Origin of the sequence: Nocardioides nematodiphilus, from assembly GCF_020216525.1 — a bacterium.
Classification (GTDB): domain Bacteria; phylum Actinomycetota; class Actinomycetes; order Propionibacteriales; family Nocardioidaceae; genus Nocardioides; species Nocardioides nematodiphilus.
Window position 1 is genome coordinate 1 of the sequence record NZ_JAIWOY010000004.1, and the last position, 111,391, is coordinate 111,391.

Sequence of the window (111,391 nt, forward strand, 5' to 3'; positions counted from 1 at the left end):
CCTCCCTGGTGGGTGAAGTCCTAGACAGCTCCACTCCACACCGGGAGGCCTTCACCTATCTACAGGCTTGCCGTACCCGATCGCACAACGTGCCTGGGCATAACACCTAGCCGCGCCGGGGATCCGGCGACGTCCGACAGGGGGCGCTGCGAGCCCGGGCACCAGGTCCGCGACGAGCCCGGCGATGGCACGCCCGAGCGGCGAGTCAGGGGCCTCCTCGGCCAGGGCGCGCCCGGCGACCAGGGCGCGGTCGACGGCTGCGCGGTCCTCGGGCAGGAAGTGCAGCCCGATCGGCCGGACCAGCCCGGCCACCATGCCGGCGACCTCCTGCTCGGTCCAGCCGAGGCTGGGCCGCATCCGGTTCACCACCACCCGTACGGGCACCGCGGGCGCCAGGTCACCCAGCTCGACCAGACCGCGCGCCAGCCGACTGAGGCCCACCGGGTCGGCGGAGCCCACGACCAGCACCTCGTCGGCGGCGTCGATCGCCTCCAGGGTCAGCTGATTGCGACTGCTGCGGGCGCTCGGATCGGCCGGCTCCTCGAGGCTGAAGCCGGTGTCCACGATCACCTCTCCCACCTGCCGGCCCTGATCCGCGAGGTCGGCGAGGACGCCGGGCCGGATCTCGGACCAGCGCTCGGGTCGCGGAAGCCCGGTGAGGAGCGCGAGGTGGGTGCCGAGCAGGCGCGTCGCCGGGCCCAGGCCGCCGCGGGAGGCCGCGAGCAGCCCGGAGACCTCGTCGAGCACGCCGAGCTGCTGCGCGATCGATCCGCCGTACGGGTCGGCGTCGACCAACAGCACCGGTCGCTGCCGCCGGGCGATCTCGGCGGCGACCGCAGCCGCCACCGTGCTGCGCCCCGGTGCTCCGGCCGGGCCCCACACCGCGACCATCCGGCCGGTCACGGTGGGCTGGTCAGCACGAGCGTTGGTGGGCGTAGCGCCTCCGACGCGCGGCGGGCCGGTGACCTCCGGAGCCGTGATCGCGCCGGGCAGCGCCGCCAGGTCGTCCTCGCTCACCACCCGGCCGATGCCGGCACGGCTGGCGGCGCTGCGGGCCGGCTCGTGGGCCGCTCCGAGCGGGAGGACGCCGATCGCGCGCACACCGTGGTGGTGCAGGTGGTCGATCGCACGGGCGTCGAGTCCCGGGGCGTCGAGCGCCACGACCGCGGCCTCGGCCTGCCCGGCACTCGCCGCGGCGACCAGGTCGTCGACGTCGACGCAGCGGCGCAGCACGACCAGGCCGGGTGCGCGGTCGAGCACGCCGAGCGCGGCGGTCTCCCAGTCGGCGCCGGCGGCGAGGATGAGGACCGGGGTCATCGCTCAGCCCGCCGGGCGCAGCACGACGGAGATCGTGGGGTCGGCGAGGCTGCCGAGCAGTCCGAAGAACGCCTGGGCGCGCTTCTCCGGGACGGCCAGCGTGAGCTGGCGCTGGGTCTGACCGCTGCCGAAGGTCTCGTCGACTCCCGGGGCCGCGATCACGGTGACCGCGCTCAGCGCTGGGGTCGCCGGGGTCACCCCGGTGGGGTCGACGGCCGGATCGTCGGGGCCTGCCACCGCGCCGCTGCCGGTGCCGATCACGTAGACGTCGACGACCGAGCCGCTGCGGACCGCGGGCGGGATCTGGGCGGGGTCGACCGGCAGCGGGAGCTGGACGGTGTCGGTCGCCACCTCGGCGGCGACCGCGGCCCGAGGCAGCAGCTCGCCGGCCCCGACGGGCCGGGCGAGCGGCAGGGAGTCCGGAAGCGCCTCATCGGCGCGGAGGTAGCCGTCGAGGTCGCCCGCGGAGGCGAAGTGCACGCGGCGCACCTCGAGGTCGTCTCGGCTCAGGATCGCGCCGGTGCCGGCATCGGCCCGGACCGCCCAGACCCCGACGGTCTCGTCGGCGGAGCCGAGCACGCGGGCGCCGATCGCGACGCAGGCCGCGACGATGGCGACGCCGACCCACAGTCGCGGGTCGCGCCAGCCGGGCCGTCGCGCGCGGACGGCTTGGGGTGGTGCGCCGGCGCCGCCGGCAGTGCCTGCCGGCAGTGTCACCGAGGTGCCCAGGGACGGGCCGAGTGTGCGAGCCACGTCCGGGATCATGACCCGAACCTGGGCTCGTCAAACCAGCCTGCTTGGTTATCCACAGGCAGCCTTGTCCACAGGCGGCGCGCCCCGAGCCGTGCCGGCCGGTAGCAGGTGGGATCATGGCCCCATGCCGGGGACCCCTCGCTTCCTGACCCTTGCCGACGTGGCGGAGACGCTCAACACCTCGTCGGCGCAGGTCTACGCGCTCGTACGCCGCGGCGATCTGCCGGCGATCAAGATCGGCGGGCGGGGTCAGTGGCGCGTCGAGGCGAGTGCGCTCGAGGAGTACATCCAGCGCCTGTACGCGGAGACGAAGACGTTCGTGGCCGAGCACCCGTTCGCCGACGAGGCGATGGAGTGAGCGAGGGACGAGCTCAGGCCGCGGCGGCGAGCAACTGAGCCGACGCGCGCAGCGCGCTCGGGCGCGTGGCTCAGGGCTGCGGACGCAGGGTGATCGCGACCACGGGCGCCGGCACGGCAGAGCCGACTGCGGCCGGGGCCGGGGTCGTCGGAGCCGAGGCGGGTGCCGCGCCGAAGGCGAGCACGCCCATCACCGCAGCGCCGAGCGCGCCGCCGCCGAGGGCGGCCAGGCCGATGGCGCGGCGGTGCGAGGTGCGGTCGTTCGTGACCTCGAGCGGGAACCCGAAGAACACGTCGCCGGGTGCGCCCAGCAGGGTGCCCTTGAGGTCGTCCGGGACGGCACAGGCGGTGGGGTCGTACGTCAGGCCGGCGAGCCGGCGCTTGAGCCAGCCCTCGCGCTCGACCCGGTCACGGCAGACATGACAGGTGTGCACGTGCGCCCAGGCGCGCTCGGTCTCCTCGGCACTGAGCTGGCCGTCGAGGAGTGCGCTCGTGCGATCACCGAGGTGCCCCCCGATGCCGCCGCTCCACCCGCTCAGCGGCGAGATCACGAGGCGCCGCCCCACAGCACCTTGGGGCCGGAGTAGCGCAGCCGGCCCGCACGGGGTGCGCGGTGGGCCAGGGCGTTGCGGAGCATGGCGCGGCCGCGGTGGATCCGGGAGCGGACCGTGCCGAGCTTGGCGCCGAGGATCTCGGCGATCTCCTCGTACGAGAGGCCCTCGACGTCGCACAGCACGACCGCGGCGCGGAAGTCCGGCGGCAGGGTCGCGAGCGCGCGCTCGATGTCGTCGTCGAAACGCTGGTCGGTGAACGCTATGTCGGGGGTCGGAGCAGCGCTGGTGAGCCGCGCGGCGCGCTCGTCGGAGAGGGCGTCGAACCGGATCCGCTGCTTGCGGCGGGCCTGGTCGAGGAAGAGGTTGGTGGTGATCCGGTGCAGCCAGCCCTCGAAGGTGCCGGGTACGTAGCTGTCGAGCGAGCGGAACACCCGGACGAAGACCTCCTGGGTGAGGTCCTCGGCATCGGGGCGGTTGCCGGTCAGCCGGTACGCGAGCCGGTAGACGCGATCGGAGTGCCGCTCGACGATCTCGTCCCACGTCGGAACGCCGGCAGCGGCGCTGTCCGTACTCATCTCGCTCACGCGATCCACGCTAGAGCCTCTCCCTGAAGACTTCATTAATGCATCCAACGAAGATCGGGTGGCCAATGTTCCAGCGCAGCCTTCCCGGTGCGCGGCCCTCGGTGGCGATAGGTTGGTGCGCATGGTCAAGCAGTTCCCCTCGCCCACCGCCGCCACCTGGACGTTCGCGGAGGGATACGTCGCTGAGGACGAGCTCCTCGCCGCTGCCCGTACGCGTGCCGAGGAGGTCGGGGTCTCTCCGATCAGCCCCGGCGCCGGCGCTGCCCTACGGTTCCTCGCCTCGGTCCTGGACGCGCGCGCCGTCGTCGAGATCGGCACCGGTACGGGTGTCTCCGGGCTGTGGCTGCTGCGCGGCATGCGTGCCGACGGCGTGCTGACCACCGTCGACATCGAGACCGAGCACCAGCGTCTGGCCCGACAGACCTTCACCGAGGCCGGCGTGCCGACCCAGCGTGCCCGCACGATCTCGGGCGCCGCGCTCGACGTGCTCCCGCGCCTCACCGACGGCCACTACGACATCGTCTTCTGCGACGGCGACAAGACCGAGTACGCCGCCTACCTCACCGAGGCGCTGCGGCTGCTGCGTCCGGGTGGCGTGGTGGCGTTCGACAACGCGCTGTGGCACGACAAGGTCGCCGACCCTGCCCAGCGTGATCCCGAGACCGTCTCCATCCGCGACCTGGTCAAGACGGTCGCCTCGCACGAGGAGCTCACCCCTCTGTTGCTCCCTGTCGGCGACGGTCTGCTGCTCGCCAAGAAGGAGTGGGTCGCGGAGGTCTAGGCCGAGTCGGCCCTCCCACACCCGCGAGTCGGCCCTCCGGCACCCGCGAGTCGGCCCTCCGGCACCGCGTCAGCAGTGCGCGAGGGCCAAGTCAACGATGCGCGACGGCCGAGTCGGCGATGCGCGAGGGCCGAGTCGGCGATGCGCGAGGGCCGGGTCAGCTGATGCCGGCGAGCGGGTCCTCCTGGCCGAGCCAGGTCAGCAGGAGGCGCGCGCCGAAGCCGGTCGGGCCCTTGGTCCATTCGTACCGCTCCTCGGGGGCGTCACCGACCGAGGCGACGTCGAGGTGCGCCCACGGCAGGCCGCCGGTGAAGGGCTTGAGGAAGAGGGCGGCGGTGATCGCGCCCGGTCCCCCGCCGGCGTTGTCGGCGTCCGCGACGGTCGAGGCGTTCTTCTCCTCGTACGCGGCGAACAGCGGCATCCGCCACATCGGCTCGCCGGAGACGGTGGCGGCCTCCTCGAGGCGGGCGGCGAGGACATCGTCGGTGGCGAAGTAGCCGCCGACGTGCTGGCCCAGCGCGACCTTCATCGCGCCGGTGAGGGTGGCGACGTCGATCAACGCGTCCGGCTTGATCCTGTCGACCGCGTACGCGAGCGCGTCGGCCATCACGAGCCGGCCCTCGGCGTCGGTGTTGGTGACCTCGGTCGTACGGCCACCCTTCTCGCCCGGGTAGTGCCGGATGACGTCCCCGGGACGCAGCGCGTCGCCGGAGATGACGTTCTCAGCCGCGGCGATGAGGCCGATGACGCGGACCGGGCAACCGACCTCGGCGAGCGCCGCCATCGTGGACAGCACCACCGCGCCGCCGGTCATGTCACGCTTCATGGTGGCCATGCCGTCGGCGGTCTTGATCGACAGACCGCCTGAGTCGAACGTGATGCCCTTGCCGACCAGGACCAGCGTGGGCGTCTTCCGGCCTGCCTTCGCGGGCGTGTAGTCGAGCCGGATCAGCCGTGGCGGGGTCGCCGAGGCGCGCCCGACGGCCAGGATGCCGCCGAAGCCCTCGGCGGCGAGCTGCTGCTCGTCCCACACCTGCGCCTTGAGCCCGGCGGCCGAAGCGACCTCGAGGGCCTGCTCGGCCAGCCAGGCGGGGTTCTTGAGATTGGACGGCACCGTCGCCAGGAAGCGGGCGCGCCAGCTCGCGCGCCCGATCGCCTCGGCGCGGGCCACGACGCCGGCGTACGTCTCCTCGGAGAGGTCCGCGAGCATGATCGCGGCCGGCGGGTGCCACTGCGGTCCCGTCGAGCGCCAGGTGAAGTCGAAGGAGCCGAGGATCGCTCCGACCACGAACGGCTCGAGCGCCTCGTCCGGCGCGAGCGCCGGGATGGTGGTGGCCACCGCGGTCGCGTCGCGGGCGGCGCGCGCCAGTGCCGCGCCCGCCCGGCGGAAGTCGTCGCCGCGCTGCGCGCCGACCCCCACCAGGAGGATGCGCTTGAGCCGACCGCCTCCGGTCACGGGGACCGAGACGATCTCACCGGCCTTGCCGGTCGCGCGCTCGCTCTCCAGGAGGGCGAGCAGGTCGTAGCGCTCGTCGAGCGCCACCGCTCCGGGCCCCAGGACCAGGCCCACCTCCGCATCGTCCGACGTGCTCCCGTCGAGCGGGAGCGCGACCGGCAGCGCGACGACCTCGACATCGAGATCCTCGGGACCGCTGGCGGCGAGGAGGAAGCGGGGCGGGACGACCTGGGGTGGGAGCGTCGGTGCGGCCACGATCAGCCGACGACGCCCTGGAGCGCCTCACGGAGTGCGGTGGCCTCGTCGGCGTTGAGCTCAACGACGAGACGACCCCCACCCTCGAGCGGAACGCGCATCACGATGCCGCGCCCCTCCTTGGTGACCTCCATCGGACCGTCGCCCGTCCGTGGCTTCATCGCCGCCATGCGTGGCACTCCTTCATCAAAGTCGAACAGAGCCGGTCTATGGCCCTGTGTCCTTCACCATTATCCCCTATGGGATGTCGCTTGGTCAGCGATGGCCTCCGAAGAGGCGTACGAGAGCACTCGGCGCCTGCCTCGTCATGGTCGCCCGGGAGGGCTCGGTGCCGTACTCGACCGTGACCGCGGAGCCCGGGAGGTGGGCCTGGAACCACTGCGTCATGGTGCCGCCGCAGACACCGCCGCAGCGCACCTTCGAGACCGGAAGGCGCAGCGCCCGCGCGATGCTGCGCGAGAACGCGGGCCGGCGGTCGTTGTAGTCCACGCCGTGGAGGGGCTGGTGGAAGCTGATCATCCGGTCGGGATGGACCGTGAGCAGGAAGCGCATCATCGCGCGGGTCTCCGGCTCGCTGGCGGCTCGCGGGCCCGAGGCGTAGTGACCGGTGGTGTGGACCCACTTGGCCGGGAAGTTGCGGTTCAGGTCGACGCCGTGGGCGTTCTGCCGCGTGTTGTGGGCCAGGCCGTCGGGGTTCATCACCGGGAGCACCCAGATGTCGGCGCCCTTGATCCGGTGACCGTCGCGCAGCGCCTCGGGGATCTGCCGGATCTGGCGCTCGTTGCCGTGCATGGTGCTCACGATCAGCACCGTCGGTCGACCCGGCTTCGGCTGGCCGAGGTGCCAGGCGACGATCGGGCGGTGCTGGACCGACTGGCCGATCACCACCCGGTCGATGACCGCCGGTCGTGTCGCCGCGTGGGCCGGAGCGGACGCGAGGGCGGCGCTCGTGAGGGTCGCGGTGAGGGTGAGGGTGGTGAGGGCTGCGCCGAGTCGCAGGGTCACGTGATCACACTTTCTGCAGGAGGTAGGCCCAGGTGAAGACCAGAGTGATGACGAGCATGCCGCCATGGGCAAGGACCGAGAGTGCGGGACCGCCGGACCACCGATCCTCCCCGCCGGAACCGGCGTGTCGGCCGTGGCTGGGCAGCCAGCGCAGCAGGATGACGATCCCGAAGATCACCACCAGCCACCAGAACCCGAGCCCGATGATGCCCATCCCGGCGCCGCCGAACCAGGAGTCCTCGGAGCCGACGAGGAACGTCGTCCAGGTGATGAAGGCGACGATGCCGCACAGGGTGTGCCACAGCGCCCAGCGGTCGCTGACCGCGGCGTTGCCCGCGACGGCCTCCTGCCGCCAGCGCAGCCGGGTCAGCAGCACGATGAGGCCGGCCAGACCCGTGAAGACGTAGACGAGCGCTGCCATCAGGCAGGGCCCTCCGGGGAGTCCGTACGGTCCTCGGGACGGGCCGGCGCGGCGGCACCGGTCGGCGGTGCCGGCTCGTCGGCGGGCCGGGCGGCCGGGTCGGTGGCGGCAGCGGGCGCGGGAGCGGGCAGGGCCAACGGCACCGGCGCTCCGTTGCTCTCCTCGAGCTGCGTGGCCAGCCGGGAGAGCAGGGCGTCGACCTCGGACATCCGGTAGCCCCGGACGGCGAGCGAGAAGCGCACCGCCTTCAGGTCGCCGGGCCCGATCAGGTCGTCCTCGGCGGGGACGAAGGCATCGGGGCGGTCGTCGTACTCGTCCTGCATCGGCGTGCCGCGACCGGCGGCGATCACCGCGATCGAGCCCATCGCGAGCACGATCAGGATCGCGAATACCCACATCATCCTGCGTCACGCGCCTTCACCATCAGGTCGACGGCCTCGTCGATGTCATCGGTCAGGGTGAGCATGTCGAGGTCGGACTGCGAGATCAGTCCCTCGGCCAACATCCGGGTCTTCATCCAGTCGAGCAGGCCCGACCAGTGCTCGACGCCGATCAGCACGATCGGGAAGCGCGTCACCTTGTCGGTCTGGACGAGCGTCATCGCCTCGAAGAGCTCGTCGAGCGTGCCCAGGCCGCCGGGCAGGACGATGTAGCCCTGGGAGTACTTCACGAACATGGTCTTGCGGACGAAGAAGTAGCGGAACTGGATCTCCAGGTCCACGTACTCGTTGAGGTGCTGCTCCCACGGCAGCTCGATGCCGAGACCGATGCTGGTGCCGCCGGCCTCGCGGGCGCCCTTGTTGGAGGCCTCCATCGCGCCGGGTCCGCCGCCGGTGATCACGGCGAACCCCGCGTCCGCGAGCGCTGAGCCGAGCTTCACACCCAGCTCGTAGACCGGGTCGTCGCGCTTGGTGCGGGCGCTGCCGAAGATGCTGATCGCCGGACCGATCTCGGCGAGGTCCTCGAACGCCTCCACGAACTCGGCCTGGATCTTCATCACCCGCCAGACGTCGGTGTGGGTCCAGCCCTGGGGTCCGCGGCTGTCGAGCAGGCGCTGGTCGCTGGTGCTGCCGTCGGTGTCGATGCCCGGTCGGTAGCCGTTGAACCCGCTGCGCTTGGCGTTCATCCCTGAAGCCAATCACGCAGAGCCTGCTCACAGCGGTAGATACGCGAGATCAAGACCTTCTCGTCCTTCTTGTGGGCGTACGAGGCGTCGCCCGGGCCGTAGTTGACCGCGGGGATGCCGAAGGCGCTGAACCGGGCGACGTCGGTCCAGCCGAACTTCGGACGCACCTCTGCATCGACCGCCTTGACGAACTCCCGAGCCGCAGGCAGATCGAGCCCGGGAAGCGCGCCGGGCGCGGAGTCGGTCACGGTGAGGTCGTAGCCCGGGAAGGTCTGCCGTACGTGCTCCAACGCCTGCTCCTCGGAGAGGTCCGGCGCGAAGCGGTAGTTGACCGTCACGACGCACTCGTCCGGGATGACGTTGCCCGCGACCCCGCCCGAGATCCCGACCGCGTTGAGCCCCTCGTGGTACTCGAGCCCGTCGATCACCGGCCGCCGCGGGACGTAGTTGCGCAGCGTCTCCAGGACCGGTGCGGCGGCATGGATCGCGTTGCTGCCGGTCCAGGCGCGCGCCGAGTGCGCGCGCTCCCCCGTCGTACGGATCTCGACGCGCAGCGTGCCCTGGCACCCTGCCTCGACCTCTGCGCAGGACGACTCCATCAGGATCGCGAAGTCACCCTTGAGCAGATCGCGGTCGGACGCCGCGTCCGATTCCGCGAGCTTGCGCAGGCCGTTGTGGATCGAGGCGATCTCCTCGGCCTCGTAGAGCACGTACGTGACATCGCGGTTGGGCTCCGTCAGCGTCGCCGCGAGCTTGAGGATGACGGCGTCGCCACCCTTCATGTCGGTGGTCCCGAGACCGTGCAGATACTCGCCGTCGTTGCGGCAGGGCAGGTTGTCGTTCAGGGGCACCGTGTCGAGGTGACCGGCCAGGATGATCCGCTCGTCGCGGCCGAGCTCGGTGCGCGCCACGATCGTGTTGCCCCGTCGCACCACCGTGAGGTGCCCGTACGGCGCGAGCGCGGCCTCGACCGCGTCCGCGATCTCCTGCTCGCCGAGACTGACCGAGTCGATGTTCACGAGTGCTTCCGTCAGAGCGACGACGTCACCGGTGATGTCGAGAGGCAGGGCCATGGCCGTCAGTCTGCCAACACGACGGCGATGGTCGCCTTGTCGCCCTCGCCCACCGAGACCTCGGAGACGTCCCCGGCGCTCTCGACCGCGTCGACCACGGCGTACGAGGTGGCCAGCGTCTCCTGGGCGATCAGGTGCTCGTGCGTACGAGCGGCCTGCTGCACCGTCGGCGTGCCGGCGATCGTCAGCGAGATCCGGTCCTCGACCTGGAAGCCGGCGTCCTTGCGGGCCTGCTGGACGGCGCGGACCAGGTCGCGGGCGAGGCCCTCGGCGGCGAGCTCGGGCGTGACGACGGTGTCGAGGACGACGAAGGCGCCGCTGGGCAGCATGCCGACCGCACTGGCGTCGTCAGCAGCACCGGCGACGGTCTCGAGGGTGTACTCCCCCTCCTCCAGCGCCAGTCCACCGGCCGTGACGGCGACCGTGCCATCAGGGGCGACGACGGCGGTCCAGTCTCCGGACTTGGAGCCCTTGATCGCCTGCTGGACGTTCTTGCCCAGGCGGGGACCGGCGGCACGCGCGTTGACGGTGAGCCGCTGCTCCACGCCGTACGACTTCGCCTCGTCGGCCTCGGCGTCGAGCAGACGCACGCCCTTGACGTTGACCTCGTCGCCGATGATCTCCTCGAAGCCGGTGACGTCGGCGCCGACGACGGTGAGACCGGCCAGCGGCAGGCGGTTGCGCAGCTTGCGGGCCTTGCGCAGCGCCGAGGTGGCCGAGCAGACGTCCCGGACGGCGTCCATGCGCGCGACCAGGTCGTCGTCGGCCGGCAGGTCGTCGACGGACGGCCAGTCGGCGAGGTGCACCGAGCGACCGCCGGTCAGGCCACGCCAGACCTCCTCGGTGGTCAGGGGCAGCAGCGGACCGGTGACCCGGCAGACCGTCTCCAGCACGGTGTAGAGCGTGTTGAAGGCGTCCTGCTCCTCGTTCCAGAAGCGCTCGCGGCTGCGGCGGATGTACCAGTTGGTGAGGACGTCGAGGAACCGCTGGGTCGCCTCGCACGCGTCGGCCACGTAGTAGAGGTCCATCGCCTCGGTCATCTCCGCGACGTACGCGCGCAGCTTGGCCAGGATGTAAAGGTCCAGCGGGTCGCGCGAAGCGGTCGAGGCCTCGGCCTCGAGCTGGGCCGCGTTGGCGTAGAGCTGGAAGAAGTACCAGCTGTTCCACAGCGGGATCATCACCTGACGGACCGAGTCGCGGATGCCCTGCTCGGTGACGACGAGGTTGCCGCCGCGCAGGATCGGGCTCGACATCAGGAACCAGCGCATCGCGTCGGCGCCGTCACGGTCGAAGACCTCCGAGACGTCCGGGTAGTTGCGCAGCGACTTCGACATCTTGTTGCCGTCGGAGCCGAGGACGATGCCGTGGCTGACGCAGCTGGAGAAGGCGGGCTTGTCGAAGAGCGCGGTGGCCAGGATGTGCAGCGTGTAGAACCAGCCGCGGGTCTGGCCGATGTACTCGACGATGAAGTCCCCCGGGAAGTGGTGCTCGAACCACTCGTTGTGCTCGAACGGCACGTGGTTCTGCGCGAACGACATCGAGCCGGAGTCGAACCACACGTCGAGGACGTCCTCGACGCGGCGCATCGTGGACTGCCCGGTCGGGTCGTCGGGGTTGGGACGGGTGAGGTTGTCGACCCAGGGGCGGTGCAGGTCCTTCTCGCCGTCCTTGTTGAGCGGCAGGGTGCCGAAGTCGCGCTCGATCTCCTCGAAGGATCCGTAGACGTCGATCCGCGGGTACTCCGGGTTGTCGGACTTCCACACCGGCACCGGGGAGCCCCAGAAGCGGTTGCGGGTGATCGACCAGTCACGGGCGTTGTCGATCCACTTGCCGAACTGGCCGTCCTTGATGTGCTCGGGCACCCAGCGGATCTGCTGGTTGAGCTCGGCCATCCGCGCCTTGAACGCGGTCACCTCGACGAACCAGGACGAGACGCCCTTGTAGATCAGGGGCTGGCGGCAGCGCCAGCAGTGCGGGTACGAGTGCTCGTACGACTCCTGGCGCAGCAGGACGGTGCCGGGCGTCACCGGGCCGGACACGTTCTTCAGGTCCTGGATGATCGGCTTGTTGGCGTCGAAGACCTGCAGGCCGACGTACGCCTCGACCGGATGGGTGAACTTGCCGTCCTTGCCGACCGGCATGACCGGCTCGATGCCCTCGCGGTCGGTCACCTCCTTGTCGACCTCACCGAACGCGCCGGCGGTGTGGACCAGGCCGACACCGGAGTCGGTCGTGACCGCGTCGTCGGCCGCGACGACGCGGAAGGCGTTCTCGTGGCCGCGGTAGTACGTGAACGGCGGGTCGTACGTCAGGCCGAGCAGGTCGGCGCCCTTGCCGCGCCACGTGACGGTCGGCTCGTCGGCCTCGGGGAACAGCTCCTTCTTGTACGCCGAGACGCGCGCCTCGGCCAGGACGTAGTCGTTGCCGTCCGGCGCGGTGACGGACACGTAGTCGATCTCGGTGCCGACCATGACCGCGAGGTTGGACGGCAGCGTCCAGGGGGTCGTGGTCCAGATGAGGAGCTTCTTGCCGGTGAAGTCGACGCCGTCGATCGTCCCCGCCGACGTGACGTCGTAGCCGACGGTGACCGCCGGGTCCTGGCGCGGCTTGTAGACGTCGTCGTCCATCCGCAGCTCGTGGTTGGACAGCGGGGTCTCGTCGTTCCAGCAGTACGGCAGGACACGGAAGCCCTCGTAGATGAGCCCCTTGTCGAACATCGTCTTGAACGCCCAGATGACCGACTCCATGTAGTCGGGGTTGAGCGTCTTGTAGTCGTGCTCGAAGTCGACCCAACGGGCCTGGCGGGTGACGTAGTCCTGCCAGACGTCGGCGTACTTCATCACCGAGGTGCGGCAGGCGTCGTTGAAGACGTCGATGCCCATCTCGTGGATCTCGTCGGTGGTCTTGATGTCGAGCTGGCGCATCGCCTCGAGTTCGGCCGGCAGGCCGTGGGTGTCCCAGCCGAAGCGGCGCTCGACGCGCTTGCCGCGCATCGTCTGGTAGCGCGGGACGATGTCCTTGACGTACCCGGTGAGCAGGTGGCCGTAGTGCGGCAGGCCGTTGGCGAACGGCGGGCCGTCGTAGAAGACGAACTCGTTGCTGCCGTTCTCGCCGGGGTCGCGCTGGTCGATGCTGGCTTGGAAGGTGCCGTCCTCGGCCCAGTACGCCAGGACGCGCTGCTCCAGCTCGGGGAAGCGGGGGCTGGCCGGGACGCCCCTCTGGTCGGGCGCGGTGGAGGGGTCGGTGGTGACCTTCGGGTAGCGGCCTTCGGCCATCGTTGCGCTCCTGGATCGGGTTGGTTCCTGATCCAGGGACGCCAGCTGATGTGCTCAGTTGTCGCGGTACCACCCCGGTTGCACCCGGAGGTGCCACTCGTTGACTGCTGTGACGGGCTTACCCGTGGGGTTCTAGTGGGAGACGCGGACGGGTCCGCAGCCTCTTTTCTTCCCCAAGCTCACCGCTGATGACGGCTCAGACGCCTGTGGTCCCAGGATAACCGGGTGGACGCCGTGACCGCGACTCGGTTGCATGGCTCCATGCAGACCGGCGAGCTGGCGAACTACCGCGACTACCTCAACCACTTCCGCACCACCCTGGAGCGCCAGTGCTCCGGGCTCTCCCCCGCGCAGCTGGCGAGCCGTAGCGTGGCGCCCAGCACGCTGAGCCTGCTCGGCCTCGTGCGCCACTTGGCGTACGTCGAGCAGACCTGGTTCCGCCGGGCGCTGCAGGGCCTGACAGACGAGCCGCGCCTGTTCACCGATCCCTCCGATCCGGACTTCGAGTTCAACGCGATCACGGGGACGCAGGAGGAGGTGGACGAGGCGCTCGCCGCCTGGCGCGACCAGATCGAGCTGGCCGACGCCTGGCTGGAGACGCAGAGCGACGAGACCATGGGCATGGAGCTGGCGACCAACCGTGATGGCCGCACGGGCACCCGGCGCGAGGTCCTGGTGCATCTCATCGAGGAGTACGCCCGCCATGCCGGTCACGCGGACCTCCTGCGCGAGCAGATCGACGGGACCACGGGGCTGTGACGATCACCGGGAGGTTCGAGCCGGCACCCGAACGCGGCGAGCTGGCGACGTACCGCTTCTACCTCGACGGCCATCGCCGCGTCCTCCAGGCGAAGTGCGCGGGGCTCTCCCCCGAGCAGCTCGCCACGACGGCGCTCGCTCCGAGCGAGCTGAGCCTGCTGGGCCTGGTGCGGCACATGGGCCGGGTGGAGCATGTCTGGTTCCGGATGGTGATCGACGGGCACGTCGACGAGCCGATGCTGGACGCCGACGACCCGACCGGAGGCTTCCGCTCGATCGCACCGACGGCCGAGTCGGTCGACGAGGCCTTCGCCCGCTGGCGCGCGCAGATCGCGTACGCCGAGCGGTGCCTTGACGCGCTGGGCGAGGAGGAGATGGGCGCCACGCGGCGTACGCGCCACGGCGAGGAGACGACCGTCCGCGACGTCCTGGTGCACATGGTCGAGGAGTACGCCCGGCACGCCGGCCACGCCGATCTGCTGCGCGAGCAGATCGACGGGACCACGGGGCGGTGAGGATCAGCCGCTGAACGCGCCCGCGTCGTCGAGCAGCCCGTCGAGGGCGGTCGAGACGTGGAGGCTCCAGGTCCTGCTCACGTGGGACTCGTCGGAGTAGGTGCCGATGCCGTCCGCGACGCCGGGGCAGAACGGCCCCGCGCAGATCAGCGGCACGGTGTCGACGGTCCCGATGCCGGCCGACGTCGCGGCGTCACGCACCCAGTCGGCACTGCGGATGAAGGCACCCGGGAGGCTGTACTCGCAATCCGCCAGCGCGAATCCGGGCGTGCCGAGGCAGCCGGGATCCGACGGCACGGACATCGTCTCGCGCAGCGGGTTGTCCGAGAGCAGCATGACCTTGGGTGCCAGCCGCGCCAGCTCCGGCATCGCCGACGAGATGGCCTTGCGCCAGCTCAGCGCGTTACCGGACCCGCCGTCCCCGACGCCCACATCGGTGATGCTCGCGACCAGCAGGACGTCCGGGTGGAGGTCGATGATCGCCTGGCGGCTCTGCGTGCGGTACGCGGCACACGCCGGCGACGATCCGTCGACGCCCCCGGCCTCGGTGGGCAGGTCCCACACGGGGCAGCCGACCCGCACGAAGGGGACCAGGTTCTCGCCGCGCGCCCGCGCGATCCGCTGGAGCGCGGGCAGCCACTGTCCCAGGTGTGAGTCACCGAGCACGGCGATCGTCGGGCGCGTGCGGTCGACCGCGTCGGGGCACGCCTCGATCTCGAGGTCGGGCTCGGCCCAGCAGTACGTGCCGGTCTTGAATCCGTCCGCCGCGATCGCGGCCGGCGAGGTCCCCGGCGGGATGGGTGCGCCGATGCCGGCGAACTGATGACTGCAGCTCAGCTCGCGGCCGATGCCGGCGAGGGTGGGCGTGGCGCTGGGGGCGGTGGGGCTCAGCGGGCACAGACCGGCGTGCTGCTCGTACCAGCCGGCCGCATTGGCCTGCGCCTGGTCCTGGCGATGGGTGGCATACGCGCTGGAGGCGAAGGCGACCGCGAACACCGTGCCCGCGGCAACCGGCCACCAGACCAGCGGTCGCAGGCCGCGGAAGGACGAGAACTGGCGCCGCAGGAGCGGGCGCTCGACCAGCCGGTAGGTGAGGTCGGCGGCGGCCAGGGAGATGAGGCCCAGCAGCAGGTTGCCCTGCCAGGCCGACCAGCCCGAGGGCAGCAGCGGGCGACCCAGCACGATCACCGGGAAGTGCCACAGGTACAGGCTGTAGGAGATGTCGCCGAGCCAGCGCAACGGCGCCAGTCCGAGCAGCCAGTTGACGCCGACCTGCCTGCGGGTGCCTGCCGCGATGAGCAGCACGGTGGCCACCGTCGGGATCAGGGCGTGCCAGCCCGGGAAGCCGCGCTCGCTCATGGTGAGCCCGGCCCAGACGATCACCGCCGAGCCGACGGCCCCACCGGTCCACGCGAACCACGGGGAGACCCGCATCCCGATCAGGACGGCGATCGCCAGGATGGCGCCGAGACCGAGCTCGAAGGCCCGCGTGTATGTGGAGAAGTACGCCTGCTGCGGGTGCGAGTGGGTCAGCGAGATCGAGGCGCCCAGCGAGAGCACCACGACGGCCGAGACCACCGCCAGCACCGCCTCGCGGCTCAACGCGCGCAGCAGCAGGATGAGCAGCAGCGGCCAGACGACGTAGAACTGCTCCTCGACCGAGAGCGACCAGAAGTGCTGGAACGGCGACATCGCGGTGTCGGCGAAGTAGTCGGTCGCCTGCCGGATCAGGTGCAGGTTCTCCAGGAAGCCCGCCGACCACAGCGCGTCCTCGCGGTACTGCATCACCCGGAGCGAGGCCTGGGTGAAGCCGGTGGCGATCAGGACCGCGGCGGTGACCAGGATGGCCGCCGGCAGGATCCGCTGGGCGCGTCGGGCGTAGAAGGCGCGCAGGCTGATCCGCCGCTCATGGGCGAAGTCGCGCAGCATCAGGCCGGTGATGAGGAAGCCGGAGATGACGAAGAAGACGTCGACCCCGATGAAGCCGCCGGCCAGCCGCACGATGCCGAGGTGGGCCAGGACGACGAGCCCGACGGCGAGGGCGCGCAGGCCCTGGATGTCGTTGCGCCGGGTGCTGCGATGCGGCGGCTCGGGAGGCGCGCCCACCGAGTCACCCATGACCGCGGCCGCGGGCAGGCCGGGCGGGATGTCGTGCCCGGGGTCGGACGGGGTGAGGAAGATCCAGCTCGCCAGGACCCGGATCGCCTCGAAGTTGGCCGGGCCGGCGTCGTAGGTGCCGATCCCGTCCTGGGTGCGCACCGCGCGCATCCGTACGGACGGGCTGCCCGGGAGACTGACCTCGACCTCGCCGCCGGGAGCCTCACCGTCGAAGGCGACCGCGAGGCCGGTGGTCGACACGTTGCGCAGCCGCCCCGGGACACCGTCGACGTGGACCGTGGCCGGCACGTTGAACCGGTGCGCCACGCGCCGGGTGGTGCGGAACTCGGGGTCGCGGATGCGGGCGATGCCCATCAGGAGCAGGACCAGGCCCCACGTGAGCCAGACCGTGCCGATGATCGTCGCGGACGCGGAGGTCCGCCACGGCATGTCGACGAAGAGGCTGGTGGCGCCGTACGCGAGGACCGCACCGGCCACGACGGCCAGCCACCACAGAACCGGGGGTACCCGGCCGAAGAGGCGCTCGTCGGTGGCGTCCTTCGGGGTGACCTGGAAGTCGAGCTGACGCCGGGTCAGGAGCCACCACAGGGACTCGAGTCCGATCGGGATCCGCAGGACGCGCAGCTCGAGCGCGTGCCGCCATCGGGTGTAGCCGCGGTAGAGCCGGCTGGCGCCCACCATCCGCAGGAGGATCTGGGCGGAGACCAGCGCGCCATAGAGCCACGGGTCGGCGCGGACGGGCTGCACGCCGCTGATCAGGACGATCGCGGGCACGATCATGGAGCCGGCGGTGACGGCGCCCTCGAACCACCAGAAGGCGGCCAGGAGGTACTCCATCTGGTTGCGCCGGGTCAGCCACCGCTTGGGCCGCAGGAGCTTCTCGGTGACCACGACCTGCATCGCACCCAGCGCCCAGCGGCGGCGCTGGATGAGGTACTGCTCGGGGGTGTCGGGAGCGAGCCCGACGGCGAGGACCTGGTGGTGGTAGACCGTTCGCCAGCCCAGCCGCAGCAGCTTGAGCGTGGTGTGCAGGTCCTCGGTGATGGTCTCGGTGGCGATGCCGCCGACCTGGTCGATGGCGGTGCGCCGTACGACCGACGTCGAGCCGCACCACGGCGGGTCCGCCTTCGCGCGTGACCTGGAGATCATCAGTGCGTGGAAGAAGATGCCCTGCTCGCCGGCGAAGCCGTCGCTGTCGAAGGCAGCCTCGTTGAAGTACGCCTGGGGCGCCTGGACCAGCGCGATCCGCGGGTCGTCGAACCAGCCGAGCGTCTCGGACAGGAAGCCCTCGAGCGGCACGTGGTCGCAGTCGAGGATCGCGATGAACTCCGCGTCGTGTCCCTCCTCGGTCATCAACGCGAGGGCGTGGTTGATGTTGCCGGCCTTGGCGTGGTCGTGCTCGGCGCGCTGGACGTAGCGGGCACCGTACGTCGCGCACATCTCGCGCACCCACGGCCGGTCGCCGTCGTCGAGCACCCAGGTCTCGTGCGCGGGCTCCAGCTGGCAGGCGGCCGCGACCGTCGGCCCGAGCACGGAGGCCGGCTCGTTGTAGGTCGGCACGAAGATGACCGCGGGCCCGAACTCCTCCTGGGCCCCGGCGCGCGGGGGCGGTGTGGAGTCGAGGCTCCACAGCGTCCAGGTGCGCAGGCACAGCGGGATGATCGGCACCGCCTCGATGGTCACCAGGAGCCAGCCGACGACCCGCGCGGCGCCGTGGTGCGGGATCGTGGAGGTCACTCGCCAGGTGATGTAGGCGAGCAGACCGCAGATGGCGATCAGGCCGCCGAGGCGGGCGCGCCACGCTGCGGAGCGTGCCTCGGCGTGCGGCGGGCTCAAGAGATCGGACCACGCGGCGAACCGCTCGTGCTTCGTCGTGATGACAGACTCCTCCAGTCGTCCAGATCCTACGGACGCGTGGACCCGAGGCCTACTTACCGTCCTAGGACCGGTCCCAAACACCTGCCAAGTAGGCTTCAGCCCCGTGACTAGGACCGCCTGGGCCTTCGGCCTGACGACGTACGCCGCCGACAACTCGACCGTTCTGGACGCGTGGTTCCCGAACCCGGCCCTCGGCGACAAGCCGACCGACGCCACCGAGGCGATCGAGCTGGCCCAGCTCGCCGGCCCCGACGAGGTCCGCCAGGTCGAGCGCGTGGTCGAGCTGGTCGAGATCGACCTCGACCAGGCCCCGCAGACCACCCAGGACGTGTGGCTGCGCCTGCACCTGCTCTCCCACCGCCTCGTGCAGCCGCACGGCGTCAACCTCGACGGCCAGTTCGGCCTGCTCGCCAACGTCGCCTGGACCTCGGCCGGGCCGTGCGCGGTCGAGGGCTTCGAGCTGACCCGTGCCCGCCTGCAGGCCTCCGGCCGGCACGTCAGCGTCTACGGCGTGGACAAGTTCCCCCGGATGGTCGACTACGTCCTGCCCAGCGGCGTGCGCATCGCCGACGCCGACCGTGTCCGCCTCGGCGCGCACCTCGCCCCCGGCACCACCGTCATGCACGAGGGCTTCGTGAACTTCAACGCCGGCACGCTCGGCACCTCGATGGTCGAGGGCCGCATCTCGGCCGGCGTCGTGGTCGGCGACGGCTCCGACATCGGCGGCGGCGCCTCGATCATGGGCACGCTGTCGGGCGGCGGCAAGGAGGTCATCTCGGTCGGCGAGCGCTGCCTGCTCGGCGCCAACTCCGGCATCGGCATCTCGCTCGGCGACGACTGTGTCGTCGAGGCGGGCCTCTACATCACCGCAGGGACCAAGGTCGAGCTCGAGGACGGCAGCCAGAAGAAGGCGGCCGACTTCTCCGGCGCCTCCAACGTGCTCTTCCGCCGCAACAGCATCTCGGGCGCCGTCCAGGCCGTGGCCTGGAAGGGCGAGGGCATCACGCTGAATGCCGCGCTCCACGCCAACTAAGACGCCCCCGGCACGGCGGTTGCGCCGGCTCGTGACCGCCCTCGTGGTGGTCGCGCTCCTCGGCGTGGGCGCTGTCGTCGGCCTGCGGGAGATCACCAGCAGGCTCCACCGGCTGCTCCCCCGGGCCGAGGACTGCACCGCCACGGTCGGCGGTCACGAGGCGACCCTCAACGCGGAGCAGGCCGAGAACGCCGCCCTGATCAGCGCGATCGCGGTCCGTCGCGGGCTGCCCGCCCGAGCGGTGACCATCGCGCTGGCGACGGCGATGCAGGAGTCGAAGCTCTACAACCTCGAGGGCGGCGACCGGGACTCGCTGGGCCTCTTCCAGCAGCGCCCGAGCCAGGGCTGGGGCACCCGCGCGCAGGTGCTCGACCCGGTGCACGCCGCGAACGCGTTCTACGACGCCCTGGTCAAGATCCCCCACTTCGACACCCTCGAGATCACCGACGCCGCCCAGCAGGTGCAGCGATCGGCGTACCCGAGCGCCTACGCCAAGCACGAGCCGGACGCCCGCGCCCTCGCCTCGGCGCTCACCGGCTACTCGCCGCACGCCTTCTCCTGCCGCTTCAACGCCCCGGAGGCCGGCACCGGCCACCCGGCGGCCCTGAGCAAGGAGGTGAGCGGCCTCTTCGGCGCCCTCGCCGGGCAGCCCGTCGTACGCGGCACGTCCGTCACGATCGGCGTCTCCTCGAAGACCACCGGCTGGGCGGTCGCGCACTACGTGGTCGCCGAGGCCCAACGCCTCGGCGTGCGGAAGGTGTCGTACGGCGGGCGGACGTGGTCGACCGGAGACTCCGACGCGTGGAAGCAGGCCGGGCCCGCCCACGGCCCGGTCACCATCACCCTCGCCTGAGCGACCTCGACCTCACGCGAGGACCTGCACCGCCACCACGGCGGCGACCGCGACGGCAGCCGGCACGGCCTGCGCGAGGACCAGCAGGTGCGAGCGCGGTGCGAACGTCCGCGGGCCCCTGCGTACCCGATCGACCAGCCAGCCGCCGACGACCGTGATCGCCAGCACCGCCGACAGGGCGGCGAGAGGCGCGGCGGTCGTCCAGTAGCGGGTGCCTGCCATGTGGACGAACGGCTGCACCAGCAGACCGAGCAGGCCGACCTTCACCAGCACGCTGACGACCTGGAGGCGGCGCGATCGGCGGGTGACGACGAGCAGGCCGGTGGCGGCGAGCCACACCAGGTCCCCCAGGGCCCGGTTGGTCCAGGTGCGGATCCACTCCGCGCCGGGCTGCCCCGGCGGGTGGAGCCGGTAGAGGAAGCCGGACGGGTCGTCGCGGTAGCGGTGCCAGTCGAAGATCACGTCGCGGGCGTAGGAGCGCGCGGTGACGTCCTGGCGGGCGTACGCGGACATCTGGGTCAGCACCCGGACCTCGCTCACCCCGGTGGCGCGCGCCACCTCGCGCGCATAGCGCACCGGGGAGAACCAGATCGTCGACCCGGGGTCGCAGGGGCCGTAGCAGACCACGTCACGGTCGCCGAACGTGTTCGCCATCGCCATCGGGACGGAGGTGGTGGTCAGGACACGGGCGTGGAAGGTCGCCGACGCCGCGATCGACCACGGGGCGAGGAGACCCAGGAAGACCGCCCCCGAGACCAGCAGCGGGACGACCGCGCGCCGCCCGCACCAGCGCACCGCGAACAGCCCGGAGAGGCCGACGCCGAGGACCAGGACGGTCGAGGAGGAGCGCAGGTAGACGGTCGCGATGGCGAGCAGCCCGATCACGACGCCCTCGCGCAGGGTCGGGGGCGTACGCGCGCTCGCGCGGTGCAGGACCGCCGCGACGCGGGCGATCAGCAGGGTGGCGACCAGCCCGGCGAGGAGGTCACCGTAGGCGGTGAAGCCGAAGAGCCGCCACATCGGCACCAGGCCCGGGACCACAGCCAGTCCGAGCGCCCAGGGGCGGCCCAGCTGGCGGCGTACGTCCCAGACGGTGGCGACCAGGACGAGCAGGGTGAGGGCGCCGAGCCAGCCCCTCACGCCCGCGAGCCCCGCGTCGGGCACGAGCAGGTAGAGCGGGGCGAGCAGGAGCGACATGCCAGGCATGAACCAGCCGTTGCCGACGACGTCGCGCTGCAGCTCGGCGGTGTCGGGCTGGTGGAGTCCGGCGAGGTCGCGCAGCAGGTTGGAGAGCGCCTTGCCGCCGTCGATGTAGGCGACCTCGTCCCCCGAGAGGCGTGCACGGGACACCTGATGGAAGAGGACGACCTGGAGGAGGGCGCCGAGGCCGAGAGCGACCACGAGGACGAGGTCCAGCCGGCGCGGAGTGACCTCCTGCGCGAGCCGGCCGGCGAGGGTGGCGCGGCGCTCATGCATAGATGTTCGAGGGGGGCCAGGAGCGCGGGAAGCGCTTCGTGCTGAAGGGGTCGAGGCAGTCGCCGCGCAGCTCGGCCGCACGCTGCCGGTGCGCGACGGGCAGGCGCAGCACGAGCTCGCCGCGGACCAGGGAGTCGGACGGGATCCGGGGATAGGCGGTGACGGTCGCCGCGTCCGGGGAGAGTCCGGCGCGGGCCAGGGCCGCGCTGATGCGCTGGCGGGCGGTGGCGGCGTCGATCTCGTCGTACTGCACGACCAGGCGGCGGTGGCGCGCGGCGCCCCGGCCGACGTCGCCGTCGCTGCGGACCTGGTAGGGGAAGTCGAGGGTGAGGCCCTCCGGCAGCGGGAAGCAGGCGCCCACGATCGCGTCGGTGGGCAGGATCGGCCGGTAGTTCCCGCTCGGCATGGCCCGGCCCACATGGGGGCTGATCAGCAGCGCGGCGAGCACGACGGCGCCCACGAGGGGCGACCATCGCCACCGCCGCTCCCGATCCCCGCGCCCCGACTGCACGCCATCGAGGCTAGCCCCGCGGAGGTGGGCGAAACCTGAACCGCGTCAGGGGCAGGGCGTCTCGCGCCTGGCTACCGCGCTCATGGCCGGCGCCGGAGCCCGTCCCTCCCGCTCTATCGCTCGCCCGCTCGCGCCAAGCGTGCGACGGCTGCGTCGATGCGCTCGTCGGTCGCGGTGATCGCGATCCGGACGTGCTGCTTGCCCGCCGGGCCGTAGAAGTCGCCGGGTGCCGCGAGGATCCCGCGCTCGGCGAGCCAGGCCACGGTCTCCCAGCAGCCCTCTCCCCTGGTCGACCAGAGGTAGAGCGCGGCCTCGGAGTGGTCGACGGTGAAGCCGGCCGCCTCGAGCGCGGCCTTGAGGCGCGTACGGCGACCCGCGTAGCGGGCATACTGCTCCTCGGCGTGCGCGTCGTCGGCGTAGACCGCCGCCATGACCTCCTGGATGGGACCGGGGACGATCAGGCCGAGGTTCTTGCGGACCGCGAGCAGCTCCTTGATCACCGCGGTGTCGCCGGCGACGAAGCCGGCGCGGTAGCCCGCGAGGTTGGAGCGCTTGGACAGCGAGTGGACGACGAGGATGCCGTCGGTGGAGCCGCCGGAGATGGTGGGGTGCAGGACCGAGACGGCCTCGCCCTCCCAGACGCAGTCGAGGTAGCACTCGTCGGAGACGAGCAGGACGCCGCGCTCGCGGCACCAGTCGACGACCTTCTTGAGGTGCTCGGGCGGGAGGATCCGGCCCGTCGGGTTCGACGGGCTGTTGAGCCAGAGGATCTTCGGGGTCCGCGGTCCGAACGCGGTCAGCGAGTCGGCGGCCATCGGGGTGGCGCCGGCCAGGGCCGCGCCGACCTCGTAGGTCGGGTAGGCGGCCTCGGGGTAGCCGATCAGGTCGCCCTCGCCGGCACCGAGGTGCAGCGCGAGCTGGCCGATCAGCTCCTTGGTGCCGATCACCGGCAGGACCTGGTCGAGGCCCAGACCGCTGCCTTGCCCGGTGACTCCATGGACTCTGGCGAACCAGTCGATGATCGCCTGGCGGGTGGACTCCAGCCCGATCGTCACGGGGTAGCCCGGCCAGTTGGCGGCCGCCACGAGCGCGTCGATGGCGACCTGTGGCGTCGGGTCCACCGGCGTGCCGATGGACAGGTCGACGATGCCGTCAGCGTGCGCGCGAGCGGTGGCGGCGTACGAGGTGAGCTTGTCCCACGGGAAGTCGGGCAGCCGGCCCGACACCGGGCCGGCAGCCGACACGGTCAGTGGTCCTGGTTCTGGTTCTGCGGGGGCAGGGCGGCGATGAAGTCGGCGTCCTTGTCGATCTCGCCCATCTTCGCGGCGCCACCCGGGGAGCCCAGGTCGTCGAAGAACTTGACGTTGGCGTCGTAGTAGTCCTTCCACTGCTCCGGGGTGTCGTCCTCGTAGAAGATGGCCTCGACGGGGCAGACCGGCTCGCACGCACCGCAGTCGACGCACTCGTCGGGGTGGATGTAGAGCATGCGCTTGCCCTCGTAGATGCAGTCGACGGGGCACTCGTCGACGCAGGCCCGGTCCTTGACGTCAACACAGGGCTGGGCGATGACGTAGGTCATCCTGGTCCTCCTACGGGAGCTTCGATCTCGGACATGGACAGCCTAGTATCTCGGCGTGCCCGAGCACTTGCTAGGTCCACATGTCGTGGGCCAACGCGTCGTGATCCGTCGTCTCGTACGCGGTGAGACCGGCCCGACGGGAGGTCCCGCGTTCATCGACGCGCTCGGCATCTGCACCGCGTGGGGCGACGGCGCCATGACCCTCGCCCCGGCCGACTCGGCTCCCGTGGAGATCGCGCTGGCCGACATCGTGTCGGGCAAGCCGGTGCCGCCGAAGCCCTCCCACCTGATGCGCGTCTCGGCACGCGAGGCGGAGCTGCGCGGGCTCGCACTCGTACCCGACGTCGAGACCGTCGCATTCGGCGAGTGGGTGCTGCGCTCCTCCCCCGACACCGGCACGCGGCTGCTCAAGCGGGCCAACTCCTGCCTGGCCATGGGTCGACCCGGCACGGACACGATCGATCGAGCGGTCGAACACGTCGTGGGGTTCTACGCCGAGCGGGACCGCGCGCCGATGGCGCAGGTCGAGCGAGGCTCGGAGACCGAGGTGGCGTTCGGGGACGCGGGCTGGGTGCCGCTGGGGCGCGGGGACGCGTCGTTCCAGGCGGCACCGGTGGCGAAGCTGCACCGCCTGCTCAACCAGGTCGTGGGGCCCACGCCGGTGCGGGTGACGGCCTCAGCCTCACGCGTCGTCGCCGACCACGACCACGCGACCGGCTCAGCCGTGCTGGACCGCGACTGGCTGTGCCTGCACGGCCTCGCGGTCGACCCCGACCACCGCCGCCAGGGTCTGGCGACGGCCGTGCTCGGGGAGCTGGTGGAGTGGGGAGCCGAGCGCGGCGCCCGTACGGCCTGGCTGCACGTCGAGACCGACAACGCTCCCGCGCTGGCGCTCTACGAGCGGCTCGGGTTCAGCGAGCACCACGCGGTGCGCTACCTCGTGCCGGCGCCCTGAGGGTCGCGATGCTCATCGCGGCGGCCAGGAGCACGATCGCGAGGATGAGCAGGGCGTAGCCGTACCGGCCGTTCTCGATCGCGTAGTCGCCCTCGCGGCGGCCCTGCCACGCGACGAGGAACGGGATCCACCAGCCGACCGCGTACGGGGGCAGGGTCCACCAGCGCGGCGGAAGCGCCCAGACCACGGCGAGCGAGGCGGCCGCCGACAGCAGCAGCCCCCACCACAGCCCGTGCAACGCCACCGAGGCCAGGCCGACCGCCGCGCCGCCGATCACCAGCCCCAGCGCTATACCCAGGGCGACGCCGCCACCCGTGCTGCGGCGCGCAGGACGGCGACTCACAGCCCCGCGAAGAGATCGTCCTCGAGGCCGTCGGCGTTGAGCGGGCCGAGCGTGCCGGCGGCGAGGCGGTAGAACTCCTGGGAGAGACCGGTGCCGGAGTGGTCGGCGGCCTTGAAGATGCCGTCGTCGGGCTTGATCTGCGTCGGGTAGGCGCGCATCGCGTCCATCTTCTGCTCCGCGAAGGCCGAGCCGTCGACCATCGCGGAGAGGTCGGCGTCGGGGGTGAACCACGGCATCGGGCCCTCGGGGTCCATGCCCCGGAAGGACTCGGTGTCGCCCGCGGCGCGCATCGCCCGCATCGCGGCGCGCATCCGGCTCTCCGACATCGCGCACCAGTAGACCTTGCTGACCTGCCACGCCTCGCCGAGGTCGTGGCGGAAGCTGGGCACCGCGGCCAGCGCGACGGCGTAGTGGGTGACGCGGTGGGCCTGGATGTGGTCGGGGTGGCCGTAACCGCCGAAGTCGTTGTACGTGACGACGACCTGCGGGCGGACCTCGCGGATGATCTCGACCAGGTCGCTGGCGGCCTTGAGCAGGTCGGTGTTCCAGAACGCGTTGTCGTGGGTGGTGTCGGCGGGGATCGCGTAGCCGTCCTCGTGCCACTGCATGCCGGAGTCGCGATAGGTGCCGAAGCCGCCGAGCCAGCGGTGGTCGGTGACGCCGAGGACCTTCATCGCGGCCTCGATCTCGCCCTTGCGGTGCTCGCCGAGGCGGTCCTCACGGTCGGCCGCGAGGTGCTCGAGCTCGGGGACGAGGACCTCGCCCATCTCGCCGGCGGTGCAGGTCACGAGGGTGACGCCGCGGCCCTCCGTGACGTACTTGGCCATCGTGGCGCCGTTGTTGAGCGACTCGTCATCGGGGTGGGCGTGGACGAAGAGGGCGCGCTGGGCAGGCACGTTCGGCTGAGTCACGGCCTCCACCCTACTGAGACGACGAAGGACGCTTGATCCGCTTCGGGGCGTCCGGCAGGGGCGCGGGCGCGATCGAGGCGTCCGGCGCGTCCTCGGGGAAGTCCATCCAGCCGTCGTACTCGTCGGTCATCGCCTCGACCAGCATCGCCGGGGCGTCGGTGACGACGAGCCACGGGTGGTCCTCGTCGTCGTCCTCACCGTGGAAGCGCTCGCGGCTCGCCTCGGCCTCCCAGCCCTCGGCGGTGAGCCGCTCGACGACGGTGGTCGCGTCGTCCTCCTCGTAGAAGAAGGCCCGCTGCACGACCTTGGGGCCGGCCAGGATCTCGAGGAAGGGCCGGTCCGGCTCGAGCCAGTTCAGCGTCTCGAGCTCGTCGGGCAGCAGCCACTGGACGGCGTCGTGCTCCCTGGGCCGGATCTCGCCGGCGGTGACGTGGCACAGCGCGGCGCGCAGCTCGTAGTCATCGTTGATCGGGACCGTGATGTCGAGCCACTCGTCGACCGCGATCAGGCAGCCGAGCTCCTCGCCGATCTCGCGGATCAGCGCCGCCTCCGGCGTCTCGCCGGCCTCGGCCTTGCCGCCGGGCAGCTCCCAGCGCCCGGCCGCCTCCGCAGGAGCCGTACGCCGGCACGCCAGCACCCGCCCGTCGCGCACGATCGCCGCGGCCACCACAGTCTGTCGCATGGGAGTCATTGTGCCGAACAGGTGTGCCGCGCCCGGGGGCGCTCCTCACCCAGCGAACGGATGTTCGGCTCACGGGGAGCAGGCGGCGTCCGCCGAACGATCGTTCGGGTCGTGCCGAGCCGTAGGGTCGGGGCGTGCTGCCGCGACTGATCCCGACGCCGCTCCCGCGCTGGGAGGAGGTCGGAGCACCGGTGTCGGTGGCTGACGTGGTGGCCGGGGCGACCGGGCGGATGCGGCGGGCACTCGCGCCGGGGCTGCGGGTGCGGCGGGCGTTCGCCTGGGAGCACGCCGACCGGCACGACCGGGACTGGTGGCCGCAGGGCATCACGCCGCTCGGGAGGCTGATGCTCGTCTCCTGGTACTCCAAGGCCGGGGCGGGCGTACGGATCTCGTTCGTCGACCTGCGCAGCCGCCGGTACACGCACGTGCCGCTGGCGCTGCCGAACCAGGACGGCACGCTCGGACCCCTCCCGATCCACGCCGGTGGCCTGGCCGCGAGCGGGTCGTGGGTCCACGTCGCGGCGACCGGGCGCGGGATCTACTCGGCGCATCTGGAGGACCTGCGACGGCTTGCGGACGGTGAGCTGATCTGGCCCGTACGACTGCATCTGCAGGCGCCGGCCGGGGACACGTCGCGCTTCCGGTACTCGTTCCTCTCGGTGTCGGAGGGCGGCGAGCTGATCGCCGGGGAGTACGGGCGCGGGGACCAGTCGACCAGGCTCGCGCGCTTCGCGCTGGACGCCGACGGGCTCCCCGTCGAGGCCGTGGCGGTCGACGCCGGGGTGGCGCAGATGCAGGGCGCGATCCTGCGAGGCGGCCGTTATCTGGCGACTGTCTCCCACGGAACACGCGGCTTCGGCGGCCTCGCCTCAGGCCGGCCCGGCGCCCTCGTCGAACGCCGCTGGGCGGCCCCGGCCGGCCCCGAGGACCTCACCTGGTCCGGCGGGCGGCCGTGGACGGTCACCGAGCACCCCGGCAAGCGCTGGATCGTCGCTCTCCGCCCACCCTCCTGACGCCGACTCGGCCGTCCCGCGCCGCCCACTCGGCCGTCCGGCACCACCGACTCGGCCGTCCGGCACGCTCGAGTCGGCCCTCGAGCAGGCGGCCCGTGCGTGAGGGCCAGGTCGACCGTGCGTGACGGCCAGATCGACCGTGCGCGAGGGCCAAGTCAGCCGTGCGCGAGGGCCGAGTCAGCGGTGCGCGGGGGCCGAGTCAGCGCGGGAGGCGGGCGAGCTGGCGGGACTGGGCGACGAGGCGGCCGGTGGAGTCCCAGACCTCGCAGTCCTCCTCGAACATCCCGCCGAGGACGTTGCGGGTCGCGTGCCGTACGCGCAGCCAGCCCGGAGCCGGGACGGCGCGGACGTGGGCGGTGAGCTCGAGCGTCGGCGCCCAGCCCGGGCGACCCAGATCGAAGGTGACCGGCGGCAGCAGATCGACCACCGTGAGCAGCGAGATGGGGTCGGGCTCGCGGCCTTCCTTGAGCCGGAACCATGCGCTGATCACACCCTCGCCCGACGGCTTCCCCACCGCCCAACCGATGTGGTCGGGGTGGAAGAGCATCTCGAAGCGCTCCATCATCGGCACCATGGCGCGCATCTCCTCGGGCGCCATCGTGTTCGGCACGCACTGCTCGAGCGGCGGGAAGTCCGGCACGTCGGAGCTGCGCTCCACCGTGTCGGGCAGCGTGGAGAGATCGCCGTACGTGGCCAGCGCGGTGATCCGGACGTCGTCGCCCTGGCTCAGCTCGGCGGCGACCGTCGCGATCGACCCGCCGTCGCGCTTGACCGTGGTCGTGACGGTCGCGGGGCCGGGCAGCGACGCGCTCAGGTAGTAGGCGCTGATGCTGATCGGGTCGGGCTTGCCGGGCACCGACGCCCGGACGGCGTTGGCGATCGTGGCCAGCAGGTAGCCCCCGTTGATCCCGCCACCGACGATCCAGCCGGCGCTGAGGTCGGCGTCGTAGGTGCCCTCGGCGACGGAGTTCACGGAGATGTCACGGTCGTATTCGGTGGCCACCACCGCAACCTATCCACCGCCCGCGCCATGATGTCGCCATGGCCCCCCATGAGCCGCACCCGCCGCGCAAGCCCTCCTACGTCTACGACGTCGGCGAGGAGCCGGACCCGCGCTTCAGCCTGGCCAACGAGCGCACGTTCCTGTCCTGGGTCCGCACCGCGCTCGCGATGCTGGCGGGCGCGGTGGCGCTGCACTCGCTGCAGCTGCCGCAGACGTCGTGGCTCCGCGGCATCGTGGTCCTCACCCTCCTCGTCGTCGGCGCGCTCTGCACGCTGCTCGCCTTCGTCCGCTGGGCGAAGGTCGAGCGGGCGATGCGGTTGCGTCAGCCGCTGCCGCACTTCTCGCTCGGCTGGCTGCTCACGGCCTCGATCGTGCTGGTCTCGGTCCTGCTGGCGATCACCCTCACCGTCGGCTGACGCGAGTCGGCATCGCGCTGCAACCTCACTGAAACGTCCGTTTCGTACGGTCGGCACATGACCGCAGCGCCGCCTCCGGCACCGGCCGGACTCCTCGAGGCCTTCGACGCGTACGAGACCGCCCTGATGGCCGACGACCTGACCGCGCTGGACCGGCTCTTCGCCCCGGGGCCCGACACCCTGCGCGGCGACGCCCACGGCCTGCTGGTCGGGCACGACCAGATCAGCGCCTTCCGCAGCGGACGCGGCGGAGCCCCGAGGCGCCGGATCGTCGAGACCCACGTCCAGACGATCGACGAGGACCACGCGCTGGTCGTGGCGATCACCGAGCTCGCCACCGGCGGGCGCGGACAGCAGACCCAGCTCTGGGCACGCCTCCCCGGCCCGGACGGCGGCACGGACGGCGGCACTGACGGCGGCACGGGCGAAGGCGGCTGGAAGGTGACCGCGGCCCACGTGGCCGCCCCGGCGCCCGCCCTGGACACCCGGATCTGGCGGGTCGTGGGCGCACCGCTCGTCCCGTCCCCCGCCGCGAGCGGGCCGCTCGCCGGCGAGACGATCGCGGTCAAGGACCTCTACGCCGTCGCCGGGCACCCGATCGGCGCGGGCAACCCGGCGTGGCTCGCGCAGGCCGCGCGCGAGCCGGCGCACGCGTACGCCGTCCAGCGGCTCCTCGAGGCCGGCGCGCAGATCCGCGGCATCGCCCGCACCGACGAGTTCGCCTACAGCCTGGCCGGCACCAACGCCCACTACGGCACCCCGCCCAACCCGCGGGCACCGCACCGCATCTCCGGCGGCTCGACCTCCGGCAGTGCCAGCGCGGTCGCGCTCGGCGACGCGAGCATCGGGCTCGGCACCGACACCGGCGGCTCGATCCGGGTCCCGGCCGCCTACCAGGGGCTCTACGGCATCCGTACGACCCACGGCGCCGTCCCGGCGACCGGTCTGCTGCCGCTCGCGCCCGCGTACGACGCGGTGGGCTGGCTGACCCGCGACGCCGAGAGGCTGCGCGCGGTCGGCGAGGTGCTCCTGCCCGATCAGCCCCGGAGCGACGCCACGCCCCTCGTCGTCGTGCCCGAGCTGATGGAGCTCGCGGACCCCGATGTCGCGGCGGCCATCGCCCGCTGGCGTCGCGACCACGCCCTGGACGTCCGCGAGGAACGCTGGCCGCTGAGCGGGCTCGGCGACTGGCTCACCGCGTTCCAGACCCATCAGGCGTGGCAGGCCTGGCAGCGCCACGGAGACTGGCTCGCCGGGCGGCTCGACACCCTCGGCGACGACGTGCGCGGACGCTTCGAGCGGGCGGCGAGCATCACCGCGGACGAGGCCGACGCGGCCCGTACGACCGCTCAGGCCGCGGGCGCCCGCATCCGCGAGCTCGTCGGCGACCGCGTGCTGATGCTGCCCAGTGCCTCCTCGGTGGCACCCGTCGCCCAAGCGGGCGCGGACGGGCTCCAGCGGGTCCGGGACGCGACGATGCGCCTGACCTGCCTGGCCGGACTCGGGGGCCTGCCGGCGGTGAGCATCCCGCTGGAGACCGAGGATCATCTTCCGGCCGGTGTCTGCCTGCTGGCAGGCCCCGGGCGCGACCGCGATCTGCTCGACCTGGCGGTCGGTCGGCACTTTTAACATCCGGCGAAACAGGTGTCATCCGGCTGAAACATCCGTTTCCTAGCGTCGGGGCATGGACCTCGCGACCTTCAACCGGCTCGACGCCGCGCAGGCGACGGAGCTGCTCGCCCCGTGCGTACGGATCGCGTCGTGGCCCGCCGACATCGTCGCCGCCCGCCCCTATCCGGACACGGCCGCGCTCCTCCAGCGGGCCCGCGACGCGGCGGCCGCCTGGACCGACGCGGAGGTCGAGGCCGCCCTCGCCGACCACCCCCGGATCGGCGAGCGGCCCAGCGGCGACACCGCCTCGGCCGTGATGTCGACCCGCGAGCAGGCCGGCGTCGATCCGGCGGACAGCGAGGTCCAGCAGCGCCTCCGCCACGGCAACGCCCGCTACGAGGCGCGATTCGGCCGGATCTACCTCGTGCGTGCCGCCGGCCGCAGCGCCGATGAGCTGCTCGACCTCCTGGAGGAGCGCCTCGACAACGACCCCGACACCGAGCGTGCGGTGACCAAGCAGCAGCTGGGCGAGATCGCCCTGCTCCGACTCGAAGGACTGATCCCGCGTGCCTAGTCCCAGCACCACCCTCAGCACCCACGTGCTCGACGCCGCCCTCGGGCGCCCGGCAGCGGGTCTCGACCTGACGCTGGCACTCGAGGACGGGAGCACCACGCAGGCCCGTACGGACGACGACGGCCGCGCCTCGCTGGGCGAGGTGCCCGCGGGCGTGCACCGGCTGAGCTTCGCCACCGGGCGGTGGTTCGCCGGCCAGGACCGGGCGACCTTCCACCCCGAGGTCGTCGTCGCGTTCACCGTCACCGCCGGGGAGCACCACCACGTCGCGGTCCTGCTCAGCCCGTTCGCCTACACCACCTACAAGGGGTCCTGATGCCCTACCAGCTCGCCGACCTCCAGCACGGCAAGGCGGAGGTGCGGATCGTCAAGGTCGACCGGGCCGATCCCACCCACGTGCTGCACGACCTCAACGTGACGACCCAGCTGCGCGGCGACTTCGCGTCGGCCTACCTCGAGGGCGACAACAGCCACGTCCACGCCACCGACACCCAGAAGAACACCGTCTACGCCTTCGCCCGCGAGCACGGCGTCGACTCCCCCGAGACCTTCCTGCTGGCGCTGGCCGAGCACTGGGGCCGCCAGCCGTACGTCTCCGGGATCGAGCTCAGCGCGGAGTCGTACGCCTGGGAGCGACTGCCGCAGAACGGGCACTCGTTCGCCCGCTCGGGCCAGGAGACCCGGGTGGCGTACGTCGACGCGGACGGGCCGATCACCACGATCCGCGCCGGCCTGACGGACCTCGTGGTGCTCAAGTCCACCGACAGCGAGTTCCACGGCTTCCCCCGTGACCACTACACGACCCTGCCGGAGACCGACGACCGGATCCTGGCGACCAGCGTCAGCGCGATCTGGACCTATGCCGCCGACGCCGTGGACGTGGACTTCGACGCCTCCTACGCGACCGCCCGTGCGGGCCTGCTCGCCGCCTTCGCCGACACCCACAGCCTCGCGCTGCAGCAGACCATCAACGCGATGGGCGCCGCCGTGCTGGACGCCGTGCCGCACGTCGCGAGCATCCACATCACCTGCCCCAACAAGCACCACTTCCTGGTCGACCTGGCGCCGTTCGGGCTCGACAACCCGGGTGAGGTCTTCTTCGCCGCCGACCGCCCGTACGGGCTGATCAGCGCGACGGTGAGCAGGTGAGCGCGTGAGGATCGACGCGATCAAGGGCCAGCGCGTGCTGGTCGGGGACGACTTCGCGCCCGCCACGCTGGTGCTGCGCCATGGCCGGATCGAGTCGGTGGAGCCGCTCGAGACCGCCGTCGAGGGGCTGGTGCTGCATGCCCCGGAGACCGCGTACGTCCTGCCCGGGGTCGTCGACACCCACGTCCACATCAACGAGCCCGGCCGCACCTCGTGGGAGGGCTTCCTCTCCGCCACCGAGGCCGCCGCGCTCGGCGGCGCCACCACCTTGATCGACATGCCGCTCAACGCGATCCCGCCGACCACCACGGTCGAGCACCTGCGCCTCAAGCAGCGCGCGGCCGCCTCGGAGCTGATGGTCGACGTCGGCTTCTGGGGCGGCGCGATCCCGGGCAACCTCGCCGACCTGGAGCCGCTGTGGGAGGCCGGGGTCTTCGGCTTCAAGTGCTTCCTGTCGCCCTCGGGCGTCGAGGAGTTCCCGCCCCTCGACGCCACCCGGTTCACCGCCGCCCTGCGCGAGGTGGCCCGCTTCGACGGGCTGATGATCGTGCACGCCGAGGACCCGGCCGTCCTCGAGGCCGCGCCGCACGAGGCCAGCCGGGCGTACGCGGACTTCGTCCTCTCCCGACCCCACGAGGCCGAGACCGCCGCGATCCGGCAGGTGCTCGACGGCGCCCGCGAGACCGGCGCGCGGGTGCACATCCTGCACCTGTCGAGCGCCCGGGCCCTCGACCAGATCAAGGCCGCCCGCGACGAGGGGCTGCCGGTCACGGTGGAGACCTGCCCCCACTACCTCGTGTTCGCGGCCGAGACGATCCCCGACGCCGCCGCGCAGTTCAAGTGCTGCCCGCCGATCCGCGACGCGGGCAACCGCGAGGAGCTGTGGGCCGCGCTGCGCGAGGGCCTCATCGACACCATCGTCAGCGACCACTCGCCGGCCACCGAGGCCGAGAAGTCCCAGGGCGACGGCGATCTGCAACAGGCCTGGGGCGGCGTCTCCGGCCTGCAGGTCGGCTTCGGCGCGGTGGCCTTCGAGGCCCGCCGGCGCAACATCCCCCTCGCCACCGTCAGCCGCTGGATGAGCCGCCACACCGCCGACCTGGTCGGCCTCACCCGCAAGGGCCGGCTCGCTGCCGGCGCCGACGCTGACGTCGCGATCTACGACAGCGGCGTCGAGCACCGCGTCGACGTCGGCCGGCTCGCGCATCGCAACGCGATCAGCGCGTACGACGGGCTGCGGCTCGGCGGGCGCGTCACCCACACCGTCGTGCGCGGCAACGCCATCGACGTCGAGCACCCGGACTGGCGCTGGGGCGAGCAGCTGGACAGGAGGACCGCATGACCGGACCGCTCAACCCGCCGCCCCGTCTGCTGATGGGCCCGGGACCGATCACCGTCGACCCGCGCGTGCTGCAGGCGATGAGCGCCCAGCTCGTCGGCCAGTTCGACCCGTGGATGACGGCCACCATGACCGAGGTGATGGATCTCTACCGTCACGTCTTCGCGACCGCCAACGAGCAGACCCTGCTGGTCGACGGGACCTCCCGCGCCGGCATCGAGGCCGCCCTGGTCTCGCTGATCGAGCCGGGCGATCGGGTGCTGGTGCCGGTCTTCGGACGCTTCGGTCACCTCCTCGTGGAGATCGCCGAGCGCTGCGGTGCCGAGGTGCACACCATCGAGGTGCCGTGGGGCGAGGTCTTCGCCCCCGAGGCCGTCGAGGCGGCTCTGGTCGCGGTGCGGCCGCGCATCGTCGCGCTCGTCCAGGGCGACACCTCCACCACCATGTGCCAGCCGCTCGAGGAGATCGGCGCCATCTGCCGCGCCCACGACGCGCTGCTCTACGTCGACGCCACCGCCTCGATCGGCGGCAACCCGCTGCTCACCGACGCCTGGGGGCTCGACGTGGTGACCGCCGGGCTGCAGAAGTGCCTCGGCGGCCCGAGCGGCTCCGCGCCGATCACGATCGGCCCACGCGCCGTCGCGGCGATCGGGGCGCGCAAGCACGTCGAGGCGGGCATCCGCGCCGAGGGCGACCAGGATGCCGGCGTACGGATCGCGTCGAACTACCTCGACCTCGCCCAGATCATGGACTACTGGGGCCCGCGCCGGCTCAACCACCACACCGAGGCGACCTCCATGCTGTACGCGGCGCGCGAGTGCGCCCGGTTGCTGGTCGAGGAGGGCCTGGAGGCCGCCATCGCGCGCCACGAGCTGCATGGCCGCGCGATGCTGCACGGCGTCCAGGGCCTGGGGCTCGAGGTCTTCGGGGACGTCGCCCACAAGATGAGCAACGTCGTCGCGGTCCGGATCCCCGACACGCTCGGCGCCAGCGGCGGAGACGCCGTACGCGAGGCGCTGCTCACCGACTTCGGCATCGAGATCGGCACCTCCTTCGGACCGCTGCACGGCATGGTGTGGCGGATCGGGACGATGGGCTACAACGCCCGGCGCGACGCGGTGATGACGACCCTGGCCGCGCTCGAGCAGGTGCTGCGCGCCGCCGGCGTGCCGGTCAGCGCCGGAGGCGGCGTGGGCGCCGCGACGGAGGTCTACCAGTGACGCCGCCGCGCCACGACGCGCGGAACGGGGCGGCCGAGGTGCTCGCGCGCTGTGCCGAGCTCGACGCCTTCACCGCCGCACCCGACCGCCTGGAGCGGGTCTACCTCACCCCCGAGCACGCCGGCGCCAACCGGGCCACCGCCGCCTGGATGGAGCGCGCCGGCCTGACGACCTGGGTCGACGCGGCCGGCAACCAGTGGGGCCGGCGCGAGGGGTCCACGCCCGACGCCCCCGCGCTGGTGCTCGGCAGCCACCTCGACACGGTGCCCGACGCCGGCTCGTACGACGGCATGCTCGGTGTGCTGATGGCGATCGCTGTCGCGGAGCGGCTGCAGGAGACGCCGCTGCCGTTCGCCCTCGAGGTGGTCGGCTTCAGCGACGAGGAGGGCGCCCGCTTCGGGAAGGCGCTGCTCGGCAGCCAGGCGGTCGCCGGCACCTGGGATCCGGCCTGGTGGGAGCTCCGTGACCAGAGCGGGGTGAGCCTGCGCGAGGCGTTCACCGGCTTCGGGCTGGACCCGGAGCGCGTCGGCGAGGCCGCGCGGCGACCGGAGCAGGTCGTCGCCTACCTCGAGGCCCACATCGAGCAGGGCCCCGAGCTCGAGGCGGCCGACCGCTCGCTCGGCTACGTCACCACCATCGCCGGCGCGCGTCGCTTCCACCTGCGGGTGCTCGGTGAGGCTCGGCACGCCGGCGGCACTCCCTACCCTCGCCGTCGCGACGCGCTGGTCGGGGCCGGCGAGGCGATCGTGGCGATCGAGCGGCTGGCGAGGGCGAGCGACTGCATCGCCACCGTCGGACAGATCGAGGTCCGACCCGGTGCGGTCAACGTGATCGCCGGCCAGGCCGACCTGTCCCTCGACCTGCGCGCGGCGACCGACGACGAGCGCGACGCGATGTGGGACCGGATGCGTGCGGAGATCGAGCGGATCTGTGCCCAGCGCGGGCTCACCGTGGAGGTGAGCGAGCAGCACCGCGCATCGGTGGCCCCCTGTGCGTCCTGGCTCCAGGAGGTGATCCGCACGGCGATCACCACGACCGGCGACAGCGAGCCGATGGCCCTGTGGAGCCGGGCGGGTCACGACGCCATGGCCGTCGCCTCCATCGCCGACATCGGGATGCTCTTCGTGCGATGCCGCGACGGCATCAGCCACCACCCGGCCGAGGAGGTCCGCGAGATCGACGTCGCCCACGGGATCGACGCGCTCGAGCGGGCGGTGCTCGGCGTGGCGGAGGTGTGGCATGCAGATCGCTGAGCGGATCGCGACCCATCGCGCCGAGCTGTCGCCGCAGGAGCGCCGCGCGGCCGACTGCCTGCTCGCCCACCTCGACGACCTCGGGACCTACCGCGCGGGCGAGCTCGCCGATCTCGCCCGCGTCTCGAAGGCGACGATGAGCCGGCTCTTCCGCTCGCTGGGCTACGCCGGCTTCGACGAGGTCCGCGACCAGCTCCGGGCGGTGCGCTTCGCCGGGGAGCCGCGCTCCTCCCGCGACACCGGCCCGGTCGATCTGGTCGGGCACGCGGTCGCCGAGGCCGAGGCGATCCGTGCCGCGCTGGCGCAGCCGCAGCTCGCCGAGGCCGCCTCGGTCATCGCCGCGGGCGGGCGGGTGCTGGTCGTCGGCTGGCGCAACAGCTATCCGGTCGCGCTGCACCTGCGCGAGCAGCTCATCCAGGCGCGGCGCGACGTCACCGTGGCCCCCTCGCCGGGCCAGGTGGTCGGCGAGGAGCTGACCGGGCTCGGCGCCGACGACGTGGTGGTGGCGGTCGGCTTCCGGCGCCGGCCACGCGGGTTCGCCGCGTTCCTCGGCGCGGCCGCCGCGACCGGGGCGCAGGTCGTCCTGATCGCCGACCCCTCGGCCGCGCACTCCCCCGGGGTGATCCGGCTCGAGTGCGGGCTGCCGGGCTCGCTCGCCTTCGACAGCTACGCGCCGGCGATGAGCCTCGCGGCCGCCCTCGCCGACGGGGTCCTCGCGGCCCGCGGCGAGGACGGGCGCGATCGGATCGTCGCGATCACCACCCACTACGACCTGCTCGGCGAGGTGGAGTGATGGACCTGACCACTGTGACCGGCCATCGCCGCGCGACCGGACGTGCCGATCTGGCGCTCACGCCCGGCGAGACGTACCTCGCCGGCGGCACCTGGCTCTTCTCCGAGCCGCAGCCCGGCCTCACCGGCCTCGTCGATCTGGGCTCACTGGGCTGGGCGCCGCTCGAGGAGCTGTCGTCGGGCGGGGTGCGGATCGGCGCCACCTGCACGATCGCGCAGCTCCACGCCTGGCCGTGGCCGAGCGCCGTCGCCGATCTGGTCGGGCAGTGCGCCGACTCGCTGCTGATGTCCTTCAAGGTCCAGCACGCGGCGACCGTCGGCGGCAACGTCTGCCTGGCCCTTCCGGCCGGCGCGATGATCGCGCTGCTCACCGCACTCGACGCGGAGGCCGTGATCTGGACCCCCGACGGCGGCGAGCGCCGGGAGCCGGTCGCCACGCTCGTACGCGACCCCGGCCTCACCTCCCTGACCCGCGGCGAGGTGCTGCGCGCCCTCGAGGTCGCCCCCGCGGCGCTGGCCGCGTCGTACGCCTTCGCCCGGATCGCGCTGACCCCGTACGGACGCACCTCGGCGATGGTGATCGCCCGGCGCGACGCGCGCGGCGCGACGCTCACCATCGCCGGCTCGACGCCACGCCCGCTCGTGCTCGAGGTCGCCTCGGAGGCCGAGGTCGGTGCCGCGATCGACACGATCCACGAGTGGTACGCCGACCCCCACGGCGCGCCTGACTGGCGCGCGGCGATGACCCGCCGCCTCGCCGTCGAGACGGTCTGCCGGGTGCTGTCATGAGGCTCAACGGAGTGCCCGTGGAGGCCTCGCCCGCGCCCGGGCAGTGCCTGCGGACCTGGATCCGCGCCCAGGGCGACACCTCGGTGAAGAAGGGCTGCGATGCCGGCGACTGCGGCGCCTGCACCGTCCTGCTCGACGGCGCGCCCGTGCACTCCTGCATCACGCCCGCACTGCGGGCGACGGGCGCCGAGGTGACCACGGCCGCAGGGCTCGGCACCCCCGAGGAGCTCTCGCCGGTCCAGCGCCGCTTCGTCGAGGCGGCCGGCTTCCAGTGCGGCTTCTGCACCCCGGGCTGGGTGGTGACCGCCAGCGCCCTGGCCGGCCCCGACGGGACCGTCGAGGTCGATGACCCCGAGCGAACCTTCAAGGGCAACCTGTGCCGCTGCACCGGCTACCGCTCGATCCGCGACGCCCTCACCGGCACCTGCAACACGGCGCCCGGGGCCGTGGGCGCAGAGGTCTTCGGCACCTCGCTGCCGGCGCCGGCCGGTCCGCGTGTCGTGTGCGGCGCCGAGCCGTTCACCCTCGACCTGGCCGACACCGACGTCCTGCACATGCGGCTGGTCCGCAGCCCGTACGCGCACGCCCGCATCACCGCAATCGACACCACCGCGGCGGAGGCGGTCGAGGGGGTCGTGCTGGTGCTGACCCCCGACGACGACCCCGGCGTGCTCTTCTCCACCGCCCGGCACCAGAGCCGCGAGGACGACCCGGACGACACCTTGATCCTCGACCGGGTGGTGCGCCACATCGGCCAGCGGGTGGCGGCGGTGGTCGCCGAGTCCGCGGCCGCCGCCGACCGCGCGGCCGCCCTCGTCGCGGTCACCTACGAGGTGCTGCCCTCGGTGCTGCATCCGTACGCGGCCCGGCTCCCCGGCGCCCCGCTGCTGCACGGCGAGAAGCACGACAGCCGGATCGCCGACCCCGGACGCAACGTCGTCGCGCAGAGCCACGGCGAGGTGGGCGACGTGGCACTCGGGCTGCGCACCGCGGCCCACCGCGTCACCGGCACCTGGCAGACGGCCCGGGTCAGCCACGTCGCCCTGGAGACCCACGGCGGGCGGGCCTGGATCGCCGAGGACGGCACCCTCGTCGTGCGCACCAGCACGCAGGTGCCGTTCCTCGTACGTGACGAGCTGGCCCACATCCTCAAGCGCGACCCGGACACCGTGCGCGTCCTGGCCGCCCGCGTCGGCGGCGGGTTCGGCGGCAAGCAGGAGATGCTCGTCGAGGACGTGCTCGCCCTCGCGGCGGTCCGGCTCGAGGCGCACGGCATCCGCCGCCCGGTCCAGCTCGAGCTCAGCCGCGAGGAGGTGCTCGCAACCACTCCGATGCGCCACCCGATGCGGGTCGGCGTCGAGCTCGGCGCCGACGCCGACGGGGTGCTGACGGCGCTGAAGGTCGACGTGCTGAGCGACACGGGCGCGTACGGGAACCACGGCCCCGGCGTGATGTTCCACGGCTGCCACGAGTCGATCGCGATCTATCGCTGCGCCAACAAGCGCCTCGACGCGGAGGCGGTGTACACCAACAACGTCCCCAGCGGTGCGTTCCGCGGCTACGGCCTGGGCCAGGTGATCTTCGCGATCGAGTCCGCGATGGACGAGCTCGCCCGGAAGGTGGGCATCAGCCCGTACGAGATCCGCCGGCGCAACGTGGTCGTGCCGGGCGACGACTTCGTCGTCAACGGACCCGCGGGCGGCGATCTGGTCTTCGGCTCGTACGGACTCGACCAGTGCCTCGACCTGGCCGAGCAGGCGCTCACCTCCGATCCGTCGCCCGACCCCGCTGTGCCGGAGGGCTGGCGGACCGGCGAGGGCATGGCGGTCGCGATGATCGCGACCATCCCTCCGCGCGGCCACTACTCCACCGCACGCGTGACGATGCACCCCGACGGCACCGCGTCGGTCAGCGTCGGGACCGCGGAGTTCGGCAACGGCACCGCGACCGTGCACGTCCAGATCGTCGCCGAGGAGCTCGGGATCTCCCCCGCCGAGGTCCGGCTGGTCGCCTCCGACACCGCCACCTCCGCCTACGACTCCGGAGCCTTCGGGTCGACCGGATCCGTGGTCGCCGGGATGGCGGTGGCCCAGGCGGCGCGCTCGCTGGCGGCTGCGCTCGAGGGACTCGACGGCCCGCCGGCCGAGGACGTCTGGGCGGAGGCCGAGCACACCGGCTCCCCCCGGTCGGTCGCGTTCAACGTCCACGCCGTCCGGGTCGCGGTCGACCCCGGCACCGGCGAGGTCCGGCTGCTGCGCAGCGTCCAGGCCGTCGATGCTGGCCGGGTGATCAACCCCGAGCAGCTGCGCGGGCAGGTCGAGGGTGGCGTCGCCCAGGCGATCGGGACCGCCCTGCAGGAGGAGCTGGTGCTCGCCGACGGCGAAGTGGTGACCCGCGTGCTGCGTCACTACCGGGTGCCGCAGATCGGCGACGTCCCCGTCACGGAGGTCCTCTTTGCCGACACCGTCGACACGCTCGGCCCGCGCGGCGCGAAGTCGATGAGCGAGGCCCCGTACAACCCGGTCGCGCCCGCGATCGCCAACGCCATCCGCGACGCGCTCGGCGTACGACCGCACGAGCTGCCGATGAGCCGCGATCGGATCTGGCGCCTGACCGCGGCCCTCTTCCCCACCACCTCCGAGGAGACCCGATGAGCCCCACGAACGATGTCGAGATCACCGCCCCGATCGACACGGGGAGCAACCTCGAGGACGCGGCCTGGTTGCAGCAGGTCATCGACCTGGCCGTCGCCAACGTCGCCGCGGGCGGCGGCCCTTTCGGCGCCCTGATCGTGCGCGACGGCGAGCTGCTCGCGCCGGGCGTCAACCGGGTCACCCGGGACCTCGACCCGACCTCGCACGCCGAGGTCTGCGCGATCCGCGCCGCCTGCGAGCAGATCGGCGACTTCTCCCTCGACGGCTGCGTCCTCTACACGTCGTGCGAGCCGTGCCCGATGTGTCTCGCGGCCTCGCTGTGGGCGCGCCTGGACCGCGTCGTCTACGCGGCCGACCGCCACGATGCGGCCGACGGCGGCTTCGATGACCGCACCTTCTACGACCTGTTCGGCGGCGAGGCCGGCGGGCACGCGGCCGAGCGTCTCGGCTGGCCGTTGGTCGTGCACGCCGTGCCGCTCGAGACCCGACGCGCTCCGTTCGAGGCCTGGTTGGCGAAGGCGGACCGGACGGACTACTGAGGGCACGGCAACCGCCAGCGCTCGATCGTCACCGCGGCCTGATCGACACCACGCTGACTCGGCCCTCCCGCACCGCTGACCTGGCCCTCCCGCACCGCTGACCTGGCCCTCCCGCACCGCTGACCTGGCCCTCCCGCACCGGTGACTCGGCCCGCGCGCGGGCCGAGTCGGCGATGTCGGAGGGCCGAGTTGGTCGTGCACGAGGGCCGAGTCGGCGGCGTTCGAGGGCCGAGTCGGCGATGTCGGAGGGCCGAGTCAGCGGCGTCCGAGGGCCGAGTCAGCGGTGGGCGCGGTCGTGCAGGTCGCCGAGCCAGGTGGCCAGGGCGATCACCACACCGGCGAGCAGGAGGCCCGCGCCGGTGTGCCACTTCAGCAGTGCCGCACCGGCGACGGCGCCCGCGATGATCGCGAGCACCGCGATCGCGCGGCGGGCCGTACCCCCGCCCTTGCCGCTGCCGAAGTACGAGTCCGCGGCGAGGCCGGTGATGGTGGAGGTGACCACCACCGTGGTCACGTCCTTGACCGCGACCAGGCGAGCAGCGGCCGCCTGGAGTCCCATCGCGAGTGCCGCGATGGTGGTCACGGTGATCTCCTCGGCCCGCGACGGCGTGCGCTCATCGACCAGGAGCAGGCCGAGCCCGAGGGCGAGCATGAGGAAGGCGACGAGCCCGAAGATCGCGGTCGTACGCCCGTGCCAGCTGCGGTCGGCCCGCTTGAGGGTACGGCCGGCGATCGCGGCACCGGTCATGAAGCCGAGCAGCGCGAGGGCGGGGCCGAGCACCGGGAGCCCGGAGCCGCCCACCAGCGCCATGCCGAGGACGACGACGTTGCCGGTCATGTTGCCGGTGAAGACCTTGCCGAGACCGAGGTAGCCGACCGCGTCGTTGACGCCGGTGGTGAAGGTCAGCACCAGCATCAGCCACAGGTGCATCCGCTCGGTCGGGACGGCGACGATCCGCTCGCGCAGCGCCCTCATGCGGCGGCCAGCGCTTCCGCCGCGACCGCGAGGTCGTCGACGCCGCGGAAGAGCTCGTCGGGCTTGTCGGTGGCCAGGTCGAGATGGAAGCCGAAGAGCGAGGAGTCGACCAACGTCACCACGCGGGCGACCCGTGCCTGCTCGGCGCCGCAGCGGACGAGGTAGCGCTCCAGGGCCTCGGACCAGCGCTGGTTGGCCTCCCGGACGACGGAGCGGTACGGCTCCTGGCCGATCAGGCCGCTCGCGGCGGCCTGGACGTAGACGTCGAGACAGCTGTGCAGCGGCTCCTCGAGGAACGCCTGCCACAGCTGGTTGACGCCCGCCCGTACGCCCTCCGCGGCCGGCAGCCGGTCGACGGCCGCCGTCGAGCGGTCCGAGGTGCGCGCGACCACGGCGGCGACGAGCTCGTCGCGGCTACGGAAGTGGTAGAGCAGCATCCGGTCGCTGGTGCCGATGGCAGCGGCGACGGGGCGCAGGGTCAGGCCGATGAGGCCGTGCTGACGGACGTGGTCGGTGACCTGGTCCAGCAGCTCGTCGCGACGAGTCACGGGCGACAGTATGCCAAAGCTCGTAGCGGGTGCTACAGTCGAGGTCACCAATGTAGCGAGCGCTTCATACAAGAAGCAGAGAAAGTGTTGTGAGAATCGTGTTCGTCGCAGTCACGCTACTGATGGCGGCCATCGGCTGTGAGGTCGGCGCGACCGCCGTCCTCCCCCGCACCCAGTCCTTCCACCACGTCGGCTGGTCCGTCGTGGTGGTCGCCGGATACGTCATCGCCACCTGGTTGATGGCGATCGTCGTCAAGACCCTGCCCCTCGGCGTCACGTACGCCACCTGGGCCGGCCTCGGCACCGTCGCGGTGGTCGGGATCAGCTGGCTCTCCGGCGAGGAGCTGTCGCTGGTGAAGGTGCTGGCGGTCGGCGCGATCGTCGGCGGGGTGATCGCGCTCAACGTCGGCAGCACGCACGCCGCCTGAGCCGCGAGCGCCGGACGCCGAGGCGCTGCGCGCCTGGCCCCGTGCTCGCGGCGCCTCAGGCCTCCGGCGACTCGTTCGGGAAGAGGTAGATCTCCCCGTCGCGGACCTCGACCTTGTGCGCCACCGTGTCGACGGTCGCGGGCAGGCCCGAGACCTTGCCGTTCTTCAGGCAGAAGCGCGAGGCGTGCACCGGGCACTCGACGTACCCGTCCTCGACGTAGCCGTCCGAGAGCGAGGCGATCGCGTGGGTGCAGGTGTCGTTGAGCGCGTACACGGTGCCATCGGTGTCGCGCAGCAGCGCGATGTCGTCCTCGGTGCCGGTGACGTCGCTGGAGATCTGCAGGCCCTCCTCGACGGAGAGATCGTCCAGGCTGGCGACGCGGATTCCGGTGCTCATCACATTCCTTCTACGTAGGGCGCTCAGACCGCGGCAGCAGCGGCGCGGCCGGCGGTGCGGCCGCTGAAGAGGCAGCCGCCCAGGAAGGTACCTTCGAGCGCGTTGTAGCCCATCATCCCGCCCCCGCCGAAGCCGTTGACCTCGCCCGCCGCGTAGAGGCCGGGCAGCGGCAGGCCGTCGGAGGTCAGGCAGCGGCCGGAGAGGTCGGTCTCGAGCCCGCCGAGGGTCTTGCGCGACAGGATGTGCAGCTTGACCGCGATCAGCGGACCTCCCTCGCCACTGCCGCCGGCGTCGCCGAGAATCTTGTGCGGCTTGGCGACCCGCGACACCTTGTCGCCGAGGTAGTGCCGCGCCGAGTACATCGCGGTGATCTGGGCGTCCTTGGCGAACGAGTTGTCGATCTGGCTGTCGCGCGCCTCGATCAGCCGGCGCAGCGCGACCTCGTCGATCTGCGGACCCTCGGGCGCGACGCCGGCCAGCCGGTTCATCCCCGCGACCAGCTCCGTCAGGCTCGAGGCGACGACGAAGTCCTCACCGTGCTCCATGAACGCGTGCACCGGGCCGGGGCCCTTGCGGGCGCGGTCGATGACGCCGCGCACCGACTTGCCGGTCATGTCGGGGTTCTGCTCGGAGCCCGACAGCGCGAACTCCTTGTTGATGATCGACTCGGTCAGCACGAACCACGAGTAGTCGTACCCGGTGGTGCGCAGGTGCTTGAGCGTGCCGAGGGTGTCGAAGCCGGGGAAGTTCGGCGCCGGGAGCCGCGCGCCGGTCGCGTCCAGCCACAGCGAGGACGGGCCCGGCAGGATCCGGATGCCGTGGTTCTCCCAGATCGGGTCCCAGTTGCGGATGCCCTCGACGTAGTGCCACATCCGGTCGCGGTTGATCACGCGGGCCCCGGTCGCCTCGGTGATCGCGATCATCCGGCCGTCGACGTGCGCGGGCACGCCGGAGACCATCGACGCCGGCGGCCCACCCAGGCGCGCCGGCCACGACTTGCGTACGAGGTCGTGGTTGCCGCCGATGCCGCCCGAGGTCACGATCGTGGCCTGGGCGCGCAGCTCGAAGTCGCCGACGACCTCGCGCGAGGAGGCGACCCCGCGCTCGACCGCGCTCGGCTCCAGCACCGCACCCCGCACGCCGACGCAGGCGCCGCCCTCGACGATGAGCTCGTCGACGCGGTGACGGAACGCGAACCGGATCCGCCCGGTCGCGACGTGCGCCCGCACGCGCGCCTCGAACGGCGCCACGATGCCCGGGCCGGTCCCCCACGTGATGTGGAAGCGCGGCACGGAGTTGCCATGCCCGTCGGCGCGGCCGTCGCCGCGCTCGGCCCAGCCGACCACCGGGAAGACGCGGTGCCCCATCTCCCGCAGCCAGGATCGCTTCTCCCCGGCCGCGAAGTCGAGGTAGGCCTCGGCCCAGCGACGCGGCCACAGGTCCTCGTCGCGGTCGAACTGCGCCGAGCCCATCCAGTCCTGTGTCGCCAGCTCGATCGAGTCCTTGATGCCCATCCGGCGCTGCTCGGGGCTGTCGACGAAGAAGAGACCGCCCAGGCTCCAGAACGCCTGGCCGCCCAGCGACTGCTCCGGCTCCTGGTCGACCAGCAGCACCGAACGCCCCGCATCGGCGGCCTCGGCGGCGGCGACCAGGCCGGCCAGGCCCGCGCCGACCACGATGATGTCTGTCTGGTGACTCTGAGTGACCTGGGTCATGGCGCCGATCTTGGCACGAGTGGGCCGTCCGTTACCGACGGGTACCCATCGAACTTCGCCGAGAGTTCCGCTCGCGTTGGTGCCACGCGGTCGCCGGAGACGGGAGGTTGCTCCCATGTCCGACTCTTCTCGGGGTTCCGACCTCACCCGCCGCAGTCTCCTGTCCGCGCTCGGCGCCACCGGCGCCGTCGTCGCCACCGGGGGTCTCGCCTCGGCCGCCTCCGCCACGTCCGGCGCCACGTCGACCCCGGCCGGCCGGCCCACCGGCCCCACCGGGCACTCCGTACCGGTCTCCTCGAGCGCCCCTGGCGCCCCCGTCCCGCCCGTCGCCGGCCTCCACGTCGGCTTCGGCGAGGACGCGAGCACCGAGGCCACCGTCACCTGGCACACCATCGCCGACGTGAGGAACCCACGCGTGCTGATCGCACGCGACGGCGCGGCGTTCGAGCGCGCCGTGACGGCCGGCGCCGCGTCCTACACCGACGCCAAGTCCGGCACCGTGGTCACCGCCCTGCACGCCCGGCTGCGCGACCTGAGGCCGGACACGTCGTATGTGTATCTCGCCACCCACGACGGCGCGACGCCGGAGTTCGGCACCTTCCGCACGGCGCCGCGTGGGCGGGCCGCCTTCCGGTTCACCAGCTTCGGGGACCAGGGCACCCCCACCCTGGGGAAGAACAACGGCACCACCTGGGTCAACGACAACCTCGGCTCCCCCGCCGCCGGCGACACCACCATGGGGGTGGAGAGCCTGGAGCCGTTGCTGCACCTCTTCAACGGCGACCTCTGCTACGCCAACCTGTCGCAGGACCGGGTCCGCACCTGGTCGGACTTCTGGACCAACAACAGCCGCTCCGCGCGCCACCGCGCCTGGCAGCCCTCGGCCGGCAACCACGAGAACGAGCTCGGCAACGGCCCGATCGGCTACCGCGCGTACCAGACCTACTTCGACCTGCCGCGCCAGCAGGGCCAGACCGACACCACCGCCGGCCTCTGGTACGCGATCACCGTCGGCGCGGTCCGCTTCGTCTTCCTCAACAACGACGACGTCTGCCTCCAGGACGGCGGCGACCACCGCGTCCTGGGCTACTCCGGCGGAGCACAGAAGGCGTGGCTCGAGGCGACCCTCAAGGCCGCCCGCGCGGACAAGGACATCGACTGGATCGTGGTGTGCATGCACCAGGTCGCGATCTCCAGCGCCAAGGGCTTCAACGGCTCCGACCTGGGCGTCCGCAAGGAGTGGCTGCCGCTCTTCGACGCCTACGGCGTCGACCTGGTCGTCTGCGGCCACGAGCACCACTACGAGCGGTCCAAGGCGATCCGCGGCCAGCAGAAGAACCAGACGCTGACCCCGATCCCCACGGTGGACGCCCTCGACGTCATCGACACCACCCAGGGCACCGTGCACATGGTGATCGGCGGTGGGGGCACCTCGGCGCCGTCCAACCAGCTGCTCTACTCCCCGCCGCAGGGCGACGTCATCGTCGCCGTCGCCGACCGGGTGAACGGCGCCAAGGGCGTGGCGACCAAGGTGACGGAGCCGGCCCCCTGGTTCGGGGCGAGCGATGCCGCCAACGCGTACGGCTTCGCGTCCTTCGACGTCGACCCCGGCCGTCGCGGCGGCCGGACCACGATCACGGTCACCTACTACGAGGTCGCCGGTCCGTATGGCACGCTCAAGCCGTACGAGACCTTCACCCTGACCCGCCCGCGCGGGCACTGACGGACGACCGCGTACCCGTGGTGGTCCGGGCTCGTCGGGGGACGCGGGCTCGGGCCACCAGGAGGACAGCATGAAGCAGGGACGTCGAGCACTGATCAGCAGCGCGATCCTCGCCGCACTGGCGGTCTCCGGCGGCTGCGCCACCAGCGACACCGCGCGCAGCGACGATCCGACCGCGTCGAGCAGCCCCGCGACGCGTGCCCTCGCGACGTCGACCTACACGCGCGCGGAGCTCATGGCCGCACTCCCCCAGACCTCCGCGCAGCTCGCCGGGCACCGGCCCACCGGCCATTGCCCCGGCCAGCCCCACTGCGACGGCGTCGTCAGCGTGGACAGCGGCGTGGACGTCACGACGCCGATGACGTCCATCACCGACGTCTCCGTCTTCCTGCGCTACACGCCGGCGCAGATGCGGAAGCTCACGTCACTGTGCACGCCGATCATCGACAAGAAGGCCAAGGAGTCCGAGTACTCCTCCACGTACGGGGAGAAGGGCACCTGTACGAGCGAGCCCATCACCCTCGACGGGTGGTCGGGCCGGCTCCAGCGCCGCGACACCCGGCTGATCGATCCCGACGGCCCCCGGACCAACGTCTTCCACGCCGCCGACCTGCTCCTCGACAACGGCCACCACCTCCTCGAGGTGATCGCCGGTGACGACGACGAGGCCCGGACACTCGCGCACGAGTACCTCGCGCGGCTCGACGCGAGCCGGTAGCCGCGGTCGCGCGCTAGGTCCCCGGCACCCAGCGCGGGACGCGGCGGACGTAGTCGTCGTACGCCTGCCCGAAGTTGGCGCGCATCGCCGACTCCTCCGCGGGGATCTGGACGCGGTCGATCACCGCGACGAAGCCGGCCACCGGCAGCCAGGTGAGCAGGCCGCCGCGGGCCAACGCGTGCGCGCTCAGCACCCCGGTCAGCCCGACGTACATCGGGTTGCGGGTCAGGCCGAAGACGCCGTCGTCGACCACCGTCGAGGCCTTCTCCGGACGGATCGGGTTGACCGTCGTGTGGTGGTGGCGGAAGGCGAGGTTGGCGAGGGTGAGCAGACCGAGTCCGGTGCCACCGGCCGCGGCGGCCGCCGCCGTGCGAAGCGGGCCGTGGTGGGCGCCCCGAGGCGCGAGCAGATGCTGGGCGAGCAACCCGACGGCGGCGTAGGCCGGCGGTGGGATCTTCGGCATGCCCTCCAGCGTGCCACCGCTCAGCGACGTGCGGAAGAGGCCTCCTCGACCCCGCGCGTCGCCAGCTGGTCGGCCAGCTCGTTGTCGGCGACGCCGGCGTGGCCCTTCACCCAGAACCACTCGACCTGGTGCCGCGCGCAGGCGGCCTCGAGCCGCTGCCACAGATCGGCGTTCTTGACCGGCTGCTTCGCCGAGGTCTTCCAACCGTTCTTCTTCCAGCTCGCCAGCCACGAGGTGATCCCGGAGCGGACGTAGGTGGAGTCGGTGTAGACGTGCACGATGCACGGGCGGTTGAGCGTCTCCAGCGCCTCGCAGGGCGCGGTCAGCTCCATCCGGTTGTTGGTGGTGCTGCTGGGGTCGCTGCCGTACATCTCCTTGACGTGCGCGCCGAAGCGCAGCACCGCACCCCAGCCGCCCGGGCCGGGGTTGGGACGGCAGCCGCCGTCGGTGTGGATCGTGACGACCTCGGCGCTCGGGTCGAGGACGTTCATGCGCTCCAGATCCAGTGGATCAGGCCCTCGAGGGGCTCGGGCAGCGCCTCCATCGCGACGACCTCCGCCATCGCGCCGGCGTAGGTCCGCTTGCGGGCGCCGTTGGCGCTGATGAAGCGCCGCAGCTGCTCCATCGGGTCGTCGCCGCTGTGCGCGTCCTGGTTCTGGAAGGAGCGGAAGCCGCCGAGGTCGTTCCTCTGCTCCAGCAGGGCGGTCACCTCCGTGACCCCCAGAGCGCGGACGAGCTCGTCCTCCAGGTCGCGGCGGCAGGCGAAGAAGCCCTGCCGGGTGAGGTCCTCGCCCTCCTGGCGGTTGAGGGCGCGCGCGAAGAAGCGCTCCTCGGCCTCGTCGTAGAGCCCGCCGACGCGGCGCCCGGCGGCCGCCTTCTCGGCGATGAAGCGGCCCGCGTTGCCGGCCCCGCCCATCGAGACCACCTCGGTGGCGCCGGCGGCGATGGCGTCCTCGTCGGCACTCAGCTCGATGCCGTACCGCACGGCGAGCGCTTCGACGGCCGCCTTGTCGGAGTCGCCCTCGACCAGGATCGTGATCGGTCGCGCCATGCTCAGAAGTCCTCGTCGGGGTTGTCGTCGTCCTTCGCACCCCAGCGCCAGTGCGGCGTCGGGCCCTTCTTGATCGCGAGGAGGATGAAGACCGCCACCACGACGAGCACGTAGAAGAGATAGGCGTACGGGTTCGGGCCGCCCTCGTCCTCGCCCTGCGGCAGGAACGGGATCGGCGCGAGCACCAGCAGGACCAGGATGGCGAGCGCCACCCACCCCTGCCACCTCGCGGGGGTCCAGCCGTAGCCGAAGCGTCGGCGCTTGAACCAGTACGTCACGCGGCGGAGCCTACTTGCCGCACGCGGGTAACGGTCCGCATGGGTGTCATCAGGATCGGCATCTCCGGCTGGACGTACGACGGCTGGCGAGGCGACTTCTATCCACCTGGCCTGCCACGCCGGGCCGAGCTCGCCTACGCCGCCGAGCGGATGGGCAGCGTGGAGATCAACGGCTCGTTCTACTCGCTGCAGCGGCCCTCCTCCTACCGCTCGTGGCGCGAGCAGACGCCCGACGACTTCTGCTTCGCGGTCAAGGGCGGGCGCTACGTCACGCACATGAAGAAGCTGCGCGACGTCGAGGCGCCGCTGGCCAACTTCTTCGCCTCCGGGGTGATCGAGCTCGGGGACAAGCTGGGGCCGGTGCTGTGGCAGATCCCCGCGACCCTCCCCTACGACCGCGAGCTGCTCGCGTCGTTCTTCGCGCTGCTGCCGCGCACCTTCGGGCAGATGGCGGACCTCGCGCGCGGGCACGACGACAAGCTCGCCGACGACCGGGCGGTGACGGTCGTCCCTCAGGAGCTCGCCGACCGCCCGGTGCGGCACGCGCTCGAGTTCCGCCACCCGTCCTTCTGCACCGAGGAGGCGTACGCGCTGCTGCGCGAGCACGACATCGCCTGCGTCGTCTCGGACTCCGCCGGTCGCTGGCCGACGGCCGACGCGGTGACGAGCGACCTGGTCTACGTGCGCCTTCACGGCGACCAGGAGCTCTACACCAGCGGCTACTCGGACGCCGCCCTCGACCGGTGGGCCGGGCGCTGCCTGGCCTGGGCCCAGGAGGCCGACGTCGTCGTCTACTTCGACAACGACGCCAAGGGCTACGCCCCGTGGGATGCGCTGCGGCTCATCGAGCTCACCGGCGCCCGACGACCTCCCCGGTGAGACCGTCGATCAGCTGGGCGCCCTCTTCCGACGAGCGGAGCTCCCGCAGGGCGATGGCGCGCCGGTCGAAGGAGGCGGGCTCGCCGTCCGGGTCGGCGCCGGTGACGATCCAGCGGCGGGTCGGTCGCTCGCCGCGTACCGCCCGCTCCGGCTCGGGCTCGCGCTCGGCGAGTGGGACGTACGGGCCGCGCAGTGCCTCGGCGAGCCGCGCCGCCCGCACCCGGCCGATGCCGGGATGGCCCAGCAGGCCCTCGGGCGCCGCCTCGGCGATGGCCGCGAGGGTGCCGAAGGCCGCGAGCAGGCTCCGCGCCATGGCCGGACTGATGCCCGGGACGATCGAGAGCATCACCTCGGCCTGCGCGGACGGGTGACGCGGAGCCCGGCCGGGCCCCTCGCTGCGAACGGTCGGAGCCGTCCGGCGCGCCCGCTTGGCCAGCCTGATCAGCCAGGCCGCGCTGTCCTCGGCGTCGAGGCTGTGGAGGACGGTGAACCCGTCCTCGACCAGCCGGCACACCGCTCCGCGCCAGGCGTCCTCGGCGAACCCGCGCGGCTCGCCCTCGATCAGGAGCACCGCCTGGGGGAACGCCGACTGCAGCCGGACGGCCTGGTCGAAGATCCGGCCGTCGCGGATCGAGGCGCCGAGGTCGTACGGGCCCTTGCGCTCCACGGCGAGGCCGGGGCCCAGGACGTAGTCACCGACGGGCAGATCGACCAGGCGGACGTCGAGACCGGCGTCGAGCAGCGCGCCGGCGATCCCGCTGCCGCGCTCGCGGTGGTCGACGAGCACCGGGCCCACGGGCAGGTCGCTCGACATGCCATCGGAGTACCCACCGCCGGCCGGCAGGACGCGTGTGCCGCGTGCCACCGGCGTCGCCGCCGCCGGCGTGCGAGCCTGGTGCGGGGGTACCGGCGCGGCACCTGATGGCAAGCACGAGGAGAGCGATGAGCAACGTCCTGATCCTGGGCGGACACGGCAAGGTGGCGCTGCGGCTGGCGCCGTTGCTGGTCGGCCGCGGAGACACCGTCACCAGCGTCGTCCGCAATCCCGACCACGAAGCCGACGTCGCCGCGACCGGGGCGCGGCCTCTGGTCGCCGACATCGAGTCGCTCGGGACCGAGCAGCTGACCGACCTCCTGGAGGGCCACGATGCGGTGGTGTGGTCCGCGGGCGCCGGGGGCGGCGACGCCTCGCGGACGTACGCGGTGGACCGTGACGCGGCGATCCGCAGCATGGATGCCGCAGTCGCCGCAGGCGTGAGGCGCTACGTGATGGTCTCCTACCTGGGAGCGGGCCCGGGCCACGGCGTCCCGCCCGGTGACTCCTTCCACGCCTACGCGGAGGCCAAGGCGGCCGCCGATGAGCACCTGCGTGGCACCTCGCTCGCGTACACGATCCTCGGGCCGGGCCGGCTGACGCTGGACGAGCCCACCGGGCGCATCGAGGTGGTGGGTGGTGACGTGGACGGTGACACCGCGGTCACCCGCGGCGATGTGGCGGCCGCGGTGGCGGCGACGCTGCACGACGACAGCACCGTCGGACGCACCATCGACTTCCGCAACGGTCGCGTGCCGATCGCGGTGGCCATCCGCGCGTCAGGTCAGTAGCCGGGCCTCGACGACCAGCGATCGGGTGTAGTGGAACCGGCCGTCCGCGTGAACGACCCGGTCGGTGCAGCTGACCAGGACGAGGCGGTGGCGGCCGGAGACGTGGCCGCCGATCACGGTGGTCCCGATGACGCCACCTGCCCCTGCCGACCTCGTCAGCCAGCCGACCTCGCCGACGTCTCGGGGCAGCGTCATCGAGCCGGCGGCGATCCCCTCGGGGCGCACCAGGGCGCGCAGGCCGATCGCCGGCATGCTGAGGGCGACCGGCGCCTTGCGGTACGAGGACGAGTCGAGTGTGCCGTCGAGGCGACGACGAGTGCCGCCGCGAGCAGGATCCTGGACCGTCCGAGCACGCCGCCTCCTGAGGAATCGTGGCTGTTCCGGCGCGCGGATCCGAGCACGTGCGGAGGGCGCGTCCTGGCCAGGCCATGGCCCCGATGCGGAGCACCGCCATCACATCTGGGCCGCAGCACGACATGATGGGGCCATGGCAGTCCGTGTCGACCTCAACATCTCGCTCGATGGCTTCGCCTCCACGAGCGACCAGACCCCCGAGAATCCCTTCGGGGAGGACTGGGGCCGGATGACGGCGGCGTACGTCGCCACCCGGACGTTCCAGACCCGCGTGCTCGGCAAGCCGGACAGCGGCACCACGGGCGTCGACGAGCGGTACGCGTCGGAGTACTTCGAGGGCGTCGGCGCAGAGATCATGGGCGCCGGGATGTTCGGCCTCCACGACTTCCCCGACGACGCGCAGTGGCGCGGCTGGTGGGGCGACGAGCCGCCGTTCCACTGTCCCGTGCTCGTGCTGACGCACGCCGAGCGCGCGCCGATCGAGTTCGCGAACGGCACGACGTTCCGCTTCCTCTCGGCCGGTCCGGACGAGGCGCTGGCGCTTGCGGTCGAGGCCGCCGGCGGCGCGGACGTACGGGTGGGCGGCGGTCCGACCGTGGTGCGCGAGTTCCTGCGCGCCGGGCTGGTCGACCGTCTCCACGTCGCGATCGCCCCGATCCTCATCGGCAGCGGCATCCGGCTGTGGGACGACCTGCGTGGCCTGGAAGCGGGCTACGCGGTGACCTCGGAGACCGCCGAGAGCGGCACGATCCACCTGACGTTCAACCGCTGAGCGCCGGCTCCGTCATCGCAGCGACCCCACGCCCGGACCGGGCTCGAGGACGGCCGGCTCGCGACCGACGTGGACCACGACGGTGCCGGCGATGAGGTCGTGCAGGCCGCGCGAGCGCCGCTGGAGGGCGATCGGCGCCAGGCCGAGGAGTCCGAGGGAGGCGGAGAGGGCGAAGGCCACCGACCTCGCCAGCGCCCGGAGCAGCCCGACCGGCCGACCGTCGACGCGACGCACCCGGACGCCGACCAGCCACTTGCCCACCGTGGCGTCCGCGGCGGCGACGCAGAGGGTGGAGTAGGCGGCCGCCCATCCGCCGAGCGCCACGGCCGCGAGCAGGGCGGCACCGCGATGGGTCAGCCAGCTGTCGGAGAAGCCGAGCGCGTCGACGAGGACGCCGAGGACCCAGGCCGCGCCGGCGTACGCCGCCAGCACCACGCCGAGGTCGACCAGCCAGGCGAGGACCCGGCTGATCGCACCCGCGAACGGGACGGTCAGGCCGGTCCCCGCGTCGTACCAGAGCGGCCGGGTCCGCCTGCGCACCAGCAGCCTGTCCACGACGGTCGCGGCCAGTCGGTCGCCGTCAGCGAGCCGCCCGCGGAGGAGGTCGAGCGTGCCGCCGGCGAGGTGGCCGGTCGTCTGCGCGACGATCTGCGGGATGCCGGCACGCTGCACCAGGCGCTCCACGTCGACCCGCGCCATCAGGGCCTCGACGTCGACGCACTCCAGCACGCGGTTGACGTCGATCCGCTCGATCAGCCGGTCGACATCGACCTCGTCGAGGACGGCATTGACGTCGACGTTGTCGAGCACCGCCTCGATCGGGACGATCCCGACCAGGCCGCCGGTGACCGCTCCGGCGACGCGCCCGATCAGACCGTGCTCGTGGCCCTGCTGATGACCGTGCGACGGGCGACCGCCCGGATCGCGCGGCGAGGCCATCGGATCAGGCCCTGCCCTGGGGGTGACGCCTGTTGATGAAGGAGCCGATCACGATGCCGATCACCGTCACCACCGTGAGCGTGAGCCACAACGGCCAGGTCAGGTGGATCCAGAGGAAGCTGATGCGGGTGTCATCGGGGTTCTGTGCGATGAAGACGATCGCGACCACGGCCAGGACGACGGCGAGCCACCGCTCGCGCAGGAATGTGGACATCGGTTCCTCACCTTCGTAGATCTGCGACGGTGCACGCAGCGGGGCGCCGCCCGGATGCGACCGACGCTAGCGCCGTGTCGCCCGATTCGGCGCGAACGGTCCCGGCGTGGTCGGGCCGAGCCGCGAGGGCGCACCGCCGCTCCTCCCCTAAATGAGGGACGCGTCTCCGGACTGGCCGAACCCGGCTGCGCGGCGACTTCACAGTCGTAGACGTTCACCGGCCATGGGGCCGTCAATTCGGAGTGAGCGTGGATCCGCCGGGTGTATTGGTCGCCTAGAGCCCGGCGGGGAGCAGAGGCGAAACCGGCACTCCCTCCAGCCAGACTCTGGAAGGACAGATTCATGAAGATCACCAAGAAGAAGATCGCCGCCGCCGTCGGCGCCGGCGCCGTCGCTGTCGCCGCGGGCGGCGTGGCCTACGCGTACTGGACCACCACCGGATCGGGCACGGGCTCGGCGAGCTCGGCGTCCAGTGCCGGCGCGGCCGTCACGATCACCCAGGATGGCGCCCTCACCGGCTTCACCCTCGGCGACACCAAGACGGTCTCCGTCAAGGCGACCAACGGCGCGAGCTCGAGCCAGAACATCGGCAACATCACCGTCTCCGTCGCCGCGGCCGGTGGGTGCGCTGCGGACAACTGGGCCGTCGTCGACCTCGCGGACAGCGTCGGCACCCTCGCCGGAGGAGCGACCTCGGCCTCGACCGACGTCGCCACGCTGACGCTGAAGGACCTGAGCACCAACCAGGACGCCTGCAAGGGCGTGACCCCGGTCCTCACCTTCACGGCGGCTGCAGGCAGCTGACCCCCCACCCGGCGGCGAGCGGGACCCGCACGCTCCCGCTCGCCCCGGGCGGACGACCCACCGGCGCGCTCGGACGCGCCGACCGACCCACGAACGGACGATCACGATGAATCGGCGGACCACGGCAATCAGGTGGATCGCGGTGTACGCGCTCTTCGCGACCGCGGGCATCGGCCTCGGACGCGAGCTCGCCCTGCGCGCAGACCCGGGCACCGGAGCGATCGTCCTGGCGGCGAGCAACACGACCGCAGGCAACTCCGGCGGCGTCGGCAACGGCCACGCGCCGTTCACGATCGCCAGCACCGCGGTCACCGGCCTCCAGCCCGGCGGAGCCGCCAAGCCGCTCGCGTTGACGTTGACGAACACCGACAACAGCCCCTACCAGGTGCTCACCCTGCAGATCGACGTCAACAACCCCAACGGCTGCGTCGCGGCGAGCAACCTCGTCATCGGCGGCCTCGGCCGCGTCCAGCTCATCGGCTCCGCGAACGCGTACAGCTCCGCGGCGGCCGGCGCCCCGAAGCTCGTGATCCCCAAGAACGGACACCTCGACGTCCCGGGACTCAGCATCCGGATGCTCGACGTGACCACGCGGTCGCAAGACGCCTGCAAGAACCAGCGATTCACCCTCAGCTACTCCGGCACCGCCACCCAGGGGAACTGACATGAGCCGACACGTACGCCGTCGCCGCGTCCCGCAGATCCTCGCCGCCGCTGTCTGCGTCGGCATCGCGATCCTGGCGATGTCCGGCGTCGCCTACGGCTACTGGACCGCCGCCGGTCACGGGACCGGTACGGCGGGCTCCGCCCAGGCCCGGATGAGCCTCGCGAGCAGTGATGTGCCCACCGGCCTCTACCCGGGCGGACCGGCCGCCACCGTCCGCGTCACGCTGACCAACACGGGTGGCGGCGTGATCACGGTGGCCACCATGATCCCGTCGGTGAGCTCGTCGGCGAGCGGCTGCAGCGCACCGGGTGAGCTCAGTCTGACCCGGCTGGACGCCCTGCCGACCGCACTGACCCCGAGCTCGCCGGTCGCCGTGCGCTACTCGGTGGCGATGGCGACCGGGGCCGACCTGGCCTGCATCGGGGTCACCTTCACCCTCACCTTCGACGCGACAGGGACGGTCGGATGAAGCGACGCGCACTCATCGTCGGAGTCGCGGTCACCGCGCTCCTGACCCCGGCCGCCGCCTTCGGCGTCTGGACCGTGACGGTGACGCCCGGGACCACGACCGCCTCGGCCGCCACCCAGGTGCTCAGCCCCACCGCGAAGGCCACCACCCGCTCCTCGACGGCGATCGATGTCACCGCGACCGCTCCGAGCGGGAGCGGCGTCGTCCCCACGTCGTACCGGGTCCAGCGCAACGGCACCACGGTGAGCGGCTGCGACAGTCTCGGCTTCAGCCAGACCTGCTCCGACACCGGCCTGAACCCCGGGACCAGCTACACCTACGCCGTCCTCGGCCGCGTCGGCACCCAGTGGGTCAGCAGCGCGACCACGGTCAGCACCGCCACGACGGCCGCCCCGCAGTGGGTCTCGACCTCGGCGGGCGCGAGCACGATCACCACCGGCCAGAGCGTCGCCTGGACGGTCGTCTTCAGCCAACCGGTGAGCGGCGTCGCCGCGGCCGCGTTCCAGGTCACCGGGACCGGGGGCGCCACCGCCCCGATCGCCTCGGTGAGTCCGAGCGGCTCCGCCCCGGCGACCACCTGGACGGTGACGTCCGGCGCGTCGACCGGCACCGGCTCCCTGCGCCTGGACCTCAAGTCCAAGGCCGGCATCATCGACAGTGGTGGCAGCGGGCTGAGCGACACGTCGTTCCCGATCTCCGGCGGCTCCTCGGCGACGGTGACGGTCAACGCGCCGGCACCCACCAGCGCCGTCGCCGTCACCGGGATCTCGCGCAACGGCAACAGCAGCAACTACACGTTCACGGGGACCTCGAGCGGCGGCGGGACGATCACCGTGACGGTCTCCACCACCGCCAACGCCGGGAACTGCAGCCTCGGCTCGGCGCTGGGCACCCAGCCGACCGCGTCGGGCAGCCCCTGGACATCCGGGACCATCTCGCTGACCGGTGGCAGCATCTACTACGTACGGGCCACGATCACCGGCAACCCGCCGGCGACAAGCCGGATCTACGCGGTGACCGCGCCGACGACGACGAACGGCTCCGCGGCCACCACCCAGGTGTGCTGAGTGGGGTGCGTCAGGCGCTGAGGCGATCCCGCCGCACGACGTAGCGCTCGAAGAGCAGCGTCGCGAGCGGCGGGACGCTGGCGATCAGGCCTACGATCCAGAGCTTGAAGGACCAGCCGAACGTCCGCGCGGCCAGGCTGGTGGAGATCACGTACGCGGTGAAGGCCGCACCGTGGATCGGGCCGAAGACGTGCACGCCGATCGCGTTGTCGCTGATCACGTACTTGAACAGCATCCCGATCAGCAGGCCCACCCAGGTGAGCGCCTCGATCAGCGCGGTCGTGCGGAAGGCCAGTGCGATCCCGCGGTGGGCGCCCGACTGCTCGGCGGAGGCGGAGGCCTCGGAGGTGATGACGTCGTTCGACATAGCGTTGTTGCTCCGATCAGACGTTGAAGCGGAACTCCACGACATCGCCGTCGGCCATCAGGTAGTCCTTGCCCTCCATGCGGGCCTTGCCGGCCTCGCGGGCCTTGGCGACGGAGCCGGCGGCGATGAGGTCGTCGTACGAGACGATCTCGGCCTTGATGAAGCCCCTCTGGAAGTCCGTGTGGATCACGCCGGCGGCCTCGGGGGCCGTCGCGCCCTTGTTGATCGTCCAGGCGCGCACCTCCTTGGGGCCCGCGGTGAGGTACGTCTGCAGGCCGAGGGTGTCGAAGCCGACGCGGGCGAGCTGGTTGAGGCCGGACTCGTCGATGCCGAGGTCGTTGAGCATCTCGAGCGCCTCCTCATCGGTCATGTCGATCAGCTCGGACTCGATCTTGGCGTCGAGGAAGATGGCCTCGGCGGGCGCGACGAGCTCGCGCATCTGCGCCTTGAGGTCCTCGTCGGTCAGCTCGTCGGTGTCGCAGTTGAAGACGTAGATGAACGGCTTGGCGGTCAGCAGGGAGAGCTCGCGCAGCAGCTCGCGATCGATCTTCGTGGAGATGATCGGCGTGCCGCCCTCGAGCGCCTCCTTGGCCTCCTTGGCGGCCTCGAAGTTCGCGACGAGGTCCTTGTTCTTGCGCGACTCCTTGTCGAGGCGCGTGATCGCCTTCTCGACGGTCTCGATGTCGGCCAGGATCAGCTCGGTCTGGATCGTCGAGATGTCCGAGCCCGGGTTGACCTCACCGTCGACATGGGTGACGTCGTCGTCGCGGAAGACACGGGTGACCTGGCAGATCGCGGCCGACTCGCGGATGTGGGCGAGGAACTTGTTGCCCAGGCCCTCGCCCTGCGAGGCGCCTCGGACGATGCCGGCGATGTCGACGAACTCCACGGTCGCGGGCAGGAGGCGCTCCGAGCCGTAGATCTTGGCGAGCTCGGCCAGACGCGCGTCCGGAACGCCGACGACGCCGACGTTCGGCTCGATCGTCGCGAACGGGTAGTTCGCGGCGAGCACGTTGTTCTTGGTCAGCGCGTTGAAGAGCGTCGACTTGCCTGCGTTCGGGAGACCGACGATGCCAATGGTGAGAGCCACGAGGCGTGAGTCTAGGTGTGGGAGGCTCGGGAACGTGACTCAGCGACCCCTCGCCCTGCGGGAGCCGGCCCGCCGTGTCTCCGTGCGCGCGCCTGCGTACTGGCGTGTGCAGGCCGCCGTCGGCGCCGCGGTCGCGTGGGCCCTCGCCGCCGTCGCGGTCGTGGTGGCCGTCGCGGCGACGCACGGCTGGTGGACCCCGCTGCTCTGGATCGCCGCCGCGGTGCTCGTGCTCGCCCCGATCGCGGCCCTGACCGTCGTCCCGGCCATCCGGTTCCGCGTGCACCGCTGGGAGGTCACCGAGATCGCGGTGCACGTGCGGTACGGCTGGATCTCCCGTACGGACGAGATCGTGCCGCTGTCCCGCGTCCAGACCGTCGACTCCACGGTCGGGCCGCTGATGCGCGCCTTCGGGCTGCGCACCGTGACCGTCCAGACCGCCTCGAGCCACGGCACCGTCGCGATCGCCTGCCTCGACGACGCGGTCGCCACCGAGGTCGTCGCGCACCTGGTGGCCGTCACCTCGGCATCGGCCGGGGACGCCACGTGACCTCGCCGTCACCGGCGGCACCGGAGGGCTGGCAGCGCCTCGACCCGCGCACGCTCGGCACCCAGCCGTTCTCGATCGCGGTCCGGGCGGCGATCCCGGCGCTCGCCGGCGTGATCGGCTTCGGCCAGGCGATCGGCTTCGGGTACGCGATCCCGATCATGCTCGTCGGCGTGGTCGTCGCGGGCGCGATCCCGTGGGCGACCACCACCTACCGGGTCACGCCGACCCACCTGGAGATCCGTCGCGGCCTGCTCAACCGCCAGACCGTGACCGCGCGCCTCGACCGGGTGCGCAGCGTCGACCTGGAGGCCGACGTCTTCCACCGTGTCCTCGGGGTCACCAAGGTCTCGGTCGGCACCGGCGTCGACGAGGGCGGGCTGTCCCTCGACTCGCTCGGCGTGCAGGCCGCCGAGCGGCTGCGCGCCGCGCTCCTGCACGGCGAGCACGACGTCTCACCCGCGCCCCAGGGCTCGGCGGGGTACGTGCCCCCTCCCCCGGCACCGCCCGCCATCGTCGGACTCGACTGGTCGTGGGTCCGCTTCGCGCCGCTGAACATCGCCAACCTCGCCGTCGTGCTCGGCGCGATCGGTGCGCTGGCCAGCCAGTTCGACACGCTCTTCGAGGGCGAGCGGATCGAGGCCGCCTGGCACTGGCTGCGCGACACCGACATCCCGCTCGTCCTCGCCCTGGTCGTCGTCGGCGGGCTGGTCCTATGGGTGCCGGTCGCGTGCGTCGGCTATCTGGTGCGCTGGTTCGGGCTGAGCGTGACCCGCGAGCAGGGCAAGGAGGGCCCGACGCTGCGCCGCGTGTACGGCCTGCTCACCCAGCGCGCGACCACCATCGAGGAGGCGAAGATCCGCGGGACGGTCGTACGCCGCCGTGCCCTGGTCGGGCTCGCCGGCGGCGCCGAGCTGTGCGTGCTCACCATCGGCCTCGAGCGCAACGAGACCCATCTGCTGCCGTCGGCACCGCGCGCCGTCGTGGACGCCACCGCCGCCGACGTGCTCGGCGAGGCGGCTGCGGTCACCGCACCGACCGTCCCCCACGGCTGGAACGCCCGCCGCCGCGCCCATCTGCGCAACCTGCGCGCCGTCCTCTACGGGACCACCGGTGCGGCGATCGCGGCCTGGCGCCTCGACGCGGTGACCGGCTGGCTGCCGCTCGGCGTGCTCGTCATCGGGCTGCCGATCGCGTTCGTCCTCGCCGAGCTGCGCTATCACCGCCTCGGCCACGCGCTCACCGAGCGCTACCTCATCAGCGGCACCGGCACCACGACCGCAGCACGCACCGCGCTCGAGCTCGACGGCATCATCGGCTGGCGGATCCACCAGTCGCTCTTCGACCGGCGTCTCGGGCTGGCCCAGCTGACCGCGACCACCGCCGCCGGCTCCGAGCGGGTCGTCGTCCCCGACGTACCGCTCGACGAGGCGATCGCGCTCGTCGGGCGGGCCACCCCGGCGATGGCGGCGGAGTTCCTGCAGTGAGGTCGGGTTAGTCGATCCGGTCCTCGATGACCTCGTGCTCCAGCACGTGGTGACCCTCGGCGCCGTCCTCGACATCGCGGACGACCACCGCGCGGCGGCGTACCCGCGCCCGCGCGATGAAGGCGAGGCCGCCGAGCATCAGGATGAGCCCGAGGACGCGCGTGTTCATCCACGAGCCGTCGGTGCGCAGCGCGAAGGTGAAGATCGCGCCGACGATGATCAGGACGATGCCGGTTCCCATGCCCAGAAGTAGCCGGGACGGCGGCCGCAGAAACGCGACCGCCGCCCGTGGCAGGTGTGAGAAGAGGCTCAGCCGACCTTCTCCGGGTGGTGCACGTCCATCGCACCGATGTACTTCTGCGACTCCTCGAGACCGTCCTCGAGCGGCGTGAGGCCCTGGGTGAAGACCCGGTCCCGCTGCTTGGCGCGGAAGCCGGCATGCGCCTCGGCCGGGGCGTCGAAGCCGAAGTGCGCCTGGGCCTCCCGTACGCCCCAGACCTTGCTGCTCTTCGGCGGGATGCCGAGGATCGCCGGCGCGGCGACCGGGACGGCCTGCGGCGAGAGCCAGGTCATCATCGCGAGGCGGAGCTGCAGGTTGGAGTTGAGCAGCGCGTTGAGCGCCTTCATCGGCGCCACCACCGCGGCGTCGACCGCGGCGCTCTGGCGCAGGCCGGCCAGGTCGCGCATGTACTTCGGGTAGGTGGCGATGACCGCGCGGCGGTAGAGGTCGGTGACCGGCTTGAGCGCCAGACGCTGCCAGGCCGGCATGTCGACGGGCAGGGCGACGTCGACGGGCAGGATGAACCTGATCATGTCCTGCGCGGCCTCGGAGGCGGCCAGCCGCGGGCGCCAGTCCTCGAAGAACCGGTGGACCTGCTCGCGGCTCGTCGGCACCGTGTCCGGGTCGATGGTCTGGAGCTTCGCGATCTCGCGGCACTCCTGCCAGTACCGGTCCTCCTCCTCCGGCGTGAGCCTGCCGGGGCCGAACATCTCGTAGCACTTGATGATCGAGTGCCACGCGGTGACGTGGATCCACAGCTGCGAGGAGGGCATGTTGGCGTCGTACTCGCCGCCGGTGACCGGGTCGTGGCCGATGGCCTTGGAGTGCACCTTCACCAGCACGTCGGCGGCCTTGCAGGTGGCCTCCGCGCCGCCGAAGATCTGCATCCCGAAGTAGCGCAGGGTGCGGCCGTACCGGGTGCTGGGGCGGTACTTCACACCGCCGGACTGCACGACGGCGGCGGCCAGGTTGGGGTCGAAGTGCTCGATCGTCACCGCCCGCACGAAGCCCAGGACGTACGAGGTCGGGTGCGCCCAGACCTTCCACGAGACCGACTTCGGGCCGAGGAACCCGTAATCCGTCTGCGGCTCGTACTCCGCCTGCATGGCCTTCAACGACTTCGTGATGCCGAGCATCGTCACTCCCCTTCGATCTATCGCGGACAAGGTGTCCCGCCTGGCTGAATCTACAGTCGTGTCATATTGTTGTCACGTGGTCGGAGCGAAGAAGTCGCCGAAACGGCGCTACGCGACGCGGATGCCTGTCGCCGCGCGTCGCGAGCAGCTGCTCGACGCCGCACTCGCCGTGCTCGACCGCGACGGCTACCGCGGCCTCACCGTCGAGGCCATCGCGGCCGAGGCGGACGTGACCCGCCCTGTCTTCTACGCCGCGTACGAGAACATCGATGCGCTCCACAACGCGCTCCTCGACCGGACCCGCAACGCCGCGCTCGACCAGGCGATGCACGTCCTCACCGTCAGCGGCGACCCGCGCGACGTGGACGCGTGGATCCTCAACGCCTGCGGCGCCCTCATCGACCAGGTCGTCGAGCACCCGCAGGTGTGGAAGCCGGTCCTCGGCGTCACCCACGACGCGCCGCGGGTGGTGCGCGAGCGGATCGCGGCGACCATCGAGCTGATCCACGGCTACCTCACCACCGGTCTCGCGACCGGGATCGAGCTGCGCGGGGGGCCTGACGTGGACCCGGACGTGCTCGCCCGGCTGACGCTCTCGACGGCCCAGGAGTTCGGCCGGCTGGTGCTCGAGCAGCCGGAGCGCTACCCCAAGGAGCGGCTCATCACGGCGCTGCAGGTCATGCTCGCCTCCGCACTCCCGCATCGGACCGAATAGGCTCCCCGGGTGCGCATCGCCACCTGGAACGTCAACTCCATCCGCACCCGCATCGACCGGGTCCACGCCCTCCTCGACCGGCACGAGATCGACGTGCTCGCGGTCCAGGAGACCAAGGCCAAGGTCGAGCAGATCCCCACGATGGAGCTCGAGCTGCGTGGCTACGAGACGGCCGCAGCCGGCTTCTCGCAGTGGAACGGCGTCGCGATCTTCTCGCGGGTCGGTCTCGAGGACGTCCGGGTCGGCTTCGAGGGCATGCCCGGGTACGGCGACCCGATCGCTGCCGAGGCACGCGCGATCTCCGCCGTCTGCGGCGGCGTGCGGATCGCCTCGCTCTACGTCCCGAACGGGCGCAAGCCCGACGACCCGCACTACGTCTACAAGCTGGACTGGCTGGCGCGGCTGCGCGAGGCGTCGCAGGCGTGGCTCGACGAGCCGACGGCACTCGTGGGCGACTGGAACGTCTGCCCCTACGACGAGGACTGCTTCGACCCGTCGCAGTTCCGCAACTCGACCCACCTGACGCCCGCCGAGCGCGAGGCGTTCTTCGCGATCGAGAAGGACTTCAAGGACGTCGTCCGCCCGTACGCGCCCGGACCGGACGTCTACACGTACTTCGACTACTACCGCCAGCGCTTCGAGCGCAACCGCGGCCTGCGGATCGACTTCGTGCTCGGGTCCCCCTCGTTCGCGGAGCGGGTCACCGGCGCGTTCATCGACCTCGACGAGCGCGACCCCGCCCAGGGCACGGGCGCCCCCTCCGACCACGCCCCGGTCATCGTCGATCTCGCCGACTGATCCGAAACTGTCAGGGGTCGCTGTCATGGTGACCGCATGGAGATCTTCGCGCTCTTCGTCGCTCTGGTGGTCGGGCTCGCGCTCGGTGCCCTGATCGGCGTCTTCTGGATCCGGTCACGGCCGGCGGCGCTCGAGGGCGCGCTGGATCAGGCCGAGGTGATGCAGAGCCTCGACCGGCTCAGCGACCAGATGCATCACCTCGACCGTGAGCGGGCCCAGTGGCAGGGCCGGTTCCACGCTCAGGTCGATCAGCTGCAGAAGGAGACCCGCACGCTGTCGACGGCCCTGCGCCGACCCCAGGTCCGTGGCCGGTGGGGCGAGCTGCATCTGCGCCGGGCCGTCGAGCTGGCCGGCCTGGTCGACCGATGCGACTTCACCGAGCAGGTCCGCATCGAGGACGGCGCGATGCGTCCCGACCTCGTCGTCCACCTCGCCGGCGGGCGCAGGATCGTGGTCGACGCGAAGGTCCCCCTCGACGCGCATCTCGACGCGACCAGCACCGAGGACGAGGCGGAGCGGATCCACCACTTCAACCGCCACGCCCACCAGCTGCGCACCCACATCGACCAGCTCGGCTCCAAGGCCTACTGGCGTTCCCTGCCCGACAGCCCCGAGTTCGTGGTGCTCTTCGTCCCGGCCGAGTCCTTCCTCGCGGCGGCGCTGGAGACGGACGGCGCGCTGATCGAGTACGCCGCGGCCCGGCAGGTCGTCCTCGCCACCCCGACCACCCTGATCGCGCTGCTGCGCACGGTCGCCCACGGCTGGTCGCAGGAGACCCTCGCCGACGAGGCCCGCCAGATCCACCAGCTGGGGCGCGACCTGCACCACCGCCTGGCCACCTTCAGCGGCCACCTCGACGCGGTCGGCCGCTCCCTCAACGCGACCGTCACCCGCTACAACCAGGCGATCGGCTCCCTCGAGGGCCGGGTGATGGTCTCGGCCCGGCGCTTCGGCGAGCTGGGCGTCACCGAGGAGCCGCTGCCGTCACCGCGCCCCGTCGAGCTCCACGCGGTGCGGCGCGCCGCCGCCGACGACGCGGACACCGACCCTAACGTGGCCATGTAGGCGCCGTGAGTGAGGCCGCCGAGCTTGCTCGTGTGGGCCGAGCGAACAAGCCGGGGAGCGAGCGGTAGCAAGGGAGTGAGGCGATGAACCACACGATCTGGGACGAAGGGACGGAGCCCGGCGCACGCGTCGTGGCTCTCGCCGTCGCGCTCGCACTGAGCGTCGCCGTCGTCGAGAGCGGCATCGGCAGCCACCTCGGCCTGCTCTTCGACCTGTGCTTCGTCATGATCTGCACGGGCGTCGCGCTGCTGGTCCACCCGCGCGACTTCTTCGCGGTCGGCGTCCTGCCGCCGCTGCTGATGCTCGGCGTGCTCGTCCTCTTCGCGATCGGCAACCGCGACGGTCTCGGCGGCGAGGCCGGTGACGGGTTCCTGCAGTCGGTCATCTCGGCGCTGGGTCGCCACGCCGTCGCCCTGGGGCTCGGCTACGCGGCCGCGCTGGCCTGCCTGGCGATCCGGCGCAACCGGATCCTCCACACCGAGCAGCTCACCCCAGGAAGCGCGACGCGTCCCCCGCGCCCTCGCGCAACACCTCGGGAGCCGTATCCGACCAGTCGATGACCGTGGTCGGCTCGGCCGGTGTGTCACCGGCCTCCACCACGATGTCGACGACGTGATCGAGCTCCTCCTTGACGTCCCAGCCGCTGGTGCGCGGCTCGGTCTCGCCGGGCAGGATCAGCGTCGAGGTGAGGATCGGCTCGCCGAGCTCCTCCAGGATCGCCTGCACCACCACGTGGTCGGGGATGCGCACGCCGACGGTCTTCTTCTTCGGATGCAGCAGCCGCCGGGGGACCTCCGGGGTCGCCGGCAGGATGAAGGTGAACGGACCGGGTGTCGCCGAGCGGATCGCACGGAAGGCGCTGTTGTCGACGTGCACCATCGTGCCCAGCTGGGAGAAGTCCTTGCACACCAGCGTGAAGTGGTGCCGGTCGTCGAGGTCGCGGATCGTCAGGATCCGCTCCTTGATGTCCTTGCTGCCGATCCGTCCGCCGAGCGCGTAGCCCGAGTCGGTCGGATAGGCGATCAGCTGGTCGTCGCGCAGCGCCTCGACGATCTGCGCGATCAGGCGCGGCTGCGGGTTGTCCGGGTGGACGTCGAGATAGCGGGCCATCAGCGACCGGCCTCCTTCAGGGCCTTGCGCAGCTCCACCGGGAGCGCGAACACGAGGGACTCCTCGGCCGAGGTGACCGTGCGGGCATCGGGGTAGCCGCGCTCGGCGAGCCAGCCGAGGACCGCCTCGACGAGCTCCTCCGGCACGCTCGCGCCGCTCGTGACCGAGACCGTGGCCACGCCCTCCAGCCACGACTCCTCGATCTCCGAGGCATCGTCGACCCGGTACGCGGCACCGGCGCCGGCCTCGAGCGCCACGTCGACCAGGCGCATCGTGTTCGAGGAGTTGCGCGAGCCGACCACGATCACGAGGTCGGACGGCGCCGAGATCTCCTTGATGGCGAGCTGGCGGTTCTGGGTCGCGTAGCAGATGTCGTCGCTCGGCGGGTCGAGCAGCTCGGGGAAGCGCGCCTTGAGCGCGTTGACGGTCTCCATGGTCTCGTCGACCGACAGCGTCGTCTGGGAGAGCCAGACCAGCTTCTTCGGGTCCCGTACGACGACCTTGTCGACGTCGGAGGGATGCTCGACGAGCTGGATGTGCTCGGGGGCCTCGCCCATCGTGCCCTCGACCTCCTCGTGACCGGCGTGGCCGATGAGCAGGATGTCGAAGTCCTGGTCGGCGAAGCGCTTGGCCTCGAGGTGGACCTTGGTGACCAGCGGACAGGTCGCGTCGATCGTCTTGAGGCCACGGACCTGCGCGTCGGCGTGCACCGCGGGCGAGACGCCGTGCGCGGAGAAGATGACGGTCGCGCCGGCGGGGACCTCGTCGAGCTCCTCGACGAAGATCGCGCCGCGCGAGCGCAGGTCGCCCACGACGTGCTTGTTGTGCACGATCTCCTTGCGGACGTAGATCGGGGCGCCGTACAGCTCCAGCGCCTGCTCGACCGTGACGACCGCGCGGTCGACCCCGGCGCAGTAGCCGCGCGGCGAGGCGAGCAGGACCGCCTTCTCCTGATCGGAGATGACGCGCGGGGTGCCGAGGTCGATGCTCATGGCTCCGAGTCTACGGGCGCGCCGCAGTCTGTCGGACCTCGCCAGTAGGGTCACCCGCATGGCCCTGGAGACCTCGCTGGAGTCACCGGCACCGGTGCGGCAGATCGCGAATGCGATCTCCGGCTGGATCGACCGCCTCGGCGCGGTCTGGGTCGAGGGCCAGATCGCCCAGGTCAACCGCCGCCCGGGCATGCAGACCGTCTTCCTCACCCTGCGCGACACGGTCGCCGACATCTCCATCCCGGCGACGTGCAGCCGCACCCTGTTCGACGGCCTCAACCCGCAGCTGGTCGAGGGCGCGAGCGTCGTGGTGCACGGCAAGCCCTCCTACTACGCCAACCGCGGCTCGCTCTCGCTGGCGATCCGCGAGATCCGGATGGTCGGGCTCGGCGAGCTGCTCGCGCGCCTCGAGCGCCGCCGTCAGCTGCTCGCGGCCGAGGGGCTCTTCTCCCCCGACCTGAAGCGCCGCCTCCCGTTCCTGCCCGGCACCGTCGGGCTGGTCACCGCGCCCAACTCCGCTGCCGAGCGCGACGTCCTCGAGAACGCGCGCCGCCGCTGGCCGGCGGTCACCTTCGAGGTCGCGTACGCCGCGATGCAGGGCCCGCGCTCCGCCGAGGAGGTGATCGGCGCCCTCCAGCGGCTCGACCGCAACCCGGAGGTCGACGTCATCGTGATCGCTCGCGGCGGCGGCTCGGTGGAGGACCTGCTCCCCTTCTCCGACGAGGCGCTCATCCGCGCCGTGCACGCCGCCAGCACCCCGGTCGTCTCGGCGATCGGCCACGAGCCCGACTCCCCGCTCCTCGACCTGGTGGCCGACGTACGGGCCTCCACGCCGACCGACGCGGCGAAGATGGTCGTGCCTGACGTGGCCGAGGAGCTGCGCCTGGTCGACACCGCTCGGCAGCGATTGCGGCGCACGCTCGCCGGCTGGATCCAGCGCGAGCAGAACCTGCTCGACTCGCTGCGCTCGCGCCCCGCCCTGGCGGACCCGTCCAGCCTGGTCAGCGGACGCCTCGACGAGGTCGCCCAGCTCCGCGAGCGCGGCCGGCGGAGCCTGGGTCACCGGCTCGACCGCGCCTTCGACGACATCGGCCACCAGCGCGCCCGCGCCCGGGCGCTCAGCCCGCTGGAGACCCTGCGCCGCGGCTACGCCGTGGTCCAGAGCGCGGAGGGGCACGTCCTGACCAGCGTCACCGGCAGCGCCGCCGGCGACAAGCTCAGCATCCGGCTGGCCGACGGCCGCCTGCACGCCACCACCGACGAGATCGAGGAGATGCCAGGCGATGGCAACGAAGAAGACTGACACGCCCGCCGCCGAGCAGCCGGAGCTGTCCTACGAGGCAGCCCGTGAGGAGCTGATCGAGGTGGTCCGCCGCCTCGAGACCGGCGGCACGACGCTCGAGGAGTCGCTGGCGCTGTGGGAGCGCGGCGAGCGGCTGGCGACCATCTGCCAGGAGTGGCTCGAGGGTGCCCGCGCGCGGCTGGCCGCCGCCGTCGATCAGGACTGAGCGAGCTTCTTCGACGTCAGCGACCGCATGAAGGTCGTGAAGTCGGCCTTGTCGGCGGAGCCGTAGACCAGCAGCACGTCATCGCCGACCGTGAGGGCGTAGCCGGTGTCGCCGCCGCGGTCGGTGTAGGTCGCCCACGAGTCCCCGAACTCGGTGTCGACCGTCGTCGCGGCGCCCTTCTCGGCGTCCTTGTCGACGTACGTCGTGATCAGCGAGCTCAACGAGGACGCCTCGAGCCGTAGCCCGACGAAGGTGTCGTGATCGGTGACCACGCCGAGGCCCCAGGCCGGCGAGGTGCCCAGACCGCTCTGCGGCGTGTAGTCGGCGCTGGTCACGGTCCAGCCCGAGGGCACGGCGGTCGGGTAGATGACCGGCAGCGGTGCGCCCGCCTTCTGCAGCTCGGCGACCGTCTTGCGGTAGTCGACGGCGACAGCACCGCCCTCGGGGTGCTTGTGGAAGCCGTTGTTCAGCGCCCAGAACCCGACCACCGCGACGACGAGCACGATCATCGAGGCGATCAGCCCCGCGAAGGTCCGGGGATAGCGACGGGCGCCCTGCTCACTCACGCCGGCCATCGTCTCAGGTGCGCCCAGGCCGCGCCGAAACGGCGGCCTCCGACGGCAGTGCCCTAATCTTGCGCGGTGATCGGGGTCGTCTGTCTGCTGGTGCTGCTGGTGACGGCGCACCGCCATCCGCGGCCCGTGACCGAGGCAGTCGTCGCCGTCGTCGTCGCGGCGACCATGCTCGGCGCCCAGGCGTTCGGGGACGGTGTCCCCCTGCGCGATGCCGCCGATGCGGTCGAGGACCTGCTCCCGGTGGTGGGCTTCCTGGTCGCGATCCTTGTCGTCTCCGAGGTCTGCGCACGCGCCGGGCTCTTCGAGGCCGCCGCCGACCTCGTCCGCGATCACTCCCGGCACGACCCGCACCGGCTCTTCCTCGGCGTCTTCGTCCTGGCCGCCCTGGTCACCACGGTGCTGAGCCTCGACGCGACCGTCGTGCTCCTCACCCCGGTCGTGGTCCGTGCGGCCCAGGGGTTCGGCGCGTCCGGCTCCCCCGGCGCGTACGCCTGTCTTCGGCTGGCGAACTCCGGCTCGCTGCTGCTCCCGGTCGCCAACCTCACCAACCTGCTGGCGATGCCCTACCTGCATCTGACGTTCGGCGGGTTCGCGCTGCGGATGGCGTTGCCGCTGCTCGTCGTGCTGGTGGTCGAGTACGTGGGGCTGCGGATCATCTTCCGCCGCGACCTGGTTCCTGACGTCGGCGCGGCCCCCGTGCCGGCGCACGCCGCGGGACAGGCGCCGCCCCGCGGCGAGTGGCAGGTCCCGGCGGTCGTGGTCCTGGTGATGCTGGTGGCGTTCGGCGTGCTGAGCCCGCTCGGCGTGGAGCCGTGGGTTCCGGCCGCCGGGGCTGCTGTGCTTCTGCTCGTGTGGGCGGCGCCGCGCGGCGTGGTCGGCCCGACCGATGCGCTACGGGCGGCACATCCCTCGTTCGCGCTGTGGGTGCTGGCGCTCGGCGTGACCGTGGCGGGGTTGGCCGACGACTTCCTCGGTGACCTGGTGGCGCGCCTCCTCCCGGGCGGCACCGGCTTCGGGAGTCTCCTGCTCATCGCGGTGATCGCGACCGTGGCGGCCGCGTTGCTGGCCAACCTCTCCGCAACCCTGCTGATCGTCCCCGCGCTGGTGCCGCTGGGTGACACCGCGATCCTCGCCGCGCTGCTCGGTCTGACCATCGGCGCCGGCCTGACCTGGACCGGGAGCCTCGCCAACCTGCTCTGGCGCCGGACGCTCGCGCGGGCCGAGATCGTGCCCCGCAACGGCCGCTTCCACCTCGTGTCCCTCACCCTCACCCCGGCAGCCCTCCTCGCAGCGACCGCCGCGCTCGCTCTGACGAGCTGATCAGGTGACGACCTCGTAAATTGCGCGAAATGTCTCCTCCTCTGGATCGTTCAAGCGGAGAATGACCCCTTCACCTGCGGTTACAGTCGGCCCCATGACCGACTCCCAGCGCCCTGAATCCCTGGATGCCGCGCCGCAGGCTCCGGATCGCAACCTCGCTCTCGAGCTGGTGCGCGTCACCGAGGCAGCCGCGATGGCCGCCGCGCGCTGGGTCGGTCGCGGCGACAAGAACGGCGCCGACGCGGTCGCGGTCAACGCGATGCGGGTGCTCATCTCCACCGTCTCGATGGACGGCACCGTGGTGATCGGCGAGGGCGAGAAGGACAACGCCCCGATGCTCTACAACGGCGAGCGCGTCGGTGACGGCACCGGCCCCGAGGTCGACGTCGCCGTCGATCCGATCGACGGCACCACCCTCACCGCCAAGGGCATGGGCAACGCGGTCTCGGTGATGGCGGTCGCCCCGCGCGGCACCATGTACGACCCGTCGGCCGTCTTCTACATGGAGAAGCTGATCACCGGCCCCGAGGCCGCCGACGTCGTCGATATCCGGCTCCCGGCCGCCGAGAACATCCACCGCGTCGCCAAGACCAAGGGCTCCAAGCCCTCCGACGTGACCGTGATCGTCCTGGACCGCCCCCGCCATGCGTCGCTGGTCGAGGAGATCCGCAAGACCGGTGCCCGGATCAAGTTCATCACCGACGGCGACGTCGCGGGCGCCATCTCGGCGGCTCGCACCCACGACTCGGGCGCCGACCTGCTGCTCGGCATCGGCGGCACCCCGGAGGGCATCGTCGCGGCCTGCGCGATGAAGGCGATGGGCGGCACCATCCAGGGACGGTTGTGGCCCAAGGACGACGACGAGCGCCAGAAGGCCCTCGACGCCGGCCACAACCTCGACCCTGACTTCGTGCTGCACACCAACGACCTGGTGACCGCTGACGACTGCTTCTTCGTCGCCACCGGCATCACCGACGGCGACCTGATGCACGGTGTCCGCTATCTGTCGCGCGGCAGCGTCATCACCGACTCGCTGGTGATGCGCTCACGCTCGGGCACGATCCGCAAGATCACCTCCGAGCACCAGCTCTCCAAGCTGCAGGCCTACTCCGCGATCAACTTCGACGACTGATCCCGTGACCGTCTCCGAGCTGCGGCTCGCCACCCTGCCCAGCGGGATCGAGCTGTGCTACCAGACCTTCGGCGACCCCGCCGACGAGCCGCTGTTGCTCGTCATGGGCCTGAGCTGCTCGATGGTGTGGTGGCACGACGCGCTGTGCGAGGAGTTGGCCGCCGCCGGGTTCCACGTCATCCGCTTCGACAACCGCGACGTCGGTCGCTCCTCGAAGCTGTCCGGCCGCACCACCATCCAGATGATGACCCGCGCCTTCGCGGGCCTGCCGACGCGCGCGGTCTACTGGATCTCCGACATGACCGTCGACGCGGTGGGCCTGCTCGACGTGCTCGGCATCGAGCGCGCGCACGTCTGCGGGGTCTCCATGGGCGGCATGATCGCCCAGACGATGGCCGTCGAGCACCCCACCCGGGTCGCTTCCCTGGTCTCGATCATGTCGACGACCGGCGGGCGGCGCGTCGGCTGGCAGCACCCGGTCGTGCTGCCGATGATGCTGCGTCCTGCGGCCGCCGATCGCGAGGGGTACGTGCAGCGCAGCGTGGCCATGTGGCAGCTGATCGGATCCCCCGGCTACCGCATCCCGGTCGAGGACCTGCGCGCGACCGCCGAGGCGTCCTGGGAGCACGGCGTCTCCGCCGCCGGCGTCGGACGCCAGACCATGGCGGTGCTCACGCAGCCCAACCGCGCCCGCGCGCTCTCCCGGGTCACGGCGCCGACCGCCGTGGTTCACGGCACGGCCGACCGGATGGTGCACGTCTCCGGCGGACGTGCCACCGCCCGCGCGATCCCGGATGCGGAGCTGCGGCTCATCGAGGGCATGGGACACGACCTGCCCCGCGAGCTGTGGCCGACGTACGTCGACGTCATCCGCCAGACGGCCGAGCGCGCCCGTCACTGAGCCCAGGAAATGGCGGAACGGCGCCGACCCACGAGGGGGCGGCGCCGTTCTGCGTCGTGACGAGGTCACTCGGAGAGGGTCACTCCGAGAGGCGCAGGCCGCTCTCGGTGTCGAAGACGTGGATGTCCGACGGGTCAGTGGTGACATAGATGATGTCGCCCTTGCCGACCTTCTCGCTGCGGCCGACGCGAACGATGATCGAGGACGGGGTGCCCTCGACGTCGCAGGAGCCGTAGACGAACGAGTCGGAGCCGAGCTCCTCGACGACCGTGACCTGGACCGGCAGGCCCTCACCGGCGCCGACGAGGCGCCAGGCCTCCGGGCGGACGCCGACGGTGATGTTGCCCTGCATCTTCTTGGACGCGGCCGGGTCGACGGGGACGTTGTACGAGCCGATCTTGGCGGTGCCGTTGTCGGCCTTGGCCTCGATGAGGTTCATCTGCGGGGAGCCGATGAAGCCGGCCACGAAGAGGTTGACCGGGCGGCTGTAGAGGTTCAGCGGGGTGTCGACCTGCTGGAGCTCACCCTTGTTCATGACGGCGACGCGGTCGCCCATGGTCATGGCCTCGACCTGGTCGTGGGTCACGTAGACGGTGGTGACACCGAGGTCGGCCTGGAGCTTGGCGATGTCCGTACGGGTCTGGACACGCATCTTGGCGTCGAGGTTCGACAGCGGCTCGTCCATGCAGAAGACCTGCGGCTGGCGGACGATCGCGCGACCCATGGCGACACGCTGGCGCTGACCACCGGAGAGGGCCTTCGGCTTGCGGTCGAGGTACTCGGTCAGGCCGAGGATGCGGGCAGCCTCGTCGACGCGGCGCTTCTGCTCGGCCTTGTCGACCTTGGCCATCTTGAGCGAGAACGCCATGTTCTCGGCGACCGACATGTGCGGGTAGAGCGCGTAGTTCTGGAAGACCATCGCGATGTCGCGGTCCTTGGGCGGCATGTTGGTGACGTCACGGTCGCCGATCAGGATCTGGCCGTTGGTCACCTCCTCCAGACCCGCGAGCATGCGCAGGGTCGTGGACTTGCCGCAGCCGGACGGGCCGACGAGAACCATGAACTCGCCGTCCTTGATCTCCAGGTCGATACCCGGGACGGCGGGGGTGTCGGTACCGGGGTACCAGCGCTGGGCCTTCTTGAAGGTCACCGAAGCCATGTTGAATCTCTCCTTCACCGGCAGGTACGTGCCGGACGATCCTTAGTGAAGTGCCACCCACTCGGGTGACCGGGGTCACTCTACTTGATCGTTCCAACGCCTGCCCACCCACCTGGCGGATCGCCCTCCACTCGCCAAGATTCGCAATTGGCTCTGGACGGCGGTCCTCACACAGGGCTACACCTGTGTCATAGGTAACATCCTCCGTTCTCGGTAAGGCGGTGCCGGTGAAGCGATCTCGACGAGGGAAAGCGCTCGCCGCCGTCGCGGCCGCGATGCTGGTCTCCACCACGTTGGCAGCCTGCGGCTCCTCGGATGGCCGGGTCCAGCTGACCTGGTACATCAACCCGGACAGCGGCGGCCAGGCGGCGGTCGCCAAGAACTGCAGCACCGACACGTACGACATCTCGACGCAGGTGCTGCCCCAGGACGCCAGCCAGCAGCGCATCCAGCTGGCCAGGCGCCTCGCCGCCCATGACAGCGGCATCGACCTCATGAGCATCGACCCGCCCTACACCGCGGAGTTCGCGAACGCCGGCTTCCTCGCCCCGATCCCCCAGGACCTGCAGGACGCGATCAAGAACGGCGGTGGTCCCACCGACGGTCCGCCGAAGGCGTTCGGCGGCGCGGTCGACGCGGCGACCTGGGACGGCAAGGTCGTGGCCTTCCCCTTCTGGTCGAACACGCAGGTGCTCTGGTACCGCAAGTCCTTCGCCCAGAAGGCCGGCATCGACATGACCAAGCCGGTCACCTGGGACCAGATCATCGACGCGGCCGCGAAGAACGGCGGGCGCATCGGCGTGCAGGCCAACAAGTACGAGGGCTACGTGGTGTGGATCAACGCCCTGATCTCGGGCGCCGGCGGGTCGATCATCCAGGACGCGCAGAAGGGCGTCGACGCGACCATCACGATCGACTCCGACGCGGGCAAGGCGGCTGCGGCGGTCATCAGCAAGCTCGCGCACTCCCCCGCCGCGCCGCCCGACCTCTCGGTGTCGAACGAGGGCACCGCTGGCGCCACCTTCGGCGGGCCCAGCGGCTCGTTCCTCGTCAACTGGACCTACATCTTCCACAACTACGACGCGACCTCGCCGGACGTCGCCAAGGACATCGGCTACACGATGTATCCCCAGACGGTTGCGGGCAAGGACGCGCGTCCGCCGTACGGCGGCATCGGCATCGGCGTCAGCAAGTACTCCGGCCACATCGACGAGGCGATGAAGGCTGCGGCCTGCATTACCAACCCCAAGAACCAGGGCGTCAACGCCGACATGACGGGCAACATGCCCTCCAGCGCGGACGGCTACGCCTACCCGGCACTCGCCAAGAGCTACCCCGCCGACCTGCTCAAGCTCTTCCAGGACAGCGTCGAGGCGGCTGCGCCGCGGTCGGTGACGCCGTACTGGAGCGACATCTCCAGCGCGATCCAGAGCACGTGGCACCCGCCGGCGTCGGTCGGCGAGAGCACACCGAAGAGCTCGGCGTCGTTCATCGACGAGGTCCTGCACGGAAAGAGGCTGCTATGACGACGCTGACGACTCCCGCGGCGTCGAGCGCCGCGAGCAAGCGGTCGCCGGTCAGCGACCGGAGCATCGCCGAGAACCGGCTGGGCCAGCGCCTCATCGCCCCTGCGGTGATCCTCATGCTCATCGTCACGGCGTGGCCCATGGTGCGGGCCCTCTACCTGTCACTGTTCCGCTACCGCCTGACGACGCCGGACGACCGGCAGTTCGTCTGGTTCCGCAACTACCTCACGGTCCTGGGCGACGGCCTGTTCTGGCGGGTCACCCTCAACACCGTGATCATCATGGTCGTGACCGTGGCGGTCGAGCTCGTCGTCGGCTTCGTCTTCGCGATGGTCATGCACCGGATCATCTTCGCGCGCGGCGTGATGCGGACCTCGATCCTCATCCCCTACGGCATCATCACGGTCGTCTCGGCCTTCGCCTGGCAGTTCACCTTCAGCATCAACAACGGCTGGGTCAACAGCTGGTTCGACTGGCTGCCGTGGATCAGCGCGGACACCAACTGGTACGGGGCGCACTGGCCGGCGATGTTCGCGATCATGGTCTCGGAGATCTGGAAGACGACGCCGTTCATGTCGCTGCTGCTGCTGGCCGGCCTGGCCCAGGTCAGCGAGGACATGCTGGAGGCCGCCCAGGTCGACGGGGCCACCTGGTGGCAGCGCCTCTTCAAGGTGATCCTGCCGAACATGCGGGCGGCGATCATGGTGGCGGTGCTGTTCCGCGCGCTCGACGCGTTCCGCATCTTCGACAACATCTACGTGATGACGAAGGGAGCGCAGAACACCGAGTCGTCGTCGTTCCTGACCTATCGCCAGGTCATCGAGCAGTTCCAGCTCGGGATGGGATCGGCTCTCTCGGTGCTGCTGTTCCTCACCGTCCTGCTGCTCGCCTTCCTCATCGTCAGGCTCTTCAGGGTGGATCTGGCCCAGGCGAGGGGGGAGGGCTGATGCGTCAGCGGATGGGTGCTCTGCACTGGACCGGCTTCGCGGTGATCCTGGTCTGGTGTCTGCTGCCGGTCGCGTGGATCGTGTCGCTGTCGTTCAAGTCGCTCAACGAGACGACGGTGGGCAGCCCGCAGTTCCTGCCGAAGGACCCGACGTGGGCCAACTACAAGGTCCTGCTCAACTGGAACGACCCCGCCGGGCACGACTTCATGCGGGCGCTGATCAACTCGTTCGGCATCGCGATCATCGCGACGTTCCTGTCGGTGATCTTCGCGACGCTGGCCGCCTACGCCATCGCCCGTCTGGAGTTCCGCGGCAAGCGGCTGGTGCTCTCGATGGCGCTGGCGATCGCGATGTTCCCGGTGGTCTCGCTGGTCGGCCCGTTGTTCGACATGTGGCGCACGTTCCACCTGTTCAACACCTGGCCCGGTCTGATCATCCCCTACATGACCTTCACGCTGCCGCTCGCGATCTGGACCCTGGCGGCGTTCTTCCGGGAGATCCCCTGGGAGATGGAGCAGGCGGCCCAGGTCGACGGCGCCACCTCCTGGCAGGCCTTCCGCAAGGTGATCGTCCCGCTCGCCGCGCCGGGCGTCTTCACCGCGGCGATCCTCACCTTCTTCTTCGCGTGGAACGAGTTCGTGCTCGCGATCTCGCTGACCTCGACGACCGGGTCGCGCACCGTCCCGGCCCAGATGTCGTTCTTCGTGGGGCCCGATCCGTTCAACCCGCCGTACACCCAGCTCGCCACCGCGTCGGTCATCGTGACCATCCCGGTGATCGTCATCGTCCTGCTGTTCCAGCGCCGCATCGTCGCCGGTCTGACCTCCGGCGCAGTGAAGGGATGAAGCCATGGCCTCCATCACCATGAAGAACATCGTCAAGCAGTACGGCGACGGCTTCCCCGCGGTCAACGACGTCACCATCGACGTCGCCGACGGCGAGTTCATGATCCTCGTCGGCCCGTCGGGGTGTGGGAAGTCGACCCTGCTGCGGATGATCGTCGGCCTGGAGGACATCACCTCCGGCGACATGCTGATCGGCGACAAACGCGTCAACGACCTCGCACCTCGCGACCGGAAGCTGGCGATGGTCTTCCAGAACTACGCCCTATACCCGCACCTGAGCGTCTACGAGAACATCGCGTTCCCGCTGCGCCTGGCGGGCGCCCCCGACAAGGAGGTCGACGAGAAGGTCCGCGCCGCCGCCGAGACGCTCGAGCTCAACGAGCACCTCGAGCGCAAGCCGGCCAACCTGTCGGGCGGCCAGCGCCAGCGCGTCGCGATGGGGCGTGCGATCGTCCGCGACGCGGACGCGTTCCTCTTCGACGAGCCGCTGTCGAACCTGGACGCCAAGCTGCGTGGCCAGATGCGCACCGAGATCTCCCGGCTCCAGAAGCGACTCGGCATCACCACGGTCTACGTCACCCACGACCAGATCGAGGCGATGACGCTGGGTCACCGGGTCGCCGTGCTCAAGCGGGGCATCCTCCAGCAGCTCGCCACGCCGCGCGAGCTCTACGACAACCCGGCCAACCTCTTCGTCGCCGGCTTCATCGGCTCTCCCCCGATGAACTTCATGCCCGCGACCGTCGAGGGCACCACTCTCAAGCTGCCCTTCGGCGAGGTCGAGATCCCTGCGGAGAAGGCGCGCAAGGCAGCCGGGAAGGGCCTGCTGATCGCCGGCGTTCGGCCGGAGAGCTTCGCCGAGGCCGGCGCTGCGAACGCCCGCGACGTCTCCGAGGCGAACACCTTCGAGGCGACCATCGACGTGGTCGAGTGGCTCGGCAACGAGACCTACGCCTACGTCCCCTTCGAGGCGCCGCCGGAGGTGCAGCGCCAGCTCGAGCAGCTGGAGCAGGAGCTCGACGGCGAGACCGTCCGCACCCAGCTGGTCATCACCCTCGACGGCGGCAGCGCGGTCCAGGCCGGCGACCGGATCAAGATCTGGATGGACGCCGCCAAGGTGCACCTCTTCGACCCGGCGACGTCGGAGAACCTCACCGTCGATCTCGAGCAGGCCGGACGCATCCCGGCGCTGCACGACGCCATGCCGGCGGCCGCGGACGGCTGAGCCGCCACCCGACCGCCGGCACCCCGGCTCAGCCGCGGGCGGGCTCGACGTACACGTTCGAGCCGAGCTCGACGAACTCCGCCGACTTCTGCGCCATGCCCGCCTCCGCGCCGAACCGGTCGCGTACGTCCTGGCTGATCCGCATGGAGCAGAACTTCGGGCCGCACATCGAGCAGAAGTGGGCCGTCTTGGCGTTCTCCGCCGGCAGCGTCTCGTCGTGGAAGGCCTCAGCCGTCACCGGGTCGAGCGAGAGCGCGAACTGGTCGCGCCAGCGGAACTCGAAGCGCGCCTTCGACAGCGCGTCGTCCCACTCCCGGGCGTGCGGGTGGCCCTTCGCCACGTCGGCGGCGTGCGCGGAGAGCTTGTAGGTGATGACACCGGTCTTCACGTCGTCGCGGTTCGGCAGGCCGAGGTGCTCCTTCGGCGTGACGTAGCAGAGCATCGCGGTGCCGTGCATCGCGATCGTGGCGGCCCCGATCGCGGAGGTGATGTGGTCGTACCCGGGCGCGATGTCGGTGACGAGCGGGCCGAGCGTGTAGAACGGCGCCCCGTGGCACCAGTCCTGCTGCAGGACGACGTTCTCCTCGACGAGGTTGAGCGGGACGTGGCCCGGCCCCTCGACCATGACCTGGACGTCGTACGTCCAGGCGCGCTCGGTCAGCTCGGCGAGCGTGCGCAGCTCGGAGAGCTGGGCCTCGTCGTTCGCGTCGGCGGTGGCGCCGGGACGCAGCCCGTCGCCGAGGCTGAACGCGACGTCGTACTGCGCGAAGATCTCGCAGAGCTCGTCGAAGTGGGTGTAGAGGAAGTTCTCCTCGTGGTGCGCCAGGCACCAGCCGGCCATGATCGAGCCGCCGCGCGACACGATCCCGGTGACGCGGTCGGCGGTGAGCGGGACGTAGCGCAGCAGCACGCCGGCGTGGATGGTCATGTAGTCCACGCCCTGCTCGGCCTGCTCGATCACGGTGTCGCGGAAGATCTCCCAGGTGAGCTTGTCGGCCTCACCGTCGACCTTCTCCAGGGCCTGGTAGATCGGCACCGTGCCGATCGGGACCGGGCTGTTGCGGATGATCCACTCGCGGGTGGTGTGGATGTCGTCGCCGGTGCTCAGATCCATCACGGTGTCGGCGCCCCACGTGACGGCGTGGGTCAGCTTGTCGACCTCCTCAGCGATGGAGGACGTGACCGCCGAGTTGCCGATGTTGGCGTTGATCTTCACCAGGAACCGCCGCCCGATGATCATCGGCTCGACCTCGGGGTGGTTGACGTTGAGCGGGATGATCGCGCGGCCGGCGGCGAGCTCGCTGCGCACCAGGTCGACGTCGCAACGCTCACGCTCGGCGACGTAGCGCATCTCCGGGGTGATGACGCCGCGACGGGCGTAGTGCATCTGGGTGACGGTGGCGCCGGGCCTCGCCCGGCGGGGCGCGGGGCGCTCGCCCTGCCACTGCTCGCGGTGGACGCCCGTTCGCAGCGCCGCCTTGCCGTTGTCGACGAGCTGAACCGTACGGCCCTCGTACGACTCGGTGTCGGCACGCTCGTCGATCCAGCCGGCGCGCAGCGGCAGCAGGCCGAGCTCGGGCTCCGAGCCGGGACCGGCGGTCGTGTAGCGGTCGAAGGTCTCGCCGTTGGTGAGTGCGACGCGGGTGACCGGGACGCCGAGCTCCCCGGTCAGGACGCGCGTGTGGGCGGGGTGGACCTCGTTGCTGGTGCTGGTCGTCATGGGATCTCCTGTGAGGTGGGGATGGTGTGAGCGATCGGGCCCCGGCCGCGGCCGAGCTCCCAGGGGGCGCTGCAGCGCAGCTGGTGAGCGACGAAGGCGTCGGCGACGGCGGCCGCCTCCTCGATGGGGCGGCCGTGGGCCAGGTGCGCGGCCAGCGCACTGGCGTGGGTGCAGCCGGTCCCGTGGTCGTTGGTGGTCTCGACGCGGTGCGGGGTGGTGGCGCCCCGGGTGAGGACGAGGCCGGGGTGGTCGGGTCGGCCGAGCGCCTCGTACTCGTCGGCGTTGGGCGTGACGACCGTGGCGACCGGGAGGAGGTGGTCGCGGTAGGCGGCGACCACGGCGTCGTCGGCGAAGGCGGCACCGGTGGTGGCGCGCAGCACCGGGTCGACCACGATCGGCAGGTGTGCGCAGCGCCGGGCGACCAGGCGTACGACCTCTGCCGACCCGAGCACGCCGGTCTTGACGACCGCGACCGGCAGGTCGTCGAGCACGGCGTCGAGCTGGGCGGCCACCACGTCGAGCGGGACCGGGTGGATCGCGTGCACGCCGGTGGTGTCCTGCGCGGTGACCGCGGTGACGACGCAGGCGCCGTGCACGCCGAGCGCGGCGAGGGTGGCGAGGTCGGCGGCGAGCCCCGCGCCGCCGCCCGGGTCGGTGGCAGCGATGCTGAGCACCACGGGCGGCGTGCTCATCCGACCGTCTCGAGGAGGTCGCGGACCACGGCCGCCGGATCGGCGGCACGCATGACCGCGCCCATCACCGCGACGCCGTACGCACCGGCGGCGCACGCGGCGGCGGCGTTGTGGGCGTCGATGCCGCCGAGCGCGTAGACCGCGATCAGGTGTCGGGCGTAGTCGTCGTGCGCGAGCGCGGGACCGTAGCCGGGCTTGGAGGCGGTGGCCGCATACGGCCCGAGGGTGGCGTAGTCGAACCCGGCCGCCGCGGCGGCGGTGACCTGGGCGCGGGAGTGGCAGCTGCGACCGGCGAGTCCTGCCGGACGCACCGTCCGCGCTCCCCCGGCCGCCGGCAGGTGCAGCCCCGCGCAGGCCGGCAGCGGGGTGTGGGCCGCGATGACGGTCGCGCCGACGGCCGCCAGCTCGGAGGCCAGCGCCGCGCGGTGCGGGTGCGGCAGGTCGAGCTCGCGCAGGACCACGTGGGTCAGGCCGGCCTCGACGCACTCGGCCACGGTGCGGACCAGGGCGCGGCCGAGCCGGAGCTGCGAGCGGTCGGTGAGCAGGATCAGACGCGGAAGGCTCGCTGCCGGCGGTGCCGGAGGGCCGACTCGACGGTGCGCGAGGGCCGGGTCGGCGGTGCGCGAGGGCCGGGTCACGACGCCTCCGCTCCGATCAGCCCGGCCATCGGGCTCGACGCCCGCGCGATCACGCGCCGCGGGATCCGCCCGGCGCTGCGGGCGAGGGTGCCTGCCTCGACGCCGAGGCGCAGCGCGGCCGCCATCGCGACCGGGTCGTCGGCGCGGGTGATGGCGGTCGCCGCGAGCACCGCGGAGCAGCCGCGCTCCATCGCGAGGACCGCGTCCGACGCGGTGCCGACGCCGGCATCGAGCACGACCGGCACGGAGACCGCCGCCACCACCGCCTCGATCGCGTGGGGGTTGAGCAGGCCGAGGCCCGAGCCGATGGGCGACCCCAGCGGCATCACCGCCGCACAGCCGACGTCCTCGAGACGACGGGCCAGGACCGGGTCGTCGGTGGCGTACGGCAGCACGACGAAGCCGCGGCGCACGAGCTGCTCGGCCGCCTCCAGCAGCTCGATCGCGTCCGGCAGCAGCGACGTCTCGTCGCCGATCACCTCGAGCTTCACCCACTCGGTCTGCAGTGCCTCGCGGGCCAGCTCGGCGGTGAGCACCGCCTCGCGCGCCGACGTGCAGCCCGCGGTGTTGGGCAGGATCGGCACCCCGGCGGCGCTGAGCAGGTCGAGCAGCCCGCCCTCGGCCTGGGAGGAGGTGCGCCGCACCGAGACGGTGACCATCCCGGGCGCGGCGGCCGCGAGCACCTGCGGCAGCAGCGCCAGGGACGGCAGCCCGCCGGTGCCGAGCAGCAGCCGGGACGAGAGCGTGCGCCCGGCGATCACGAGAGCCTCGTCAGCCACCCTGCACCGCCGTCACGACCTCGACCCGCTGGCCGGGGACGAGCGCGTACGAGAGCCAGGATCCGCGCGGGACCACGGCCTCGTCGACGGCGACGGCGACGCCGCGCGGCTCGCCGTACCGCTGGCTGATCAGGTCGGCGAGCATCAGCGCGCCCTCGAGGGGCACCTGCTCGCCGTTGAGAGTGATGGTCATCGGGTTCCTTCCGAGAGATCGGGCACGGGGACGGGGACGGGCAACAGCCGGCGCGGGTCGAGCGTGGGCTCGAGGCGGCCGTGGTCGAGGTGGTCGGCGATCAGCCGGGCGGTGAGCGGCGCGAGCAGCACGCCGTGCCGGAAGTGGCCGGCTGCGAGCACGACCGCGGGATCATGGGTCGGCCCGACGAGCGGCAGGTTGTCGCGGGTGCCCGGGCGGTCTCGGGCGGTGGCCTCGACCAGCTCGGCACGGTCGAGGCCCGGGAGGAGCCGGCGGGCCGCGTCGAGCAGGCGCCAGACGCCCTCGACGCTCGGCACCGGGGCGCCGCCGCGCTCGTCCTGGGTCGCACCGATGACGACCTCGCCGTGGCCCCCCACCGCGGCGCGCGGGACGACGTACACCTGCTCGCCGTGCACCCACGCGCGCAGTGTCCGCTCGGGCAGGTCGCCGGCCGCGACGCGCAGGCGCAGGATCTCGCCGCGCACACCTCGGACGAGTCGGGAGTACGGCGCGGGCAGCGTGGCGCCGGCCGCCACGACGGTGACCGCGGCGGTCTCCCCGCTCGGGGTGGCCAGCACCGGGACGCGCGTCAGCAGGGCTCCCACGACGGCTCGAGGGTCGACGCTGTGGTCCTGCGGCAGCAGCGCACCACCGACGATCCGGCCGAGCCGCGGCTCGTCCGCGAGCAGCTCGCGGCGACCCAGCTCGACGATCCGGTCGCCGGCGGCCCGGATCAGCGCGACCTGCCGGTCGAGGAGCTGCAGGTCACCGTGGTCGGCCGCGGCCAGCAGCGTCCCACCGGTGTGCAGCGGCACGCCGAGCCGGTGGGCATAGGCCGGCCAGAGCGCGGCCGACGCACGGCCGACAGTGTGCACGGCGGCCTCGCCGTGCCACAGCTCGCCAGCCGGCGAGAGCATCCCGGCGGCGGCGTGCGAGGCGCCCGAGCCCGGTGTCGGGTCGACGACCTCGACGCGGCGGCCGCGGCGCAGCAGCTCCTCGGCCACCGCGAGGCCGACGATGCCGGCGCCGAGCACCCGGATGAGGCGCGTCATCAGCCGACCGCCGCGACGAGCTCCTTCGCTGCCTGGACCGGATCCGGATCTCGCCAGATCGCCCCGATGACGGCCACGCCGTGGGCGCCCGCCTCACCTGCTGCCGCGGCGGTGGCGGCGTCGATGCCGCCGATCGCGATCACCGGCAGGCCGGCGTCGGCGACCGCACGGATCGCGCCGGCCCCGAGGGGCTCGGGCAGCCCGGCCTTGGACCCGGTGGCCCGGATCGGGCCGAAGCCCGCGTAGTCCGCGCCCGCTGCCCGAGCCGCCACGATGTCCGTACGAGAGCGGCAGGTCGCCCCGATGACGAGGCCGGGACCGAGTCGGCGGGCCACCTCGATCGGCAGGTCGTCAGCGCCCAGATGGACACCGTCCGCGCCGGCGGCCAGGGCGACGTCGACGCGGTCGTCGACGATCACGCAGGCATCGCCGACGAGCTCCCGGACGTGCCGGGTCAGGTCGATCAGCGCGCGCGTCGCAGCGACCTTGTCGCGGACCTGGAAGCCGGTGATCCCGGCCGCGGCGAGAGCCGGCAGCAGCGTCAGATCGTCGCCGGCCGAGACCAGGCAGAAGACACGTGGCAGCACGTGGGAGGGGAAAACGAGACCCATGGGGCGCTCCTTCGCTTCCTGCGCCGGCATGACCCGGATCAGGTTCGACGGTCGGAGCGGCTCCAGCTCCCTCTCAGCCCGCTGCCGCGGACTCCCGTGGTGGATGCGTCGACGCTAGCAGAGCCCGCACGGCCTTCGCCGCGGCCCTCCCTGCGCGGTTGCCGCCGATGGTGCTGGCCGAGGGGCCGTAGCCGACCAGCTGCACACGTGGGTCGCGCGCGGCCGTGACGGCCGTCTGGACGTCGCTGGTGCCGGGCAGGAGCGCGACACCGCCGAGGCTCGTGCGCAGGCGCAGCGGCGCCAGGTGGTCGATGGCGGGCCGGAATCCGGTGGCCCACAGGATCACGTCGACGGCCTCGAAGGAGCCATCCGCCCAGCGGACGCCGTCCGGCTCGATCCGCTCGAACATCTCCCGGCGCTCGTACGCCCCGAGGCTGGCGGCCAGCTGCTCCTGGGGGCGCAGCGCCAGACCGGTCACGCTGACGACGCTCGCCGGCGGGCGTCCCTCGCGGACCCGGTCCAGGACCTTGCCGATGGCGGCCCGGCCGTCGAACTCCTCGAACCCCTCGCCTCCGATCCAGACCGGCTCGCGGCGGGTGACCCACAGCGTGTCGGTGATCGGCGCGAGCTCGCCGAGGAACTGCACCGCCGAGGCGCCCCCGCCGACGACGAGCACCCGCTTGCCGCGGAAGTGGTCGCGGCCGGGGTAGGAGTGGGTGTGCAGCTGCTCGCCGCGGAAGGTCTCCGCGCCCGGGTAGTACGGGACGAAGGGGCGCGTCCAGGTGCCGGTGGCATTGATCAGGGTGCGGGTGAGCCAGGTCCGCTCGCCCGCGTGCACGGCGAGCAGCCCGCCCTCGTCGGTGACGCGGTCGACCTTCACGGGCCGCTCGACGGGCAGCGCGTGCTCGCGCTCGTAGGCAGCGAACCAGTCGGCGATCACGACGTTCGCGCGCGCGTGCGAGGTGCCGGGCGCAGGCGCGTCGGGCAGGTCGGCGACGCCGTGCACGTCGGCCATGGTGAGCGAGTCCCAGCGGTGCTGCCACGCGCCGCCGGGCCGCTCGTCGCCGTCGAGCACGACGTGGTCGATGCCGAGTCGCTTGAGGTGGAACGACGCGGACAGCCCGCCCTGCCCGGCCCCGATGACGATCGCGTCGTACGTGTGCACGACCGGATCAACACCGGCCCGGCCGTGCTCATGCCCGCTCAGCGCGTGAGCGTCGTCGCGTCGTCGATCCGGCCGAGCTTATGCGGGTTGCGGACCGCGTAGAACCGGCTGATCCGGCCGTCCTCGACATCGATGCTGATCGTCGAGGTGCCCACCGGTGCGGGGCCGTCCATCCGCAGCGCCGGAGCGCCGTTGATCCACACGATCCGCAGCTCGGTGCCGTCGGCGAAGCGCGGGAAGTTCCGCAGGAACGCGACGATCTTCGTGGCGCCCTGGATCGGCACCCGCGCCGCCTGCGCGAACCCGCCGCCGTCGGCGATCAACACCACGTCGGGCGCGAGCACGTCCATCAGGGCCTGCACGTCGCCGCCCTGCATCGCCGCGATCAGCCGCTCCATCACGGCCCGCTGCTCGCTGTGGTCGACGGCCACCCGCGGGCGCCGCGCCGCGACGTGCGAGCGGGCCCGGTGCGCGACCTGGCGCACGGCCGCGGCGGTCTTGTCGACGGCGCCGGCGATCTCCTCGTACGACAGGTCGAAGACCTCCCGCAGCACGAAGACCGCCCGCTCGGTCGGGGTCAGCGTCTCGAGCACGGTCAGCATCGCCAGCGACACGCTCTCGGCCAGCTCCACGTCCTCGGCGACGTCGGGCGCGGTCAGCAGCGGCTCGGGCAGCCACTCCCCGACGTACTCCTCCTTGCGCCGTGCCAGCGTGCGCAACCGGTTCAGCGCCTGCCGGGTGACGGTGCGGACGAGGTAGGCCCGCGGGTCGAGGACCTCGGCGCGAGCCTCGGCACCGAGACCGTCCCACCGCAGCCAGCTCTCCTGGACCACGTCCTCGGCGTCGGCCGCCGAGCCGAGCATCTCGTAGGCGACGGTGAAGAGCAGGCTGCGGTGGGTGACGAACGGATCGTCGAGGCTCATGAGACCGAGCGTACGACCGGGCGCTCCGCCAGCGGCTTGAGCCCGCAGGCCGCGGCGAAGCCCTCCGACTCGATGCCGAGCGCCACGTTGCCGCGGGTGGTCATGTTGGCGAAGCCGATCACGCTGGTCAGCTCGACCAGCGCCGCCGGCCCGAGCTGGGACAGCAGGCTGGCGACCATCTCGTCGGTGACCCCGATCGGCGTGGTGGTCATCGCCTCCGCGTAGGCCAGGACCTCACGCTCCAGGGGCGTGAAGACGTCGGCCTCGCGCCAGCGCGGGATCTCGCGGGCCTTGGTCATGTCGAGGCCCTTGTTGTTCGCCATGAAGTAGTTGAAGTCCAGACACCAGCTGCAGCCGACGTAGGAGGCGACGGCCATGTGGGCGTACGACTTCAGGCTCTCGTCGCAGGCGTCCCACTTCTGCAGCTTCTGCCCGAAGCCCATCGAGGACTTCATCACGGGCACGTTGTGCCACATCACGCCGAGCGACTCCGGCACGGAGCCGAACATCTTGGTCGCGAACGTCTTCACCAGCGCTCCGTAGAGGCCGGTGATCTCCTTGGCGGGGACTCGGGTCGTCATGTCATGTGCTCCTTCGTGAAGGGTGGATGACATCCAGACACCGCCCCGGCCGCGCGTGTGACAGGCCGCCGCGAAAAAGTTCCTCAGGCCGGTACGACCAGCACCGGCGCCGGGGCGATCACCAGCCGCACCCGGCCACCGAGCGTGAGCTGCTGCGCCTCGGCGCTGGCCATCTGCACGAGCAGCTCGGAGCCGCCGAGCTCGCAGTGCACCTGCGTGATCGGTCCGCGGAACGACAGCTGGGTGACCGTCGCCGTGCCCTGCTCGTCGGGCTCGACGGCGATCGCCTCCGGCCGGATCAGGGCCAGGCCGTCCCCGGCGACCGAGCCGGCGAGCGCCGGCACCTCCTGGTCGCCGAGCACGATCGCGCGTCCGTCGCGCGCCTGCGCCGGCACCCGGTTGGTCAGACCGACGAACTCGGCGACGAACTGCGATGCCGGCGAGGAGTAGAGCTCGGCGGGTGCGGCGAGCTGCTCGAGCCGGCCGGCGTTCATCACGCCGACCCGGTCGGAGATCGCGAGCGCCTCCTCCTGGTCATGGGTGACGAAGAGGGTGGTGGTGCCGACCTCGAGCTGCACCCGCCGGATCTCGTCGCGCAGCTGGACGCGCACCTTCGCGTCGAGCGCCGACAGGGGCTCGTCGAGCAGCAGGACCGACGGCTGGAAGGCCAGCGCGCGGGCGAGCGCGACGCGCTGCTGCTGCCCGCCGGAGAGCTGGTGCGGGTAGCGATCGGCGTGCACGCTCAACCCGACGAGCTCGAGCATCTCGTACGCGCGCTTGCGGCGCTCCCTGGCACCGAGACCGCGCAGCTTGAGCCCGAACGCGACGTTGTCGGCCGCACTGAGGTGCGGGAAGAGCGAGTAGGCCTGGAAGACCATCCCCATGTCGCGCTTGTTGGTCGGGACGCCGGTGACGTCCTTGCCGCCGACGAGGACCTCGCCGCTGGTCGGGTGGTCCAGGCCCGCGACGATGCGCAGCGCGGTGGTCTTGCCGCAGCCCGAGGGCCCCAGCAGGCAGACCAGCTCGCCAGGCTCGATGGCGAGCGAGAGCCCGTCGAGGCCGCGGACGGTGCCGAAGTGCCGGTGCAGGTCGACGAACTCGACGCCGACCGGGCCCTTGCCGGAGGTGGACACTCAGACTCCTTTCGGTCCCCGCGAGCGTCGGCCCGCGAAGGAGAGCAGCAACAGCAGCAGGGAGGCGAAGACGATCGTGCCCAGCGAGGCGGCCACCGAGACGTGGCTGTCGCTCTTGCCGAACAGGTCGATCACCACCGGCAGCGTCTGGTAGTTGAGCAGGGAGGCGAAGGTGAACTCGCCCAGCACGAGGGCGACCGAGATGAAGGCCGCCGACAGGATGCCGGCGCCGAGGTTGGGCGCCACCACCCGGACGATCACGGTGAACCAGCCGGCGCCCAGCGAGCGCGCCGCCTCCGCCAGCGTGGTCACGTCGATCGAGGAGAGCGAGGCGTCCAGCGCCCGGTAGGAGTACGGCAGCACCAGCACGACGTAGGCGAACGTGAGCACCAGCGGCGAGTAGCCGAAGAAGTAGTTCACCCAGGCGTACACGCCGTTGATGCCGACCACGATCACCAGCGCCGGGATGGTCAGCGGCAGCAGACACAGGAACTCGATCAGCCGGCGCAGCCGCGGCAGGCGCAGCCGGACCCAGACCATCGTCGGGACGAGCAGCACCAGCATCAGCACGACCGTGGCCACGCACAGCAGCAGCGACTGGACGATCGCGTGCCGGACCTGCTCGTCGGTCACCAGCGCCTTCCACGCCGCCCCCGTACGGCCGCCGCCGTTCTTCTTGGTGCTGAAGTCGAGCATCGACAGCAGGGGCCCGAAGAAGTAGATCGCGAAGAGCGCCAGGATCAGCCAGCGCAGCCAGGCCTTCATCGCATCCACCTGGAGGAGCGGCGCAGGAGCAGCGCGTAGGCGGTCATCACCAGGGCGACCACCACGATCATCTCCAGCGCGATCGCGTAGGCGAGGTGCTGCTGCCCGAGCACGATCTCGCTGGTCAGCGCGGCGCGGATCATCAGCGGCAGGATCGGGCTGCCCTGGCTGACCAGCGCGGCCGCGGTCGCGTACGCCGCGAACGCGTTGGCGAAGAGCAGCAGCAGCGAGCCGAGGAAGGCCGGCAGCAGCAGCGGGCCGGCGACCTGGGTGAGGTACTGCAGGCGGCTCGCGCCGAGGGTCTCAGCGGCCTCGCGCCACTGGGCGCGCAGGCCGTCGACGGCGGGCAGGAAGACGATCACCATCAGCGGGATCTGGAAGTAGCAGTAGACCAGGATCAGCCCGTGCAGGGTGTAGAGCCAGCCGCTGCCGTAGATGTCGACGCTCAGCGCCTTCTGGAGCAGCACGGTCAGCGTCCCCGTCCCCCCGATGGTCGCCATCCAGGCGAAGGCGAGGCTGACGCCGCCGGTCTGCGCGAGCGAGCCGGACAGCGCGAGCACCGCGCGCCGCAGCAGGCTGCGCTCCGGCGCGGAGGCGATCACCGTGGCCAGCAGCGCGCCCAGCACGCCGCCGATCAACGCGGTGCTGCCGGAGAGCACCACGCTGTTGCGCAGTGCGTCCACGGTCGCGCTGTTGCTGAGCGCGCGGATGTTGCCCAGATCGAAGGTGCCGTTCTCCGTGAAGGCCCCGACGATGACGACCACCGTCGGGATCAGCAGGAACACCGCCAGATAGGCGAGGAACGGGAGGACGCCGACCAGCGGCACCAGCGAGCGCGTACGGCGCATCGACGTCCTCCCCTCGATGGTGCTCACTTGATCGCGTTCGCCCAGTTCTTGGCGAGGTAGCCGGCCGCCGTGGTGTTCTGCTCCGGGGTGAGCAGGACGGGCGTGCCGTTCACCGGCGGGAGCTTGCCGAAGGCGGTCTCGTCGAGGGTGCCGTCGGTCTTCATCTGGTCGGCGAGCACCGGACGGGCGCCACCGGCGAGGAAGAGGTTCTGCCCGTCGGCGGAGTAGAGGAACTCCTCCCACAGCCGAGCGGCTGCCGGGTGCGGCGCGTCCTTGCTGATCGCCTGGTAGTAGTAGCCGCCGACGGGCTGGTCGCCCGGGACGACGACCTTCCAGCTCGGGAGCTTCGCCGTCTCAGCGGCGTTGGTGTAGTCCCAGTCGAGCACGACCGGCGTCTGGCCGGCCTCGATCGTGGCCGGGGTCGGGTCGACGGGCAGGAAGTTGCCGGCCTTCTTGAGCTTCGAGAAGAACTCGACGCCGGGCGCGATGTCGTCGGCCGAGCCGCCGTTGTTCACCGAGGCCATCACGACACCGGCGAACGCGGCACCGGCCTGCGTCGGGTCGCCGTTGAGCGCGACCTTGCCCTTGTACGCGGGCTTGAGCAGGTCGGCCAGGCTGGTGACGTCGGGGACCTTCTTCGAGTCGTACCCGATCGACATGTAGCCGCCGTAGTCGTTGACCCACGTGCCGTCGGCGTCCTTGAACGCCGCGGGCACCTTGTCGAAGTCGGCGACCTTGTACGGCGCGTACAGGTCGGTGTTCGCCAGCGCGACGGCCTGGCCGAGGTCGAAGACGTCGGGCGCGGTCGGGCGGCCCTTCTGCTGCTTGGCGGCGTTGATCTCGTCCTGGCTGGCCGCGTCGGGCTGGGCGGAGTTGACCTTGATGCCGTACTTGTCCGAGAAGGCCTTGATGATCGCACCGTAGTTGGCCCAGTCCGGGGGCAGCGCGATGACGTTGAGCGTGCCCTCCTTCTTCGCGGCGGCGATGAGCTTGTCCATGCCGCCGAGATCGGCGGCCGACTTCGCGCCGGCGGCCTCCGAGTCGTTGGCGTTGGACTTGGACGGCGGCGACCCGCAGGCGCTGACGGACGTCAGGGCGAGCAGGGCGATCGCGGTCACGGCAGAGCGACGAGCATTCACGGTTCCTCCTGGGGATGAACGGGCGTGGCGCACGCTAGCGGCGTGTAAAGGCTGTGATCGGTATATCGCATCCCGCCCCGGGAAACAGGGAGGTGAATTCATCACCGCGATCCTCGCCGTTCGGCGCCGGGTCGCCGACAGGTATCCTCGCGCCGTGGCTGACGCAGAGTTCCGGTACTCCGACCTCCTTCCGACGCACGGCTCGAACGGCGCCGACGAGACGCCGTACCGCCTGGTCACCACCGAGGGCGTGAGCACCTTCGAGGTCCCCCAGGAGGACGGCACCAGCCGGACGTTCCTCAAGGTCGAGCCGGAGGCGATCCGTCGCCTGACGTACGAGGCGATCCACGACATCCAGCACTACCTGCGCCCGGGCCATCTCGCCCAGCTGCGCACGATCATCGACGACCCCGAGGCCTCGGGCAACGACCGCTTCGTCGCCCTCGACCTGCTCAAGAACGTCAACATCTCCGCCGGTGGCGTGCTGCCGATGTGCCAGGACACCGGCACCGCGATCGTGATGGGCAAGAAGGCCGAGGGCGTCCTCACCGGCGCCGACGACGCCGAGACGATCTCGCGCGGCGTCTACGACGCCTACACCAAGCTCAACCTGCGCTACTCGCAGCTCGCGCCGATCACCACGTACGAGGAGAAGCCGACCGGCAACAACCTCCCCGCCCAGATCGAGATCTACTCGACGCCCGAGACGTCCGGCAAGCCCGAGTACAAGTTCCTCTTCATGGCCAAGGGCGGCGGCTCGGCCAACAAGTCCTTCCTCTACCAGGAGACGAAGGCGATCCTGAACCCGAAGCGGATCCTGGAGTTCCTCGACGAGAAGCTCAAGAGCCTCGGCACAGCGGCCTGTCCTCCGTACCACCTGGCGATCGTGATCGGCGGCACCAGCGCGGAGTTCGCCCTCAAGACCGCCAAGTACGCCAGCGCGCACTACCTCGACGACCTGCCGACCTCGGGCGACCCGTCGGGCCACGGCTTCCGCGACGTGGAGCTGGAGGGGGAGGTCTTCAAGCTGACCCAGTCCTTCGGCATCGGCGCGCAGTTCGGCGGCAAGTACTTCTGCCACGACGTGCGCGTGGTGCGCCTGCCGCGTCACGGCGCCTCGTGCCCGGTCGCGATCGCGGTCTCCTGCTCCGCGGACCGCCAGGCGCTGGGCAAGATCACGGCCGAGGGTGTCTTCCTGGAGCAGCTCGAGACGGACCCGGCCCACTACATGCCCGACGCCGGCGTGGCCGAGGACATCGAGTCCGGCGAGGTCGTCTCGATCGACCTCAACCAGCCGATGGACTCGATCCTCGCCACCTTGTCCGAGCTGCCGGTGAAGACGCGCCTCTCGCTGACCGGGCCCCTGGTGGTCGCGCGCGACATCGCCCACGCCAAGATCAAGGAGCGCCTCGACGCCGGCGAGGAGATGCCGCAATACCTGAAGGACCACCCGGTCTACTACGCCGGCCCGGCCAAGACGCCGGACGGGATGGCCTCGGGCTCCTTCGGCCCGACCACGGCGGGCCGGATGGACTCCTACGTCGAGCAGTTCCAGGCCGCCGGCGGCTCCAAGGTGATGCTCGCGAAGGGGAATCGGTCGCGCGTCGTGACAGAGGCCTGCCACGCCCACGGCGGCTTCTACCTCGGCTCGATCGGCGGCCCCGCCGCGCGTCTCGCGCAGGACTGCATCAAGTCCGTCGAGGTCATCGAGTACGAGGAGCTCGGCATGGAGGCGGTCTGGAAGATCGAGGTCGAGGACTTCCCCGCGTTCATCGTGGTCGACGACAAGGGCAACGACTTCTTCCAGGACCCGAGCGGCACCGTCACGGTGCCGCTCAACGGGATCCGGGTCCGCTCCCGCGAGCGCTGACCGCGCCCAGGTTCCACCCAGGTAGGTCTCATCCGGCCGGCCGCCCGGCCGATGGTGGGATGTGAGCACTGTCGGCGCGCCCTCAGCGGGTCGTATCGGGCGCACGTACTCGGTCGCGCGCTGGCTCGGCCTGCTGCGCCTCGGCGGCGGGGCGGTGGCCACCTCGATCGGCGTCCTCGGGCTCATCGGATGGTGGGCCGACGTGCCCCTGCTCCGCAGCGGGGTGCCGGGGCATCCGCCGATCCTGCCCAACACGGCGGCCCTCTTCGTCCTCGCGGGCGGCTCGGTGCTGACCGTGCCCTCACGCCGCGCCCGGGCCTTGCCACAGGCGCTGGCCGTGCTGCTGACCGGTCTCGCGACGGTGATCGTGCTCGAGTGGGTGATCGACCGCCCGCTCGGGATCGACCGGCTCCTGCTCCCTGAGCCGGCGGCGAGCTTCCCGGGCGCGCACGTCGGTCGGGTCTCGATCCAGCTCGCGGTCGCCCTGCTGCTCTTCGGGGTGCTGCGGCTGACTACCGGGGTCTCCGGCGCCCGGGCCCGCCGCCTCGGCGACGCCGCCGCGATCGGCTTCGGCGTCATCGTGCTCGCCGTCGTGCTCGGGTACGCGTTCGGCGCCGGCGAGCTGACCCGTGGCCACTCGATGGCGGTCGTGTCCGTGCCGAGCGTGGCGGGACTCCTGGCCCTCGCGGCTCCCGCCGTGACCCTCAAGGCCGATCCCCGCCCGGTCCGGTGGCTGTTCGAGCGGAGCCTCGCCGGCAGCGCGGTGCGCCGGTTGCTGCCCGCCGCGGTCGTCGTGCCACCCGTGCTGGGCGTCCTGCGCCTCTACGGCGAGGAGGCGCAGTGGTACGGGACCCGGCTGGGGCTCGCGCTCTTCACGGGGTCGATGATCACCACGTTCGTGGGGCTCATCACCTACACCGCGGTCGTCATCGCCCGCACCGAGACCGAGACCCGGGCGGCCGCGGACCGGCTCGCCACCTTCCTCGACTCGATCCCCGATGCGACCGTCGTCATCGACGAGCACGGCATCATCCGCTACGCCAACGGCCAGGTCACCACCGTGCTGGGCTACGGGGTCGCCGAGCTCGTGGGACAGCAGGTGGAGGTCCTCGTGCCGGAGTCCGTCAAGCATCGGCACACCGGCCTGCGGGTGGGCTACAACCATCAGCGGCGCCCCATGGGTGGCCTCGACCTGACCGCCCGGCACCGCGAGGGCCACGAGATCCCGGTCGACATCAGCCTCGGCCCGGTGGGCACCGGTCCGGACACCTGGACGCTCGCGTCGGTCCGCGACGTCACCGAGCAGCGGGCGGCGCAGGATCAGCTGCGGGCCGCCGAGGAGCGCTACCGCCAGCTCGCCGAGCACGACCCGCTCACCGGCCTGTGGAACCGGCGGCGCTTCAGCGAGGAGCTGGAGGCGCACCTGGCGCTGTGCCGGCGCGGAGAGGCCTCCGGGGCTCTGCTCTCCCTCGACCTCGACCACTTCAAGACCGTCAACGACACGTACGGCCACCACATCGGTGACCGCCTCCTGACGAGCATCGCCGACGCCATGCGCCGCACGCTGCGGGCGAGCGACGGCGTCGCCCGTCAAGGGGGCGACGAGTTCCTGGTCCTGCTCCGCAGTGGTGACCAGCACGGCGCTGTACGGGCCGCAAACGCGCTCGTCGCGGCCGTGCGAGGCTCGACCGAGCTGCTCGCCGCGCAGGTCGGGCCGCAGGTGGCCGTCGTGACGGCATCGGTCGGCGTCGTCGCCTTCGACGAGCTCGCGGTCACGGAGCTGACCAGCGCAGCGGTGCTCATCCGTGCCGACCACGCGCTCTACGCGGCGAAGGCCTCGGGCCGCGACCGTGCCAGTGTCGCGGTGCCGGCGGGTGTGCCCTCGACCCGGATACTCGACTGATCGACTAGAGGTCCTCGATGCTCTCGCCCAGCCGGTGCCGGCCGGCGGGCTGCATCTCGTTGTCCCGCCGGTTCTCCGGCGGCGCCGCATCCGGCGCGCTGCCGTGGGTGTCCGCGCCCGTCACGGAGTCCTCGGGGCTGATGGGCGCCTCGGCCTGGGCGGGGTCGAGGTTCTGGACCTCGCTCACCTGTCCGCCGGCGTCGTACTCCTCGTCCGGCTCGGGCACCGGACGCTCCTCCTCGCCCGCGTAGTCCGGGTCGTCCGGGAACTCGCCCGGCGGCTCGGGCTCGATCGGGCGGTCGTCCTCGTCGGGGAACGGCTGCTGCTCTTCGCTCATGCGCACCCGGTAGCCCGACACCCGCACGGCCACACCTCGTACAGGCGCGCCGTGGCCTCAGCAGTGGCCGACGTAGAGCCAGTAGGTCTCGGGGCGCCCCTGGAGGTCGACGTCGTAGCTGATCGCCTCGGTGCGGAAGCGGCCGAAGACGGTGCCCATCGTCTCCTCGAGGTCGGTGGCCTCCGCGGCGCTCCACACGACCACCATGCCGCCCGGGCGGGTGGCGCGCCTCGCGTCCTCGAGCGCGGGCGCGCGGTAGAGACCGGCGTTGGCGTCGTGGACCAGGTAGCCGGGGCCGTTGTCGACGTCGAGCAGGATCAGGTCGTACTCCGACCGGGGCGCCTCGCGCAGCGCGACGGCGACATCCTCGACGTGCACCGTGACCCTGCTGTCCGCGAGAAGCGCCGGCCCGTGCTCGATCGTCCCGTCCCTCATCCACCCGACCAGCGCCGGCTCGATCTCCACCACGGCGACGTGCCGTACGCGCTCGTCGGCGAGCGTGGCCTGCAGCGTGAAGCCGAGCCCGAGTCCGCCGATCAGCACCGAGGCCGGGTCGGCGTGGAGGCCGAGCGCGCGGACGGCGAGTGCTACCTCGGTGGAGGTCTCGACGGTGTCCATCACGAAGACGCCGTTGGCGCGCAGCTCGATCGAGCCGTCCTCCCGCCGCCGCAGCACGAGCTGCCCCCGCTCCGACTCACTCGCCGCCACCTGCTCCATGAAGGTCATCCTCCCAGGGAGCGTCACTAGAACCTGTTCTATAGGGTGGCCTGCATGGACGACCTGGTCTTCTTCCGTCGTACGCCCGAGGGCTTCGAGCCGACGCCCATCGCGGCCGGGCTCTGGTCGCCGGACACGATCCACGGCGTCGCCGCCAGCGGACTGCTGGCCAAGGCGATGGAGGAGGAGCTCGGCGATGACGCCCTGATCCCGGCGCGGTACCACGTCGATCTGTTCCGCCCGGCGCGGATGGTGTCGACGCGCGTCCGGGTCACGACCGTACGGAGCGGGTCGCGACTCGCGCTCCTGGACGCCGAGCTCGTCCAGGGCTCACCGGACGGCCAGGAGGTGGTCTGCTCGCGGGCGGCGGCGACCTTCCTGCGTCCGACCGATGCCACGGCCGGCGCGGTGTGGGGCAGTCACGACCGCGGCACTCCCCCGCCGCTGGAGTTCGCGCCCGAGACCGACGAGCCCCACGTGCCGTGGTTCCGCAGCAAGAAGGGCTGGTCGCAGACCTTCAGCGACCACCAGAACGCGGGCCGGCACGCCACCTGGCAGACCGCGCTGCCGACGGTGGCGGGCGAGAGGATGACGCCCTTCCAGGCGGTCGCCTCGATCGCGGACGCGACCAGCATGGTGACCCACTGGGGCGCCGGCGGGATCGAGTACATCAACACCGACATCAGCCTCGCCCTGGCGCGGCTCCCGCAGGGCGTGCAGGTCGGGCTGCGCACACTCGACCACGTCTCCGCCGACGGCGTCGCCGTCGGCACCGCCGAGGTCTTCGACCGGGCCGGCACGATCGGCACCGCCACCGTCACAGCGCTGGCCAACACCCGTCGTACGGTCGATCTCTCGCACGAGGGCGTGGACCCGACCACGCGGGCGTGACCGTCGCCACCCGGTCCGCACGCGGCCCGGACCATGCCTGACGCGGGCATAAGACGGGTACGTTCGACGCTATGGCAGACGTGAGCGAGCAGAGCAGCAAGTTCCGGACCGAGCACGACAGCATGGGGGAGGTCCAGGTGCCCGCCGACGCCCTCTGGGCGGCGCAGACCCAGCGCGCGGTGGAGAACTTCCCGATCTCGGGCACCCCGATCGAGCCGGCGCTGATCCATGCCATCGGGCACGTGAAGGCTGCTGCCGCCGTCGTCAACGGCGAGCTGGGCGTGCTCACCGAGGAGCAGGCCGCCGCCATCGCGGGTGCCGCGTCGCTGGTGGCCGAGGGCCGTCACGACGACGCGTTCCCCATCGACGTCTTCCAGACCGGCTCGGGCACCTCGTCGAACATGAACGCCAACGAGGTGATCGCGAGCCTCGTCGCCCGGGCCGGCGGCACCGTGCACCCCAACGATCACGTCAACGCCTCGCAGTCCTCCAACGACACCTTCCCGACCGCGATCCACGTCGCCGCGTCGCTGGCGGTGACCCAGGAGCTCCTGCCGGCCGTCGACCGGCTGACCAGCGCGTTCGACGCCAAGGCGGTCGAGTTCGCCGGCCTGGTCAAGGCCGGCCGCACGCATCTGATGGACGCCACGCCCGTCACTCTCGGCCAGGAGTTCGGCGGGTACGCGGCCACGCTGGGCTACGCCGCCGAGCGACTCACGTCGGTCCTCCCCCGCGTCCGCGAGCTGCCGCTGGGCGGCACCGCTGTCGGCACCGGGATCAACACCCCGGCCGGCTTCCCGCAGGCGGTCATCGCCGAGCTGTCGCGGCGTACCGGCGAGCCGTTCACCGAGGCCCGCAACCACTTCGAGGCCCAGGGCACCCGCGACTCGCTCGTCGAGCTCTCCGGCGTGCTCAAGACGATCGCCGTCGGGCTGATCAAGATCAACAACGACCTGCGCTGGATGTCCTCGGGCCCGACCGCCGGCCTGGCCGAGATCCACCTGCCCGACCTCCAGCCGGGCTCCTCGATCATGCCCGGCAAGGTGAACCCGGTCCTGCCGGAGGCGACCCTGATGGTGGCCTTCCAGGTGATCGGCAACGACGCCGCCGTGGCGATCGCGGGGGCCTCCGGCTCCTTCGAGCTCAACGTCGCGATGCCCGTGATCGCCCGCAACCTGCTCGAGTCCATCCGGCTGCTGTCCACCTCGATGACCGTGCTCGCCGAGCGCACCGTCGACGGCATCGCCCCCAACGTCGAGCGGATGCGCGCGTACGCGGAGTCGTCACCCTCGATCGTGACGCCGCTGAACAAGTACGTCGGCTACGAGGCCGCCGCCAAGATCGCCAAGCAGGCGCTCGCCGACGGTGCGACGATCCGCGAGACGGTGCTGCGGCTCGGCTACGTCGACCGCGGGGAGCTCACCGTGGAGCAGCTCGACGCAGCGCTCGACGTGGAGTCGATGACCCACCCCTGACGTCGAGAGGTCACTTTCTGCGGGTCGAGAGGTCACATCTCGCGGGTCGAGAGGTCAGTTAGCGCTGGTCGCGGCGGTCACAACGCCGGCGGTGCCGTCGCGCTCGATGCTAGGGGTGGCGCGCGGCTTCCGGGCGACGCTCGCCAGCGCGGTCGTGACCAGCTTCGTCCGCTCTGCGTAGCGCGACAAATGACCTCTGGAGCCACGAGAAGTGACCACTGGAGCCACGAGAAGTGACCCCTCGAGCCACCGGAGGTGACCCCTCGAGCCACGAGAAGTGACCTCTCGACGTGTCGGTCAGTACCAGCCGTTGGACTCGGAGTGACCCCAGGCGCCACAGGGGCTGCCGTAGCGGTCCTGGATGTAGCCCAGGCCCCACTTGATCTGGGTCTCGGCGTCGTCCTGCCAGTTCGGCCCGGCCGAGGACATCTTCGAGCCGGGCAGGGCCTGCGGGATGCCGTACGCGCTCGACGACGGGTTGGCGGCGTGGACGTTCCAGCCGGACTCGCGGTTCCAGAGGTTGACCAGGCAGCCGAACTGGTCGCCGCTCCATCCGAACGAGCCGAGCAGCGCCGAGGCGATCGCCTTCGGGTCGCCGCTGGAGCCGAGATCCTCGGTCTGCACGACCGCACGGGCAGCGGTGCCGGCAGGGAGGCCGAGCGCGGCCTTCTTCGCCGGGTCGACCGCGTCACGGCTCTCCGAGCGTGACACCGTCTCGCCCGCGCGTCGCGCCAGCGCGTCAGCGGTGTCGGCATCGGTCGAGGCGGCCGGGGCAGTCGGCGTGCTGATCGCCGCGACCGGGTTGGTCAGGTCCTCGGCCATCGTCACCGCAGCCGGACCGCCAGTCAGCGCGAGTCCGCCGCCGACGACCACCCCGGTGCCGGTGACGGCGAACGCGGAGAGGACCAGGGTCTTCTTGAGCGCCTTCTTCGGGGCTTCGACGAGGGGCCGCTCGACAACCCCCCGATGCTTCGGGGTGTACGCGGCGTGCTTCGACAAGGTCTCGGTCTCTGGGTCGGGGCCAGGGCTCAGGCGCCGTCTCGGGGGAAGGTACGGCTCGAGCCACCCTGCATGACACCTCGGGAGGATGCAAACCGAACCGCCCGTTTGGGACCCGAAGTCAGGACCCCTGACGCCACTGTGTTCACAGCAGCATCAGGGGTCCCAGGGTCAACAGGGTTGGATCAGAGCACGACGTTCTCCAGCATCTCGGTGACCAGCGCCGCGATCGGCGAGCGCTCCGAGCGGGTCAGAGTGACGTGCGCGAAGAGCGGGTGGCCCTTGAGCTTCTCGACCACCGCGACCACGCCGTCGTGGCGACCGACCCGCAGGTTGTCCCGCTGGGCGATGTCGTGGGTGAGCACGACCTTGGAGTTGGCGCCGATCCGGGACAGCACCGTGAGGAGCACGTTGCGCTCCAGCGACTGGGCCTCGTCGACGATCACGTAGGAGTCGTGCAGGGAGCGGCCACGGATGTGGGTCAGCGGCAGCACCTCGAGCATCCCGCGGTCGAGGATCTCGTCGATGACGTCCTGCGACGTCACCGCGCCGAGCGTGTCGAAGACCGCCTGGCCCCAGGGACCCATCTTCTCCGCCTCGGTGCCGGGCAGGTAGCCGAGCTCCTGGCCGCCGACCGCGAAGAGCGGACGGAAGATGACGACCTTCTTGTGCTGGCCCCGCTCCATCACGGCCTCGAGGCCGGCACACAGCGCGAGCGCCGACTTGCCGGTGCCGGCGCGACCGCCCAGGGAGACGATGCCGACCTCGGGGTCGAGCAGCATCTCGAGGGCGATCCGCTGCTCTGCGGAGCGGCCGTGCAGGCCGAACGCCTCGCGGTCGCCGCGGACCAGGTGGATCTGCTTGTCGGGTCCGACCCGGCCGAGCGCGGTGCCGCGGTCGGAGAGCAGGACGAGGCCGGTGTGGCACGGGAACTCGCGGGCGGCCACGTGGTCGAGCACGCCGTCGTCGTACAGCTCGTCGAGGTCGGCGGCGGTGACGTCGAGCTCGGCCATGCCCGAGTAGCCCGGGTCTGAGTCGGAGATCGCCTCGCCGCGGTACTCCTCCGCGTTGAGACCGACAGCCGAGGCCTTGATCCGCATCGGCAGGTCCTTGGAGACCACCGTGACGTGGAAGCCCTCGGTCGAGAGGTTGTAGGCCACGGCGAGGATGCGGGTGTCGTTGTCGCCCAGCCGGAAGCCGGAGGGCAGCGTCGAGGAGTCGGTGTGGTTGAGCTCCACCCGCAGCGTGCCGCCCACGTCGCCGATGGGGACGGGCTGGTCGAGGTTGCCGTGCGCGACGCGCAGCTCATCGAGCGAGCGCAGGGCCGTCCGGGCGAAGTAGCCCAGCTCCGGGTGATGGCGCTTGGCCTCCAGCTCGGTGATCACGACGACGGGCAGGACCACCTCGTGCTCCGCGAACCGCTTGAGCGCTCCCGGATCCGAGAGCAGCACGCTCGTGTCGAGGACGAACGTCTTGATGGTGGCCTTGGTGGCGGTCTGGTCGGGCACGGCGCTTACCCCTTACAACCCAGACGCGCACTCGTCGTCCCGGTCTACTCGGTGTCGCAGACGGACCGGGTCACCCGAAGACCGGAGTGCCGGCCTCCTCCACCGCGGCACGTCATGTGCCGGGTGATGCAGTCGTGAATGCTCACGAGCGGGCCTCCTGGTGCGACGGGCTTCCCCACCCGTCGTTGATTCGAAGGTACGACCGGTACCCACGCGATCGCGGCAACACGCCGCCGTGGAAATGTGAACAGTCTGCTACGCGGAGTAACAGCAGCCCCAGGAGTGACTCAGCGCCCCATCCGGCGCTCGCGCTGGGAGTACGCGCGCAGCGCACGAAGGAAGTCGACACGGCGGAACTCGGGCCAGTACGCCTCGCAGAAGTAGAACTCCGACTTGGCCGACTGCCACAACAGGAACCCGCCGAGGCGCTGCTCGCCGCTCGTACGGATGACGAGGTCGGGGTCGGGCTGCCCGGCGGTGTAGAGGTGATCGGCGATGTGCTCGACGTCGATGATCTGAGCGAGCTCCTCGAGCGAGGTGCCCTTGACTGCGTGCTCCTGGAGCAGGCTGCGGACGGCGTCGGCGATCTCGCGGCGCCCGCCGTACCCGACGGCGACGTTGACCAGCATCCCCTCGACGTCACGGGTCGCCGCCGCGGCAGCACGCAGGCGTTCGGCCACCGGGGCCGGGAGCAGATCGAGCGCCCCGACCGGATGGATCCGCCAGCGCCGCTGATCGGCGAGCGAGTCGACCGCCTCGGTGATGATCTGGAGCAGCGGCTCGAGCTCGGCCGGGGGCCGGTTGAGGTTGTCGGTCGACAGCAGCCACAGCGTGACCACCTCGACGCCGACCTCCTCGCACCAGGTCAGCAGCGGCTCGATGTTGGCGGCGCCGGCGCGGTGCCCGTGGGCGGTGTCGCGACCGACGGCCTTGGCCCAGCGGCGGTTGCCGTCGAGCATTACGCCGATGTGCTGGGGCAGCTTCTCGTTGGCGAGCTTGCTCTGCAGCCTCGCCTCGTACGCCGGGTAGACGACCCGCCGCACCCCGTCCTTCCAGTCAGCCACCCGTAGAGGCTATCGGTCCGGACCGCTCGGTGGTTGTCTGCGGCTTGCTACGGGCGGGTACCGTCTCCCTATGAACGACACTCCCGACACTGCGCGCGCCGGCCTTGGAAATATCGCCGACTCCCTGTCGGAGTCGATCTCTGAGAAGGTCGCCGAGATCAAGCCGAAGCTGCGGGGCTGGCTCCACCTGGCCACCGCTCCGCTCGTGCTGGCCGCCGGCGTCGTGCTGATCGCGCTCTCGCCCACCGAGCGGGCCGCCATCGGCGCGACCGTCTACACGGCGGCAGCGCTGCTGCTCTTCACCGTCTCGGCGGTCTACCACCGCGGCAACGGCTACTGGTCGCCGCGTACGTACAACCTGCTCAAGCGCTGGGACCACGCCAACATCATGGTGATGATCGCCGGCTCGTACACACCGTTCGCGCTGCTGCTCCTCCACGGCAAGGCCCAGTGGATCCTGCTCTCGGTGGTCTGGACGGGTGCGATCGGTGGCGTGTTCTTCCGGATCTTCTGGACCGATGCGCCGCGCTGGCTCTACGTGCCGCTCTACATCGCGCTCGGCTGGGCGGCGATCTTCTTCATCCCGGGCTTCTTCCACGGCGCTGAGGCGCTGGGCGTCGGCGTCGGCATCGCGATCTTCACGCTGATCTGCGTCGGCGGTGCTCTCTACACCTTCGGTGGGGTCGTCTACGGCTTCAAGCGGCCCAACCCGTGGCCGCAGACCTTCGGCTTCCACGAGGTCTTCCACGCGTTCACGATCCTCGCGTTCGCGGCGCACTACACGGGCGTCTCGCTGGCCACGTACTCCCTGCGCTGAGGCGCGGCGGACGCCGAGGACGCCTCTCGGCGGGTCCGGCGGCCGGGGAGACCCAGCCCGAGCGCGACCCCGGCGGCGACCACGGCGCTCCCCAGCCAGACCAGGGGTCCGGGCATCGCACTGCCGAGCGCCACGCCGATCACCGAGGCCGACACCGGCACGACGCCCGTGAAGAGTCCGGCGACGCCGGCACCGAGTCGGCCGACGGCGGTGTACCACATCAGGAACGCCAGTACCGTGACCACGATCGCCAGGTAGAGAGCGGCGACCAGGTCCTGGGGTCGTAGGTGGAGCGCCGCGGCGGGACCGTCGGAGGCGACCCCGATCACGGCCAGGGCGAGGGTCGCCATCCAGACCGAGTGGAGAGAGACGCCGTACGCCCCGAGGCGACCCAGCACGGGCACGGCGAACAGGGTGAAGCCGGCCTCACAGGCCAGGACCAGGAGTGCCCAGCCGACGCCAGCCGCGTCGGTGCGGCCCGCACCCTCGACGAGCACCGCCCCGATCGTCACCACGGCAGCGCCGACCAGGAGTCCCGGAGCAGGGCGGCTGCGCGTGGCGAGACACGGGACGAGCGCCAGCAGGACAGGGACGGCAGCGACCGCCACCCCGATGACCGCCGGCTCGGCGTGGGCCGAGGCGCGCACCACGCCCACGTTGAACAGCACCAGCCCCGACGCCGCCACCGCCCCGAGCCAGAGCCACTCGGTGCCGCGCGGGCGTGGGATCCGCCGGCCGGAGATGCGGACGACCGCGGCCAGGAGGACGGTCGCGACGGCGTAGCGGAACGCCTGGAGGGTGAACACCGGCGCATCGACGATCGTGCCGGAGACCGCGACGAGACTCCCGACGCAGCACATCCCGGCGGCGGCCAGACCAGCGCCGAGGGCGGTTCCCCGCGGGCCATGCGGGTCGGTGGTGGCGTCGGGGCGGCGGTCGGTGATGGTCATGACGTCGACCCTCCCGCACACTTGGACCAGAGCACAGAGCCAAGATCGCGACAATAGGGAGGTCCAAGTGGCGGGAGCAGACTTCCTGCAGCTCGACGCCTCGAGTGCCCCGGCAGGGGGCCTGGCCACCTGGCTGAGCGCCGCCCTACGCGACGCGATCGCCGACGGGCGGCTCGAGGTCGAGGCTCGGCTGCCCGCGACCCGGGTGCTCGCGGCCCAGCTCGAGGTCTCCCGAGGCGCGGTCGTCGAGGCGTATCAACGACTCACCGATGAGGGGCTGCTCAGCGGGCGGCGCGGGGGTGGCACCGTCGTGCGCGCACGACCCGGTCCCGTTCCCACGCCCGTGCCTGTCGCGGCCAGCAGGCCGGACGCGATCGCGGACCTCTCCCCCGGGGTCCCCGACCTGTCGGCGTTCCCGCGGGCGGCATGGGGCCGGGCGGAGCGCTCGGCGCTGGCGGCCGCGACCTCGGCCGACCTCGGGTACGGCGACCCGCGCGGGGTCCCGGCGCTGCGGACCGCGCTCGCTGCGTGGCTGGCGAGGACCCGTGGCATCCGGGCGGATCCCGACGACATCCTCATCGTCAACGGCGTCGCCCAGGGACTGGTCCTCATCGCCCGCCTGCTGACCGACCGCGGCATCGACACGGTCGGCTTCGAGGACCCCGGATCGGCCGGCGCTCGCGGGCATCTTCAGCGCTGGGGCCTCGACCCCGAGCCGGTGCCCGTCGACGGCGAGGGGCTCGACGTCGACCGGCTGGTCGCGAAAGGCCTCGACGCCGTCGTCCTCACGCCTGCGCATCAGTTCCCCACCGGGGTCGTCCTCAGCGCCGAGCGGCGCCGAGCGCTCGCCGACTGGGCCCATGGCGGCCCCGGGGCGCTCGGGGGCGTGGGCCGGCTGGTGATCGAGGACGACTACGACGCCGAGCACCGCTACGACCGCCCGCCGGTCGCCGCGCTGAAGGCGCTGATGCCCGAACGGGTCATCCACCTCGGCAGCGTGTCGAAGACCCTCGCGCCGGCCATCCGGCTGGGCTGGCTCCTGGCTCCGCGAGCGATCCACGACGAGCTGGTCGACGCTCGCTACTGGCTCGACCTGGCGAGCCCCGCGCTGCCGCAGCTGACCCTGGCCGAGCTGCTGCGGTCGGGCGCGGTGGAGCGGCATCTGCGGCTCGTACGCCACCGCCATCGCCACCGCCGCGACGCACTCGTCGCGGCGTTGGCCCGCCACGTGCCGCAAGGGCGGGTGCACGGGGTCGCCGCCGGCCTCCACCTGCTGGTGACGCTCCCGGGCGAGGTCGACGACATCGCCCTCGCCGAGCGCGCCCGCGAGGCCGGCGTCGTCGTCCACCCGCTCTCACAGCATCGACAGGGCGACGGGCCGCCGGGCCTGGTGATCGGCTACGCCGCGACCCCGCCCGATCGGCTCCGGGATGCCGTCGCCCGGTTGGGACGGGTCATCCACTGAGCCGGGCGGCCGGGCTCACAGCTGCGCCGAGTCGGTGACCGGGCGCTCGCAGACGAAGCCGCGACAGACGTACGCGGCCGGCCGGCCGTCGACCGCCGTGCGGCCGTCGAGGAGCGGGATGCCCTCCACCGGGCCGTCGGCGGCGATAACGATCGCGCCCGGACGCCTGCGGGCGGCTGCCGCAAGAGCGTCGCGGGCGGTGCCGGCGGGCCCGACCACGGCGATCTCCTCGGGCCCGTCCGCCATGGTGGTGGCCGCGGCGAGCGACCAGCCCGCGAAGCGCGGCGCCTGGGCAGCGAGCGGCGCCACGGTGGCGAGGGCCTCCTCGGCGGCCTGCCGGTAGCGGCCCTCGCCGGTGAGCGCGTGCGCGGCGACGAGGGCGTGGATGATCGCGCTGGTGCCGGAGGGCGAGGCGTTGTCGCCAGGGTCGCGCGGGCGTGTCACAAGGGTCTCGGCGTCGGCGGCCGTGTCGAAGAAGCCGCCATCGTCGGCGCGGAAGCGCGTCAGGGCGTCGTCGAGCAGTCCCGTCGCGGAGCGGAGCCAGCGCGGATCCGCGGTCGCCTGCGCGAGGGCGAGGAAGCCGCTCGCGACGCAGCCCAGATCCTCGAGCACGGCGGCGTGGCGCCCGGCGACGCCGTCGCGGCTGACCCGCAGGAGGCGGCCGCGGTCGTCGCGGTGGAGGGTGTCGATCAGCTCACCGACCCTGATCGCGGCCCCGAGGTAGCGCGGCTCGTCGAGGACCAGCGCCGCGTCGACGAGCCCGGTGACGGCCAGGCCGTTCCACGCGGCGACGACCTTGTCGTCGCGGGCGGGGCGCGGGCGCTGCTCGCGTACGTCAAGCAGGCGGGCACGGACCTCGGCGAGGCGGCGCTGCTGGTCGGGGTCCGTCGGCGCGTGGCGCAGCTGCAGGGTGGAGGCGCCGTGCTCGAAGGTGCCGGCCTCGGTGACGCTGAAGGTCTCGGCCGCCCAGGCGCCGCGTTCGACGCCGAGCGCGTCGGTGAGCTGGGCCGGGGTCCAGGCGTAGAAGGCGCCCTCGACGTGCCTGCCGGTCCCGTCGTCGGAGTCGGCGTCCAGGGCGGAGGCGAGCCCGCCCTCGGCGGTGACCAGCTCGCGGAGCATGAAGTCCGCCGTCTCGCGCGCGATCCGCTCGCCCAGCGTCCCGCCGACACGGGCGTAGAGGCCGAGCAGCTGGGCGTTGTCGTAGAGCATCTTCTCGAAGTGCGGCACCACCCAGCCGCGGTCGACGCTGTAACGGGCGAACCCGCCGCCGAGCTGGTCGTACATCCCACCACCGGCCATCGCGGCCAGCGTCCGGTGCAGCATGTGTCGCGCCTTGTCGGAACCCTCCCTCCGGAGGAACTCCAGCACCATCGACGGCGGGAACTTCGGCGCTCCGCCGTACCCGCCGGTCATCGCGTCGAACTCCCCCGCCAGCGTCTCGACCGCCGCTGCGGGGTCGATCTCGCCGCGACCGCCGTCGCGCTCCAGGGCCAGGTGTGCCCGGACGTTCTCCGCGACGCTCGCAATCTCCTCGCGCCGGTCGGTCCACGCCTCGGAGAGGGCCTGGAGGATCTGGGTGAAGGCCGGCTGCCCGTGCCGTGGCTGGTCCGGGAAGTAGGTCCCGGCGAAGAACGGGTTGCCGTCATGGTCGAGCACGCACGTCATCGGCCACCCGCCGTGCCCGGTCATCGCGGTGGTCGCGGCCATGTAGACCGCGTCCACGTCCGGCCGCTCCTCGCGGTCGACCTTGATGTTGACGAACTGCTCGTTCATGTACGCCGCGGTCGACGTGTCCTCGAACGACTCGTGCGCCATCACGTGGCACCAGTGGCAGGCGGCGTATCCGACGGCCAACAAGACCGGCACGTCGCGCCGCTTTGCCTCGTCGAAGGCGGCCGGTTCCCACTCCCACCAATTCACAGGCTGACCTGCATGTTGTTGCAGATACGGGCTCGTCGAGTCGGCCAGTCGGTTGGGCATCGTGGGGCTCCTGATCCGGTGATCCTTGTGCTCGGCGAGGCCGAGTGATACGAATTATTGATACGAAATTTCGTTTCAGCGGTCGCAAAGACTGCGAAACGAGCGCGTACCGAGACCTCGCCACCACCCTACGAGGGAGGCACCGATGGCGACCCGCAAGAAGTCCAGCCTGTTGGCGCAGGGCAAGCAACGGCGCGAGGGCGGGACCGGCTGGCCATGGCGCGTGCGGCTCTATGGCCCTCGGCCCGGCAGGTCCGGCTACCAGGTGAAGTTCAAGGTGCCCGCCGGCGACGGGGAGCCCTGGACACCGGTCCTACGGCGTGCCGCCACCGAGGAGGAGGCGCGCAAGATCTTCGCCCAAGCCGAGTGGGCACTCGACACCGAGTCGGATGCGCCGGTCGGGGCGGACGTACGGGCTTCACGGACGATCAAGGCACTCTCCGAGGCCTTCTTGAAGGACAGCAAGGATCGCGGCAAGGCGCCACGCACGATGGAAGCCCGTGAGTCGCGAGCCAGGGCACACATCGTGCCGACCATCGGGGACGTGGTCGTGGCGAAATGGCGCGTCGAGCACAGCCGTCAAGTGATGGAGCAAGGCGGGCGGACGATCTTCTCCGACCGCGGCCGCGAGGACTTGCGCACTCAGATGGCCGCGATGCGCAAGCTCGCCTGGCGACTCGGCTGGCTCGACCGTTCGATCGATCCGCTCGACGGGCTGGAGCTGGGGAAGGCGACCGTGCTGCAGGGTGCGACCGAGCACTACGTCGACCCTCGGCTGCGCCCGGAGAAGCGGCAGGTCAACGCAGTGGCTCACGCCGCCGACGTGCTGTGCGGACCGGACGGGAGCGATCCGCTGCTGACGCGACACCCCATGCTCGGGACCAAGATCCGCGTCGCAGCCTTCGGCGGCCTGCGACTCGGCGAGCAGAACGGGCTGCGCGCCGTCGACGTCTTCTTCGAGCGCGGGTACGTCCAGGTGAACGGCTCCTGGATCACCCCACGCGGCGCGCCCGGCTTCCGCGGCCCGGTGAAGAACCACGTCATCCACGAGGTCCCCCTCCCCCAGTCGCTGCTGCGCAACGAGCTGATGCCTCGCGTCGCGGTGTTGTTAGGGATCCCCGCCGACTCTCCGCTGCAGCGGGTGATCAACGCCCAGGAGGAGGAGCGGCAACGCCGAGTCAACCTCGCCCGCCGCTCCGGCGATCGGACACTGACGTGGTGGAACTACCCGATCCCGCCGCTCGAGGAACACTGGATCTTCGAGGACACCGTCACCGGTCTGCCGATGCGCCCCGAGATGCACAACGACCGCTGGCACCGCATCCGCCGGTGGGTCGACGAGAACGACCCCGAGAACGCCTGGCCCCGCACGATCGTCTACCGAAACCTCCGCCACCACGCGGCAACGCGGTGGTTCCACGAGGAGCTCGGCGAACCCTGGGAGGTCGTCGCTCAGTACCTCGGCGACAAGCTCACCACCGTCCTCAACCACTACGTCCGCGCCGGCGAAGACGCCCTCCGCGACTCGGTCTCCAAGTTGGCGCTGCATTGACCACCCCTACAGCTTCGCGAGCCGGGTCAAGGTCTTTTGATGCTCATGCACAAAGTCGCGAGCAGTCGGCTGATCGCTGTAGAACGCAGCAGAATCGATGCCGTGGTCCTCGTCGAGACGCAGGTCTGCCCGAATCTTGTGAACGGTGCTCCTGTCAGCCTCTCGACCGTCGTCGCGATACGCAACCTGGGTACGGAGCGACCTGCGCTTGGGGATGCCTAGAAGGCCGCGTCCGGACACAACGCGGGTGATGTTGATCCGATTGCCGACGCCCGGTGCGGGCTCGATAACGCAGTCATAGTTCGCAAGTAACCGTCGCAGCTGGAGCCACTTCATTGGCTGTTCGCCGCGCTGCACGCGTCGACTATTCGCCTTGATCCACGCCGCGATGAGCAGCGCCTCACGGTCGGCCATCTCGGAACTGCCAGCGGGGACGAGGCCGTGCTGTGCGACCCGAAGGACGAATCGAAAGAGGTCGTCCTCGTGGCAGGTCAGCAGCAGGTCGTGGCGATCCAGGAAGACGAGCATCGCAACGAGCGCAGTCCTCTTGTTTCCGTTGTGGAACGGATGATTGTGAATCACAGAATGAAGCAATGCAGCGCCGGCCATCTCAACTGACTCGTACTTGCGCACCTCCCCGAACGTCGTCTGCGGCCTAAAGGCCGATGACTCGAGCAGATCCCATTCACGGACGCCACACGGATCACCGAACGGGTCCTCCGTTCCGGCGAATTCCTCGATCAGCACGCCGTGCACTGCATCAAGTTCGACGGCTGAGAGATAGTCCAACTCTCTGGCGCGACCGATCGTCTTCCAGACCACCGGCGTCATCTCCGGAGGCTTAGCCGGGCGCGCCCGGTTGGTGACCAGAGGTGATGCGCTCGCTCGGGCGTACTGCTTCAGCTTCGCGGGCGCTCCCTTGGGGAGCGTGCGTGCGCGATCGGAGACATCGATCTGGAGCCGCACCATTAGATCGGCCCAATCCTGGTCGTCGAGGCCGAGCAACCCCTTCCAATACGAAGGTGAGGCAAGTTGTTTCGCGAGCGCCAAACCCAGTGCACGACGAGCTACAGGCAGCGCACGGTCGGGAACCACGGACGACGCACCGTCGAGGTCATCGAGGCCCGCATCCCATAGCGCCACCAAGGTCTCATCTAGGTCGAGGCCGGCCTCTTGCGCGAGGTCCGCAACCCGTGCGCTTCTGCTCATGACGCATCCGCCACTACCGGATGCAGCTCTCGAACGTGATGCATCTACGCCAGCCCAGCGTAACGTTCGAAGAACTCGATGAGCTTCCCGAGCACGCGACCCTTCTTGGCCGCGTGATTGTTGTCCTTTGAGAAGCGCGAGGCGGGCGGCAGGATCCGCGTTATCGCGGTACCGCTCGTCGGCACGGCGCCGTCACGGAATGCATCGGCCACGAAGGTGCGCGTCTCGTCGGCCTTGAGCGCCTCGTCAGCGATGAGCTCGTCGAGCTCCGACTCGCGCCGCTCGGCGATGAACTGACGCCAGTCGTCGCCGACGTTGTCGCCGACCGACTGCGAGTCGACGAAGGCCATGATCAGGTCGCGCTTGTTGCGCAGGGTCGGGCTGGCGTCGATGGCCTTCTCGATGTCCACGACCTGGCCGACTGTCTCCCGGCCGGCTACCTTCGCCTCGCGCCACTTCCCGACCAGCATGAGGATGTAGTCGATGTTGACCTCGACCTGCTTGACAAGCTCGATCTCGAAGACGACGTCGTCGAGGATCGACTCCTTCTCCTTCTTCTCGCTCTTGCGGTGCTTCTCCCACAAGGCGTTGTAGATGCTGGTGTAGTTCTGCAGGTCGCGCGGCGACAGAGCGTCGTCCGCGGCGAACTCGTCGAACGAAGTCAGGATGTTGCGCAACTTCAGGAGCTCGCCAAACAACACGACGAACCGCTTCTCGGCCGCCTCGCCAAACGGCTCCTCCCCCGGTGGCGTCGTCTCGAGCAGCACCCCGACGACCTTGTCGTAGGCCGTCTTGTAGTCCTGGTAGGGCTTGAGCAGCACGACGCCGCGGGCCTCGCGGTTGCCGAAGAGCGCGAGTGCGTCGTCGACAGCCTTCTCGAGGTTCCGGAAGCAGACGATGTTGCCGTATGCCTTGACGGAGTTGAGGATCCGGTTGGTGCGGCTGAACGCCTGGATCAGGCCGTGGGACTTGAGGTTCTTGTCTACCCAGAGCGTGTTGAGGGTGGTCGCGTCGAAGCCGGTGAGGAACATGTTGACGACGAGCACGAGGTCGACGCTGCGGTCCTTCACCCGCTTGGCAAGGTCCTTGTAGTAGTTCTCGAACTTCGCCGACGAGGTGTCGTACGACGTCCCAAAGGTAGCGTTGTAGTCAGAGATCGCCTTCTCGAGGAAGTCCCGCGAAGAACCGTCGAGCCGCTCGGCGTCCATCGCCTCGTCGCCCAGGATCTCGCCGTCTTCGACCTCCTCGTTGGCGCTGTAACTGAAGATGGTGGCGACCTTCAGCGGCTGGTACGCCGGGTCGGCGGCCTTGCGGGCGGCCTGCTGCCTCTCGAACTCGAGGTAGTACGCCTTGAGCGCAGGGATGGAGGCGGTGGCAAACATCGAGTTGAAGCCGCGGACCCGCTTCTCACCGAGGTTGTAACCCTGGCCACGCATGGTCTTGGTGTCGAAGTGGTCGAGGACGTAGCTCACGTTCTGGCTGACCCGCTCGGGCGCAAGCATTACCTCTTCGGTGTTGATCGCCTCCACGTCCTTGTCGCTCACATGGTCGGCGACCTTGACGGTCTTGAGGTACGAGACCCGGAAGGGCAGCACGTTCCCATCGTTGATGGCGTCGACGATCGTGTAGGTGTGCAACCGGTCGCCGAAGACCGCTTCGGTGGTGTCGAGCTTCGCGCCTGTCGCGTTCTCGGGGAAGATCGGCGTGCCGGTGAAGCCGAAGAGGTGATACCGCTTGAACGCCTTGCGAATCGCGGTGCCCATGTCACCGAACTGGCTGCGATGGCACTCGTCGAAGATCACGACGATGTGTCCGCCGAAGACGACGTGGCCTCGACTGTGCCCGATGAACCGGAACAGCTTCTGGATGGTCGTCACGATGATCCGTGAGTTCGGGTTCTCGAGCTGCCGTGTGAGCTCGGCGGTCGACCTCGAGCCGTTGACCGAGTCCTTCTCGAAGCGGTTGTACTCCAGCATCGTTTGGTAGTCGAGGTCCTTGCGGTCGACCACGAAGAGGACCTTGTCGACGCCCTCCATACGCGAGGCGAGCTGCGCGGTCTTGAACGACGTGAGCGTCTTGCCGGAGCCGGTGGTGTGCCAGATGTAGCCGCCAGCGGCGGTGGAGCCGAGCTGCTTCATGGTGGTCGAGGTGACCACGCGCTGCAGGATTTTTTCCGCCGCGACGATCTGGTAGGGCCGCATGACGAGCAACGTTCGGGAGACGTCGAAGACGCAGTACTTGGTGAGCACGTTGAGCAAGGTGTGCTTGGCGAAGAACGTCTTGGTAAAGGCGGTCAGGTCGCCGATGCGCTTGTTGTTCGCGTCGGTCCACCACGACGTGAACTCGAAGGTGTTCGAGGTTTGCTTCTTGCCGCGCCGACCGCCCTCGGACTCCGCGATCCGGCGAGCGCGGGTGGTGTTGGCGTAGTACTTCGTGTGCGTGCCGTTGGAGATCACGAAGAGCTGGACGTACTCGAAGAGACCGGCGTCGGCCCAGAAGGACTCCCGCTGGTAGCGGTTGATCTGGTTGAACGCCTCCTTGAGCGCGACGCCGCGGCGCTTGATCTCGACGTGCACCAGCGGGAGGCCGTTGACCAGGACCGTGACGTCGTAGCGGTGCTGCCGCTCGACGCCACCACCTTCACCAACCGACTCGTACTGGTTGATGACCTGGACCCGATTGTTGTGGATGTTCGACTTATCGA

116 protein-coding genes (1 of these 116 cut by a window edge) are annotated in these 111,391 nt (G+C 71.4%); 52 read left to right on the forward strand and 64 right to left on the reverse strand.

Annotated elements, in window-relative coordinates; genetic code table 11:
- Window positions 1-51: 51 nt before the first annotated feature.
- Both KSO98_RS08110 and KSO98_RS08115 read right to left on the reverse strand, forming a co-directional pair.
- Window positions 52-1,317, reverse strand: a complete 1,266-nt coding sequence (locus KSO98_RS08110) for a CpaE/TadZ family protein (protein WP_225284668.1) — start codon at window positions 1,315-1,317, stop codon at window positions 52-54.
- A gap of 3 nt (window positions 1,318-1,320) precedes the next feature.
- The gene (locus KSO98_RS08115; RefSeq protein ID WP_225284669.1) at window positions 1,321-2,070 is read right to left on the reverse strand and encodes a hypothetical protein; all 750 of its coding nucleotides are present in this window, start codon (window positions 2,068-2,070) and stop codon (window positions 1,321-1,323) included.
- Window positions 2,071-2,194: 124 nt separating this feature from the next.
- Here KSO98_RS08115 and KSO98_RS08120 point away from each other — a divergent pair, with 124 nt between their 5' ends.
- On the forward strand, window positions 2,195-2,428 hold the full coding sequence (locus KSO98_RS08120) for a helix-turn-helix domain-containing protein (protein WP_225284672.1): 234 nt from the start codon (window positions 2,195-2,197) through the stop codon (window positions 2,426-2,428).
- 70 nt (window positions 2,429-2,498) lie between these two features.
- Here the strand turns inward: KSO98_RS08120 and KSO98_RS08125 are convergent, their stop codons facing one another.
- Both KSO98_RS08125 and sigE read right to left on the reverse strand, forming a co-directional pair.
- Window positions 2,499-2,978: an anti-sigma factor gene (locus KSO98_RS08125; RefSeq protein ID WP_225284675.1), complete on the reverse strand. Its 480-nt coding sequence runs from the start codon at window positions 2,976-2,978 to the stop codon at window positions 2,499-2,501.
- Entirely contained in the window at window positions 2,975-3,556 is a 582-nt protein-coding gene (gene sigE / locus KSO98_RS08130; protein WP_225285309.1) for an RNA polymerase sigma factor SigE, read from the reverse strand. Before sigE ends, KSO98_RS08125 begins: the two co-directional genes overlap by 4 nt.
- Window positions 3,557-3,686: 130 nt before the next feature.
- On the opposite strand from sigE, the gene KSO98_RS08135 reads away from it, so the two are divergent.
- Entirely contained in the window at window positions 3,687-4,346 is a 660-nt protein-coding gene (locus KSO98_RS08135) for an O-methyltransferase (protein ID WP_225284677.1), read from the forward strand.
- Between the two features lie 157 nt (window positions 4,347-4,503).
- Here the strand turns inward: KSO98_RS08135 and KSO98_RS08140 are convergent, their stop codons facing one another.
- From KSO98_RS08140 to ileS, 8 genes are all read right to left on the reverse strand, one after another.
- Window positions 4,504-6,057 (reverse strand): leucyl aminopeptidase family protein, encoded by a 1,554-nt coding sequence (locus tag KSO98_RS08140; protein ID WP_225284679.1) that lies wholly within the window; start codon window positions 6,055-6,057, stop codon window positions 4,504-4,506.
- 2 nt (window positions 6,058-6,059) lie between these two features.
- Window positions 6,060-6,227 carry a DUF3117 domain-containing protein gene (locus KSO98_RS08145; protein ID WP_225284681.1) on the reverse strand — a complete coding sequence of 56 codons (168 nt, stop codon included), beginning with the start codon at window positions 6,225-6,227 and terminating at the stop codon, window positions 6,060-6,062.
- An 85-nt stretch (window positions 6,228-6,312) separates the two neighbouring features.
- Window positions 6,313-7,062, reverse strand: coding sequence for a DUF2817 domain-containing protein (locus KSO98_RS08150; RefSeq protein WP_225284682.1), 750 nt, complete (start codon window positions 7,060-7,062; stop codon window positions 6,313-6,315).
- A gap of 4 nt (window positions 7,063-7,066) precedes the next feature.
- Complete coding sequence (locus KSO98_RS08155; RefSeq protein WP_225284683.1) at window positions 7,067-7,483, reverse strand: SHOCT domain-containing protein; 417 nt, start codon at window positions 7,481-7,483, stop codon at window positions 7,067-7,069.
- Complete coding sequence (locus KSO98_RS08160) at window positions 7,483-7,884, reverse strand: DivIVA domain-containing protein (protein WP_225284686.1); 402 nt, start codon at window positions 7,882-7,884, stop codon at window positions 7,483-7,485. Before KSO98_RS08160 ends, KSO98_RS08155 begins: the two co-directional genes overlap by 1 nt.
- Window positions 7,881-8,609: an LOG family protein gene (locus KSO98_RS08165; protein WP_225284687.1), complete on the reverse strand. Its 729-nt coding sequence runs from the start codon at window positions 8,607-8,609 to the stop codon at window positions 7,881-7,883. Before KSO98_RS08165 ends, KSO98_RS08160 begins: the two co-directional genes overlap by 4 nt.
- Window positions 8,606-9,682 carry a succinyl-diaminopimelate desuccinylase gene (gene dapE, locus KSO98_RS08170; protein WP_225284695.1) on the reverse strand — a complete coding sequence of 359 codons (1,077 nt, stop codon included), beginning with the start codon at window positions 9,680-9,682 and terminating at the stop codon, window positions 8,606-8,608. The genes KSO98_RS08165 and dapE overlap by 4 nt, the downstream gene beginning before the upstream one ends.
- Window positions 9,683-9,687: 5 nt before the next feature.
- Window positions 9,688-12,957: an isoleucine--tRNA ligase gene (gene ileS / locus KSO98_RS08175; protein WP_225284697.1), complete on the reverse strand. Its 3,270-nt coding sequence runs from the start codon at window positions 12,955-12,957 to the stop codon at window positions 9,688-9,690.
- 261 nt (window positions 12,958-13,218) lie between these two features.
- Between ileS and KSO98_RS08180 the strand changes: the two genes are divergently transcribed.
- Both KSO98_RS08180 and KSO98_RS08185 read left to right on the forward strand, forming a co-directional pair.
- The gene (locus KSO98_RS08180; protein ID WP_225284699.1) at window positions 13,219-13,716 is read left to right on the forward strand and encodes a DinB family protein; all 498 of its coding nucleotides are present in this window, start codon (window positions 13,219-13,221) and stop codon (window positions 13,714-13,716) included.
- Window positions 13,713-14,231: a DinB family protein gene (locus KSO98_RS08185; protein ID WP_225284700.1), complete on the forward strand. Its 519-nt coding sequence runs from the start codon at window positions 13,713-13,715 to the stop codon at window positions 14,229-14,231. The genes KSO98_RS08180 and KSO98_RS08185 overlap by 4 nt, the downstream gene beginning before the upstream one ends.
- Window positions 14,232-14,234: 3 nt before the next feature.
- Here the strand turns inward: KSO98_RS08185 and KSO98_RS08190 are convergent, their stop codons facing one another.
- Window positions 14,235-18,185 (reverse strand): acyltransferase family protein, encoded by a 3,951-nt coding sequence (locus KSO98_RS08190; RefSeq protein ID WP_225284703.1) that lies wholly within the window; start codon window positions 18,183-18,185, stop codon window positions 14,235-14,237.
- A 145-nt stretch (window positions 18,186-18,330) separates the two neighbouring features.
- Between KSO98_RS08190 and dapD the strand changes: the two genes are divergently transcribed.
- Together dapD and KSO98_RS08200 are read left to right on the forward strand one after the other, a co-directional pair.
- Window positions 18,331-19,260: a 2,3,4,5-tetrahydropyridine-2,6-dicarboxylate N-succinyltransferase gene (dapD, locus tag KSO98_RS08195; RefSeq protein ID WP_225284705.1), complete on the forward strand. Its 930-nt coding sequence runs from the start codon at window positions 18,331-18,333 to the stop codon at window positions 19,258-19,260.
- Window positions 19,261-19,291: 31 nt separating this feature from the next.
- Complete coding sequence (locus KSO98_RS08200) at window positions 19,292-20,113, forward strand: hypothetical protein (protein WP_225284707.1); 822 nt, start codon at window positions 19,292-19,294, stop codon at window positions 20,111-20,113.
- A gap of 12 nt (window positions 20,114-20,125) precedes the next feature.
- Here the strand turns inward: KSO98_RS08200 and KSO98_RS08205 are convergent, their stop codons facing one another.
- From KSO98_RS08205 to fdxA, 4 genes are all read right to left on the reverse strand, one after another.
- Window positions 20,126-21,589, reverse strand: coding sequence for a hypothetical protein (locus KSO98_RS08205; RefSeq protein ID WP_225284709.1), 1,464 nt, complete (start codon window positions 21,587-21,589; stop codon window positions 20,126-20,128).
- Window positions 21,582-22,049 carry a hypothetical protein gene (locus tag KSO98_RS08210; protein ID WP_225284711.1) on the reverse strand — a complete coding sequence of 156 codons (468 nt, stop codon included), beginning with the start codon at window positions 22,047-22,049 and terminating at the stop codon, window positions 21,582-21,584. Before KSO98_RS08210 ends, KSO98_RS08205 begins: the two co-directional genes overlap by 8 nt.
- Before the next feature lie 164 nt (window positions 22,050-22,213).
- A complete protein-coding gene (dapC, locus tag KSO98_RS08215) occupies window positions 22,214-23,344 on the reverse strand; it encodes a succinyldiaminopimelate transaminase (protein WP_225284713.1) in 1,131 nt (376 codons plus the stop codon).
- Window positions 23,345-23,346: 2 nt separating this feature from the next.
- The gene (fdxA, locus tag KSO98_RS08220) at window positions 23,347-23,679 is read right to left on the reverse strand and encodes a ferredoxin (protein WP_225284715.1); all 333 of its coding nucleotides are present in this window, start codon (window positions 23,677-23,679) and stop codon (window positions 23,347-23,349) included.
- Between the two features lie 85 nt (window positions 23,680-23,764).
- Here fdxA and KSO98_RS18825 point away from each other — a divergent pair, with 85 nt between their 5' ends.
- Complete coding sequence (locus tag KSO98_RS18825) at window positions 23,765-24,634, forward strand: GNAT family N-acetyltransferase (protein ID WP_225284718.1); 870 nt, start codon at window positions 23,765-23,767, stop codon at window positions 24,632-24,634.
- Here KSO98_RS18825 and KSO98_RS08230 read toward each other — a convergent pair.
- The 3 genes from KSO98_RS08230 to KSO98_RS08240 are packed head-to-tail and all read right to left on the reverse strand — an operon-like array spanning window position 24,591 to window position 26,570.
- Window positions 24,591-24,977 (reverse strand): hypothetical protein, encoded by a 387-nt coding sequence (locus tag KSO98_RS08230; protein ID WP_225284720.1) that lies wholly within the window; start codon window positions 24,975-24,977, stop codon window positions 24,591-24,593. The two genes, KSO98_RS18825 and KSO98_RS08230, sit on opposite strands and share 44 nt — an antisense overlap.
- Complete coding sequence (gene mshB / locus KSO98_RS08235; protein WP_225284722.1) at window positions 24,974-25,888, reverse strand: N-acetyl-1-D-myo-inositol-2-amino-2-deoxy-alpha-D-glucopyranoside deacetylase; 915 nt, start codon at window positions 25,886-25,888, stop codon at window positions 24,974-24,976. The genes KSO98_RS08230 and mshB overlap by 4 nt, the downstream gene beginning before the upstream one ends.
- A gap of 10 nt (window positions 25,889-25,898) precedes the next feature.
- Window positions 25,899-26,570 (reverse strand): (deoxy)nucleoside triphosphate pyrophosphohydrolase, encoded by a 672-nt coding sequence (locus KSO98_RS08240; RefSeq protein WP_225284727.1) that lies wholly within the window; start codon window positions 26,568-26,570, stop codon window positions 25,899-25,901.
- Window positions 26,571-26,704: 134 nt separating this feature from the next.
- Between KSO98_RS08240 and KSO98_RS08245 the strand changes: the two genes are divergently transcribed.
- On the forward strand, window positions 26,705-27,583 hold the full coding sequence (locus tag KSO98_RS08245) for a hypothetical protein (RefSeq protein ID WP_225284728.1): 879 nt from the start codon (window positions 26,705-26,707) through the stop codon (window positions 27,581-27,583).
- Between the two features lie 199 nt (window positions 27,584-27,782).
- Here the strand turns inward: KSO98_RS08245 and KSO98_RS08250 are convergent, their stop codons facing one another.
- On the reverse strand, window positions 27,783-28,586 hold the full coding sequence (locus tag KSO98_RS08250) for a thioesterase family protein (protein ID WP_225284729.1): 804 nt from the start codon (window positions 28,584-28,586) through the stop codon (window positions 27,783-27,785).
- 38 nt (window positions 28,587-28,624) lie between these two features.
- On the opposite strand from KSO98_RS08250, the gene KSO98_RS08255 reads away from it, so the two are divergent.
- From KSO98_RS08255 to KSO98_RS08310, 12 genes are read left to right on the forward strand one after another with little or no spacing between them, the layout of a single operon-like run.
- Complete coding sequence (locus KSO98_RS08255; protein WP_225284730.1) at window positions 28,625-29,002, forward strand: YidH family protein; 378 nt, start codon at window positions 28,625-28,627, stop codon at window positions 29,000-29,002.
- Between the two features lie 57 nt (window positions 29,003-29,059).
- Entirely contained in the window at window positions 29,060-30,631 is a 1,572-nt protein-coding gene (locus tag KSO98_RS08260; RefSeq protein ID WP_225284732.1) for an amidase, read from the forward strand.
- 55 nt (window positions 30,632-30,686) lie between these two features.
- Window positions 30,687-31,187 (forward strand): 2-oxo-4-hydroxy-4-carboxy-5-ureidoimidazoline decarboxylase, encoded by a 501-nt coding sequence (gene uraD / locus KSO98_RS08265; RefSeq protein WP_225284738.1) that lies wholly within the window; start codon window positions 30,687-30,689, stop codon window positions 31,185-31,187.
- Window positions 31,180-31,503, forward strand: a complete 324-nt coding sequence (gene uraH / locus KSO98_RS08270) for a hydroxyisourate hydrolase (protein WP_225284739.1) — start codon at window positions 31,180-31,182, stop codon at window positions 31,501-31,503. Before uraD ends, uraH begins: the two co-directional genes overlap by 8 nt.
- Window positions 31,503-32,336, forward strand: a complete 834-nt coding sequence (gene pucL, locus KSO98_RS08275; RefSeq protein WP_225284740.1) for a factor-independent urate hydroxylase — start codon at window positions 31,503-31,505, stop codon at window positions 32,334-32,336. Before uraH ends, pucL begins: the two co-directional genes overlap by 1 nt.
- Before the next feature lie 4 nt (window positions 32,337-32,340).
- Window positions 32,341-33,678 (forward strand): allantoinase AllB, encoded by a 1,338-nt coding sequence (allB, locus tag KSO98_RS08280; protein ID WP_225284741.1) that lies wholly within the window; start codon window positions 32,341-32,343, stop codon window positions 33,676-33,678.
- Window positions 33,675-34,895, forward strand: a complete 1,221-nt coding sequence (locus KSO98_RS08285) for a pyridoxal-phosphate-dependent aminotransferase family protein (protein WP_225284742.1) — start codon at window positions 33,675-33,677, stop codon at window positions 34,893-34,895. The genes allB and KSO98_RS08285 overlap by 4 nt, the downstream gene beginning before the upstream one ends.
- The gene (locus KSO98_RS08290; protein WP_225284747.1) at window positions 34,892-36,148 is read left to right on the forward strand and encodes an allantoate amidohydrolase; all 1,257 of its coding nucleotides are present in this window, start codon (window positions 34,892-34,894) and stop codon (window positions 36,146-36,148) included. The genes KSO98_RS08285 and KSO98_RS08290 overlap by 4 nt, the downstream gene beginning before the upstream one ends.
- Entirely contained in the window at window positions 36,135-36,941 is an 807-nt protein-coding gene (locus KSO98_RS08295; RefSeq protein ID WP_225284748.1) for a MurR/RpiR family transcriptional regulator, read from the forward strand. The genes KSO98_RS08290 and KSO98_RS08295 overlap by 14 nt, the downstream gene beginning before the upstream one ends.
- Window positions 36,941-37,729, forward strand: coding sequence for an FAD binding domain-containing protein (locus KSO98_RS08300; RefSeq protein WP_225284749.1), 789 nt, complete (start codon window positions 36,941-36,943; stop codon window positions 37,727-37,729). Before KSO98_RS08295 ends, KSO98_RS08300 begins: the two co-directional genes overlap by 1 nt.
- Window positions 37,726-40,383, forward strand: a complete 2,658-nt coding sequence (locus KSO98_RS08305; RefSeq protein ID WP_225284752.1) for a molybdopterin-dependent oxidoreductase — start codon at window positions 37,726-37,728, stop codon at window positions 40,381-40,383. Before KSO98_RS08300 ends, KSO98_RS08305 begins: the two co-directional genes overlap by 4 nt.
- Window positions 40,380-40,922 (forward strand): nucleoside deaminase, encoded by a 543-nt coding sequence (locus KSO98_RS08310; protein WP_225284755.1) that lies wholly within the window; start codon window positions 40,380-40,382, stop codon window positions 40,920-40,922. Before KSO98_RS08305 ends, KSO98_RS08310 begins: the two co-directional genes overlap by 4 nt.
- Before the next feature lie 277 nt (window positions 40,923-41,199).
- On the opposite strand, the gene KSO98_RS08315 is transcribed toward KSO98_RS08310, so the two are convergent.
- Both KSO98_RS08315 and KSO98_RS08320 read right to left on the reverse strand, forming a co-directional pair.
- Entirely contained in the window at window positions 41,200-41,898 is a 699-nt protein-coding gene (locus tag KSO98_RS08315) for a DUF1275 family protein (RefSeq protein ID WP_225284757.1), read from the reverse strand.
- On the reverse strand, window positions 41,895-42,446 hold the full coding sequence (locus KSO98_RS08320) for a TetR/AcrR family transcriptional regulator (protein ID WP_225284760.1): 552 nt from the start codon (window positions 42,444-42,446) through the stop codon (window positions 41,895-41,897). The genes KSO98_RS08315 and KSO98_RS08320 overlap by 4 nt, the downstream gene beginning before the upstream one ends.
- A gap of 98 nt (window positions 42,447-42,544) precedes the next feature.
- Here KSO98_RS08320 and KSO98_RS08325 point away from each other — a divergent pair, with 98 nt between their 5' ends.
- The gene (locus tag KSO98_RS08325; RefSeq protein WP_225284762.1) at window positions 42,545-42,874 is read left to right on the forward strand and encodes a DMT family transporter; all 330 of its coding nucleotides are present in this window, start codon (window positions 42,545-42,547) and stop codon (window positions 42,872-42,874) included.
- Window positions 42,875-42,929: 55 nt separating this feature from the next.
- Here the strand turns inward: KSO98_RS08325 and KSO98_RS08330 are convergent, their stop codons facing one another.
- Complete coding sequence (locus KSO98_RS08330) at window positions 42,930-43,271, reverse strand: non-heme iron oxygenase ferredoxin subunit (protein ID WP_225284764.1); 342 nt, start codon at window positions 43,269-43,271, stop codon at window positions 42,930-42,932.
- Between the two features lie 23 nt (window positions 43,272-43,294).
- Entirely contained in the window at window positions 43,295-44,986 is a 1,692-nt protein-coding gene (locus KSO98_RS08335) for an FAD-binding dehydrogenase (RefSeq protein ID WP_225284766.1), read from the reverse strand.
- A 115-nt stretch (window positions 44,987-45,101) separates the two neighbouring features.
- Between KSO98_RS08335 and KSO98_RS08340 the strand changes: the two genes are divergently transcribed.
- Window positions 45,102-46,709, forward strand: coding sequence for a fibronectin type III domain-containing protein (locus KSO98_RS08340; RefSeq protein WP_225284768.1), 1,608 nt, complete (start codon window positions 45,102-45,104; stop codon window positions 46,707-46,709).
- A 70-nt stretch (window positions 46,710-46,779) separates the two neighbouring features.
- Window positions 46,780-47,427, forward strand: coding sequence for a hypothetical protein (locus KSO98_RS08345; protein ID WP_225284769.1), 648 nt, complete (start codon window positions 46,780-46,782; stop codon window positions 47,425-47,427).
- A gap of 13 nt (window positions 47,428-47,440) precedes the next feature.
- Here the strand turns inward: KSO98_RS08345 and KSO98_RS08350 are convergent, their stop codons facing one another.
- Genes KSO98_RS08350 through KSO98_RS08365 form a run of 4 tightly spaced genes read right to left on the reverse strand, consistent with a single transcriptional unit; the run spans window position 47,441 to window position 49,219 of the window.
- Complete coding sequence (locus tag KSO98_RS08350) at window positions 47,441-47,890, reverse strand: methyltransferase family protein (protein ID WP_225284770.1); 450 nt, start codon at window positions 47,888-47,890, stop codon at window positions 47,441-47,443.
- A gap of 20 nt (window positions 47,891-47,910) precedes the next feature.
- Window positions 47,911-48,381, reverse strand: a complete 471-nt coding sequence (rnhA, locus tag KSO98_RS08355) for a ribonuclease HI (RefSeq protein WP_225284771.1) — start codon at window positions 48,379-48,381, stop codon at window positions 47,911-47,913.
- The gene (locus KSO98_RS08360) at window positions 48,378-48,941 is read right to left on the reverse strand and encodes an OLD family protein (RefSeq protein ID WP_225284772.1); all 564 of its coding nucleotides are present in this window, start codon (window positions 48,939-48,941) and stop codon (window positions 48,378-48,380) included. Before KSO98_RS08360 ends, rnhA begins: the two co-directional genes overlap by 4 nt.
- Before the next feature lie 2 nt (window positions 48,942-48,943).
- Complete coding sequence (locus KSO98_RS08365) at window positions 48,944-49,219, reverse strand: hypothetical protein (protein WP_225284773.1); 276 nt, start codon at window positions 49,217-49,219, stop codon at window positions 48,944-48,946.
- A gap of 39 nt (window positions 49,220-49,258) precedes the next feature.
- Between KSO98_RS08365 and KSO98_RS08370 the strand changes: the two genes are divergently transcribed.
- Window positions 49,259-50,098: a DUF72 domain-containing protein gene (locus tag KSO98_RS08370; protein WP_225284774.1), complete on the forward strand. Its 840-nt coding sequence runs from the start codon at window positions 49,259-49,261 to the stop codon at window positions 50,096-50,098.
- Here the strand turns inward: KSO98_RS08370 and KSO98_RS08375 are convergent.
- Window positions 50,070-50,912 carry an ERCC4 domain-containing protein gene (locus KSO98_RS08375; RefSeq protein WP_225284776.1) on the reverse strand — a complete coding sequence of 281 codons (843 nt, stop codon included), beginning with the start codon at window positions 50,910-50,912 and terminating at the stop codon, window positions 50,070-50,072. The genes KSO98_RS08370 and KSO98_RS08375 overlap by 29 nt on opposite strands.
- Before the next feature lie 128 nt (window positions 50,913-51,040).
- Between KSO98_RS08375 and KSO98_RS08380 the strand changes: the two genes are divergently transcribed.
- Window positions 51,041-51,703, forward strand: coding sequence for an SDR family oxidoreductase (locus KSO98_RS08380; protein WP_225284779.1), 663 nt, complete (start codon window positions 51,041-51,043; stop codon window positions 51,701-51,703).
- Here the strand turns inward: KSO98_RS08380 and KSO98_RS08385 are convergent.
- A complete protein-coding gene (locus tag KSO98_RS08385; RefSeq protein ID WP_225284781.1) occupies window positions 51,692-51,955 on the reverse strand; it encodes a sortase family protein in 264 nt (87 codons plus the stop codon). The two genes, KSO98_RS08380 and KSO98_RS08385, sit on opposite strands and share 12 nt — an antisense overlap.
- Before the next feature lie 235 nt (window positions 51,956-52,190).
- Between KSO98_RS08385 and KSO98_RS08390 the strand changes: the two genes are divergently transcribed.
- Window positions 52,191-52,829 carry a dihydrofolate reductase family protein gene (locus KSO98_RS08390; protein ID WP_225284783.1) on the forward strand — a complete coding sequence of 213 codons (639 nt, stop codon included), beginning with the start codon at window positions 52,191-52,193 and terminating at the stop codon, window positions 52,827-52,829.
- A gap of 12 nt (window positions 52,830-52,841) precedes the next feature.
- On the opposite strand, the gene KSO98_RS08395 is transcribed toward KSO98_RS08390, so the two are convergent.
- Both KSO98_RS08395 and KSO98_RS08400 read right to left on the reverse strand, forming a co-directional pair.
- Complete coding sequence (locus tag KSO98_RS08395; RefSeq protein ID WP_225284784.1) at window positions 52,842-53,768, reverse strand: RDD family protein; 927 nt, start codon at window positions 53,766-53,768, stop codon at window positions 52,842-52,844.
- A gap of 4 nt (window positions 53,769-53,772) precedes the next feature.
- On the reverse strand, window positions 53,773-53,982 hold the full coding sequence (locus KSO98_RS08400) for a LapA family protein (RefSeq protein ID WP_225284786.1): 210 nt from the start codon (window positions 53,980-53,982) through the stop codon (window positions 53,773-53,775).
- A 342-nt stretch (window positions 53,983-54,324) separates the two neighbouring features.
- Here KSO98_RS08400 and KSO98_RS08405 point away from each other — a divergent pair, with 342 nt between their 5' ends.
- The 4 genes from KSO98_RS08405 to KSO98_RS08420 all read left to right on the forward strand — a co-directional run bounded on the left by KSO98_RS08405 (window position 54,325) and on the right by KSO98_RS08420 (window position 56,989).
- Window positions 54,325-54,786, forward strand: a complete 462-nt coding sequence (locus KSO98_RS08405; protein WP_225284787.1) for a hypothetical protein — start codon at window positions 54,325-54,327, stop codon at window positions 54,784-54,786.
- 142 nt (window positions 54,787-54,928) lie between these two features.
- The gene (locus KSO98_RS08410; protein ID WP_225284789.1) at window positions 54,929-55,450 is read left to right on the forward strand and encodes a hypothetical protein; all 522 of its coding nucleotides are present in this window, start codon (window positions 54,929-54,931) and stop codon (window positions 55,448-55,450) included.
- A 1-nt stretch (window position 55,451) separates the two neighbouring features.
- Complete coding sequence (locus KSO98_RS08415) at window positions 55,452-55,922, forward strand: hypothetical protein (RefSeq protein ID WP_225284790.1); 471 nt, start codon at window positions 55,452-55,454, stop codon at window positions 55,920-55,922.
- Window positions 55,919-56,989, forward strand: coding sequence for a hypothetical protein (locus KSO98_RS08420; RefSeq protein ID WP_225284791.1), 1,071 nt, complete (start codon window positions 55,919-55,921; stop codon window positions 56,987-56,989). Before KSO98_RS08415 ends, KSO98_RS08420 begins: the two co-directional genes overlap by 4 nt.
- Before the next feature lie 10 nt (window positions 56,990-56,999).
- Here KSO98_RS08420 and KSO98_RS08425 read toward each other — a convergent pair whose 3' ends face one another.
- Window positions 57,000-57,356 (reverse strand): DUF3817 domain-containing protein, encoded by a 357-nt coding sequence (locus KSO98_RS08425; protein ID WP_225284793.1) that lies wholly within the window; start codon window positions 57,354-57,356, stop codon window positions 57,000-57,002.
- 16 nt (window positions 57,357-57,372) lie between these two features.
- Complete coding sequence (gene ychF / locus KSO98_RS08430; RefSeq protein ID WP_225284795.1) at window positions 57,373-58,446, reverse strand: redox-regulated ATPase YchF; 1,074 nt, start codon at window positions 58,444-58,446, stop codon at window positions 57,373-57,375.
- A gap of 34 nt (window positions 58,447-58,480) precedes the next feature.
- Here ychF and KSO98_RS08435 point away from each other — a divergent pair, with 34 nt between their 5' ends.
- Window positions 58,481-58,993, forward strand: coding sequence for a PH domain-containing protein (locus KSO98_RS08435; RefSeq protein WP_225284796.1), 513 nt, complete (start codon window positions 58,481-58,483; stop codon window positions 58,991-58,993).
- Complete coding sequence (locus KSO98_RS08440; RefSeq protein ID WP_225284798.1) at window positions 58,990-60,477, forward strand: PH domain-containing protein; 1,488 nt, start codon at window positions 58,990-58,992, stop codon at window positions 60,475-60,477. Before KSO98_RS08435 ends, KSO98_RS08440 begins: the two co-directional genes overlap by 4 nt.
- Window positions 60,478-60,484: 7 nt before the next feature.
- Here the strand turns inward: KSO98_RS08440 and KSO98_RS08445 are convergent, their stop codons facing one another.
- Both KSO98_RS08445 and KSO98_RS08450 read right to left on the reverse strand, forming a co-directional pair.
- Window positions 60,485-60,718, reverse strand: a complete 234-nt coding sequence (locus KSO98_RS08445; protein ID WP_225284803.1) for a hypothetical protein — start codon at window positions 60,716-60,718, stop codon at window positions 60,485-60,487.
- A gap of 68 nt (window positions 60,719-60,786) precedes the next feature.
- Window positions 60,787-61,893 (reverse strand): oxygenase MpaB family protein, encoded by a 1,107-nt coding sequence (locus tag KSO98_RS08450; RefSeq protein WP_225284805.1) that lies wholly within the window; start codon window positions 61,891-61,893, stop codon window positions 60,787-60,789.
- A gap of 76 nt (window positions 61,894-61,969) precedes the next feature.
- On the opposite strand from KSO98_RS08450, the gene KSO98_RS08455 reads away from it, so the two are divergent.
- The 4 genes from KSO98_RS08455 (at window position 61,970) to KSO98_RS08470 (ending at window position 65,031) form a co-directional block, all read left to right on the forward strand.
- Window positions 61,970-62,608, forward strand: a complete 639-nt coding sequence (locus tag KSO98_RS08455; protein ID WP_225284807.1) for a TetR/AcrR family transcriptional regulator — start codon at window positions 61,970-61,972, stop codon at window positions 62,606-62,608.
- A 9-nt stretch (window positions 62,609-62,617) separates the two neighbouring features.
- A complete protein-coding gene (locus KSO98_RS08460; RefSeq protein WP_225284815.1) occupies window positions 62,618-63,406 on the forward strand; it encodes an exodeoxyribonuclease III in 789 nt (262 codons plus the stop codon).
- Between the two features lie 36 nt (window positions 63,407-63,442).
- Complete coding sequence (locus tag KSO98_RS08465; protein WP_225284816.1) at window positions 63,443-64,471, forward strand: DNA recombination protein RmuC; 1,029 nt, start codon at window positions 63,443-63,445, stop codon at window positions 64,469-64,471.
- 83 nt (window positions 64,472-64,554) lie between these two features.
- A complete protein-coding gene (locus tag KSO98_RS08470; RefSeq protein WP_225284817.1) occupies window positions 64,555-65,031 on the forward strand; it encodes a DUF6542 domain-containing protein in 477 nt (158 codons plus the stop codon).
- Here the strand turns inward: KSO98_RS08470 and KSO98_RS08475 are convergent.
- Together KSO98_RS08475 and KSO98_RS08480 are read right to left on the reverse strand one after the other, a co-directional pair.
- Window positions 64,958-65,581 (reverse strand): L-threonylcarbamoyladenylate synthase, encoded by a 624-nt coding sequence (locus tag KSO98_RS08475; protein WP_225284818.1) that lies wholly within the window; start codon window positions 65,579-65,581, stop codon window positions 64,958-64,960. The genes KSO98_RS08470 and KSO98_RS08475 overlap by 74 nt on opposite strands.
- Window positions 65,581-66,573 carry a 4-hydroxy-3-methylbut-2-enyl diphosphate reductase gene (locus KSO98_RS08480; protein WP_225284819.1) on the reverse strand — a complete coding sequence of 331 codons (993 nt, stop codon included), beginning with the start codon at window positions 66,571-66,573 and terminating at the stop codon, window positions 65,581-65,583. Before KSO98_RS08480 ends, KSO98_RS08475 begins: the two co-directional genes overlap by 1 nt.
- Before the next feature lie 58 nt (window positions 66,574-66,631).
- Here KSO98_RS08480 and xseA point away from each other — a divergent pair, with 58 nt between their 5' ends.
- On the forward strand, window positions 66,632-67,876 hold the full coding sequence (gene xseA / locus KSO98_RS08485) for an exodeoxyribonuclease VII large subunit (protein ID WP_225284823.1): 1,245 nt from the start codon (window positions 66,632-66,634) through the stop codon (window positions 67,874-67,876).
- Entirely contained in the window at window positions 67,857-68,081 is a 225-nt protein-coding gene (locus KSO98_RS08490) for an exodeoxyribonuclease VII small subunit (RefSeq protein ID WP_225284825.1), read from the forward strand. Before xseA ends, KSO98_RS08490 begins: the two co-directional genes overlap by 20 nt.
- Here the strand turns inward: KSO98_RS08490 and KSO98_RS08495 are convergent.
- Complete coding sequence (locus tag KSO98_RS08495) at window positions 68,072-68,647, reverse strand: DUF4245 domain-containing protein (RefSeq protein ID WP_225284827.1); 576 nt, start codon at window positions 68,645-68,647, stop codon at window positions 68,072-68,074. The two genes, KSO98_RS08490 and KSO98_RS08495, sit on opposite strands and share 10 nt — an antisense overlap.
- 75 nt (window positions 68,648-68,722) lie before the next feature.
- Between KSO98_RS08495 and KSO98_RS08500 the strand changes: the two genes are divergently transcribed.
- The 3 genes from KSO98_RS08500 to KSO98_RS08510 all read left to right on the forward strand — a co-directional run bounded on the left by KSO98_RS08500 (window position 68,723) and on the right by KSO98_RS08510 (window position 72,009).
- Complete coding sequence (locus tag KSO98_RS08500; protein ID WP_225284828.1) at window positions 68,723-69,976, forward strand: SLC13 family permease; 1,254 nt, start codon at window positions 68,723-68,725, stop codon at window positions 69,974-69,976.
- 94 nt (window positions 69,977-70,070) lie between these two features.
- A complete protein-coding gene (glpX, locus tag KSO98_RS08505) occupies window positions 70,071-71,108 on the forward strand; it encodes a class II fructose-bisphosphatase (protein ID WP_225284829.1) in 1,038 nt (345 codons plus the stop codon).
- 4 nt (window positions 71,109-71,112) lie between these two features.
- Window positions 71,113-72,009 (forward strand): alpha/beta fold hydrolase, encoded by an 897-nt coding sequence (locus tag KSO98_RS08510; RefSeq protein WP_225284831.1) that lies wholly within the window; start codon window positions 71,113-71,115, stop codon window positions 72,007-72,009.
- A gap of 79 nt (window positions 72,010-72,088) precedes the next feature.
- Here KSO98_RS08510 and KSO98_RS08515 read toward each other — a convergent pair whose 3' ends face one another.
- Window positions 72,089-73,168 carry an ABC transporter ATP-binding protein gene (locus KSO98_RS08515; RefSeq protein ID WP_225284833.1) on the reverse strand — a complete coding sequence of 360 codons (1,080 nt, stop codon included), beginning with the start codon at window positions 73,166-73,168 and terminating at the stop codon, window positions 72,089-72,091.
- Between the two features lie 227 nt (window positions 73,169-73,395).
- On the opposite strand from KSO98_RS08515, the gene KSO98_RS08520 reads away from it, so the two are divergent.
- Genes KSO98_RS08520 through KSO98_RS08535 form a run of 4 tightly spaced genes read left to right on the forward strand, consistent with a single transcriptional unit; the run spans window position 73,396 to window position 77,711 of the window.
- Complete coding sequence (locus KSO98_RS08520) at window positions 73,396-74,694, forward strand: extracellular solute-binding protein (RefSeq protein WP_225284834.1); 1,299 nt, start codon at window positions 73,396-73,398, stop codon at window positions 74,692-74,694.
- On the forward strand, window positions 74,691-75,641 hold the full coding sequence (locus tag KSO98_RS08525; protein WP_225284838.1) for a carbohydrate ABC transporter permease: 951 nt from the start codon (window positions 74,691-74,693) through the stop codon (window positions 75,639-75,641). The genes KSO98_RS08520 and KSO98_RS08525 overlap by 4 nt, the downstream gene beginning before the upstream one ends.
- 11 nt (window positions 75,642-75,652) lie before the next feature.
- A complete protein-coding gene (locus tag KSO98_RS08530) occupies window positions 75,653-76,486 on the forward strand; it encodes a carbohydrate ABC transporter permease (RefSeq protein WP_225284839.1) in 834 nt (277 codons plus the stop codon).
- Between the two features lie 4 nt (window positions 76,487-76,490).
- Window positions 76,491-77,711: an ABC transporter ATP-binding protein gene (locus KSO98_RS08535; RefSeq protein WP_225284840.1), complete on the forward strand. Its 1,221-nt coding sequence runs from the start codon at window positions 76,491-76,493 to the stop codon at window positions 77,709-77,711.
- A gap of 28 nt (window positions 77,712-77,739) precedes the next feature.
- Here KSO98_RS08535 and thiC read toward each other — a convergent pair whose 3' ends face one another.
- The 14 genes from thiC to KSO98_RS08605 all read right to left on the reverse strand — a co-directional run bounded on the left by thiC (window position 77,740) and on the right by KSO98_RS08605 (window position 89,950).
- The gene (gene thiC, locus KSO98_RS08540; protein WP_225284841.1) at window positions 77,740-79,431 is read right to left on the reverse strand and encodes a phosphomethylpyrimidine synthase ThiC; all 1,692 of its coding nucleotides are present in this window, start codon (window positions 79,429-79,431) and stop codon (window positions 77,740-77,742) included.
- Window positions 79,428-80,123, reverse strand: a complete 696-nt coding sequence (locus tag KSO98_RS08545) for a bifunctional hydroxymethylpyrimidine kinase/phosphomethylpyrimidine kinase (protein WP_225284844.1) — start codon at window positions 80,121-80,123, stop codon at window positions 79,428-79,430. The genes thiC and KSO98_RS08545 overlap by 4 nt, the downstream gene beginning before the upstream one ends.
- A complete protein-coding gene (locus tag KSO98_RS18830; protein WP_225284845.1) occupies window positions 80,120-80,761 on the reverse strand; it encodes a thiamine phosphate synthase in 642 nt (213 codons plus the stop codon). Before KSO98_RS18830 ends, KSO98_RS08545 begins: the two co-directional genes overlap by 4 nt.
- Window positions 80,758-81,540 carry a thiazole synthase gene (locus KSO98_RS08555; RefSeq protein WP_225284846.1) on the reverse strand — a complete coding sequence of 261 codons (783 nt, stop codon included), beginning with the start codon at window positions 81,538-81,540 and terminating at the stop codon, window positions 80,758-80,760. Before KSO98_RS08555 ends, KSO98_RS18830 begins: the two co-directional genes overlap by 4 nt.
- Window positions 81,533-81,733 carry a sulfur carrier protein ThiS gene (gene thiS, locus KSO98_RS08560; RefSeq protein ID WP_225284847.1) on the reverse strand — a complete coding sequence of 67 codons (201 nt, stop codon included), beginning with the start codon at window positions 81,731-81,733 and terminating at the stop codon, window positions 81,533-81,535. The genes KSO98_RS08555 and thiS overlap by 8 nt, the downstream gene beginning before the upstream one ends.
- A complete protein-coding gene (locus KSO98_RS08565) occupies window positions 81,730-82,785 on the reverse strand; it encodes an FAD-dependent oxidoreductase (RefSeq protein WP_225284848.1) in 1,056 nt (351 codons plus the stop codon). Before KSO98_RS08565 ends, thiS begins: the two co-directional genes overlap by 4 nt.
- Window positions 82,785-83,396, reverse strand: coding sequence for a thiamine phosphate synthase (locus KSO98_RS08570; protein ID WP_225284849.1), 612 nt, complete (start codon window positions 83,394-83,396; stop codon window positions 82,785-82,787). Before KSO98_RS08570 ends, KSO98_RS08565 begins: the two co-directional genes overlap by 1 nt.
- A gap of 73 nt (window positions 83,397-83,469) precedes the next feature.
- Window positions 83,470-84,561 carry an NAD(P)-binding domain-containing protein gene (locus KSO98_RS08575; protein WP_225284850.1) on the reverse strand — a complete coding sequence of 364 codons (1,092 nt, stop codon included), beginning with the start codon at window positions 84,559-84,561 and terminating at the stop codon, window positions 83,470-83,472.
- Between the two features lie 38 nt (window positions 84,562-84,599).
- Window positions 84,600-85,484, reverse strand: coding sequence for an RNA polymerase sigma-70 factor (locus KSO98_RS08580; RefSeq protein WP_225284851.1), 885 nt, complete (start codon window positions 85,482-85,484; stop codon window positions 84,600-84,602).
- Window positions 85,481-86,065 carry a carboxymuconolactone decarboxylase family protein gene (locus KSO98_RS08585; RefSeq protein ID WP_225284854.1) on the reverse strand — a complete coding sequence of 195 codons (585 nt, stop codon included), beginning with the start codon at window positions 86,063-86,065 and terminating at the stop codon, window positions 85,481-85,483. Before KSO98_RS08585 ends, KSO98_RS08580 begins: the two co-directional genes overlap by 4 nt.
- An 83-nt stretch (window positions 86,066-86,148) precedes the next feature.
- A complete protein-coding gene (locus KSO98_RS08590; protein ID WP_225284855.1) occupies window positions 86,149-87,198 on the reverse strand; it encodes an ABC transporter ATP-binding protein in 1,050 nt (349 codons plus the stop codon).
- Window positions 87,199-87,963 carry an ABC transporter permease gene (locus KSO98_RS08595; protein ID WP_225284857.1) on the reverse strand — a complete coding sequence of 255 codons (765 nt, stop codon included), beginning with the start codon at window positions 87,961-87,963 and terminating at the stop codon, window positions 87,199-87,201.
- Entirely contained in the window at window positions 87,960-88,838 is an 879-nt protein-coding gene (locus KSO98_RS18835) for an ABC transporter permease (protein ID WP_225284858.1), read from the reverse strand. Before KSO98_RS18835 ends, KSO98_RS08595 begins: the two co-directional genes overlap by 4 nt.
- The gene (locus tag KSO98_RS08605) at window positions 88,835-89,950 is read right to left on the reverse strand and encodes an ABC transporter substrate-binding protein (RefSeq protein ID WP_225284859.1); all 1,116 of its coding nucleotides are present in this window, start codon (window positions 89,948-89,950) and stop codon (window positions 88,835-88,837) included. The genes KSO98_RS18835 and KSO98_RS08605 overlap by 4 nt, the downstream gene beginning before the upstream one ends.
- Window positions 89,951-90,104: 154 nt before the next feature.
- Between KSO98_RS08605 and KSO98_RS08610 the strand changes: the two genes are divergently transcribed.
- Window positions 90,105-91,820: a fumarate hydratase gene (locus KSO98_RS08610; RefSeq protein WP_225284863.1), complete on the forward strand. Its 1,716-nt coding sequence runs from the start codon at window positions 90,105-90,107 to the stop codon at window positions 91,818-91,820.
- A 61-nt stretch (window positions 91,821-91,881) separates the two neighbouring features.
- Entirely contained in the window at window positions 91,882-93,723 is a 1,842-nt protein-coding gene (locus tag KSO98_RS18840) for a sensor domain-containing diguanylate cyclase (RefSeq protein WP_225284864.1), read from the forward strand.
- A 4-nt stretch (window positions 93,724-93,727) separates the two neighbouring features.
- Here the strand turns inward: KSO98_RS18840 and KSO98_RS08620 are convergent, their stop codons facing one another.
- Both KSO98_RS08620 and KSO98_RS08625 read right to left on the reverse strand, forming a co-directional pair.
- The gene (locus KSO98_RS08620; RefSeq protein ID WP_225284865.1) at window positions 93,728-94,060 is read right to left on the reverse strand and encodes a hypothetical protein; all 333 of its coding nucleotides are present in this window, start codon (window positions 94,058-94,060) and stop codon (window positions 93,728-93,730) included.
- Between the two features lie 57 nt (window positions 94,061-94,117).
- On the reverse strand, window positions 94,118-94,777 hold the full coding sequence (locus tag KSO98_RS08625) for a spermidine synthase (protein ID WP_225284867.1): 660 nt from the start codon (window positions 94,775-94,777) through the stop codon (window positions 94,118-94,120).
- A 54-nt stretch (window positions 94,778-94,831) separates the two neighbouring features.
- On the opposite strand from KSO98_RS08625, the gene KSO98_RS08630 reads away from it, so the two are divergent.
- Both KSO98_RS08630 and KSO98_RS08635 read left to right on the forward strand, forming a co-directional pair.
- Window positions 94,832-95,668, forward strand: a complete 837-nt coding sequence (locus KSO98_RS08630; RefSeq protein ID WP_225284869.1) for a thioesterase family protein — start codon at window positions 94,832-94,834, stop codon at window positions 95,666-95,668.
- Between the two features lie 71 nt (window positions 95,669-95,739).
- Window positions 95,740-97,143, forward strand: a complete 1,404-nt coding sequence (locus tag KSO98_RS08635) for a class II fumarate hydratase (RefSeq protein ID WP_225284871.1) — start codon at window positions 95,740-95,742, stop codon at window positions 97,141-97,143.
- 297 nt (window positions 97,144-97,440) lie between these two features.
- On the opposite strand, the gene KSO98_RS08640 is transcribed toward KSO98_RS08635, so the two are convergent.
- The 3 genes from KSO98_RS08640 to KSO98_RS08650 form a co-directional block, all read right to left on the reverse strand.
- The gene (locus KSO98_RS08640; RefSeq protein WP_225284873.1) at window positions 97,441-98,142 is read right to left on the reverse strand and encodes an aggregation-promoting factor C-terminal-like domain-containing protein; all 702 of its coding nucleotides are present in this window, start codon (window positions 98,140-98,142) and stop codon (window positions 97,441-97,443) included.
- A 185-nt stretch (window positions 98,143-98,327) separates the two neighbouring features.
- Window positions 98,328-99,650 (reverse strand): RNA 5'-3' helicase PhoH2, encoded by a 1,323-nt coding sequence (gene phoH2, locus KSO98_RS08645; protein WP_225284876.1) that lies wholly within the window; start codon window positions 99,648-99,650, stop codon window positions 98,328-98,330.
- Between the two features lie 287 nt (window positions 99,651-99,937).
- Complete coding sequence (locus KSO98_RS08650; protein ID WP_225284877.1) at window positions 99,938-100,714, reverse strand: isoprenyl transferase; 777 nt, start codon at window positions 100,712-100,714, stop codon at window positions 99,938-99,940.
- Between the two features lie 70 nt (window positions 100,715-100,784).
- Between KSO98_RS08650 and trhA the strand changes: the two genes are divergently transcribed.
- The gene (gene trhA / locus KSO98_RS08655; RefSeq protein ID WP_225284878.1) at window positions 100,785-101,531 is read left to right on the forward strand and encodes a PAQR family membrane homeostasis protein TrhA; all 747 of its coding nucleotides are present in this window, start codon (window positions 100,785-100,787) and stop codon (window positions 101,529-101,531) included.
- Here trhA and KSO98_RS08660 read toward each other — a convergent pair.
- On the reverse strand, window positions 101,492-102,481 hold the full coding sequence (locus KSO98_RS08660; protein WP_225284879.1) for a DMT family transporter: 990 nt from the start codon (window positions 102,479-102,481) through the stop codon (window positions 101,492-101,494). The genes trhA and KSO98_RS08660 overlap by 40 nt on opposite strands.
- Before the next feature lie 67 nt (window positions 102,482-102,548).
- Here KSO98_RS08660 and pdxR point away from each other — a divergent pair, with 67 nt between their 5' ends.
- On the forward strand, window positions 102,549-103,946 hold the full coding sequence (gene pdxR / locus KSO98_RS08665; RefSeq protein WP_225284882.1) for a MocR-like pyridoxine biosynthesis transcription factor PdxR: 1,398 nt from the start codon (window positions 102,549-102,551) through the stop codon (window positions 103,944-103,946).
- A gap of 15 nt (window positions 103,947-103,961) precedes the next feature.
- On the opposite strand, the gene KSO98_RS08670 is transcribed toward pdxR, so the two are convergent.
- Entirely contained in the window at window positions 103,962-105,926 is a 1,965-nt protein-coding gene (locus KSO98_RS08670; protein ID WP_225284884.1) for a thioredoxin domain-containing protein, read from the reverse strand.
- Between the two features lie 145 nt (window positions 105,927-106,071).
- On the opposite strand from KSO98_RS08670, the gene KSO98_RS08675 reads away from it, so the two are divergent.
- Entirely contained in the window at window positions 106,072-107,478 is a 1,407-nt protein-coding gene (locus tag KSO98_RS08675) for a site-specific integrase (RefSeq protein ID WP_225284885.1), read from the forward strand.
- A 6-nt stretch (window positions 107,479-107,484) separates the two neighbouring features.
- On the opposite strand, the gene KSO98_RS08680 is transcribed toward KSO98_RS08675, so the two are convergent.
- Together KSO98_RS08680 and KSO98_RS08685 are read right to left on the reverse strand one after the other, a co-directional pair.
- Window positions 107,485-108,687: a type II toxin-antitoxin system death-on-curing family toxin gene (locus KSO98_RS08680; RefSeq protein ID WP_225284888.1), complete on the reverse strand. Its 1,203-nt coding sequence runs from the start codon at window positions 108,685-108,687 to the stop codon at window positions 107,485-107,487.
- A gap of 44 nt (window positions 108,688-108,731) precedes the next feature.
- A protein-coding gene (locus tag KSO98_RS08685) for a type I restriction endonuclease subunit R (RefSeq protein WP_225284890.1) crosses the window boundary here: on the reverse strand, window positions 108,732-111,391 show its 3' portion. It continues 388 nt past the right edge of the window; 2,660 of the gene's 3,048 nt are visible here — the last part of the coding sequence; its start codon lies off the right edge, out of view — the gene reads right to left on this strand; the stop codon is at window positions 108,732-108,734.

Coding starts and splice junctions, on each gene's coding strand:
- KSO98_RS08110 (WP_225284668.1), bottom strand. CDS start 1,317: ATGACCCCGGTCCTCATCCTCGCCGCCGGCGCCGACTGGGAGACCGCC.
- KSO98_RS08120 (WP_225284672.1), top strand. CDS start 2,195: ATGCCGGGGACCCCTCGCTTCCTGACCCTTGCCGACGTGGCGGAGACG.
- sigE (WP_225285309.1), bottom strand. CDS start 3,556: ATGAGTACGGACAGCGCCGCTGCCGGCGTTCCGACGTGGGACGAGATC.
- KSO98_RS08135 (WP_225284677.1), top strand. CDS start 3,687: ATGGTCAAGCAGTTCCCCTCGCCCACCGCCGCCACCTGGACGTTCGCG.
- KSO98_RS08145 (WP_225284681.1), bottom strand. CDS start 6,227: ATGGCGGCGATGAAGCCACGGACGGGCGACGGTCCGATGGAGGTCACC.
- KSO98_RS08155 (WP_225284683.1), bottom strand. CDS start 7,483: ATGGCAGCGCTCGTCTACGTCTTCACGGGTCTGGCCGGCCTCATCGTG.
- KSO98_RS08160 (WP_225284686.1), bottom strand. CDS start 7,884: ATGATGTGGGTATTCGCGATCCTGATCGTGCTCGCGATGGGCTCGATC.
- KSO98_RS08165 (WP_225284687.1), bottom strand. CDS start 8,609: ATGAACGCCAAGCGCAGCGGGTTCAACGGCTACCGACCGGGCATCGAC.
- dapE (WP_225284695.1), bottom strand. CDS start 9,682: ATGGCCCTGCCTCTCGACATCACCGGTGACGTCGTCGCTCTGACGGAA.
- ileS (WP_225284697.1), bottom strand. CDS start 12,957: ATGGCCGAAGGCCGCTACCCGAAGGTCACCACCGACCCCTCCACCGCG.
- KSO98_RS08180 (WP_225284699.1), top strand. CDS start 13,219: ATGCAGACCGGCGAGCTGGCGAACTACCGCGACTACCTCAACCACTTC.
- KSO98_RS08205 (WP_225284709.1), bottom strand. CDS start 21,589: ATGCATGAGCGCCGCGCCACCCTCGCCGGCCGGCTCGCGCAGGAGGTC.
- fdxA (WP_225284715.1), bottom strand. CDS start 23,679: ATGACCTACGTCATCGCCCAGCCCTGTGTTGACGTCAAGGACCGGGCC.
- KSO98_RS08240 (WP_225284727.1), bottom strand. CDS start 26,570: ATGCGACAGACTGTGGTGGCCGCGGCGATCGTGCGCGACGGGCGGGTG.
- KSO98_RS08255 (WP_225284730.1), top strand. CDS start 28,625: ATGGCCCCCCATGAGCCGCACCCGCCGCGCAAGCCCTCCTACGTCTAC.
- KSO98_RS08260 (WP_225284732.1), top strand. CDS start 29,060: ATGACCGCAGCGCCGCCTCCGGCACCGGCCGGACTCCTCGAGGCCTTC.
- uraD (WP_225284738.1), top strand. CDS start 30,687: ATGGACCTCGCGACCTTCAACCGGCTCGACGCCGCGCAGGCGACGGAG.
- pucL (WP_225284740.1), top strand. CDS start 31,503: ATGCCCTACCAGCTCGCCGACCTCCAGCACGGCAAGGCGGAGGTGCGG.
- KSO98_RS08285 (WP_225284742.1), top strand. CDS start 33,675: ATGACCGGACCGCTCAACCCGCCGCCCCGTCTGCTGATGGGCCCGGGA.
- KSO98_RS08295 (WP_225284748.1), top strand. CDS start 36,135: ATGCAGATCGCTGAGCGGATCGCGACCCATCGCGCCGAGCTGTCGCCG.
- KSO98_RS08300 (WP_225284749.1), top strand. CDS start 36,941: ATGGACCTGACCACTGTGACCGGCCATCGCCGCGCGACCGGACGTGCC.
- KSO98_RS08305 (WP_225284752.1), top strand. CDS start 37,726: ATGAGGCTCAACGGAGTGCCCGTGGAGGCCTCGCCCGCGCCCGGGCAG.
- KSO98_RS08310 (WP_225284755.1), top strand. CDS start 40,380: ATGAGCCCCACGAACGATGTCGAGATCACCGCCCCGATCGACACGGGG.
- KSO98_RS08315 (WP_225284757.1), bottom strand. CDS start 41,898: ATGAGGGCGCTGCGCGAGCGGATCGTCGCCGTCCCGACCGAGCGGATG.
- KSO98_RS08330 (WP_225284764.1), bottom strand. CDS start 43,271: ATGAGCACCGGAATCCGCGTCGCCAGCCTGGACGATCTCTCCGTCGAG.
- KSO98_RS08335 (WP_225284766.1), bottom strand. CDS start 44,986: ATGACCCAGGTCACTCAGAGTCACCAGACAGACATCATCGTGGTCGGC.
- KSO98_RS08340 (WP_225284768.1), top strand. CDS start 45,102: ATGTCCGACTCTTCTCGGGGTTCCGACCTCACCCGCCGCAGTCTCCTG.
- KSO98_RS08345 (WP_225284769.1), top strand. CDS start 46,780: ATGAAGCAGGGACGTCGAGCACTGATCAGCAGCGCGATCCTCGCCGCA.
- KSO98_RS08350 (WP_225284770.1), bottom strand. CDS start 47,890: ATGCCGAAGATCCCACCGCCGGCCTACGCCGCCGTCGGGTTGCTCGCC.
- rnhA (WP_225284771.1), bottom strand. CDS start 48,381: ATGAACGTCCTCGACCCGAGCGCCGAGGTCGTCACGATCCACACCGAC.
- KSO98_RS08360 (WP_225284772.1), bottom strand. CDS start 48,941: ATGGCGCGACCGATCACGATCCTGGTCGAGGGCGACTCCGACAAGGCG.
- KSO98_RS08370 (WP_225284774.1), top strand. CDS start 49,259: ATGGGTGTCATCAGGATCGGCATCTCCGGCTGGACGTACGACGGCTGG.
- KSO98_RS08375 (WP_225284776.1), bottom strand. CDS start 50,912: ATGTCGAGCGACCTGCCCGTGGGCCCGGTGCTCGTCGACCACCGCGAG.
- KSO98_RS08380 (WP_225284779.1), top strand. CDS start 51,041: ATGAGCAACGTCCTGATCCTGGGCGGACACGGCAAGGTGGCGCTGCGG.
- KSO98_RS08385 (WP_225284781.1), bottom strand. CDS start 51,955: ATGCCGGCGATCGGCCTGCGCGCCCTGGTGCGCCCCGAGGGGATCGCC.
- KSO98_RS08390 (WP_225284783.1), top strand. CDS start 52,191: ATGGCAGTCCGTGTCGACCTCAACATCTCGCTCGATGGCTTCGCCTCC.
- KSO98_RS08395 (WP_225284784.1), bottom strand. CDS start 53,768: ATGGCCTCGCCGCGCGATCCGGGCGGTCGCCCGTCGCACGGTCATCAG.
- KSO98_RS08400 (WP_225284786.1), bottom strand. CDS start 53,982: ATGTCCACATTCCTGCGCGAGCGGTGGCTCGCCGTCGTCCTGGCCGTG.
- KSO98_RS08405 (WP_225284787.1), top strand. CDS start 54,325: ATGAAGATCACCAAGAAGAAGATCGCCGCCGCCGTCGGCGCCGGCGCC.
- KSO98_RS08415 (WP_225284790.1), top strand. CDS start 55,452: ATGAGCCGACACGTACGCCGTCGCCGCGTCCCGCAGATCCTCGCCGCC.
- KSO98_RS08420 (WP_225284791.1), top strand. CDS start 55,919: ATGAAGCGACGCGCACTCATCGTCGGAGTCGCGGTCACCGCGCTCCTG.
- KSO98_RS08425 (WP_225284793.1), bottom strand. CDS start 57,356: ATGTCGAACGACGTCATCACCTCCGAGGCCTCCGCCTCCGCCGAGCAG.
- KSO98_RS08445 (WP_225284803.1), bottom strand. CDS start 60,718: ATGGGAACCGGCATCGTCCTGATCATCGTCGGCGCGATCTTCACCTTC.
- KSO98_RS08450 (WP_225284805.1), bottom strand. CDS start 61,893: ATGCTCGGCATCACGAAGTCGTTGAAGGCCATGCAGGCGGAGTACGAG.
- KSO98_RS08465 (WP_225284816.1), top strand. CDS start 63,443: ATGGAGATCTTCGCGCTCTTCGTCGCTCTGGTGGTCGGGCTCGCGCTC.
- KSO98_RS08470 (WP_225284817.1), top strand. CDS start 64,555: ATGAACCACACGATCTGGGACGAAGGGACGGAGCCCGGCGCACGCGTC.
- KSO98_RS08475 (WP_225284818.1), bottom strand. CDS start 65,581: ATGGCCCGCTATCTCGACGTCCACCCGGACAACCCGCAGCCGCGCCTG.
- KSO98_RS08480 (WP_225284819.1), bottom strand. CDS start 66,573: ATGAGCATCGACCTCGGCACCCCGCGCGTCATCTCCGATCAGGAGAAG.
- xseA (WP_225284823.1), top strand. CDS start 66,632: ATGGCCCTGGAGACCTCGCTGGAGTCACCGGCACCGGTGCGGCAGATC.
- KSO98_RS08490 (WP_225284825.1), top strand. CDS start 67,857: ATGGCAACGAAGAAGACTGACACGCCCGCCGCCGAGCAGCCGGAGCTG.
- glpX (WP_225284829.1), top strand. CDS start 70,071: ATGACCGACTCCCAGCGCCCTGAATCCCTGGATGCCGCGCCGCAGGCT.
- KSO98_RS08515 (WP_225284833.1), bottom strand. CDS start 73,168: ATGGCTTCGGTGACCTTCAAGAAGGCCCAGCGCTGGTACCCCGGTACC.
- KSO98_RS08525 (WP_225284838.1), top strand. CDS start 74,691: ATGACGACGCTGACGACTCCCGCGGCGTCGAGCGCCGCGAGCAAGCGG.
- KSO98_RS08530 (WP_225284839.1), top strand. CDS start 75,653: ATGGGTGCTCTGCACTGGACCGGCTTCGCGGTGATCCTGGTCTGGTGT.
- KSO98_RS08535 (WP_225284840.1), top strand. CDS start 76,491: ATGGCCTCCATCACCATGAAGAACATCGTCAAGCAGTACGGCGACGGC.
- thiC (WP_225284841.1), bottom strand. CDS start 79,431: ATGACGACCAGCACCAGCAACGAGGTCCACCCCGCCCACACGCGCGTC.
- KSO98_RS08545 (WP_225284844.1), bottom strand. CDS start 80,123: ATGAGCACGCCGCCCGTGGTGCTCAGCATCGCTGCCACCGACCCGGGC.
- thiS (WP_225284847.1), bottom strand. CDS start 81,733: ATGACCATCACTCTCAACGGCGAGCAGGTGCCCCTCGAGGGCGCGCTG.
- KSO98_RS08565 (WP_225284848.1), bottom strand. CDS start 82,785: ATGACGCGCCTCATCCGGGTGCTCGGCGCCGGCATCGTCGGCCTCGCG.
- KSO98_RS08570 (WP_225284849.1), bottom strand. CDS start 83,396: ATGGGTCTCGTTTTCCCCTCCCACGTGCTGCCACGTGTCTTCTGCCTG.
- KSO98_RS08580 (WP_225284851.1), bottom strand. CDS start 85,484: ATGAGCCTCGACGATCCGTTCGTCACCCACCGCAGCCTGCTCTTCACC.
- KSO98_RS08585 (WP_225284854.1), bottom strand. CDS start 86,065: ATGACGACCCGAGTCCCCGCCAAGGAGATCACCGGCCTCTACGGAGCG.
- KSO98_RS08595 (WP_225284857.1), bottom strand. CDS start 87,963: ATGAAGGCCTGGCTGCGCTGGCTGATCCTGGCGCTCTTCGCGATCTAC.
- KSO98_RS08620 (WP_225284865.1), bottom strand. CDS start 94,060: ATGAGCGAAGAGCAGCAGCCGTTCCCCGACGAGGACGACCGCCCGATC.
- KSO98_RS08625 (WP_225284867.1), bottom strand. CDS start 94,777: ATGGAGCAGGTGGCGGCGAGTGAGTCGGAGCGGGGGCAGCTCGTGCTG.
- KSO98_RS08630 (WP_225284869.1), top strand. CDS start 94,832: ATGGACGACCTGGTCTTCTTCCGTCGTACGCCCGAGGGCTTCGAGCCG.
- KSO98_RS08635 (WP_225284871.1), top strand. CDS start 95,740: ATGGCAGACGTGAGCGAGCAGAGCAGCAAGTTCCGGACCGAGCACGAC.
- trhA (WP_225284878.1), top strand. CDS start 100,785: ATGAACGACACTCCCGACACTGCGCGCGCCGGCCTTGGAAATATCGCC.
- KSO98_RS08660 (WP_225284879.1), bottom strand. CDS start 102,481: ATGACCATCACCGACCGCCGCCCCGACGCCACCACCGACCCGCATGGC.
- KSO98_RS08670 (WP_225284884.1), bottom strand. CDS start 105,926: ATGCCCAACCGACTGGCCGACTCGACGAGCCCGTATCTGCAACAACAT.
- KSO98_RS08675 (WP_225284885.1), top strand. CDS start 106,072: ATGGCGACCCGCAAGAAGTCCAGCCTGTTGGCGCAGGGCAAGCAACGG.
- KSO98_RS08680 (WP_225284888.1), bottom strand. CDS start 108,687: ATGAGCAGAAGCGCACGGGTTGCGGACCTCGCGCAAGAGGCCGGCCTC.